At 70.6% G+C, this 83,389-nt stretch carries 77 protein-coding genes and 4 pseudogenes (1 of these 81 only partly in view); 34 read left to right on the forward strand and 47 right to left on the reverse strand.

What is annotated here, in order from left to right; genetic code table 11:
* A protein-coding gene (locus IEZ01_RS18300; protein ID WP_019889229.1) for a suppressor of fused domain protein crosses the window boundary here: on the reverse strand, positions 1-402 show its 5' portion. It extends 183 nt beyond the left edge of the window; the window shows 402 of its 585 coding nt (coding positions 1-402); its start codon is at positions 400-402; its stop codon lies off the left edge, out of view.
* A 456-nt stretch (positions 403-858) separates the two neighbouring features.
* On the opposite strand from IEZ01_RS18300, the gene IEZ01_RS18305 reads away from it, so the two are divergent.
* Together IEZ01_RS18305 and IEZ01_RS18310 are read left to right on the forward strand one after the other, a co-directional pair.
* Complete coding sequence (locus IEZ01_RS18305) at positions 859-1,995, forward strand: magnesium and cobalt transport protein CorA (RefSeq protein ID WP_019889228.1); 1,137 nt, start codon at positions 859-861, stop codon at positions 1,993-1,995.
* A 14-nt stretch (positions 1,996-2,009) separates the two neighbouring features.
* Positions 2,010-2,519: a hypothetical protein gene (locus IEZ01_RS18310; protein WP_019889226.1), complete on the forward strand. Its 510-nt coding sequence runs from the start codon at positions 2,010-2,012 to the stop codon at positions 2,517-2,519.
* A gap of 165 nt (positions 2,520-2,684) precedes the next feature.
* On the opposite strand, the gene IEZ01_RS18315 is transcribed toward IEZ01_RS18310, so the two are convergent.
* Complete coding sequence (locus IEZ01_RS18315) at positions 2,685-3,440, reverse strand: hypothetical protein (protein WP_189202628.1); 756 nt, start codon at positions 3,438-3,440, stop codon at positions 2,685-2,687.
* 176 nt (positions 3,441-3,616) lie between these two features.
* Between IEZ01_RS18315 and IEZ01_RS18320 the strand changes: the two genes are divergently transcribed.
* From IEZ01_RS18320 to IEZ01_RS18330, 3 genes are read left to right on the forward strand one after another with little or no spacing between them, the layout of a single operon-like run.
* Positions 3,617-4,903, forward strand: coding sequence for a magnesium transporter MgtE N-terminal domain-containing protein (locus IEZ01_RS18320; protein ID WP_019889223.1), 1,287 nt, complete (start codon positions 3,617-3,619; stop codon positions 4,901-4,903).
* Positions 4,890-5,462: a DUF1003 domain-containing protein gene (locus tag IEZ01_RS18325; RefSeq protein ID WP_019889222.1), complete on the forward strand. Its 573-nt coding sequence runs from the start codon at positions 4,890-4,892 to the stop codon at positions 5,460-5,462. Before IEZ01_RS18320 ends, IEZ01_RS18325 begins: the two co-directional genes overlap by 14 nt.
* 43 nt (positions 5,463-5,505) lie before the next feature.
* A complete protein-coding gene (locus IEZ01_RS18330) occupies positions 5,506-6,639 on the forward strand; it encodes an Mrp/NBP35 family ATP-binding protein (RefSeq protein ID WP_028797941.1) in 1,134 nt (377 codons plus the stop codon).
* A 61-nt stretch (positions 6,640-6,700) separates the two neighbouring features.
* On the opposite strand, the gene IEZ01_RS18335 is transcribed toward IEZ01_RS18330, so the two are convergent.
* The 5 genes from IEZ01_RS18335 to sigE form a co-directional block, all read right to left on the reverse strand.
* A complete protein-coding gene (locus tag IEZ01_RS18335; RefSeq protein WP_019889220.1) occupies positions 6,701-7,330 on the reverse strand; it encodes a hypothetical protein in 630 nt (209 codons plus the stop codon).
* 101 nt (positions 7,331-7,431) lie between these two features.
* Positions 7,432-7,878 carry a sec-independent translocase gene (locus tag IEZ01_RS18340; protein ID WP_019889219.1) on the reverse strand — a complete coding sequence of 149 codons (447 nt, stop codon included), beginning with the start codon at positions 7,876-7,878 and terminating at the stop codon, positions 7,432-7,434.
* A gap of 90 nt (positions 7,879-7,968) precedes the next feature.
* The gene (locus IEZ01_RS18345; protein WP_019889218.1) at positions 7,969-9,948 is read right to left on the reverse strand and encodes a S1C family serine protease; all 1,980 of its coding nucleotides are present in this window, start codon (positions 9,946-9,948) and stop codon (positions 7,969-7,971) included.
* A 185-nt stretch (positions 9,949-10,133) separates the two neighbouring features.
* Complete coding sequence (locus tag IEZ01_RS18350) at positions 10,134-11,060, reverse strand: anti-sigma factor family protein (RefSeq protein WP_019889216.1); 927 nt, start codon at positions 11,058-11,060, stop codon at positions 10,134-10,136.
* Positions 11,057-11,815, reverse strand: a complete 759-nt coding sequence (sigE, locus tag IEZ01_RS18355; protein WP_078513405.1) for an RNA polymerase sigma factor SigE — start codon at positions 11,813-11,815, stop codon at positions 11,057-11,059. The genes IEZ01_RS18350 and sigE overlap by 4 nt, the downstream gene beginning before the upstream one ends.
* A gap of 164 nt (positions 11,816-11,979) precedes the next feature.
* On the opposite strand from sigE, the gene IEZ01_RS18360 reads away from it, so the two are divergent.
* On the forward strand, positions 11,980-12,645 hold the full coding sequence (locus tag IEZ01_RS18360) for an O-methyltransferase (RefSeq protein WP_189202630.1): 666 nt from the start codon (positions 11,980-11,982) through the stop codon (positions 12,643-12,645).
* Between the two features lie 117 nt (positions 12,646-12,762).
* Here the strand turns inward: IEZ01_RS18360 and IEZ01_RS18365 are convergent, their stop codons facing one another.
* Positions 12,763-12,930, reverse strand: coding sequence for a DUF3117 domain-containing protein (locus IEZ01_RS18365; protein WP_006346801.1), 168 nt, complete (start codon positions 12,928-12,930; stop codon positions 12,763-12,765).
* A gap of 300 nt (positions 12,931-13,230) precedes the next feature.
* Between IEZ01_RS18365 and chcB the strand changes: the two genes are divergently transcribed.
* On the forward strand, positions 13,231-14,031 hold the full coding sequence (chcB, locus tag IEZ01_RS18370) for a 2-cyclohexenylcarbonyl CoA isomerase (RefSeq protein ID WP_189202632.1): 801 nt from the start codon (positions 13,231-13,233) through the stop codon (positions 14,029-14,031).
* A 30-nt stretch (positions 14,032-14,061) separates the two neighbouring features.
* Here chcB and IEZ01_RS18375 read toward each other — a convergent pair whose 3' ends face one another.
* Both IEZ01_RS18375 and IEZ01_RS18380 read right to left on the reverse strand, forming a co-directional pair.
* Positions 14,062-14,649, reverse strand: a complete 588-nt coding sequence (locus IEZ01_RS18375; protein ID WP_019889209.1) for a DNA-3-methyladenine glycosylase I — start codon at positions 14,647-14,649, stop codon at positions 14,062-14,064.
* Positions 14,646-15,014: a DivIVA domain-containing protein gene (locus IEZ01_RS18380; RefSeq protein ID WP_189202634.1), complete on the reverse strand. Its 369-nt coding sequence runs from the start codon at positions 15,012-15,014 to the stop codon at positions 14,646-14,648. The genes IEZ01_RS18375 and IEZ01_RS18380 overlap by 4 nt, the downstream gene beginning before the upstream one ends.
* A 106-nt stretch (positions 15,015-15,120) precedes the next feature.
* On the opposite strand from IEZ01_RS18380, the gene folP reads away from it, so the two are divergent.
* Positions 15,121-15,981 (forward strand): dihydropteroate synthase, encoded by an 861-nt coding sequence (gene folP / locus IEZ01_RS18385; RefSeq protein ID WP_189202636.1) that lies wholly within the window; start codon positions 15,121-15,123, stop codon positions 15,979-15,981.
* Positions 15,982-16,081: 100 nt separating this feature from the next.
* Here the strand turns inward: folP and IEZ01_RS18390 are convergent, their stop codons facing one another.
* Together IEZ01_RS18390 and dapE are read right to left on the reverse strand one after the other, a co-directional pair.
* Positions 16,082-16,831 carry an LOG family protein gene (locus tag IEZ01_RS18390; protein WP_019889205.1) on the reverse strand — a complete coding sequence of 250 codons (750 nt, stop codon included), beginning with the start codon at positions 16,829-16,831 and terminating at the stop codon, positions 16,082-16,084.
* A gap of 97 nt (positions 16,832-16,928) precedes the next feature.
* Positions 16,929-18,029, reverse strand: a complete 1,101-nt coding sequence (gene dapE / locus IEZ01_RS18395) for a succinyl-diaminopimelate desuccinylase (protein ID WP_189202639.1) — start codon at positions 18,027-18,029, stop codon at positions 16,929-16,931.
* A gap of 31 nt (positions 18,030-18,060) precedes the next feature.
* On the opposite strand from dapE, the gene IEZ01_RS18400 reads away from it, so the two are divergent.
* The gene (locus IEZ01_RS18400; RefSeq protein WP_019889203.1) at positions 18,061-19,005 is read left to right on the forward strand and encodes a hypothetical protein; all 945 of its coding nucleotides are present in this window, start codon (positions 18,061-18,063) and stop codon (positions 19,003-19,005) included.
* Between the two features lie 326 nt (positions 19,006-19,331).
* Positions 19,332-19,763: an ATP-binding protein gene (locus tag IEZ01_RS18405; RefSeq protein ID WP_189202641.1), complete on the forward strand. Its 432-nt coding sequence runs from the start codon at positions 19,332-19,334 to the stop codon at positions 19,761-19,763.
* Positions 19,764-19,846: 83 nt separating this feature from the next.
* On the opposite strand, the gene IEZ01_RS18410 is transcribed toward IEZ01_RS18405, so the two are convergent.
* Positions 19,847-20,944, reverse strand: a complete 1,098-nt coding sequence (locus tag IEZ01_RS18410) for a bifunctional succinyldiaminopimelate transaminase/glutamate-prephenate aminotransferase (RefSeq protein ID WP_229833048.1) — start codon at positions 20,942-20,944, stop codon at positions 19,847-19,849.
* 82 nt (positions 20,945-21,026) lie between these two features.
* Positions 21,027-21,347, reverse strand: coding sequence for a ferredoxin (gene fdxA, locus IEZ01_RS18415; RefSeq protein ID WP_019889199.1), 321 nt, complete (start codon positions 21,345-21,347; stop codon positions 21,027-21,029).
* 113 nt (positions 21,348-21,460) lie between these two features.
* On the opposite strand from fdxA, the gene IEZ01_RS18420 reads away from it, so the two are divergent.
* Both IEZ01_RS18420 and IEZ01_RS18425 read left to right on the forward strand, forming a co-directional pair.
* Positions 21,461-22,462, forward strand: coding sequence for a GNAT family N-acetyltransferase (locus tag IEZ01_RS18420; protein ID WP_028797936.1), 1,002 nt, complete (start codon positions 21,461-21,463; stop codon positions 22,460-22,462).
* Positions 22,463-22,466: 4 nt separating this feature from the next.
* A complete protein-coding gene (locus IEZ01_RS18425) occupies positions 22,467-23,309 on the forward strand; it encodes a transglutaminase family protein (protein WP_019889197.1) in 843 nt (280 codons plus the stop codon).
* Between the two features lie 74 nt (positions 23,310-23,383).
* Here the strand turns inward: IEZ01_RS18425 and IEZ01_RS18430 are convergent, their stop codons facing one another.
* The 4 genes from IEZ01_RS18430 to IEZ01_RS18445 all read right to left on the reverse strand — a co-directional run bounded on the left by IEZ01_RS18430 (position 23,384) and on the right by IEZ01_RS18445 (position 27,162).
* Complete coding sequence (locus IEZ01_RS18430) at positions 23,384-25,447, reverse strand: hypothetical protein (protein ID WP_028797934.1); 2,064 nt, start codon at positions 25,445-25,447, stop codon at positions 23,384-23,386.
* 154 nt (positions 25,448-25,601) lie between these two features.
* Entirely contained in the window at positions 25,602-26,006 is a 405-nt protein-coding gene (locus tag IEZ01_RS18435) for a DUF6113 family protein (protein WP_019889193.1), read from the reverse strand.
* Positions 26,003-26,890, reverse strand: a complete 888-nt coding sequence (mshB, locus tag IEZ01_RS18440; RefSeq protein ID WP_189202645.1) for an N-acetyl-1-D-myo-inositol-2-amino-2-deoxy-alpha-D-glucopyranoside deacetylase — start codon at positions 26,888-26,890, stop codon at positions 26,003-26,005. The genes IEZ01_RS18435 and mshB overlap by 4 nt, the downstream gene beginning before the upstream one ends.
* A gap of 77 nt (positions 26,891-26,967) precedes the next feature.
* A complete protein-coding gene (locus IEZ01_RS18445; protein ID WP_028797933.1) occupies positions 26,968-27,162 on the reverse strand; it encodes a hypothetical protein in 195 nt (64 codons plus the stop codon).
* Between the two features lie 179 nt (positions 27,163-27,341).
* On the opposite strand from IEZ01_RS18445, the gene IEZ01_RS18450 reads away from it, so the two are divergent.
* On the forward strand, positions 27,342-29,480 hold the full coding sequence (locus IEZ01_RS18450) for a S9 family peptidase (RefSeq protein ID WP_189202647.1): 2,139 nt from the start codon (positions 27,342-27,344) through the stop codon (positions 29,478-29,480).
* Between the two features lie 158 nt (positions 29,481-29,638).
* Here the strand turns inward: IEZ01_RS18450 and IEZ01_RS18455 are convergent, their stop codons facing one another.
* The 12 genes and pseudogenes from IEZ01_RS18455 to IEZ01_RS18510 form a co-directional block, all read right to left on the reverse strand.
* Positions 29,639-30,709 (reverse strand): ABC transporter ATP-binding protein, encoded by a 1,071-nt coding sequence (locus tag IEZ01_RS18455; RefSeq protein WP_189202649.1) that lies wholly within the window; start codon positions 30,707-30,709, stop codon positions 29,639-29,641.
* Entirely contained in the window at positions 30,702-31,676 is a 975-nt protein-coding gene (locus IEZ01_RS18460; RefSeq protein WP_019889187.1) for an ABC transporter ATP-binding protein, read from the reverse strand. The genes IEZ01_RS18455 and IEZ01_RS18460 overlap by 8 nt, the downstream gene beginning before the upstream one ends.
* 6 nt (positions 31,677-31,682) lie before the next feature.
* A complete protein-coding gene (locus IEZ01_RS18465) occupies positions 31,683-32,687 on the reverse strand; it encodes an ABC transporter permease (RefSeq protein WP_019889186.1) in 1,005 nt (334 codons plus the stop codon).
* Entirely contained in the window at positions 32,680-33,603 is a 924-nt protein-coding gene (locus IEZ01_RS18470) for an ABC transporter permease (protein WP_019889185.1), read from the reverse strand. The genes IEZ01_RS18465 and IEZ01_RS18470 overlap by 8 nt, the downstream gene beginning before the upstream one ends.
* Positions 33,604-33,678: 75 nt before the next feature.
* On the reverse strand, positions 33,679-35,307 hold the full coding sequence (locus IEZ01_RS18475; RefSeq protein ID WP_189202651.1) for a peptide ABC transporter substrate-binding protein: 1,629 nt from the start codon (positions 35,305-35,307) through the stop codon (positions 33,679-33,681).
* Positions 35,308-35,619: 312 nt separating this feature from the next.
* Positions 35,620-36,769, reverse strand: a pseudogene (locus tag IEZ01_RS18480) (ABC transporter ATP-binding protein).
* Positions 36,762-37,820, reverse strand: coding sequence for an ABC transporter ATP-binding protein (locus IEZ01_RS18485; RefSeq protein ID WP_019889182.1), 1,059 nt, complete (start codon positions 37,818-37,820; stop codon positions 36,762-36,764). The pseudogene IEZ01_RS18480 and the gene IEZ01_RS18485 overlap by 8 nt, the downstream one beginning before the upstream one ends.
* Positions 37,821-37,834: 14 nt before the next feature.
* Positions 37,835-38,788 carry an ABC transporter permease gene (locus tag IEZ01_RS18490; RefSeq protein WP_019889181.1) on the reverse strand — a complete coding sequence of 318 codons (954 nt, stop codon included), beginning with the start codon at positions 38,786-38,788 and terminating at the stop codon, positions 37,835-37,837.
* Positions 38,781-39,713: an ABC transporter permease gene (locus IEZ01_RS18495; protein ID WP_028797931.1), complete on the reverse strand. Its 933-nt coding sequence runs from the start codon at positions 39,711-39,713 to the stop codon at positions 38,781-38,783. Before IEZ01_RS18495 ends, IEZ01_RS18490 begins: the two co-directional genes overlap by 8 nt.
* Positions 39,714-39,886: 173 nt before the next feature.
* The gene (locus IEZ01_RS18500) at positions 39,887-41,527 is read right to left on the reverse strand and encodes a peptide ABC transporter substrate-binding protein (RefSeq protein WP_019889179.1); all 1,641 of its coding nucleotides are present in this window, start codon (positions 41,525-41,527) and stop codon (positions 39,887-39,889) included.
* Between the two features lie 453 nt (positions 41,528-41,980).
* Positions 41,981-43,882, reverse strand: coding sequence for a translational GTPase TypA (gene typA / locus IEZ01_RS18505; protein WP_019889178.1), 1,902 nt, complete (start codon positions 43,880-43,882; stop codon positions 41,981-41,983).
* A gap of 322 nt (positions 43,883-44,204) precedes the next feature.
* Positions 44,205-46,634 (reverse strand): ABC transporter family substrate-binding protein, encoded by a 2,430-nt coding sequence (locus IEZ01_RS18510; protein WP_028797930.1) that lies wholly within the window; start codon positions 46,632-46,634, stop codon positions 44,205-44,207.
* Positions 46,635-46,924: 290 nt separating this feature from the next.
* Here IEZ01_RS18510 and IEZ01_RS18515 point away from each other — a divergent pair, with 290 nt between their 5' ends.
* The 6 genes from IEZ01_RS18515 to IEZ01_RS18540 all read left to right on the forward strand — a co-directional run bounded on the left by IEZ01_RS18515 (position 46,925) and on the right by IEZ01_RS18540 (position 53,692).
* The gene (locus IEZ01_RS18515; protein ID WP_019889175.1) at positions 46,925-47,152 is read left to right on the forward strand and encodes an Rv0250c family protein; all 228 of its coding nucleotides are present in this window, start codon (positions 46,925-46,927) and stop codon (positions 47,150-47,152) included.
* Between the two features lie 97 nt (positions 47,153-47,249).
* Positions 47,250-48,083, forward strand: coding sequence for a succinate dehydrogenase subunit SdhC (gene sdhC / locus IEZ01_RS18520; RefSeq protein ID WP_019889173.1), 834 nt, complete (start codon positions 47,250-47,252; stop codon positions 48,081-48,083).
* A 1-nt stretch (position 48,084) separates the two neighbouring features.
* Complete coding sequence (locus IEZ01_RS18525) at positions 48,085-49,986, forward strand: fumarate reductase/succinate dehydrogenase flavoprotein subunit (RefSeq protein ID WP_189202653.1); 1,902 nt, start codon at positions 48,085-48,087, stop codon at positions 49,984-49,986.
* Positions 49,983-50,756: a succinate dehydrogenase/fumarate reductase iron-sulfur subunit gene (locus tag IEZ01_RS18530; protein WP_019889170.1), complete on the forward strand. Its 774-nt coding sequence runs from the start codon at positions 49,983-49,985 to the stop codon at positions 50,754-50,756. The genes IEZ01_RS18525 and IEZ01_RS18530 overlap by 4 nt, the downstream gene beginning before the upstream one ends.
* Positions 50,757-50,810: 54 nt before the next feature.
* Entirely contained in the window at positions 50,811-52,898 is a 2,088-nt protein-coding gene (locus tag IEZ01_RS18535; protein WP_028797929.1) for a TPM domain-containing protein, read from the forward strand.
* An 83-nt stretch (positions 52,899-52,981) separates the two neighbouring features.
* Positions 52,982-53,692, forward strand: coding sequence for a PspA/IM30 family protein (locus IEZ01_RS18540; protein WP_019889167.1), 711 nt, complete (start codon positions 52,982-52,984; stop codon positions 53,690-53,692).
* 44 nt (positions 53,693-53,736) lie between these two features.
* Here the strand turns inward: IEZ01_RS18540 and IEZ01_RS18545 are convergent, their stop codons facing one another.
* The 5 genes from IEZ01_RS18545 to IEZ01_RS18565 form a co-directional block, all read right to left on the reverse strand.
* On the reverse strand, positions 53,737-56,256 hold the full coding sequence (locus IEZ01_RS18545) for a SpoIIE family protein phosphatase (RefSeq protein ID WP_078513559.1): 2,520 nt from the start codon (positions 56,254-56,256) through the stop codon (positions 53,737-53,739).
* Between the two features lie 202 nt (positions 56,257-56,458).
* A complete protein-coding gene (locus tag IEZ01_RS18550; protein ID WP_019889163.1) occupies positions 56,459-56,887 on the reverse strand; it encodes an ATP-binding protein in 429 nt (142 codons plus the stop codon).
* 115 nt (positions 56,888-57,002) lie between these two features.
* The gene (locus IEZ01_RS18555) at positions 57,003-57,407 is read right to left on the reverse strand and encodes a (deoxy)nucleoside triphosphate pyrophosphohydrolase (protein WP_028797928.1); all 405 of its coding nucleotides are present in this window, start codon (positions 57,405-57,407) and stop codon (positions 57,003-57,005) included.
* 42 nt (positions 57,408-57,449) lie between these two features.
* Positions 57,450-57,629 carry an SPOR domain-containing protein gene (locus IEZ01_RS18560; protein WP_019889160.1) on the reverse strand — a complete coding sequence of 60 codons (180 nt, stop codon included), beginning with the start codon at positions 57,627-57,629 and terminating at the stop codon, positions 57,450-57,452.
* 419 nt (positions 57,630-58,048) lie between these two features.
* Positions 58,049-58,801, reverse strand: coding sequence for a GntR family transcriptional regulator (locus IEZ01_RS18565; protein ID WP_019889159.1), 753 nt, complete (start codon positions 58,799-58,801; stop codon positions 58,049-58,051).
* Between the two features lie 254 nt (positions 58,802-59,055).
* Here IEZ01_RS18565 and IEZ01_RS18570 point away from each other — a divergent pair, with 254 nt between their 5' ends.
* Complete coding sequence (locus tag IEZ01_RS18570) at positions 59,056-60,396, forward strand: glycoside hydrolase family 18 protein (RefSeq protein WP_189202655.1); 1,341 nt, start codon at positions 59,056-59,058, stop codon at positions 60,394-60,396.
* A 113-nt stretch (positions 60,397-60,509) separates the two neighbouring features.
* Here the strand turns inward: IEZ01_RS18570 and IEZ01_RS18575 are convergent, their stop codons facing one another.
* Complete coding sequence (locus IEZ01_RS18575) at positions 60,510-62,081, reverse strand: S8 family peptidase (protein ID WP_028797927.1); 1,572 nt, start codon at positions 62,079-62,081, stop codon at positions 60,510-60,512.
* Positions 62,082-62,269: 188 nt separating this feature from the next.
* Here IEZ01_RS18575 and IEZ01_RS18580 point away from each other — a divergent pair, with 188 nt between their 5' ends.
* Positions 62,270-63,373, forward strand: a complete 1,104-nt coding sequence (locus IEZ01_RS18580) for a threonine synthase (RefSeq protein ID WP_028797926.1) — start codon at positions 62,270-62,272, stop codon at positions 63,371-63,373.
* Between the two features lie 29 nt (positions 63,374-63,402).
* On the opposite strand, the gene IEZ01_RS18585 is transcribed toward IEZ01_RS18580, so the two are convergent.
* Positions 63,403-63,909, reverse strand: coding sequence for a MarR family winged helix-turn-helix transcriptional regulator (locus tag IEZ01_RS18585; protein ID WP_019889155.1), 507 nt, complete (start codon positions 63,907-63,909; stop codon positions 63,403-63,405).
* Between the two features lie 159 nt (positions 63,910-64,068).
* On the opposite strand from IEZ01_RS18585, the gene IEZ01_RS18590 reads away from it, so the two are divergent.
* Both IEZ01_RS18590 and IEZ01_RS18595 read left to right on the forward strand, forming a co-directional pair.
* A complete protein-coding gene (locus IEZ01_RS18590) occupies positions 64,069-65,355 on the forward strand; it encodes an MFS transporter (protein ID WP_189202657.1) in 1,287 nt (428 codons plus the stop codon).
* Positions 65,356-65,417: 62 nt separating this feature from the next.
* Positions 65,418-65,852: an ester cyclase gene (locus tag IEZ01_RS18595; protein ID WP_019889153.1), complete on the forward strand. Its 435-nt coding sequence runs from the start codon at positions 65,418-65,420 to the stop codon at positions 65,850-65,852.
* A 295-nt stretch (positions 65,853-66,147) separates the two neighbouring features.
* On the opposite strand, the gene IEZ01_RS18600 is transcribed toward IEZ01_RS18595, so the two are convergent.
* A complete protein-coding gene (locus IEZ01_RS18600) occupies positions 66,148-66,618 on the reverse strand; it encodes a DIP1984 family protein (protein ID WP_019889152.1) in 471 nt (156 codons plus the stop codon).
* Between the two features lie 232 nt (positions 66,619-66,850).
* On the opposite strand from IEZ01_RS18600, the pseudogene IEZ01_RS18605 reads away from it, so the two are divergent.
* Positions 66,851-67,018: pseudogene (locus tag IEZ01_RS18605) on the forward strand (CPCC family cysteine-rich protein); the annotation flags it as partial.
* Between the two features lie 134 nt (positions 67,019-67,152).
* The gene (locus IEZ01_RS18610) at positions 67,153-67,668 is read left to right on the forward strand and encodes a tetratricopeptide repeat protein (RefSeq protein ID WP_019889151.1); all 516 of its coding nucleotides are present in this window, start codon (positions 67,153-67,155) and stop codon (positions 67,666-67,668) included.
* Between the two features lie 328 nt (positions 67,669-67,996).
* Here the strand turns inward: IEZ01_RS18610 and IEZ01_RS18615 are convergent, their stop codons facing one another.
* The 3 genes from IEZ01_RS18615 to IEZ01_RS35035 form a co-directional block, all read right to left on the reverse strand.
* Complete coding sequence (locus IEZ01_RS18615; RefSeq protein WP_019889150.1) at positions 67,997-68,413, reverse strand: PIN domain nuclease; 417 nt, start codon at positions 68,411-68,413, stop codon at positions 67,997-67,999.
* A complete protein-coding gene (locus tag IEZ01_RS18620; protein ID WP_019889147.1) occupies positions 68,410-68,661 on the reverse strand; it encodes a type II toxin-antitoxin system VapB family antitoxin in 252 nt (83 codons plus the stop codon). The genes IEZ01_RS18615 and IEZ01_RS18620 overlap by 4 nt, the downstream gene beginning before the upstream one ends.
* A 679-nt stretch (positions 68,662-69,340) precedes the next feature.
* Positions 69,341-70,066, reverse strand: coding sequence for a type ISP restriction/modification enzyme (locus IEZ01_RS35035; RefSeq protein ID WP_229833050.1), 726 nt, complete (start codon positions 70,064-70,066; stop codon positions 69,341-69,343).
* Between the two features lie 690 nt (positions 70,067-70,756).
* Between IEZ01_RS35035 and IEZ01_RS18630 the strand changes: the two genes are divergently transcribed.
* From IEZ01_RS18630 to IEZ01_RS18645, 4 genes are all read left to right on the forward strand, one after another.
* Entirely contained in the window at positions 70,757-71,143 is a 387-nt protein-coding gene (locus IEZ01_RS18630; protein ID WP_019889146.1) for a CPCC family cysteine-rich protein, read from the forward strand.
* Positions 71,140-71,871, forward strand: a complete 732-nt coding sequence (locus IEZ01_RS18635; protein WP_019889145.1) for a HEAT repeat domain-containing protein — start codon at positions 71,140-71,142, stop codon at positions 71,869-71,871. Before IEZ01_RS18630 ends, IEZ01_RS18635 begins: the two co-directional genes overlap by 4 nt.
* 3 nt (positions 71,872-71,874) lie before the next feature.
* The gene (locus IEZ01_RS18640) at positions 71,875-72,507 is read left to right on the forward strand and encodes a DUF6000 family protein (protein WP_028797925.1); all 633 of its coding nucleotides are present in this window, start codon (positions 71,875-71,877) and stop codon (positions 72,505-72,507) included.
* A 225-nt stretch (positions 72,508-72,732) separates the two neighbouring features.
* Complete coding sequence (locus IEZ01_RS18645) at positions 72,733-73,671, forward strand: restriction endonuclease (protein WP_019889143.1); 939 nt, start codon at positions 72,733-72,735, stop codon at positions 73,669-73,671.
* A gap of 68 nt (positions 73,672-73,739) precedes the next feature.
* Here the strand turns inward: IEZ01_RS18645 and IEZ01_RS18650 are convergent, their stop codons facing one another.
* From IEZ01_RS18650 to IEZ01_RS35040, 3 genes are all read right to left on the reverse strand, one after another.
* A complete protein-coding gene (locus IEZ01_RS18650; protein ID WP_019889142.1) occupies positions 73,740-74,270 on the reverse strand; it encodes an NUDIX domain-containing protein in 531 nt (176 codons plus the stop codon).
* A 1-nt stretch (position 74,271) separates the two neighbouring features.
* Entirely contained in the window at positions 74,272-75,627 is a 1,356-nt protein-coding gene (locus IEZ01_RS18655) for an NsdA family TPR-like regulatory protein (protein ID WP_019889140.1), read from the reverse strand.
* A 186-nt stretch (positions 75,628-75,813) separates the two neighbouring features.
* Positions 75,814-76,026 carry a hypothetical protein gene (locus tag IEZ01_RS35040; RefSeq protein ID WP_229833054.1) on the reverse strand — a complete coding sequence of 71 codons (213 nt, stop codon included), beginning with the start codon at positions 76,024-76,026 and terminating at the stop codon, positions 75,814-75,816.
* On the opposite strand from IEZ01_RS35040, the pseudogene IEZ01_RS18660 reads away from it, so the two are divergent.
* From IEZ01_RS18660 to IEZ01_RS18665, 3 genes and pseudogenes are all read left to right on the forward strand, one after another.
* Positions 75,929-76,596 (forward strand): annotated as a pseudogene (locus IEZ01_RS18660) (hypothetical protein). The gene IEZ01_RS35040 and the pseudogene IEZ01_RS18660 sit on opposite strands and share 98 nt — an antisense overlap.
* Before the next feature lie 75 nt (positions 76,597-76,671).
* Positions 76,672-77,353 (forward strand): annotated as a pseudogene (locus IEZ01_RS35045) (aminoglycoside phosphotransferase family protein); the annotation flags it as partial.
* Entirely contained in the window at positions 77,352-77,516 is a 165-nt protein-coding gene (locus IEZ01_RS18665) for a hypothetical protein (RefSeq protein WP_019889136.1), read from the forward strand. The pseudogene IEZ01_RS35045 and the gene IEZ01_RS18665, both read left to right, overlap by 2 nt.
* Before the next feature lie 108 nt (positions 77,517-77,624).
* On the opposite strand, the gene ychF is transcribed toward IEZ01_RS18665, so the two are convergent.
* Positions 77,625-78,713, reverse strand: coding sequence for a redox-regulated ATPase YchF (gene ychF, locus IEZ01_RS18670; protein ID WP_019889135.1), 1,089 nt, complete (start codon positions 78,711-78,713; stop codon positions 77,625-77,627).
* Between the two features lie 169 nt (positions 78,714-78,882).
* Here ychF and IEZ01_RS18675 point away from each other — a divergent pair, with 169 nt between their 5' ends.
* Positions 78,883-79,485: a DUF6542 domain-containing protein gene (locus tag IEZ01_RS18675; protein ID WP_019889134.1), complete on the forward strand. Its 603-nt coding sequence runs from the start codon at positions 78,883-78,885 to the stop codon at positions 79,483-79,485.
* Here the strand turns inward: IEZ01_RS18675 and ppgK are convergent.
* The gene (ppgK, locus tag IEZ01_RS18680; RefSeq protein WP_028797924.1) at positions 79,482-80,240 is read right to left on the reverse strand and encodes a polyphosphate--glucose phosphotransferase; all 759 of its coding nucleotides are present in this window, start codon (positions 80,238-80,240) and stop codon (positions 79,482-79,484) included. The genes IEZ01_RS18675 and ppgK overlap by 4 nt on opposite strands.
* 54 nt (positions 80,241-80,294) lie before the next feature.
* The gene (locus IEZ01_RS18685; RefSeq protein WP_189202660.1) at positions 80,295-81,287 is read right to left on the reverse strand and encodes a 4-hydroxy-3-methylbut-2-enyl diphosphate reductase; all 993 of its coding nucleotides are present in this window, start codon (positions 81,285-81,287) and stop codon (positions 80,295-80,297) included.
* Between the two features lie 55 nt (positions 81,288-81,342).
* On the opposite strand from IEZ01_RS18685, the gene IEZ01_RS18690 reads away from it, so the two are divergent.
* Positions 81,343-82,710, forward strand: a complete 1,368-nt coding sequence (locus tag IEZ01_RS18690) for an APC family permease (protein ID WP_019889131.1) — start codon at positions 81,343-81,345, stop codon at positions 82,708-82,710.
* The last annotated feature ends 679 nt before the right edge of the window (positions 82,711-83,389 follow it).

Raw genomic sequence — 83,389 nt, forward strand, 5'->3', positions numbered from 1 at the left:
ACCGCCCGGCTCGGCGACCAGCACGGAGCTGAACGGCGCACCGGGCCACAGGGGTTCACCGACGTCCAGGGAGGCGCCGGGGGCCACGACGACACCCTCGACCTGCGGGGAGGCGGCGAGGACGGCGAGCGGCCGAAGCACCTTGTCGGTGTCGGCGAGACCGGCCCGTACGGACAGCACCAGCTCGGCGCGCGGGCCCTTGACCGGGTCGGCGAGGACCGCCGTGGGATCCGCCATCGGCCGGCCGGACATGCCGAGGGTGGCGTACCGCACAAGGTCGCCGTCGGTGAAGCGCAGGACCTCGATCCGGTCCGTGCCGAGGAACGTGACCGAGGCGCGCGCGTCCGGTTCGCCGAGCGCCGTCCGTAGCCGGGCCTCGACCAGAGCAAGAACTTCTCCCATGCAGGGAGCATAGAGCGCGTATGGAACGGGCAAAGTAAGGGATTGACCCTCTGTCGGCTGATAGTCTTGGCCGCTGGTCGGGACGGCATGCCGAGCATCGCCTTCGAGTCCCGACGACACGTCATCCCCCACGGGGGACCGGCCGGAGGAGGTGGGACTGCGGTGGATCGAAGTCGATCGGGCAGTACCAACCGCTCTTCCGCGCGACGCCTCCCCTCTTCGGTCTGACAACACCCCTTCAGGGCCGTGTCCGACCGCACCGGGTGAGCGGCACTTCACGCATGCGCACGACAGAAGCCTGACGGAAGAGCGAAGAGCACTTCATCTTTGCCTGTCTGTAGCGAAAGCCGTCACCGTGATTCCACGGTGCAACCCGCTTTGCGGACGTCGTTCCTCCACGTCCCCATTCCGGGCTGCGCCACGCCTCGCGGCGGCCTCTCCGTGAAGGAGCACGCCATGTCGATGATCCGTGATCTGCGCGCAGCCGTACGCCCCTCGCTGCGCCCCGTCCAGCACAAGAGCAGCGCCCCCTACAGCTCGTACGACCCCACCCGGGACCCCTCCGCCTCCAGCGCCGTCGTCGACTGCGCGGTCTACCGCGACGGCCGGCGGCTGAAGGACTCACCGGCCCGCAGCTGTCTGACGCCGCGCGAGGCGATGCGGCAGGTGCGCGAGGGCGGCGGGTTCGTCTGGATCGGGCTGCACGAGCCGACCGAGGCCGAATTCGCCGGTATCGCGGCCGAGTTCGGGCTGCACCCGCTGGCCGTGGAGGACGCCGTCCACGCCCACCAGCGGCCCAAGCTGGAGCGGTACGACGACACGCTCTTCACGGTCTTCAAGACGATCCACTACGTCGAGCACGCCGAGCTCACCGCGACCAGCGAGGTCGTCGAGACCGGTGAGGTGATGTGCTTCACCGGCCGGGACTTCGTCATCACCGTCCGGCACGGCGGCCAGGGCTCCCTGCGCAATCTGCGCCACCGTCTCCAGGACGAGCCCGAGCTGCTCGCCAAGGGCCCCTCCGCCGTGCTGCACGCCATCGCCGACCATGTCGTCGACGGCTACATCGCGGTCGCGGACGCCGTCGAGGTGGACATCGACCAGATCGAGATCGACGTCTTCTCGCCGCCCGCCAAGGGCAGCACGCGCGGCGCCGACACCGGGCGGATCTACCAGCTCAAGCGCGAGGTGCTGGAGTTCAAGCGGGCGGTCACGCCGCTGCTGCGGCCGATGCAGCTGCTGAGCGAGCGGCCGATGCGGCTGGTCGACCCGGACATCCAGAAGTACTTCCGTGACGTCGCCGACCACCTCGCGCGCGTGCAGGAGCAGGTCGTCGGCTTCGACGAGCTGCTGAACTCGATCCTCCAGGCCAACCTGGCGCAGGCGACCGTCGCCCAGAACGAGGACATGCGCAAGATCACCTCCTGGGCGGCGATCGTCGCCGTGCCCACGGCGGTCTGCGGCGTCTACGGCATGAACTTCGACCACATGCCGGAGCTGCACTGGAAGTACGGCTACCCCATGGTGCTCACCGGCATCGTCGCCGTCTGTTTCACCATCCACCGCATGCTCAAGCGCAACGGATGGCTGTAGCTAAGCTTCGCCCCATGACAAACACGCCGCTCGGGCCCGCCCTCGTCGAGGAGGCCACCAAGAAGTCCGGCCTCATCTGGGTGCGGGGGGCGGGTCCCGCACGCGCGCTGTGGCACGTGTGGCACGACGGCGCGGCCCACGTCGTGGGCGACGGCCCCGGCGAGCAGCCGCTGCCGGGGCTCGCGGACGGTTCCGTCGCCGAGGTGACCGTGCGCAGCAAGGACAAGGGCGGCCGGCTGGTCGCCTGGACCGCGTCCGTGACCGAGCTGGCGCCCGGCTCGGAGGCGTGGCAGGCCGCGGTCGACGAGCTCAAGGGCAAGCGGCTGAACGCCCCGGACGGCGAGGCGATGCCGGAGCGCTGGGCGCGGGAGTGCCGGGTGCTGCGGCTCGAGCCCAGGGACGCGCACACCGACCATCCGCACGGCTCGCTGGCCGAAGCGCCTCTGGCCACCCCGGCCACGACCCGCCGCCCGATCCCGGCGGCCCTGCCCCGCCTGCTGCTCAAGCGGCGCGGACGGCGCTAGCGGCTGCGCGCAGCGGACGGCTTCCATGGCTCCCGACGGCCGGACACCTCGCGTGACCTGACCGGCTCCTGCCGGTCGGACCGCGGCGCGAACAGCTTCCGCGTGCCCCCGCGGCCGGTGCGCCTCACGCGCGCGGACTGCGGCGGCCCGCGGGTCGCGCGCCGGTCAGGCGCGGGGCAGCTGCTTGCCGTAGTCGACCGTCTGGTCCTGCGAGGGCGGCGCCAGCGGGAAGTCTTTGTTCCACTCGGAGAGGACGACGACGCCCGCGCCGCCGCCCCGGGCGAACTGGAGCGGGTACGGCTCGCCGTCCAGGGAGACGTCCATCGCGCCGCCCTCGCCCCGCTGCCCGCCCAGGACCCGGATCGTACGCTTGTCGCCGATCTTGTCCCGGTCGCCCTTGACGACCTCGCCGTGCAGCGAGATCAGCCCCTTCAGCAGCGGACCCATGTCGGTGAAGCCCCGCAGCTGCTTGTACGACGGGTCGTCCTGGGGCACCTTCACGTACTTGTCGTCGAGCTTGTCCGCGGCCTCGGTGTCGGACTGGCTCGGCGCCTCGCCGCCCTCTCCGTGTGACCAGAAACCCTTGTCCGCCTTCAAGTAAAGAGCGTCGCCGACCCGCAGCAGCTCGAAGGTGCTGTTCTTGGTGACGACCGAGCCGGCCGCGCCGGACTGCTTCAGCCGCATGTTCAGCTTGTACGTGCCGCCCTTGCTGACCAGCGTCCCGGAGAGCCGTACCGCCTTGGCCGCGCCGGCCGTCGACCGGGCCTTGGACTCGATGGCGGCGGCCTCGAGCTTCCCGACCCCGTTCGTACCCTCGTCGGGATCGTCGCCACAGCCGCTGAGCACGGCCACCAGCCCGACGCAGAGCGCGACGAGGAGCGCGGCCCTGCGGGTCCGCGAAGCCGGGGGGAGAGCGGTCACCTGCGCACTGCCTCTCATCTGCGTGTGGGGGGATCGCAGACGGCAGCGTACCGGTGCCGCCCCGGCCGTCCGGCAAGCAGCCGGACGGACCCGCTTCCAGGGCACACCGGATGGGTACGAGCTAGCCTGAATCAGGCATAAGTCGGCAATGGACGGCATAGAGGGAGGCGCTGGACATGGCTGCAGGCGCCCCCCGGATCTTCGTCTCCCATCTCGCCGGCGTCCCGGTCTTCGACCCCAACGGCGACCAGGTGGGCCGTGTCAGCGATCTGGTCGCGATGCTCCGGGTGGGCGGGCGCCCGCCCCGGCTGCTCGGCATGGTCGTGGAGGTGCTCAGCCGCCGCCGCATCTTCGTCCCCATGACCCGGATCACCGGCGTGGAGTCCGGCCAGGTCATCACCACCGGTGTGGTCAACATGCGCCGCTTCGAGCAGCGCCCGACGGAGCGGCTGGTCCTCGGCGAGCTGCTCGACCGGCGGGTGCGGCTGGTCACCGAAGGCACGGCGGGCGAGGAGGTCACCGTCCTCGACGTGGCCATCCAGCAGCTGCCCGCGCGCCGCGACTGGGAGATCGACAAGGTCTTCGTACGGCGTGGCAAGGGCGGGGCGCTGCGGCGCAAGGGTGAGGCGCTCACCGTCGACTGGTCGGCGGTGACCGGTTTCTCGCTGGAGGAGGAAGGGCAGGGCGCCGAGAGCCTGGTCGCCACCTTCGAGCGGCTGCGCCCCGCCGACCTCGCCAATGTGCTGCACCACCTCTCGCCGAAACGGCGCGGCGAGGTCGCGGCCGCCCTCGACGACGACCGGCTCGCCGACGTCCTGGAGGAGCTGCCGGAGGACGACCAGATCGAGATCCTCGGCAAGCTCAAGGAGGAGCGGGCCGCCGACGTGCTGGAGGCGATGGACCCGGACGACGCCGCCGACCTGCTCTCCGAGCTGCCGGAGGAGGACAAGGAGCGGCTGCTCACGCTGATGCGGCCGGACGACGCCGCCGATGTGCGCCGGCTCATGGCGTACGAGGAGCGGACCGCGGGCGGTCTGATGACCACCGAACCGATCGTGCTGCGCCCGGACGCGACGGTCGCGGACGCGCTGGCGCGGGTACGGCAGCGGGACCTCTCCCCCGCGCTCGCCGCGCAGGTGTACGTGTGCCGGCCGCCGGACGAGACGCCCACCGGCAAGTACCTCGGCACGGTCCACTTCCAGCGGCTGCTGCGCGATCCGCCGTTCACGCTGGTCGGCGCGCTGCTGGACAGCGATCTGCCGCCGCTCGCGCCGGACACCGCGCTGCCGGCCGTCACCAGCTACCTCGCCGCCTACAACATGGTCGCGGCGCCCGTGGTGGACGAGAGCGGTTCGCTGCTCGGTGCGGTGACCGTCGACGACGTCCTGGACCACCTGCTGCCGGAGGACTGGCGCGAGACCGAGTTCCACGCCGAGGAGGAGCCCGTCCATGGCACCGGGTGAGCGCGCCCAGGAGCGGGAACGGGAACGCGAGCGGGAGCGGACGGTGCCGCGGATCCGGCTGGACCAGCCGCGGATGCGCCGCCAGCGGCTGCTGCCGGAGTACGACCCGGAGGCCTTCGGCCGGATCTCGGAGCGGATCGCGCGGTTCCTTGGGACGGGCCGGTTCCTGGTCTGGATGACCCTGACGGTCGTCGTCTGGGTCCTGTGGAACGTCTTCGCGCCGCCGTCGCTCCGCTTCGACGAGTATCCGTTCATCTTCCTGACGCTCGCCCTGTCCCTGCAGGCGTCGTACGCGGCGCCCCTGATCCTTCTCGCGCAGAACCGCCAGGACGACCGGGACCGGGTCAACCTCGAGCAGGACCGCAAGCAGAACGAACGCTCGATCGCGGACACCGAGTACCTGACCCGGGAGATCGCCTCGTTGCGGATGGGCCTCGGCGAGGTCGCCACCCGGGACTGGATCCGCTCGGAGTTCGACGACCTGCTCAAGGAGATCGACGACCGGCGCGTTCTATTCCCGGCCGAGCAACCCGCCCGGAGTGACGAAGCCGACCGCTGAGAGGCTTTCCGAGGGCCGTGGTCGGCGCCGTACCATCGTCCGTATGGCTACGGAAGACGCGGTGCGCGAAGCACTGGCGACGGTGAACGACCCAGAGATCAACAAACCGATCACCGAGCTCGGCATGGTCAAGTCGGTGGAGATCGGGTCCGACGGCGCTGTCGCCGTCACGGTCTACCTCACCGTCTCCGGCTGCCCGATGCGCGACACGATCACCCAGCGCGTCACCGACGCCGTCTCCCGCGTCGAGGGCGTCACGCGTGTCGACGTCTCGCTGGACGTGATGAGCGACGAGCAGCGCAAGGAGCTGGCGGCCGCCCTGCGCGGCACCACCGCCGAGCGCGAGGTGCCGTTCGCCAAGCCCGGCTCGCTGACCCGGGTCTACGCCGTGGCCTCCGGCAAGGGCGGCGTCGGCAAGTCCTCGGTGACGGTGAACCTCGCCGCGGCGATGGCGGCGGACGGGCTGAAGGTCGGTGTCGTCGACGCCGACATCTACGGCCACAGCGTGCCGCGCATGCTGGGTGCGGACGGCCGTCCCACCCAGGTCGAGAACATGATCATGCCGCCGTCCGCGAACGGTGTGAAGGTCATCTCGATCGGCATGTTCACCCCGGGCAACGCGCCGGTGGTGTGGCGCGGCCCGATGCTGCACCGCGCGCTCCAGCAGTTCCTCGCCGATGTGTACTGGGGCGACCTGGACGTCCTCCTGCTCGACCTGCCCCCGGGCACCGGCGACATCGCGATCTCGGTCGCCCAGCTGGTCCCGAACGCTGAGATCCTGGTCGTGACGACCCCTCAGCAGGCCGCTGCCGAGGTCGCCGAGCGGGCCGGCTCGATCGCCGTGCAGACCCACCAGAAGATCGTGGGCGTCGTCGAGAACATGTCGGGCCTGCCGTGCCCGCACTGCGACGAGATGGTCGACGTCTTCGGTACGGGCGGTGGGCAGAAGGTCGCCGACGGTCTGACGAAGACGACCGGCGCGACGGTCCCCGTCCTCGGCTCGATCCCGATCGACGTACGCCTGCGTGAGGGCGGCGACGAGGGCAAGCCGGTCGTCCTGACCGACCCCGAGTCCCCGGCGGGCGCGGCCCTTCGGGCGATCGCCGGCAAGCTGGGCGGGCGTCAGCGTGGCCTGTCGGGCATGAGCCTGGGCATCACGCCGCGCAACAAGTTCTGACCGTACGCCGAAGGGCGCCGCTCCCCGGGGAGCGGCGCCCTTCGGCGTACGTACGCGGCCTCTAGGTGTAGATGCTGAGGTCCACGACGGCCGAGAACCCGAGCCCGTAGGCGCTCAGGCCACGCCCGTACGCGCCCAGGTGCACGCCGCCCGTCGTGGAACCGGCGAGCACCCAGCCGAACTCGGACTCGCGGTAGTGGAACGGCATGGGGACCCCGTCGACCGGCAGGGACAGCGTCGACCACTCGGGCCCTTCGAGGTCGTCGGCGAGCTCGAAGGCGGCCTCGGTCTGCTGGTCGAGCCAGTCGTCGCGCAGGGAGTGGTCCAGCTGCGCGGGCCAGGTGTAGGCGAGGAGCCCGGAGCCGGCCAGCCAGGCGGCGGAGGAGACGGTGGTGGCGTCCAGCACGCCCGTACCGTCGCCGGTGCGCCGTACGGGGCTCGCGGCGACCGTGACGACGACCGCGAAGCTCTCCTTCTCGGTGGCGGAGGCATCGGACTTTATGGACGGCTCGTCCCCGTGGCCCATCGATCCGTGCTGCACGGTGCCGTCGGCCGCCGTGCCCACCTGCATCAGCCAGCGCGGGCCGGCGAATGCCTCGTCCAGTCCGTACCAGCTGAACGGTGCGCGCAGATAGCCCTCGGCCGTACGCCGGGCCGCGGGCACTCCCTCCACCCGACTCGTGGTCTCCATCTGGGGCCGCCTCCTCGATCGTTCGCGTCCGCGACGGCGGACAACAGATGGAGGATAGCCACCCAGCCGCGGCTCGTCGGGAAGGACGGAGATCGGGTGGGTCAGGTGGCGTCGGCGTCGAACGGAGGCCGTTCGGCCTGCTCGGGCGTGTCGCGCTTCTTGAGCATGTCCGGTGTGCCTGAGGCGCCGGAGCCGTTGACGGCGGCCGGGACCTCGGGCTCACGGCCGTTGACGGCGTCGGTGACCTCGGTGATCTCCTTCTTGAGATCGAAGCTGCTGCGCAGCTCGTTCAGTTCCTTGAGGTCGTCGTTCTCCGCGAGCTGCTTGCGCAGGAAGGCCTTCGGATTCAGGTCCTCGAACTCGAAGTCCTTGAACTCCGGGCCGAGCTCACTGCGGATGTCGTGCTTCGCGCTCTCGGAGAACTCCCGGATCTTCCGGATGAAGCGGCTGGCGTCCTGGATGACCTTCGGCAGCTTGTCCGGGCCGAAGATGAGCACGGCGAGGATCACGAGCATGACCAGCTCGAGTCCGCCTATGTCGCTGAACACCTTGTTGCTCCTTCGCGGGGTCCGGGGCCCGCTCCACGGTACCGGGCGAATCTACCGGCGCGGTACCTTCCGGTGACGGACGGCCGACACTCAGGCGCCTTGGGAGGAACCGAGCGTCAACGTCTTGGTCAGTTCTTTGCCACCGCGCAGCAACGTCAGCTCCAGCCGGTCCCCCGGACGGTGGGCGCGGATCTTCACGATCAGCTCCTCGCCGTTGTGGACGCGCTGCCCGTCGACCTTGGTGATGATGTCGCCGGGCCGGATGCCGGCCTTCGCGGCGGGCCCGCCGACGGTGACGGACGGCGTGTCGTCCTTGCCCTTCTCGCCGACCCGGGCGCCGTCGCCGGTGTACTTCATGTCGAGGCTGACGCCGATCACCGGGTGGGTGGCCTTGCCGGTGTTGATGAGCTCCTCGGCGACCCGCTTGCCCTGGTTGATGGGGATGGCGAAGCCGAGGCCGATGGAGCCGGACGGGGCGCCGCCGCCGTCCGGTCCCGATCCGCTGCCGGCCGCGCGGATGGCGCTGTTGATGCCGATGACCCGGGCCTTGGAGTCGACGAGCGGGCCGCCGGAGTTGCCGGGGTTTATCGGCGCGTCGGTCTGGAGCGCGTCGACGTAGGAGATGTCGCTGCCGTCGCCCTTCTCGCCGCCCGCGGTGATGGGCCGCTCCTTGGCGCTGATGATGCCGGAGGTGACGGTGTTCTGGAGGTCGAAGGGGGCGCCGATGGCGACGACGGGGTCGCCGACGCGGACGTTGTCGGAGTTGCCGAGGGGCAGCGGCTTGAGGTTGGAGACGCCGGTGACCTGGACGACGGCGAGGTCGTAGCCGCTGTCCTTGCCGACGAGCTTGGCCCGGGCGGTCTCGCCGCCGCTGAAGGTGACGGAGATGTCCCCGGAGGAGCCGGCCGGGTCGACGACATGGTTGTTGGTGAGGATGTGGCCCTGCTTGTCGAGGACGAATCCGGTACCGGTGCCGGCCGCGCCACCGCCGCTGACGTGGATGGTGACCACGCTCGGCAGGGCGCTCGCGGCGATCCCGGCGACGGAGTCGGGCGCCCGGCCGACGTTCTCGGGCCCGGCCTGCGGCAGCTCGACGGTGGTGATACCGCCGTTGCGCTCGATGTACGCCCCGATGCCGCCGCCGAGCACGCCGGTGACCAGCGCGAACGCCAACGCGGCGGCCAGCCCGAGCCCCCGCCGCACCTTCCGGCCCCCCGGCGCCTGGGCGGGCGGCCGCTGCCCGGGAGCGCTCCAGGGGTCGTACTGCACCCACGCCTGCGGGGCGGGCGGCACGGGCTGGGGGTTCGCGTACGCGGCCGGAGCGGGCCCCGGAGCGCCAGGCGCGGGCGCGGCCGGGGCGGGTCCCGGTGCCGGAGCGCCAGGCCGCTGCACCGGCGGCGCGGGCGCCCAGGGCCCGGGGCCGCCGTAGGGCGGGGTGCTGTACGGATCGGGCTGATGCAGCGGGGTGGCCCGGGGCGCGTCGGCGGGGGCGGCGGCCACCGGCGCCGTCAAGGCACCGGCATCGCCGGACGGCTCGGCGGCCGACGGCTGGGAGACAGCATCGCGCCCCGGCTCGGGCCCGGGTCGTACGGACCCGCTCGCGGCTTCCGTCGCGGGCGGTGGGGCAGAAGGTACGGAATCCGTCAGCGCGCCGGGGGTCCGGGCCGGCGCTGGGGCCTCAGCCGCTGCGGAGGGCACCTGCGGCGGTACGGAACCCGCCACGGCTCTGGCATGCACGTCCAGGGCGGCCGGGGCGTCGCCGGGCGGCGGGGTCGGCTGGACGGCTCCGGCGGGCGCCGGGGCGGTGGCTTCGGCCTCAGTCAGGACGGCGGGCGCGGCGCCGACGGACTTGGCCATGTCGATGGGGGCCGGAGGTGACGGCTGGACCGCTCCGGCGGGCGCGGGGGCGCCACTCGGGTGCGAAGCAGCGGCCTCGGCCGGTGACGGCGCCTGTGCCTCGTCGGTGGGCTTCGGCTGCGGTACGGAAGCCGGGGGCGCCTCGGCCGTCACGGTGCCGGCGGCCGGCGGCGTCGGGGGGGCCAGGTCGAAGGAGTCCGGGGTGGTGTCCATGGCGTCCGCGGCCGGTGGCGGTGTCGCCGGCCGGGGCGGACGGCTCCACCACTTCGCCTTCGGCGGCTTCGGCCCGGTCGGCTTCCCGTCGTTCATGCTCTCCCCGCAACTGGCCCGTCCGCGCCCCGGCGGGGCACCCTGCACGTGGATTCAACCAGGTCCGGCGGCCCCCGCGCAGGGGGCCGTCAGCGTCGGGTGGTGAGCGGGCCGTCGGCCTGCGTCGGCGTGGCGAGATGCGTCGGCGCGGGCGTGACCATCGGCGAGACCCCTGGCAGGAAGGCGAGTTGGAGCGCGGGGCCCGTGGGCCGTACCAGCGGGGACGCGGCCGTCGCCGCGAACTGCTGCACCGGCTGGACCAGCTGGCCGACCGGCGGCGTCGGCAGGCCGGGCCGTACCGGAGCGGCCGGCGTCACCGCGGCCGGGCGGTCCGCCGATCTCGCCGGGCCGTTGCCGGAGCCCCGTCGGCGCTCGATCTGGGTGCCGGCGGCAGTCGCCGTCCCCGTCGTGCTGCCGGGGGCCGCCCGCAGCGGACTGACCCTGTTGCCGCCCTTCTCACCGCGCGCTTTCGTGTCCACAGCCGCCTCCATGGGCAGCGCACCGCCCAGCGCGATCGCCGCGAAGGACACCGCACTGGCCGCCGCGAAGGCGAACCTCCGGCCGCGCCACAGGGATCGCTCCTGGCCGGGCCGCCCGACCTCGTGGATCCGGAAACCCGAGCCCGGCACGGCGCCGCTCGGCAGCACCGCCGCGGCAGGAGTCGGCGGCGTCGGGGCCGGCACATAGCCGAAGCCGTCCGTCCTCACCCCGAAGACTCCGTCGGTGAACCGTCCCGAGCCGAAGGGTCCCCCCCGGTCGTCCTCACCTCCCGTGCCCGGCCCGCCGGGCAGCATATGAAGGCGCGCCAGCAGGCCCTCCGAGGGCGGTGGCGGCGCGGCCTGCGCGAAGACGCTCTTCAGGCGCCGCTGTGCGTCGGCCTCGGCCTTGCACTTGGCGCAGGTCGCCAGATGTGCGAGCACCCGCTCGCGGGCGTCGTGCCCCAGCTCGCCGTCGACCAGTGCGGCGAGCCGGTCCCCGAGATGGTGCTCGGCGGGGGTCGGACTGATGCCACTCACGCGGGCCCGACCTCCCCTCCGACGGACGCGAACGCACGCTCCGCCCGGGCCTCCGGCGAACGGTGCTGCAGCGCCTTGCGCAGATGCGAGCGTCCGCGGTGGATCCGGCTGCGGACGGTGCCGAGCTTCACACCGAGCGTGGCCGCGATCTCCTCGTAGGAGAGGCCCTCGATGTCACAGAGGACGACGGCCGCGCGGAACTCCGGGGCGAGCGTGTCCAGCGCCTGCTGGACGTCGGCGTCGAAGTGGGTGTCGTTGAAGACCTGCTGCGGCGATGGCTCGCGGCTGGGCAGCCGCTCGGCGGCGTCGTCGCCGAGGGCGTCGAACCGGATCCGCTGCTTGCGGCGGACCATGTCGAGGAAGAGGTTGGTGGTGATGCGGTGGAGCCAGCCCTCGAACGTACCGGGGGTGTACGTGGACAAGGAGCGGAAGACGCGGACGAAGACTTCCTGGGTGAGGTCCTCGGCGTCGTGCTGATTGCCGGTCAGGCGGTACGCGAGACGGTAGACCCGGCCACTGTGCGTGCTGACGATCTCCTCCCAGGTGGGCGGAGTCCACGCCTGCGATTCCGCATCCGATGCGAAGGTCGCGGTAGTGGGTGCGGCGTCGGTGGGGCGGAAACGGTCAGCGGTGTCAGTCACGGATTTCGGCTCACCCGCCGACCTGAGCAGGCGCTTCAGCACGCCTCTCCGATCCACAGGCGCAGCCGCACCTCCCCTGTCGGCTCTGGTGGTGTCCAGTGGAGCCCCTACCATAGCCACCTCGCCCGTTAGCTCCGGATAAGAATCTTTACGCGAATTTGGGTCGGCTCGCCGGCCCTGGTCCGGTCTTCCGCCCGGTCGTTCCCCGCGTCTTCCTCTGCCTTTACCAACGCCCGGTCCCATCTGCGGGTTCCCGCGTCCAGCGGATACAGTCACCGTTGCGCCAACTACGGGGACAGGAGAGGGTCATTACCGCCAACCGGCAGACGAGCTGGGCGTTCGCCGACGCCTTTGTCGCCGAGGACGAAGCGCTGCGCTGGGCCCGTGAGCGGGCCCGGGAGGCAGGGCTGCCCTCGGTGTCGCCCGGCACCGGCGCCGCGCTGCGACTCCTCGCCGCCACGGCGGACGCGAAGGCGGTGGCCGAGATCGGTACGGGCACGGGGGTGTCCGGGATCTATCTGCTGCACGGGATGCGCCCCGACGGCGTGCTGACCACCGTCGACCCCGAGCCGGACCGCCAGCAGTTCGCGAAGCAGGCCTTCCGGGCGGCGGGTTTCGCCGGGAACCGGGCCCGGTTCATCCCCGGCCGCGCTCTGGACGTACTGCCCCGGCTCGCGGACGGCGGGTACGACCTCGTCTTCTGCGACGGCGACCGGCTGGAGTGCCTGGACTATCTCGCTGAATCGTTGCGCCTGCTGCGACCGGGCGGGGTGGTCTGCTTCGAGGGCGTCTTCACCGACGGCCGTACGGTCGATTCGGCGGCCCAGCCGGCGGAGGTGCTGCGGGTGCGGGAGCTGTTGCGGGCCGTGCGCGAGAGCCAGGAGCTGATGGAGTCGCTGCTGCCGGTGGGCGACGGCCTGCTGTGCGCGGTACGGCGCGGCTGACCGCGACCGCCCGGCCGGCGCGTCCGTCCGTCGACCCGCCCCGCCGCCCCCTGAATACGACTCTGCCCCGGCACGGGCTACCGTGCCGGGGCAGAGGAAAATCTGGGCGTTCTCGCGTCAGCCGACTACCTGCTTCAGGGCGTCGCCGAGTGCCTCGGCCTCGTCCGGCGTCAGCTCGACGACAAGCCGACCGCCGCCTTCGAGCGGAACGCGCATGACGATGCCCCGCCCCTCCTTGGTCACCTCGAGCGGGCCGTCGCCCGTCCGCGGCTTCATGGCCGCCATGCTCGTTCCCCTTCCTGAAACCAGCTCACGCAACCGACGACCCAGGTGTCACCGGCATCGAACACATTGCTTCCAGGCCATTATCCCGCATGGCAGGACCCGATGACCAACATCGGACTGCATCGCTTACGCAACGCGCTCTCGCAAAACCCCTCATTTCGGCGATCGGCCTGCGATACTTCGCCGCCGCAGGTCCGGACCGGTCCGGCGATTCTTTGACGCAGCTCACATGTCCGTCGCCGATGATCTCCGCCATGCTGGGCGGGTCATCATCGCCCACGCCGCAAAGGGGACCCCGCCATGGCCGACACCGTGCTGTACGACGTGACCGACGGACTCGCCACGATCACGATCAACCGGCCCGAGGCCATGAACGCGATGAACGTCGAGGCGAAGGTCGCGCTGCGCGAGGCCGTGCAGACGGCCGCGGCGGACCCCGCTGTACGGGCCGTGCTGCTGACCGCGACCGGGCGGGCCTTCTGTGTGGGCCAGGACCTCAAGGAGCACGTCGGTCTGCTGCAGAACGACAAGGAGACCGGCTCGCGGGACACGATGAGCACGGTCAGGGAGCACTACAACCCGATCGTCCGGGCGCTCACCGAGATGAAGAAGCCGGTGGTGGCCGGGGTGAACGGCGTCGCGGCGGGGGCGGGCTTCGGCTTCGCGCTGGCGGCGGACTACCGGATCGTGGCCGACACGGCCGCCTTCAACACCTCCTTCGCCGGCGTGGCCCTGACCGCGGACTCGGGCATGTCCTGGACCCTCCCCCGGCTGATCGGCCCGAGCCGCGCCGCCGACCTGCTGCTTTTCCCGCGCTCGATCAGCGCCCAGGAGGCCTACGACCTCGGCATCGTGAACAAGATCGTCCCCGCGGCGGACCTGGCGGCCGAGGCGGCGGCGGTCGCCCGCGCCCTGGCCGAGGGCCCGACCCTCGCCTACGCGGCCCTGAAGGAGTCCCTCGCCTACGGCGCGGACCACTCGCTGGTGGAGGCGCTGGAGAAGGAGGACGAGCTTCAGTCCAAGGCGGGCGCCTCGGAGGACCACACGATCGCGGTGCAGGCCTTCCTCGCGAAGGAGAAGCCGAAGTACGTCGGCCGCTAGGGCGGCCGGGAGGCGCGCGGCCGGGACGCGTCAGCCGCGTCCCGCGCCGCGGGCCACGCAGGTGACCAGATGGTCGTCGACCAGGCCGCAGGCCTGCATCAGGGCGTAGGCGGTCGTGGGGCCGATGAACCGCAGGCCGCGCTTCTTTAGCGCCTTGGACAGGGCCGTGGACTCGTCGGTGACCGCCGGGACGTCGGCGATCGTCCGGGGGGCGGGGCGGGCCGCGTCGGGGGCGTACGACCAGATCAGCTCGTCCAGCTCGCCGGGGCGCCAGTCGGCGAGCACGCGCGCGTTGGCGAGGGTCGCGTCGATCTTGGCGCGGTTGCGGATGATGCCCTCGTCGGCGAGGAGCCGCTCCCGGTCGGCGTCGGTGAACTCCGCCACGGCCGGGATCTTGAAGTCGGCGAAGGCCCGGCGGAACCCCTCACGGCGGCGCAGGATCGTGATCCAGGAGAGCCCGGACTGGAACGCCTCCAGGCACAGCCGCTCGAAGAGCGCGTCGTCGCCGTGGACCGGCCGCCCCCACTCCTCGTCGTGGTAGACGACGTAGTCCGCCGTGGACAGGCCCCAGGGGCAGCGCAGCCGCCCGTCCGGCCCGGCCAGCGCCTCGCCGCTCATCGGTCCGTCTCCTCGCCGGGCCGGTCGGCGCCGGGCTTGTCGAACAGGTCGGGGCCGCCCACCGCGGTCGCCTGCGCTCCGGCGAGCGCCGCCTCCAGCTCGGCGATACGGGCGTCGCGCTCCGCGAGCTCGGCGGCCAGCCTGCCGAGGACGTCGTCGACGTCCGCCATGCGGTAGCCGCGGGCTGCCACCGGCAGCCGTACGGCCTCGATGTCGGCGCGGCCGACGGGACGGTGGGCCGGGAGCGGGTCCACCAGCTGCTCGGGCGCCACCTCGGGCAGCACCTCGCTGTCGCCGCCGCCGACCACCGCGAGCGTGACCGCGGCGACCACCACGACCATCGCTACAGCCAAGAACCAGAACACGCGCGTGCCTCTCCCCGGGAGCGAAAAAACGTACCTGGTGCCGATCGTGCCATGTGCCACCGACAGTTAAGGTCGCAGGCGACGGAACGCAAGGAGGACATACGGGATGCTGCGCTTGGGACGGCGTGAATTCGGGCCGCACGAGCCGGTGATCATGGCGATCGTGAACCGGACCCCGGATTCCTTCTACGACCAGGGAGCGACCTTCCGCGACGAGCCCGCCCTCGCGCGCGTGGAGCAGGCGGTGGCCGAGGGCGCCGCCATCATCGACATCGGCGGGGTCAAGGCGGGCCCCGGCGAGGAGGTCACGGCCGAGGAGGAGGCGCGCCGTACGGTCGGCTTCGTCGCCGAGGTGCGCCGGCGCCACCCCGATGTGGTGATCAGTGTGGATACCTGGCGGGCGGAGGTCGGCGAGGCGGTCTGCGAGGCCGGCGCGGATGTCCTGAACGACGCCTGGGGCGGGGTCGACCCCCGGCTCGCGGAGGTCGCGGCCCGCTACGGGGCGGGGCTGGTGTGCACGCACGCGGGCGGCGCGGAGCCGCGGACCCGGCCGCACCGGGTCATGTACGACGACGTGATGGCGGACATCCTGCGGGTGACGGTCGGCCTGGCCGAGCGGGCGGTGGAGCTCGGGGTGCGCCGGGACGGCATCATGATCGATCCCGGGCATGACTTCGGCAAGAGCACCCGCCACAGCCTGGAGGCGACCCGAAGGCTCGACGAGATGACGCGGACGGGCTGGCCCGTGCTGGTGTCACTGTCGAACAAGGACTTCGTCGGGGAAACCCTGGACCGCCCGGTGAAGGAGCGCGTGATCGGGACGCTGGCGACGACGGCGGTGTCGGCGTGGCTGGGGGCGCGGGTGTACCGCGTGCACGAGGTGGCGGAGACCCGCCAGGTCCTGGACATGGTGGCGTCCATCGCGGGCCACCGCGAGCCCGCCGTCGCCCGGCGGGGGCTGGCCTAGCCAGGCCCCCGCGTGGCCGGCGACACCCCCCTCCCGCTCCACGGAGGGCCTCCGCGGAACGCACGGGCACTGCCGGCCGTCCGACCGACATGGGGGGTGCCTACCGGCCGACTTCCTTCGACACCAGCGCGACCGCCTCCTCCACGTCGTCCGTGACGTGGAAGAGCATCAGATCGTGCTCCGAGGCCTTGCCCTGGGCCACGACGGTGTCGCGCAGCCAGTCGACCAGGCCGCTCCAGTAGGCGGTGCCGAAGAGGACGATCGGGAAGCGGGTGACCTTGCGGGTCTGGACCAGGGTCAGCGCCTCGAAGAGCTCGTCGAGGGTGCCGAGGCCGCCCGGCAGGACCACGAAGCCCTGCGCGTACTTCACGAACATCGTCTTGCGGACGAAGAAGTAGCGGAAGTTCACCCCGATGTCGACGTGCGGATTGAGCCCCTGCTCGAAGGGGAGCTCGATGCCCAGGCCGACGGAGATGCCTCTGGCCTCCCGCGCTCCTCTGTTGGCGGCCTCCATCGCGCCCGGGCCGCCGCCGGTGATCACCGCGAAGCCCGCGTCCACGAGCGCCTTGCCGAGCCGGACCCCGGCCTCGTACTCCGGGCTGCCCGGACGGGTCCGGGCGGAGCCGAAGACGCTGATGGCGCTGGGCAGTTCGGCGAGCGCGCCGAAGCCTTCGACGAACTCCGACTGGATGCGCATGACCCGCCAGGGGTCCGTGTGCACCCACTCGGAGTCACCTTCGGTGTCCAGCAGCCGCTGGTCCGTGGTGCTCGGCTGGATCTGTTCCCTGCGCCTGAGCACGGGGCCCTGCCGCTGCTCCTCCGGCCTCGCTGCTCCCTCGGGGTCGACCATGGCCTGCTCCCTCCACCGATCCGTTGATCCACCGGACTGATCCGCTGATCTTCCCGGTTCGGTCAGGGTAGGTCCACAGACGTTACGAAAAGCGAAATTACGGCAGTCGGACAGTGAGCCAGTCGCGGAGCCGCTCCTCGCAGTGGCGGATCTTGTCGACGGCCACATGCTCATCGCGCTTGTGCGCATACAGCGGGTTACCGGGTCCGTAGTTGACCGCGGGCACCCCGACCGCGCTGAAGCGGGAGACGTCCGTCCAGCCGAACTTGGGGCGGGCGATGCCGCCGACCGCCGCCATGAAGGCCTCCGCGGCCGGGTGGGAAAGGCCGGGCAGGGCGCCGCCGCTGTGGTCGTCCACCACGAATTCGCGCACGCCGCAGTCGGCGAAGACCTCCCGTACGTGCGCCTCGGCCTCGGCCATGGAGAGGTCCGGTGCGTACCTGTAGTTGACGACCACGGTGCAGGCGTCCGGAATGACGTTGTTGGCGACACCGCCTTCGATACGGACGGCGTTGAGGCCCTCTCGGTACTCCAGGCCGTCGATCACCGGCCGCCTCGGCTCGTACGCGGCGAGCTTGGCGAGGACCGGCGCTGCCGCGTGGATGGCGTTGGAGCCCATCCAGCTGCGCGCGGAGTGTGCCCGCTCCCCGTCCAGGTGGAGCAGGACGCGCAGGGTGCCCTGGCAGCCGCCTTCGACCTCGCCCTCGGAGGGTTCGAGGAGTACGGCGAAATCACCCTCCAGCCACTCGGGGTGTGCGTCAGCCACATGCCCGAGGCCGTTCAGGTCCGCGGCGACCTCTTCGTTGTCGTAGAAGACGAACGTGAGGTCGCGGTTGGGCTCGGGGACGGTCGCGGCGATCCGCAGCTGGACGGCGACCCCGGACTTCATGTCCGACGTGCCGCAGCCCCAGAGGATGCCGTTCTCGTCGAGGCGGGAGGGGACGTTGTCGGCGATGGGCACGGTGTCGATGTGGCCGGCCAGCACGACCCGCTCGGACCGCCCAAGCCGCGTACGCGCCACGACGTTGTTGCCGTACCGGTCGACGGTGAGGTGCGGCAGGGCGCGCAGGGCCTGCTCGATCGCGTCGGCGAGGGGCTTCTCGGTGCCGCTGACGGACGGGAAGTCGACGAGGGCGGCGGTGAGCGCCGGGCCGTCCTGGGTCAGGTCGAGGGCGGCGGCGGGGGCGTTGTCAGGCATGGTGCCGACCCTAACGCGGCCCTCAAGTACGGTGGGCTCCGTGTCCGAGCCCGCCATCCTTCCCGGTCCCGCTCCCCAAGGCCGCCGCGGCCGCCGCGCCCGTGTCGCGGCGGCGTTCGCCGTGCTCCTCGCGCTGGTGGGGTACGTGGCCGTGCAGTATCTGACCGGGGGCCCGGGCGCCCCGCGGTGCCAGGTGGGCAGTGGGGACAACACCTACGAATTCACTCCGGAGCAGGCGTCGAACGCGGCGACGATCTCCGCGGTCGGCACGACCAAGGGCATGCCCGAGCGGGCGGTGACGATCGCCCTGGCCACGGCGCTGCAGGAGTCGGCGCTGCGCAACATCCGGCACGGCGACCGCGATTCGCTGGGACTGTTCCAGCAGCGTCCCTCGCAGGGCTGGGGCACCCCGCAGCAGATCCTGGACCCGGTGTACTCGGCGGGGAAGTTCTACGACGGGCTTGCCGAGGTCCCCGGCTATTCGCGGATGCCCCTGACGGTGGCGGCCCAGAAGGTGCAGAAGAGCGGCTTCCCGCAGGCCTACGCCAAGCACGAGCCGGACGCGACGCTGCTGGCCGCCGCGCTGACCGGCCGTTCGGCGGCGTCCTTGACCTGTACGACGAGCCGGGGCGACGGGCGGCCGGGCGATCCGGTGAAGCTCCGCGCCGAGCTGGTGCGGGACTTCGGCAAGGGCGTCCTGCCGGGCGGCGGGGGCACGGCGGGGGCGCCGGCCGCGGCGCCGGCCGAGCTCTCCGTGCCCGTACGGGCCACGGCGGCCGACGGCGTCGGCTCGGAAGCCCGGCGCGGCTGGGAGCTGGCGCAGTGGGCGGTCGCGCGGGCGGACGTCCTGCGGATCGAGGAGGTGGCGTACGCGGGCCGGGTGTGGCGCGCGAAGGAGGCCTCCGACGGCTGGCTGAAGGCGTCGGAGGAACGGGCCGGGGATTTCTCCCAGGTTCGAATGCGCCTCGCACAATAGCCGCGCAGGCGTACGGAAATTCACTCGCCCGAGGCATGTGTCCGCGCGCGTGGACGACCTTTTCACCGGCCCTTACGGGGCTTCGTACGAGGCACTGTCATGTCTCCGCAATTCCCTTGCGGCGGTTGGGAAGTGACGGTTCAGCAGAGCCTTTCGCAATGCCCCTGTTCGCCCGTTTCCCGCTCGGCCGATAATGCGATGCATTACGCATTCTTTACCTTCGGCCGCCGCAACCTCCCCCCGCCCCGACGCGGTTGTCAGTGCGTCCGATTCGCCGGACAGTCCGATTGCCGGACACTCCATGTCCTCTCCGTCGAAGGAGCACCATGTCCCTCCCCCTGACCCGTCGGATCGCCCGCGCCGCGCTGCTCATCGCGGCAGGTGCAGCGCCCGTGGTCGGTGCGGCCGGCTCCGCGAGCGCCCTGGACCTCCCGGCCACCAACACGCTCGGCGGCGTGTCCTCCGCCGACACCGCCGGTCTCGGCACCAGCGTCGACGCCGCCTCGCAGAGCGCCACCAACACCGCCGGTGACACGGGCGGCAAGGCCGTCGGCAAGGCTGTCCCGACCGCCGGCAAGACCCTCGGCGGTGCCGCCAAGACCGCCACCCCGGTCGCCCAGAAGGCCGCGGGCGACACCACCAGCACCACCGGTGAGCTCGTCGGCCAGACCACCGGCGCGGCGGACAGCGTCAAGCCCGCGGACGGCGGCCTGCCGACCGACCAGCTGCCGGTGAAGACGCTGCCTGCGCTCGGCTGACCGGCCGCATCGGCCGCGGACACGACGGAAGGGCCCGGGGAGTGCGCACTCCCCGGGCCCTTCCGTGCGTCGTTTGCCCGCGCCTACCGGCCCAGGCGCTTGACCGCCGCCTCGACCCTCTCGTCGGTGGCGGTGAAGGCGACCCGTACGAACCGCTCGCCGGCCACCCCGTAGAAGTCCCCCGGCGCCACGAGGATGCCGAGCTCCGCCAGATGCGCCACCGTGTCCCAGCACGGCTCGTCGCGCGTGGCCCACAGGTAGAGGCTCGCCTCGCTGTGCTCGATCCGGAAGCCGTGGGCCTCCAGCGCCGCCCGCAGCGCCGCGCGGCGCGCCGCGTACCGCTCGCGCTGCTCCTGGACGTGGCGGTCGTCGCCGAGCGCCGCGACGGTGGCCGCCTGCACGGGCGCGGGCGTCATCATGCCGCCGTGCTTGCGGATCTGCAGCAGCTCCCCGAGGACGGCCTCGTCGCCCGCGATGAACGCGGCGCGGTAGCCGGCCAGGTTGGAGCGCTTGGAGAGCGAGTGGACGGCGACGATGCCGTCGTACGAGCCGCCGCAGACGTCCGGGTGCAGGACGGAGACGGGCTCGGCCTCCCAGCCCAGCTCCAGGTAGCACTCGTCGGAGAAGACCAGCACGCCGTGCTCGCGCGCCCAGGCCACGATCCGGGTCAGCTCGTCCTTGGACAGGACCCGGCCGGTCGGGTTGGAGGGCGAGTTGAGCCAGAGCAGCTTCAGACCGCTCGGGTCGAGCGCGGCGGGGTCGTCGTAGACGACCGGCTCGGCGCCGCAGAGCCGGGCGCCGACCTCGTACGTCGGGTAGGCGAGCCGCGGATAGGCGACCTTGTCACCGGCGCCCAGGCCCAGCTGGGTCGGCAGCCAGGCCACCAGCTCCTTGGAGCCGACGACCGGCAGGACGTTGTGGTGGGTGAAGCCGACCGCGCCGAGGCGCCGTTCGCACCAGCCGGTGAGCGCGTCGCGCAGCTCCGTGGTCCCCCACACCGTGGGATACCCCGGCGAGTCGGCCGCGGCGACCAGCGCCTCCTGGATCAGCGCGGGGACCGGGTCGACGGGCGTGCCCACGGACAGGTCCACGATGCCGTCCGGGTGGGCCGTGGCGGTCGCCTTGTACGGCTCGAGCTTGTCCCAGGGGAAGACGGGCAGGCGCGAAGAGACTGCGCTCACGAGGTCGCTCACTTTCATGTACGTACGTCGAAACGCATCGGTCCCGTACAGCGGGCTGCCGTACGGGACCGAGGGTGATCAATCAGCCGTTCTGCGGCGGCAGGGCGGCGATGAAGGGGTGGTCGCGCTCGATGAGGCCGAGCTTGGAGGCACCACCGGGCGAGCCGAGGTCGTCGAAGAACTCGACGTTCGCCTTGTAGTAGTCCTTCCACTCCTCCGGGGTGTCGTCCTCGTAGAAGATGGCCTCGACCGGGCACACCGGCTCACAAGCACCACAGTCGACGCATTCGTCCGGGTGGATGTACAAGGACCGGGAGCCCTCGTAGATGCAGTCGACGGGGCACTCCTCGATGCATGCCTTGTCCTTGACGTCGACACAAGGCTGCGCGATGACGTAGGTCACGCTGTCGTTCCTCCTCGGTAGGGCTGGTCTGCGCGGGAGCGCGGCGTCGTCGATGCCCGCACCTAGTATCTCCGTTCCGGGGGACGATCCGAACAGGAGGGGCGGAGAGAGCTGTGGATTTCACCGCAGGAGGACGGCTCGAGGTCCGGCTGACAGGCGCTGACGTGGGCAAACGCGTCTCCGTACGGTGTCTGGCGGACTCTGCGGACACAGATGCGAAGTTCACCGACACGGTGGGTGTTCTCACATCCTGGGACCATGGTGTGCTGGTGATCACACGACGCACCGGTGAAATCGTCCGTATCCCGGAATCCTCCCTGGTCGCGGGGAAGGTCGTACCGGCCGCACCGGCCCGGCGCCGGGGCCCGGCGGCCTCCTTCGAGGAGCTGGCGCGGGTCGCGGCGCGGGCCTGGCAGCCGGTGGAGAGCGAGCGGCTCGGCGACTGGACGCTGCGGGCCGCCGGCGGGTTCACCCGGCGCGCCAACTCGGTACTGGCACTGGGCGATCCCGGGCTGCCGCTGGACGAGGCCCTGAAGCGGGTACGCGCCTGGTACGGGGAGCGGGAGCTGCCCCCGTACATCCAGGCCGCCACGGGCGCCGAGGGCACCCAGGAGGGGCTGTGCGCCGCGCTGGAGGAGCGGGGGTGGCGGCGGGAGGTCTCCGCGGAGCTGCGGATCGCCGCGCTGGCGCCGATCGGCGACCTGGACACCGACGACACGGCTGTGGCGCGGGTGCGGCTGGAGCGGCACGTCGACGAGACGTGGCTCCAGCGGTACCAGCGGTTCGGTGTGGCCGGACCCCATGTGCTCAAGGTGCTGGGCAGCGGCCCCAGTGTGTGGTTCGCCTCCGTGCCCGGCGAGGGTGGTGTGCCGTCGGCGATCGGGCGGTGCGTGGTGGACGGCCGGTGGGCGGGGTTCATGGCGGTGGAGGTGGACCCGGCCGCCCGGCGGCGGGGACTGGCGACGGCCGTGATGGCGGCGCTCGCCCGGCGGGCGCTCGACGAGGGCGCGTCCGCGGCCTGGCTCCAGGTGGAGGCGGACAACGGCGGGGCGCGGGCGCTGTACGACGGGATGGGCTTCGCGACCCATCACAGCTACCACCACTTCCGGGCGTGACACCGTGTGCTCCGAATCCACCGAGTGGCGGCGCGAGTTCGCCCAGGAGGCCCGCTCCGAGCGTCCCGACCTGGCGCGGCTCTGTCTGCTGATCGGCGCGGAGGGTGACCCGGCGCTCGGCCAGGCCGGTCTGGACGAGGCCGACATCGAGCTGGACCGGCTGGCCGGGCTGCTGCCGTACGGTCTGACCGGCCCGCGCGCCTGGGCCTCGGCCGTCGGCGAGCTGCTCGGCACGCGCCTGGGCTTCCACGGCACTCCGGCCGACTACCAGCGCCTAGAGTCCTCGCTGCTGCCGCAGGTGCTGCGGCGCCGGCGCGGGCTGCCGATCCTGCTCTCCGTCGTCTGGATCGAGGTGGCCCGCCGGGCCGGGGCGCATGTGTACGGAGTGGCGCTGCCGGGGCATTTCGTGGTCGGCTTCGGCGCCCCGGAGGCCCCGGTGCCCGAGCAGGTCCTGGCGGACCCGTTCGCGGGCGGCCGGCTGCTGACCGGGCCGGATGCCGAACTGCTGGTCGCCGGCGCCACAGGCGGCTCCCTGGAGCCCTCGATGCTGCTCCCCGCGGACCCGCTGGACATCGTGGTGCGGGTGCTCAACAACATCCGGGCCTGGGCGGCCGCGCGGCCGGAGCGCACGGACGTGGCCCTGTGGGCCGTGGACCTCTCGCTGGCCCTGCCCTCCCATCCCGCCCGGCTGCGCCTGGAGCGCGCCCAGCTGCTGGTGCAGCGCGGCGAGTTCCTGGCGGGCGCGGCGGAGATGGAGGCGTACGCGGACGTCGTCGAGGCGGTGGAGCCGGCGACGGCCGAGACGGTCCGCAACCGCGCCCGGGCCGCCCGCGCGATACTCAACTGACGGACACGGGCCGAAGCCCCCGCTCCTGCTGCTTCGGTGTGCGGCCTGAAAGGGGCCCTGGCGGGGCCGTGCGGTCAGCCCTTGGGGTCGAGCTCGATCACCTTGGTGCGCTCCGCGGGCGTCTTGCCGAGGAGGGCCTCCTGCATGGCCTGGGCCACGTCGTCGACGGAGAGCTGGTGCTTCTTGCCGTCGCCCTTGGTGATCATGATGCCGTCGAAGACGCCGTCGAGGAGTTCGTCGATGGCCTTCTTGTCGTACACCTCGACCAGCTTGCCGTTGATCGGCTTCATGGAGAGGATCTTCGGCAGCGACTTCGCCGGGCCGAACTTGATCTCCTTGCCGCCCGCCTTGATCGTGATCAGGCCGGACATGGCGGGCTCCGCGAACTCCTTCATCGCCCGGTCCAGTTCGGCCTTGGTGATGGTGGGCTCACGGGTCACGACGGGCAGTTCGACCGTGTTCGTCCGGCCGGTCTCGACCTGGGCGCGGTAGGCGTCCTTGACCGAGATCATCGAGCGCGGGACGTCCACGCCGCGGCCCGCCTGGCCGGGGACGGCGACGGCCTTGCCGGGAACGAACTTGATCGTGCCCTCGGTGGCCGAGCCGGAGGCGCCGGCCATGTCGGTCAGCGCGACCCGCAGCTTCTCGTTGTCGACCGGGATCACCGGATGGGCGACCCGCTCGCCGCCGAAGAGGGAGCCGATGACGGACATGGGGTTGTAGTCGCTGCCCGCGGCTCCGCGGACGGTCGCCTGGCTGTCCAGGGTGAGACCGGCCTTGTCCGGGGTGAGCTGCTGCTTCTTGCCCGCGACGGAGATCTCCAGCGGGGCGGTGGCCCGCTTGCCGAGGGCCGCGTCGAGCTTGTTGACGGCCTCCTCGCGGGTGCCGCCGCCGATGTCCACGCCGAGGACCGTCGTTCCCTTGGGCACGTCGGAGTGATTGAGCAGCAGCCCGGCACCGTAGGCGACACCGAGCAGGCCGAGCACGCCGAAGCCGGCCAGGGCGACCTTGGAACGCTTCTTCACCGGCGCCTGCGGCGTCGGCTTCTTCGCGGCCGGGGCAGGGGCCGGGGAGGCGGCCGAGGGGTTCGTACGGGCTCCCAGGGGGGCGCCCCCCGGGCCCGCGGGGCCGGGGAAGTCCGGCGTGGAGAAGCTGTCGCCGGGGCCCGAGGACGGGAACGGCGAGCCGGCCGGGCTCCGGTGGTCCGCCGGGACCACCGGGATGCCGCTCGTGAGCGTGTCACCCGAGACGTGGCCCGAGGGCGGCGTCTGCTGCGGCGTGAGGACGGCGGTGTCGTCGGCCATGCGCGGCGCGCCGCCCATGGGTCCGCCGCCCATGGGGCCGGACGACATGGGGCCCGGAGCCATGGGGCTGGGCGCCATGGAGTTCGGGGCCAGCGGGTTGGGGGTCATCGGGCCGGGGACCATGGGGCCGCCGGTCAGCGGGCTGCTGCCGGTGACCGGGCCGCCGGTGGGACCGGTGGGACCGCCCGGCGGGCGCATGCCCGGCGGGGGCGTCGGGCCGCCGGAGCGCGCGGCGCCCGGGGCTCCCTCGGAGAAGTACGGAAGGCCGCTCTGGCCCTGCGTACCGCCCGGACGCGGCCCCTGGCCCGGCCCGGGACCGCCCGCGGCCGGAGCCGGCGGTGCGGCGGGGCCGGAGGGCGCGGCGGGCGCCGACGACGCGGCCGGGGCCGCGGGCTTGCGCGGCGCGAACCAGTCGCTGGTCTTCTCCTCCGCCGGAGCGGGCTCCTCGGCCTGGACGACGGTGGGGACGGCCTTCTGGGACCCGTCGGGCCACGGCGAGATGCCCGCGGTGTCACTCGCGGACTCGTCCGCGCCCTCCGCCGCGCGCTCCGTCTCCGACGCGTCGCTCATCGGCGTACGCATCACGACCGGCGGGATCGGCCGCGAACCCGGGATGTTGATCCGGATGCGCGTGGTCAGCGTGGTCTCGGTCTTCTTCTCCTCCGGCACCGGCGGGGACGTACGCCCGGCGCCGTCGGCGGCGTCGCCCGGAGCGTCCTGCGCGGGATGGAGCGACGGATACTGGCGGGATCCGTAAGGCGGGGTACCCGAGGGGTACGCGGCTCCACCGCGCCCCTTGGCGCCGGAGGACGAACTGTCAGTTTCACGACTCAAAGCAGGTTCTCCCGGTTGGCTCCGCCGCCCGCTCTTGCTGGTACTGGTATGACCCGGGCGGCTCGGCGGCGCGCACCACCATACTGGCCGCCGCCGCCGCGTACCCGACGACTACGGGAAAGGGGACGGGCATTCCGGCCGAAGTCCGGGCACGTCACCTGCCAAGTCGGCCCGGGAGACCGCCAGGTTGTGGCGACCGCGACATGGTGGCACAGATCACAGCGAGCGCCATCCCGCCCAGCAGGTAGAGCAGATCGCCCAGTCCGCCGGCGAGGACACCGTCCCCTTCGGGGCGGCCCATGCTCAGCAGGATGATGGCGACGAGCCAGCCCGCGGCCGGGGTCAGCGCCCCGGCTTGGGTGCCGGTGGCCCGCAGGCCGCCGTAGAACGTCGCCGCGGCGGCGAGCAGGGCGAGCAGCAAACCCCCGGGGAACCAGGCGGCTTGGACCAGCGCGCCCGCCGTACCCACGAGCGCGCCCAGCACGGCGAGACCGGCGTACGCGGCGGCCCGGCCCGCCTTGGCGCCCGCGCCCCGCGCCGGGTCCTTCCCGGCGCTCATGCGGTCACCCCGGCGAAGAGGTCGTGCTCCCGCTCGCCCTCGGGCGCGCCGGAGACGCCCTTCACCAACTGGTAGTACTCCGTGGTGAAAATCGGCTGCCCGAGGTCGTTGGAGAGCGCGAAGAATGGCCCGTCCACGGCGATTTGGGTGACATGGGCGCGCATGGCCGCGGCCTTCCGGCCGGCGTAGGGCGTCCCGTCGATCTCGGTGGTGATCTCGCGGTCGTCCACCACGCCCGGTACGTCGGAAATCTCCCCGATCCCGGGGAAGTCGGCGCCGGCGGCCTTCAGGCGGGCGAAGCCCTCCTCGGCGACGGACCGGGGCACCCGGTTCCAGTAGATCTTGGCGATGTCGTGCTCCGGCCCGAGGTCCCGCCGGAACGCCCGCTCGGCGGCGAGCTCGGCGGCGCGCATGGCGACCCGGTGGGCCTGGATGTGGTCGGGGTGGCCGTAGCCGCCGTTCGGGTCGTAGGTCACGAGCACCTGGGGGCGTACGGCGCGGATCACCTCGACCAGATACGGCGCGGCGTCGTCCACCGGGGTGTGCCAGAAGGCGCCCTCCCGGTGGTTCTGCGGGAGGCCCATCATGCCGGAGTCGCGGAACCGTCCGGGCCCGCCGAGGAAGCGGTGGTCGCGGACGCCCAGCTCCCGCATCGCGTCGGCCAGTTCGCCGACGCGGTGCGGCCCGAGCCGGTCCTCCCGGTCGGGTGCGAGATGGGCGAGATCGGGCGGGATGACCTCGCCCTCTTCGCCGAGTGTGCAGGTCACCAGCGTGACCTGGGCGCCCTCGGCCGCGTACTTGGCCATCGTGGCGCCGTTGTTGATCGACTCGTCGTCGGGGTGCGCGTGCACCAGGAGCAGACGACGGGCGGGAAGGTCCGTCATGCGGGACAGCCTACGAGGCCGGGCGTCGGGGAGCCGTATCCCCTGGACGAACGGCCCTCAGCGGCGCCCGGTGCCGGTCAGAACTTCAGCCCGCCGATCATGCTCGCCACGCTCGTCGTGAACTGGGTGACCGTGGGGGCGATGGAGGAACTCGCGATGTAGAAGCCCAGGAGCATGCAGACCGCCGCATGTCCGGCTTTGAGTCCGGATTTCCTGACCAGCAGGAAGACGACGATCGCCAGCAGCACCACCGCCGAAATCGAGAGTGCCACGGCGGTTCACCTCCACATATTCGGCCGGATCGGGCAGCATGCATGTGCCAGTAGGTCCATACCCACCTAGCGCTACGGATCATAACTATCCGTGCCAATGCATCGATCGGTGCACGGCAGCACAGGGGGGCGCACGCGGAGGCTAGGTCCGACCGGGCGGCGACGCTAGGTTCGGTCGTATGACCTCGAGGCAGCAGACCCACTTCCCGCTCTCCTTCCCTCGTCAGTACGCCCGGACGCAGCGCTTCACCCTTGGCGCGCCGCGTGCGTTCACCGTCTCGCCCGACGGTTGCCGGGTGGTCTTCCTGCGGTCGCTGTCCGGCACGCAGCGGTCCCATCACCTCTGGGTGCTCGATCTGGAGGGGGAGGTCCGGGAGCGGGTCGCCGCCGATCCCGAGGCGCTGCTCGGCGGGGCGGAAGAGGAGCTGTCGGCGCAGGAGCGGGCGCGGCGGGAGCGGAGCCGGGAGAGCTCGGCGGGGATCGTGGGCTACGCGGTGGACGAGGCCGTGGAGTTGGCGGCCTTCACCCTGTCCGGGCGGCTGTTCGCGGCCGAGCTGCGCGCCGGGACCGCGCGTGAACTGCCCGTTCCCGGGCCCGTGATCGACCCGCGCCCCTCCCCCGACGGGCGCCACATCGCCTATGTGGCCAAGGGGGTCCTGCGGGTGACCGGGGCGGAGGGGGACGGCGACCGGGCGCTGGCGGAGCCGGAGGACGGGGAGACGACGTACGGACTCGCCGAGTTCGTGGCGGCCGAGGAGATGGACCGCTCGCGGGGCTTCTGGTGGGCGCCGGACTCGGACCGGCTGCTGGTGGCCCGGGTCGACGAACAGCCCGTGCGGTGCTGGTGGATCGCCGATCCGGCGCATCCCGACCGGGAGCCCGAGGCGGTGCGCTACCCGGCGGCGGGGACGCCCAACGCGGACGTACGGCTGTACGTGGTGGACCTGGACGGGGAGCGGACGGAGGTCGTCTGGGACCGCGAGCGGTATCCGTACCTGGCCCGGGTGCACTGGTCGGAGCAGAGTGCGCCGCTGCTGCTGGTGCAGAGCCGTGACCAGCGGGTCCAGCGGTGTCTGGTGGCCGACCCGGAGACCGGTGCCACGCGGACGGTCCATGTCGACGAGGACCCGGTGTGGCTGGAACTGATGCCCGGGGTGCCGGCCTGGGCCCCGGACGGGCGGCTGGTGCGGATCGCGGACGAAGGGGGTGCGCGGGTGCTGGCGATGGGCGACCGGGCGCTCACCGGCGGGACGCTCCAGCTGCGCGCGGTGCTGGACGTCGGCGCGGACGACGTGCTGGTGTCCGCGTCCGCGGGCGAGGAGGCGGCGGCGCCGGAGACCGGCGAGATCCATGTGTACCGGGTCGCCGAGCGGGGCGTGGAGCGGATCTCGGAGGGGGCCGGGGTGCACTCGGCCGTCCGCGGCGGGGCCGTGACGGTCCTGTCCTCGGCCCGGCCGGACGCGCCGGGGGCGGTGACGCAGGTGCTGCGGGACGGCAAGCAGATCGCGGTCGTCGCCTCGCACGCCGAGAAGCCGGTGCTCTCCGCGGGCGTACGGCTCCTGGAGACCGGCGCGCACCGCATTCCGTGCGCCGTCCTGCTGCCGAAGGGCTACGAGCCGGGGGCCGGGCCGCTGCCGGTGCTGATGGACCCGTACGGCGGGCCGCACGGCCAGCGTGTGCTCGCGGCACACAATCCGCATCTGACCTCGCAGTGGTTCGCGGACCAGGGCTTCGCGGTCGTGGTCGCGGACGGCCGGGGCACGCCCGGCCGTTCCCCGGCCTGGGAGAAGGCGATCAGGGACCGGCTGGATCTCGCTCTTGACGACCAGGTCGAGGCGTTGCAGGCGCTGGCGGAGCGGTTCCCGCTGGATCTCGGCCGGGTGGCGATCCGCGGCTGGTCCTTCGGCGGTTACCTCGCGGCGCTGGCGGCCCTGCGGCGGCCGGATGTGTTCCACGCGGCGGTGGTGGGGGCGCCGGTGACCGATTTCCGGCTGTACGACACGCACTACACCGAGCGGTATCTCGGGAGCCCGCAGGAGAGCCCGGAGGTGTACGCGGCCAACTCGCTGATCACGGAGGACGGTCTCTCGGCGCCGGAGAATCCGGCCAGGCCGATGATGATCATCCATGGTCTGGCGGACGACAATGTGGTGGTGGCCCATGCGCTGCGGCTGTCGTCGGCGCTGCTCGCGGCGGGGCGCCCCCATGAGGTGCTTCCGCTGAGCGGTGTGACGCACATGACGCCGCAGGAGCAGATCGCGGAGAACCTGCTGCTGCTTCAGGTCGACTTCCTGAAGCGTTCGTTGGGCGTGGTCTGACGCTGCGGCCGGCCGGGGGCGCGAGCGTCCCCGGCCGGCCTACGGCACCCGCACGGCCGTACGGTGTCCAGGGTGGCGGGTCCGGATATCGGTATGTGGTCGGCGGAGTTGCGGCCGTGTTAAACCCCTTCGGGCCCCGGCTCCGGCGGCTCGGACGGTCAAGCCTCCGGCTCGGACTCCAGCGGCCGCGGGCGCGGGGGCTCCTCGTGGGGGACGACGTGCTTCTCCTCGGCGAAGTGGCAGGCCGAGTCGTGCCTGGCGGGGCCCTCCGTCAGGCGGAAGACCGCCGGGACCGCCAGCAGCGGGACCTCCAGGGCGCAGCGTTCCTGGGCTTTCCAGCAGCGGGTGCGGAAGCGGCAGCCGGAGGGGATGTGCGCCGGGGAAGGGACGTCGCCGGTGAGGATGACGCGTTCGCGGTGGACGCGGGCCTCCGGGTCGGGGACCGGGACCGCGGACAGCAGCGCCTGGGTGTACGGGTGCGTGGGGTGGTCGTAGATCTCGGCGTCCTCGCCCAGCTCCACGATCCGGCCCAGGTACATCACGCCGACCCGGTCGGAGATGTGCCGCACGATGGACAGGTCGTGGGCGATGAAGACGTAGCTGAGCGAGAAGTCCGACTGGAGGCGTTCCAGCAGGTTGACGACCTGGGCCTGGACGGAGACGTCGAGGGCGGACACCGGCTCGTCGGCGACGATGATCTCCGGCTGGAGCGCCAGGCCGCGGGCGATGCCGATGCGCTGGCGCTGGCCGCCGGAGAACTGGTGCGGATAGCGGTTGACGTACTCCGGATCGAGGCCGACGACGTCCAGCAGCTCCTGGACCTTCTGGCGGCGCGAGCCCTTCGGGGCGACCTCGGGGTGGATCTCGTACGGCTCGCCGATGATGTCGCCCACGGTCATACGGGGGTTGAGGGAGGTGTACGGGTCCTGGAACACCATCTGGATGTTGCGGCGGACGGCCTTCAGGGCGCGCCCGGACAGCTTGGTGACGTCCTCGCCCTTGTAGCGGATCGCGCCGGCCGTCGGCCGCTCCAGGTGGACCAGCATCTTCGCCAGGGTGGACTTGCCGCAGCCGGACTCCCCCACGATGCCGAGCGTCTCCCCGGCCAGCAGGTCGAGGTCGACGCCGTCGACGGCCTTGACGGAGCCGATCTGCTTCTTGAAGAGGATGCCCCGCGTGAGGGGGTAGTGCTTGACGAGACCACGGACCTCCAGGATCGCCTCAGGCATGCAGGGCCTCCTGCCAGAAGTGGCATGCGCTGGTCCGGCTCTCGGACACCTCGTACAGCGGCGGTACGTCGGTGCGGCACATGTCCCGCGCGAGCGGGCAGCGTGGGTTGAAGGCGCAGCCGGGCGGGATGTTCATGAGGTTGGGCGGCAGGCCCTTGATCGCGTACAGCTCCTGGCCCTTCTGGTCCAGGCGGGGGATCGAGTCGAGCAGGCCGCGGGTGTAGGGGTGGGCCGGTGCCTTGTAGATCTCGTGGACGGGGGCGTTCTCGACGATCCGGCCGGCGTACATGACGGCGATCTTGTCGGCGACGTCGGCGACGACACCGAGGTCGTGGGTGATCAGGATCAGGCCCATGTCCAGCTCGCGCTGAAGCTCCGCCAGCAGATCCATGACCTGGGCCTGGACGGTGACGTCCAGGGCGGTGGTTGGCTCGTCCGCGATGATCAGGTCCGGCTCCAGGGCGAGCGCCATCGCGATCATGACGCGCTGGCGCATGCCGCCGGAGAACTGGTGCGGATAGTCCCCGACGCGGTCCTTGGCGGCGGGGATGCGGACCCGGTCCATGAGTTCGACGGCCTTGGTCCGGGCGTCCTTGCGCGACAGGCCCCGGTGGACCTCGAACATCTCGCCCAGCTGCGCGCCGACGCTGAGCACGGGGTTGAGGGAGGACAGCGCGTCCTGGAAGATCATCGCCATCTTCGCGCCGCGGATCCTGCGCCGCTCCTCCTCCTTGAGCGTGAGCAGGTCCTGACCCTGGAAGAGGATCTGACCGCCCGTGATCCGGCCGGGCGGCATGTCGAGGATGCCCATGACGGCCTGGGCGGTGACGGACTTCCCGGAGCCGGACTCGCCGAGGACGGCGAGCGTCTGGCCGGCCTCGACACTGTAGTTGACGCCGTTGACCGCCTTGGCGACGCCGTCGCGGGTGCGGAACTCGACCTCCAGGTCGCGTACGTCGAGCAGCATGGGCGCCTACCTGAGCTTGGGGTCGAGGGCGTCGCGTACGGCGTCGCCGAGCATGATGAACGCGAGCACGGTGATCGCCAGCGCGCCGGCCGGCCAGAGCAGCATGTGCGGGGCGTTGCGGATGTACTGGGAGGCGGCCGAGATGTCGATGCCCCAGGAGACGGTCGGCGGCTTCAGCCCGACGCCGAGGTACGACAGGGTCGCCTCCAGGGCGATGTACGTACCGAGCGCGATGGTCGCCACGACGATCACGGGCGCGATGGCGTTGGGGGTGATGTGGCGCAGCAGCATCCGTGAGTTGGAGGCGCCGAGGGCGCGCGCGGCCTGGACGTAGTCGTTCTGTTTGGCGGTGATGACCGAGCCGCGGGCGATCCGGGAGATCTGCGGCCAGCCGAGGAGCACCATGAAGCCGATGACGGGCCAGACGGTGCTGCTGGTGACGACGGAGAGCAGGACCAGGCCGCCGAGGACGACCGGGATCGCGAAGAACATGTCGGTGATCCGGGAGAGGACGGCGTCCCAGCCGCCGCCGAAGAATCCGGCGAGCCCGCCCAGGACGCTGCCGAGGACGGCGACGCCGAGGGTGGCGAGGACGCCGACGGTGACGGAGGTCCGGGCGCCGTAGACCGTACGGGTGTAGACGTCGCAGCCCTGGCCGTCGAAGCCGAAGGGGTGGCCGGGCTGGGAGCCCTGCTGGGCCTTGGCGAGGTCGCAGTCGAGGGGGTTGCCGGAGGTGAGCGCCGAGGGCCACAGCGAGACGAGGACCAGGAAGAGGATGACGACGCCGGAGATGAGGAAGACGGGGTTGCGGCGCAGGTCGCGCCAGGCGTCCGACCAGAGGCTGCGGGGTTTGCCGGTGGGGCTCCCTTCGGGGCCCGCGGGGGCCTGTCCGCCGGAGGCGGCTGATGGAGGCCGTTCCAGCCTTTCCCCCTCGCTCGTCGCGAGGTCCACCGCTCCTCCGGCTCCGGTGGGGGCCATGGTCTGACCGTCCTCGTACTGCGGCTCAGGCATAGCGGATCCTCGGGTCAAGGACGGCGTACAGCAGGTCGACGATCAGGTTGGCCGCGAGGAACACCAGCACGAGCACGGTCACGAAGCCGACGACGGTCTGGGTGTTCTGGCGCACGATGCCCTGGTAGAGCTGGTAGCCGACGCCATGGATGTTGAAGATCCGCTCGGTGACGATGGCACCGCCCATCAGGGCGCCGATGTCGGTGCCGATGAAGGTGACCACGGGGATGAGCGAGTTGCGCAGAAGGTGACGGGAGATCACGCGGCGGCGCGGGAGGCCCTTGGCGATGGCGGTGCGGACGTAGTCGGCGCGCCGGTTCTCGGCGATGGAGGTGCGGGTGAGCCGGGTGACGTACGCGAGGGAGACGGAGGCGAGGACGAGGCCGGGGACGACGAGTTCACCGAAGGTGGCCTCGGGTGAGACGGCCGGTTTGATCCAGCCCCATTCCACGCCGAGCAGCAGCTGGAGCAGCAGGCCGGTGACGAACGTCGGTACGGAGATGACGACGAGGGTCAGCACGAGCACGCCGGTGTCGACGGGGCGGCCGCGGCGCAGACCGGTGAGGACGCCGAGGGTGATGCCGATGACGATCTCGAAGAGGATCGCGACGATGGTGAGGCGGATGGTGACGGGGAAGGCGGTGGCCATCAGCTCGGTGACCTTCTGGCCGTTGAAGGCGGTGCCGAAGTCGCCGGTGAAGACGTTGCCCATGTAGGTCAGGTATTGCTGGCCCACGGGCTTGTCGAGGCCGAACTCGCGGCGCAGCTGCGCTGCGGTGGCCGGGTCGCACTCGCGGTCGCCGCAGAGGCCCGCGATGGGGTCGCCCATCACGTTCACCATCAGGAAGATCAGCAGCGTGGCGCCGAAGAAGACCGGGATCATCTGCAGCAGCCGCCGGATCACATAACGTCCCATCAGGGGCTCCGGGGGTCGTCGGGGAAAGGGGACGGCCCGGCGTCCGTGAAACGCCGGGCCGTGCGCCGTCCGGCGTCAGTTGACCTTGATCTCGTGGTAGACGGGGACGCTGAAGGGGTTCAGCGTGACGTTGGAGACCCGATCCGAGTGGCCGGCGCTGCCGTTCTGGTACCAGAGCGGGATGGCGCCCATGTCGTCCCGCAGGACCTCCTCGGCCCGCTGGAAGAGGCCGACGGCCTTCTGGGTGTCGGTCTCGGCGTTGGCCTGGTCGATGAGGTTGTCGAATTCGGCGTTGGTCCACTTGCCGTCGTTGGACGAGGCGTTGGTGTAGTACAGCGGCTGGAGGAAGTTCTGGATGAGCGGGTAGTCCATCTGCCAGCCGGCCCGGAAGGGGCCCGACATCTTCAGCTGGGTGATCTGGTTGCGGTAGTCGGCGAAGGTGCCGACCGGGTTGCCGACGCACGCCCGGTCGTTGCCGAGCGCCCGGTTGATGGAGTTGCAGACGGCGTCCACCCACTCCTTGTGGGAGCCGGTGTCGGCGTTGTACGAGATCCTCATCGTGCCGCCGGGGATGCCGCCGCCCTCGGCCACCAGCCGCTTGGCCTCGGCGGGGTTGTAGGAGCAGGCGTCGCCGCAGAGCGTGTCCTTGTGGCCGCCGTCGGCGCCGAGGACCGGCGAGGTCCAGTCCTTGGCCGGGGTGCGGGTCTTCTGGAAGATCGTGTCGGTGATCTGCCGGCGGTTGATCGCCATGGAGATGCCGGTGCGGAGCTTGGCGCCGTTCGGGGTGTTCCAGGCCTTGTCGTAGTACGGGATGGCGAGGGTCTGGATGATGCCGGCGGGGCTGTTGATGTACCGGTCGCCGAGGTCGGCCTGGACGTTGCGCAGCTGGGAGGCGGGCACGTCGTCGACGAGGTCGAGGTTGCCGGCGGTCAGGTCGGTGTAGGCGGTGTTGTTGTCGGTGTAGACCTTGAGGGTGACGCCGCCGTTCTGGGCCTTGTCCTCGCCCGGGTAGGCGTCCCAGCGCTTGAGGGCCATCTGGGAGCCCTTGGTGTACGAGTCGACGGTGTACGGGCCGTTTCCGACGGGCTTGGCGATCCAGGCGTCGTGGTTGTCGAAGAACGCCCGGGGCAGCGGGGAGAAGGCCGCGTAGCCGAGGGTCTCGGGCCAGGTGGAGAACTTCTGGGTGAGCTTGACCGTGAAGGTCCGGTCGTCGACGACCTTGAGGCCGGACATGGTGTCGGCCCTGGGCTGGCCTGATTCGGGGTGGACCTGGTCGTAGCCCTCGATCTGGCCGAAGAAGAAGGCGTTGCGCTGGTTGTTCCTGAGGTTGGCGCCGTAGTTCCAGGCGTCGACGAAGGACTTCGCGGTGACCTTCTCGCCGTTGGAGAAGGTCCAGCCGTCCTTGACGGTGATGGTGAAGTTGGTCGCGTCGGTCGTCTCGATCTTCTCGGCGAGCATGTCCTCGGCCTCGCCGGTCTTGGGGTCGTACCGCTTGAGCCCGCGGAAGATCATGTCCAGGACCTTGCCGCCCTGGACCTCGTTGGTGTTCGCGGGTTCGAGCGGGTTCTGCGGGTCTCCCCAGGAGGAGGAGACGATCCCGTCGGCACCACCACCGCCGGTGTCGCTTCCGCCGCCGCAGGCGGTCGCGGCCAGGGCGACGGCGGCGGCGCCTGCGGCCCACTTGGCGCGCGTGGCTCCGCGCATGGAGTGCCTCCCGAGGTTCTGGATCTTGCTTTGGCCCATATCACCTCGAAACCGGACGGTACGCATGTTGTGGTCGGCTGTTCGGGCGCCGGCGACACTTTGAGGGCCACCCCGATCGCCCGGCGAGTGAGCCGAAGGGCGCGCGGGCGCCGAAAGGGAGAACGCGCGCAGGCCCGCGAGGCACGAGGGGGCCGAGCACGATCGACCGTCGGCGCACGCTCAAAGCGCCCGGAGGCGAACCGAGCCCCAAAAAAATGGCGGAGCCGCCCGGACCGAAATGGTCCGGGCGGCTCCCCTGTCATGTACCGCGTGTCAGGACGCGTGGACCACGTCCTTCTCCTCGGCGAAGTGGCACGCCGATTCGTGCGCCGCCGGGATGTCCTGGCCCTGGAAGCGCTCCGGGATCGCCAGCAGCGGCATCTCGGTGGAGCACTTGTCCTGCGCCTTCCAGCAGCGGGTGCGGAAGCGGCAGCCGGACGGCGGGTTCGCCGGCGAGGGGACGTCTCCGGTGAGGATGATCCGCTCGCGGTTGGCGCGGGCTTCCGGGTCCGGGACCGGGACCGCCGACAGCAGCGCCTGGGTGTAGGGGGTGCGTCGGGTGGTCGTAGATCTGGACGTCCGTACCGATCTCGGCCATCTTGCCGAGGTACATCACGCCGACCCGGTCCGAGATGTGCCGGACGATCGACAGGTCGTGGGCGATGAAGACGTAGGACAGGTTGAACTCGTCCTGGAGCTTCTCCATCAGGTTGACGACCTGCGCCTGGACGGAGACGTCCAGGGCCGAGACCGGCTCGTCGCAGATGATGATCTCGGGGTTGAGCGCCAGGCCTCGGGCGATGCCGATGCGCTGGCGCTGGCCGCCGGAGAACTGGTGCGGGTACCGGTTGATGTACTCCGGGTTGAGGCCGACGACGTCGAGGAGTTCCTGCACCTTGCGGCGCCGGTCGCCCTTCGGGGCCACCTCGGGGTGGATGTCGAAGGGCTCGCCGATGATGTCGCCGACGGTCATCCGCGGGTTCAGCGAGGTGTACGGGTCCTGGAACACCATCTGGATGTTGCGGCGGACGGCCTTCAGGGCGCGGCCGGACAGCTTGGTGATGTCCTGGCCCTTGTAGAAGACCTCGCCTGCGGTGGCCCGCTCCAGGTTCATCAGCAGCTTGGCGACGGTGGACTTGCCACAGCCGGATTCGCCGACGATGCCGAGGGTTTCGCCCTGGTAGAGGTCGAAGGAGACCCCGTCCACGGCCTTGACCGCGCCGATCTGCTTCTTGAAGAGGATGCCCTGGGTCAGCGGGAAGTGCTTGACCAGGTTGCGCACCTGCAGGATCGGCTCGCCCCGCTCGACCGGCGCCTCGATGGCGGCCACGGCCTCCGCCTCGGTGGCGGCGTCGACCGTCTCCACGTCGGTGACGTTCGGGGTCGCGTCCACGGCCTCGTCCTTCTTTCCGAGGTCAGCCATGGATCGTCTCCTTCCAGAAGTGGCACGCGCTGCCGCGGCCGGGCAGCTCCGTGCCGTCCTGCTCCGTCACCGGAGCGAGCGCCGGGATCTCCGTGCGGCAGATGTCGTCCGCCTTGGGGCAGCGCGGGTTGAAGGCGCAACCGGACGGCACGCGCAGCAGGTTGGGCGGCAGACCCTTGATCGCGTACAGCTCCTGGCCCTTCTGGTCCAGGCGCGGGATCGAGTCGAGCAGACCCCGGGTGTACGGGTGGGCCGGGCGCTTGTACAGCTCGTGCACCGGCGCCTGCTCGACGATCCGGCCGGCGTACATGACCGCGATCTTGTCGGCGACATCGGCGACCACACCGAGGTCGTGGGTGATCAGGATCAGACCCATGTTGTACTCGCGCTGAAGCTCCGCGAGCAGGTCCATGACCTGGGCCTGGACGGTCACGTCGAGCGCGGTGGTCGGCTCGTCCGCGATGATCAGGTCCGGCTCCAGGGCCAGCGCCATCGCGATCATGATGCGCTGGCGCATACCGCCGGAGAACTGGTGGGGGTAGTCCGAGACCCGCGCCGCGGCGGCCGGGATCTTGACCTTGTCCATCAGCTCGATGGCCTTGGCCTTGGCGTCCTTCTTGGACAGGCCGTGGTGGACCCGGAACATCTCGCCGAGCTGGTAGCCGACGGTGAGGACCGGGTTGAGGGAGGACAGCGCGTCCTGGAAGATCATCGCGATCTTCCGGCCGCGGATCTTGCGCCGCTCCTCGTAGGACATCTTGAGCATGTCCTCGCCGCGGAAGAAGATCTCGCCCTGCGGGATCTTGCCGGGCGGCATGTCGAGGATGCCCATGATGGCCTGGGCGGTGACGGACTTTCCGGAGCCGGACTCACCGAGCACGGCGAGCGTCTCGCCCGCGTTCACGGAGTAGTTGACGCCGTTGACCGCCTTGGCCACACCGTCGCGGGTGTGGAACTCCACGTGCAGGTCACGGACTTCGAGCAGCGGACCGTCGTGTGTGTCGCCCTCGCGCGGCGAGGGGACGGTCGCGGTTTTGTCGACAGTGGTCACGAGTTACGCCCTCCTCAGCGCAGCTTGGGGTCGAGGGCGTTGCGGACGGCTTCGCCGAGCATGATGAACGCCAGAACGGTGAGGCTCAGCATGATCGAGGGGTACAGCAGGATGTGCTGCGCCACTCGGATCTGGTTGACGCCGGCCGAGATGTCGACACCCCACGAGATGGTGGGGGACGACAGGCCCAGACCGAGGTACGACAGGGTCGCCTCGGCCGAGATGTAGCCGCCCAGCGCGATGGTCGCCACGACGATCACCGGCGCCATGGCGTTCGGCATGATGTGGCGCAGCAGGATGCGGCCGGTGCCGGCGCCCAGCGCCTTGGCGGCGTGGACGTAGTCGGCCTGCTTGATGGTGATGACCGCACCGCGCATGACGCGGGTGATCTGGGTCCAGCCGAGGAAGGCGAGGGCGAAGACGACCACCCAGACCGTGCGCTCGGTGAAGGACTGCAGGACGACCATGGCGCCGAGCAGGAAGGGGATACCGAAGAAGATGTCGGTGATCCGGGACAGCACGGCGTCGACGACCCCGCCGAAGTAGCCGGCGATCATGCCCATGATCGAGCCGATCACGGTGACGATCAGCGTGACGCAGATGCCGACGATGACCGAGGCACGGGTGCCGTAGATCAGTCGGGCGTAGACACTGCGGCCCTGGCCGTCGTAGCCGAGCCAGCCCTCCGACCCGACCTTGCCGAGCTCGGGCTTGCCGTTGAAGTGGTGCACCAGGTCGCCGACGGTGGGCGAGGCGCTGGTGAACAGCGACGGGAAGGCGGTGATGACCAGCAGGATGAAGATCAGCACCGAGGAGACCAGGAAGTACGGGTTGCGGCGCAGGTCCTGCCAGGCGTCGCCCCAGAGGCTGCGGGCCTTGTCCTTGTTCTTCGCCGGAGCCGGCTGCGCGGCGGACGGAGGTGCGACGGCATCCTCGACTGCGGCGACGGTCTTGGTCACGTCAGGCATAACGGATCCTCGGGTCCAGGACCGCGTACAGCAGGTCGATGAGCAGGCTGGTGACGAGGTAGACGAGCACCAGGACGGTGACGAGACCGACCAGCGTGGTCCCCTCACGACGGATGATCGACTCGTAGATGATGCCGCCGACACCCTTGACGTTGAAGATGCCTTCGGTGACGACCGCGCCGCCCATCAGAGCGCCGATGTCGGTGCCGAGGAAGGTGACGACCGGGATCATCGAGTTGCGCATCAGGTGCACACCGATGACCCGGCGCCGGGGCAGGCCCTTGGCGACGGCGGTGCGCATGTAGTCGGCGCGCAGGTTCTCGGCCATGGAGGTACGGGTGAGGCGCGCGACGTACGCGAGCGAGAGACCACCGAGCACCACGGCCGGGGCGATCATCTCGGACAGCAGCTGGTCGTTGCTGACGTTCGGGGCGATCCAGCCGAGCTCGAAGGCGAAGACCATCTTGATGATGAAGCCGAGCACGAAGACCGGCACCGAGATGATCAGCAGGGTGAAGATCAGGATGGCGTTGTCGGCCAGGCGGCCCGCGCGCAGACCGGCGATCACACCGAGGCCGATGCCGAAGATCAGCTCGAACGCGAAGGCCAGGGCGGCGAGCTGAAGGGTCACCGGGAAGGCGTCACCCAGGACGTCGGTCACCGGGCGCCCGCTGGCGATCTGGTTGCCGAAGTCGAAGTGCAGGACGATGCCTGACATGTAATTCCAGTACTGCTGAAGGATCGGCAGATCCAGACCCAGGTCATGTCTGATCTTCGCCACCGTCGCCGGGTTGGCGGCCTTGTCGCCGAACAGCCCCGCCACGGGGTCGCCGGGCAGGCTGTAGACCATCAGAAAGATCAGCAGGGTCGTCCCGATGAAGACCGGGATCATCTGGAGCAGTCGTCGTACGACATAGCGCCCCATCATGCCTCCGTGAGATGTGACAGCCGCAGCCGGACAGGCCCTCCCGCGGCACCCGCGACCCGGTGGGTGCGCGAGTGTCGTGGAAGGGCCCCCCGACCGCTGCGTAAGGTGCCTGCCACGGGGGCTGACAGATCGTCAACCCCCGTGGCAGCCTGCGGACTACGCTTGGATGATTACTTCTTCAGGACCTGAACTTCTTCGATGTTCGGGTCGCCGTCCTGCGCGTAGGTCACGCCGGTGACCTTCTCGGAGTAGCCCGCGTTGACCTTGTAGTACCAGAGCGGGATGGAGGGCATGTAGTTGACCAGCTCCTTCTCCAGCGCCTGGTAGGCCTTGACCGACTCGTCGAGGGTCTTCGCGCTGTCCGCCGCCTTGATCTTGGCGTCGACGGCCGGGTCACTGAAGTCACCCTGGTTGCCGGAAGCACCCGTCTGGAACAGGTCACGGAGGAAGTTGGAGTTGACCGGGTAGTCGAGCGCCCAGCCGGACCGGTAGATCGACTTGACCTGCTTGGACTTACGGGCCTGGAGGTCGGCCTGGAAGTCCGGCTTGCCGTCGCCGACGCACTTGACGCCGGTGGCCTGGGTGATGCTGTTGCAGACCGCGTCGACCCACTCCTTGTGGCCGCCGTCGGCGTTGAACTGGATGGAGATGGCGTTGTTCGGGACGCCACCGCCGGCCTTGATGAGCTCCTTGGCCTTGGCGGGGTCGAACTTGGTGACGTCGCCGGCACCGTTCTCCTGGTGACCCAGGACGCCCTTGGCGACCCAGCCGGTCGCGGGCTCACGGGTGCCCTGGAGGACCGTCTTGGTGATGGTCGCGCGGTCGATCGCCATCGAGAGGCCCTGGATGACCTTCGGGTCGATCTTCTTGGGCTTCTTCCACTGGTCCGCGTAGAACGCGATGGCCAGGGTCTGGATCGAGGAGTACGACTGGTCCACGGCGCGGTCGCCGAGGTCCGCGCGGTAGACCGGGAGGTCCTTCGGCGCGATCTGGCGCAGCACGTCGACGTTGCCGGACTTCAGGTCCTCGTAGGCGGCCTCGAGGGTGGTGTAGTTTTTGAAGATCACACCACCGTTCTTCGCCTTGTTCGGGCCCTTGTAGTCGTCGAAGCGGACGATCTCGATCTGCTTCTTGTTGTCCCAGGACTTGAACTTGTACGGGCCGTTGCCGACCGGCTTCTTACCCGCGGCGGTCGGGTCCTTGTAGAAGGACTCCGGCAGCGGCGAGAAGACCTCGTAGCCGAGCTTGTAGGCGAAGTACGGGACCGGGCTCTTCAGCGTGATGGTGAAGGTCGAGTCGTCGACGACCTTCAGGCCGTCCAGCTTGTCGGCGGTGGGCTTGGCGCCCTCCTTCTCCGGCAGGAGCTTCTCCGCGCCGAGGATGTCGCCGAACCAGGACGCGTTGCCCTGCTTGTTGTCGACGTTGGCGGCCCAGTTCCACGCGTCCACGTAGGACTTGGAGGTCACCGGGGTGCCGTCGTGGAACGTCCAGCCCTTCTTGAGCTTGACGGTCCACACCTTCGAGTCCTTCGACTCGACCGACTCGGCGTTCACCATGGTGAGCTTGCCGTCCGGCGTGTAGTCCACGAGCTGAGCGAACAGACCGCTCATGACGATGGAGCCGTTGGACTCCATGGTGTCGGCGGGGTGCAGGAGCTTCTCCGGCTCGCCCACCTCGATCGAGTAGATGCCGTTCGGGTCAACTTCACCCTTGGCGTCGCTGCCACTGCCGTTGCCCCCGCCACAGGCGGTCGCTGCCAGGGCGACGACTATCGCGCCCGCTACCCACTTGGCGCTCTTGGCACCGCGCATGGGTTCCTCCTCATGAGTCCACTTGTCACTACAAGAAGGACACTTCGAGGTTCGCCGACACCCCTGACGGCGATGACTCAAGTGTCCTGAGTGTGCTCGTGAGTCGGCGCTCCCCACAGCGCGTGACCCATTGACCCGAGCTCAATGGAGCCAACTATTAAGTACGTCCGGGCGGTAAACCACACTTAAAGGGTCTCGTTTTGACAACATCGACAAGGGACGCAGGATCGAAATCCGGACAAACTGAGCACAGACAGACACCCGCGAAACGGACCGTTAACACACGTTCCGGAGAGCGACGCCCGATAACCGGACACATGGGCAAGGGCTGGCCTGGAATATCGATTTGACGAAAGGCCCGGGCCCCCACAGTGTCTGCGGGGGCCCGGGCCTTACTGACGCGATGTCAGTGGTGGTGCCGCTGCCCGGCCGAGGGCCGGGACGGGGTCACGGTCAGCCGTGCTTGGCGCGCGAGGCGGCGCGGCCGCGCTCCTTCTGGTCGAGGACGACCTTGCGGATACGGACCGCCTCCGGGGTCACCTCGACGCACTCGTCGTCGCGGCAGAACTCCAGGGACTGCTCCAGGGAGAGCTTGCGCGGCGGGACGATCGCCTCGAAGGAGTCGGCCGACGAGGACCGCATGTTGGTGAGCTTCTTCTCCTTGGTGATGTTCACGTCCATGTCGTCGGCCCGGGAGTTCTCGCCGACGATCATGCCCTCGTACACCTCGGTGCCGGGGTCGGTGAACAGCACACCGCGCTCCTGGAGGTTGGTCATCGCGAACGCGGTGACCGAGCCCGCGCGGTCGGCGACCAGCGAACCGTTGTTACGGGTCTGCAGGGTGCCGAACCACGGCTCGTGGCCCTCGTGGATGGAGTGGGCGATACCGGTGCCGCGGGTCTGGGTCAGGAACTCCGTACGGAAGCCGATGAGGCCGCGGGACGGAACGACGAACTCCATGCGGACCCAGCCGGAGCCGTGGTTGGACATGTTGTCCATCCGGCCCTTGCGGACACCCATGAGCTGGGTGACGGCGCCCATGTGCTCCTCGGGCACGTCGATCGTCATGCGCTCGACGGGCTCGTGGACCTTGCCGTCGACGTCCTTGGTGACGACCTGCGGCTTGCCGATGGTCAGCTCGAAGCCCTCACGGCGCATCTGCTCGACCAGGATGGCCAGCGCCAGCTCACCGCGGCCCTGCACCTCCCAGGCGTCGGGGCGCTCGGTGTCCAGCACGCGCAGCGAGACGTTACCGATCAGCTCGCGGTCGAGGCGGTCCTTGACCTGGCGGGCGGTCACCTTGCGGTCCTTGACCGCGGCCTTGGCGTCGGCGCCCTTGCCCGTGCCGCCGCGGCCGACCAGCGGGGAGGTGTTCGTACCGATGACCATCGAGATGGCCGGCTCGTCCACCGTGATCAGCGGCAGCGCGATCGGGTTCTCCGGGTCGGCCAGGGTCTCGCCGATCATGATGTCCGGGATACCGGCGACGGCGCAGATGTCACCGGGGCCCGCCACCTCGGCCGGCTTGCGGGTGAGCGCCTCGGTCATCATCAGCTCGGTGATGCGGACGCTGGAGACCGAGCCGTCACGCTTGATCCAGGCGACCGTCTGACCCTTGCGGAGCTCGCCCTGCTCGACGCGGAGCAGCGCGATACGGCCGAGGAAGTTGTCGGCGTCGAGGTTGGTGACGTGGGCCTGGAGCGGCGCATCCTCCTCGTACGTCGGGGCCGGGACGTGCTCGAGGATCGTGGAGAAGAACGGCTCCAGGTTCTCGCTGTCGGCCGGGACGGTGCCGTCCTCCGGCTTGGTCAGCGAGGCGATGCCGTCACGGCCGCAGGCGTAGACGATCGGGAACTCGATCTGGTCCTCGTCGGCGTCCAGGTCGAGGAAGAGGTCGTAGGTCTCGTTGACGACCTCGTCGATCCGGGAGTCCGGGCGGTCGGTCTTGTTGATGCAGAGGATGACCGGCATCCGGGCCTGGAGGGCCTTGCGGAGCACGAAGCGGGTCTGGGGCAGCGGACCCTCGGAGGCGTCCACCAGCAGAACGACGGCGTCGACCATCGACAGACCGCGCTCGACCTCACCACCGAAGTCGGCGTGGCCGGGGGTGTCGATGATGTTGATCGTGATCGGGGCCCCGCCGTCCTTGGGGTGGTACTTCACCGCCGTGTTCTTGGCGAGGATCGTGATGCCCTTCTCACGCTCCAGGTCGTTCGAGTCCATCATGCGGTCGTCGAGCTGCTGGTGGGCGGCGAAGGCACCCGCCTGCTTCAGCATGGCGTCGACGATGGTCGTCTTGCCGTGGTCGACGTGGGCGACGATGGCGACGTTACGGATGTCGTGGCGCGTGGGCATGAGTGGCTTGCGCTTCTCTCGGATCGTGGGATCAGGCGTCGCAGAGAGTCTCGGTCCTCGTACGCCCGCCGGGCGGACGCGCCACGGCTGCCTCCTATGGTACGGGGCCTTCACGCGAGAGGCTTCCCGGCCCGATCAGGAGTGCGATCCAGGGGCTGTTTGAGCAGGCCGGGAGATGGCTGGAAGGTGGTGTGCGGGTGCGCTGGGGGCGCGGGGAGAACGGCCCGGGTCGAGGGCAGAGCGATCTTGCCCGCCGGCGAGGCCGGCGGGCAAGTGAATTGAGCTGGTCTTGAGGTTCTGACCTGCGAGATTGTCGTTCCGGTTACTTCTTGGTGTTCTTCGGGCCACCGGCGGACGGCGCCTTCTTCCAGCCGATGTCCTGGTAGCGGGGAGTGGCGAAGCCGAAGGCTCCTGCGTTCCGGATTCCCTGGTGGGCGCCGACCAGCTGGGGGCGCTGATAGAGGGGGATGGATCCGGCTGCGGCCCAGATCCGGGCGTCGGCCTGGCGGACCAGGTCCCGTGCCGTCTTCTCGTTGAGCTCCCCCACCGCCTGGTCGAACAGCTGGTCGATACGGTCGGTGCCGACCCGGGAGTAGTTCTGCTCCACCAGCAGCGAGCCGTCCGAGGCGGGCTCCGGCTTGGCGTAGATCGGCCGGGCGTCGGTCGCGGGGAAGGCGGAGGCCGGCCAGGAGAAGAGGGCGAGGTCGTACTCGCCGGCGGCGACGTGGTCCTTGAAGAAGTTCTCGTCGGGAACCTTGACGATGTCCGTACGGATCCCGACCCGGTCCAGCATCCGCACGATCTTGTCGCCGACCGCCCGCAGGGATTCCGACCCCGGGCCGGAGGGCAGGACGAACTTGAGCGTCAGGGGCTGCCCGTTCTTCCCGAGCGGGCCGGCCGCCTCGGGGGCGGGGGCGGGGGCGGCGGTGCCGCGTGGCGCGTACGCCCCGGCGACCGGGCGGTCGGCCGCGCCCTGGGCCTCGGAGCGGCCGTCGGCCCGGGTGTCGACCGTGCCGTCCGCGGCCGCTTCGAGGAGCTGGGCCTGGCGCAGCAGGCCGACGCTCTGGAGCGCGGCGCCGAAGCCCGGCGCGAGGATGTTGATGCCCGGCTCCTGGCCGCCGCCGATGCGCGGCTCGGAGCCGCCGGGCTTGTCGTCGCCGACGATGTAGAGCCCCTCGTTGGAGGCCTTGTCCGCTTCCTTGGATTTCTCGGCTTTCTGGTCGCCGCTGCTGTTCTTGTCAGCCTGGGCCTTGTCGGCCTGGTTCTGGTCGGCCTCGTCGGCGGCGTCGGTCTTGCCGGCCGGGTCGGCGCTCTGCCCTGGACTGGCCTCGCTGCCGGCCTTCGCGCCGGCCGGCTTGCGCGCGCCGCCCCTCGTCCAGCCCGCGTCGGCGAGGAGCGCCTCCGCCTCCTTGGTGTCCTGGCCGCCGAGCGCGTTGCTGTTGTCGGCGTACGCCGCCTGTCCGGCGAGCGCCAGGTGGCTGCCGGGCGGCTGCGCGGGCAGGCCCAGCGGGGTCAGTACGGTCTCGGCGAGCGCCTGGCGGTCCAGCGCGCGGGCCACCGCCCGGCGCACCCGCTCGTCGGCGAGCGGCCCGGACTCGCCGTTCAGGGAGAGCTGGGTGTAGGCGGGCTCCAGCGACTTGCGTACGACGTAGTCGCGCAGCGAGCGCTGTTCGGTGACGTAGCGGGCGAGGGCCGCCTGGTTGCGCTTGCGGGCGGCCTGTACGAGTCCGGCGGTCTCCTTGTCGGAGCCGTTCGCCAGCGACCAGGACTTCAGCGCGCCCGACGGGGTGGTCCCGGTGCCCGGTCCGTGCGCAGCCGCCTTGTCCTTGCCGCCCTGGGCCGGCTTGGCCGCGAGCGTGATCCGCTCGGCCGCCGCCCGGTCGATCTCGGCCAGGTCGACCGTGCCGGCGGCAAGCGCGGAGGCCCGGTCCGCCCGGGGGACCGACTTCAGGACGATGGTGTCGAGCTTGGCGGGCTGCCCCCACCAGCGGGGGTTGCGGACGAGGGTGGCGGTGCCGGCCTTGGCGTCGAGACCCTTCAGCTGAAACGGTCCTGCGGTGGATTTCAGCTGGGTGCGCGCCCCGTCGTTGAAGGTCGCCGGCGAGCCCATGACCTCCTTGGGGTACAGCGGCGAGAAGAGGGACTGCCAGTCCGCGTACGGCTTGGCGAAGGTGACCCGGACCTCCAGGTTGTTCGCCCCCCGCTCGATCTTCTCGATCCGCTCGTACCCGGCGTTGCGCGCGGTCCAGTACGCGGTGTCCTTGCCGCTCAGCGCCCGCCACTGGGCGACGAAGTCCGGCGCGCCGATCTCCCGGCCGTCGCTCCACACGGCCTGCTGGTGGAGCTTGTAGAGGACGACCTGCTTCGGCTCGCGCTCGATGATCTGCGCGGACTCCAGGTAGTCGGGGTTGAGCTGCGGGCGGCCCCGCGCGTCCAGCGTGTAGAGCGCGGGCAGGACGGCCCCGGCGATCCGGGCGGTGGTGCCGTCGGCGTCGGCCTGGAAGGTGTTGAGCGTGGCGGGCACGGTGTCGACGGCCCACTTCAGCGTGCCGCCGTCGGTGATCTGGTCGCGGGCGGCCGGGGCGAGGTCCTGGGGGGCGGCCTTGCCGCCGCCGTCCTCGTCCGAGCTGCAGCCGGCGAGGACGGTGACGGCGAGCACCCCGCTGGTGACGAGGGCAACGGAGCGGAGTGTGCGGGAGCGGGGGCTCCGGGAGCATGTCCTCCCGCGAGGGGCGGCGCCGACCTGGGACATGGCTGTACCTCTTCGTCCTGTTTTGTGAATTTAGAGATGATCACACCTATTGCCCATACACTGAAGAGGAAAAAATGGGCCCGGTGACGACGACACGGCGACACGGTCCGCAAACCCACCCGTGCGGCCCAACGGCCGCCGGACGTCCGTCACGGGCCTCGTCCGGAAACACGCGGAGGCGCGCCCCCAGACGAGTGGAATCCGTGCACACCACTTCACAACGGCGATGTGACGCGCAACACTCTCAGGCGCGTGTTTGCCACCCGCGATCGCGGAAGTGAGGGCAACTCATGTCCCTGCAGGACGATTTGGCGGCCGTCAAGCGCAGCCTCGAAGATCTGGTCCGCACGGTCGGACAGCTGGAACGCAGCATCGCCGCGGAGCAGGGCGCCCAGCCCCTGCCTCCGAGGGGCCGGCCCGAAGGCATGGTGACCATCCCCGACGCCCCGTACAACAGCGCCCTGTGGACGGACACGGACGACGAGGGCCTCGGCGCACGCGACCGACACGCGCCCTGACACCGGCGTACGCCCCGCCGTCGCATCCGCCCCGGTGCCCGGTACGCGTCCCGGGCAGACGCGAGCCCCCGACCGGCACCCGCCCTAGGAGACCTCGTTGGCCACAGGCACCGACCCAGCCGATCTCGCCACGGGCCGCGGGGGCGGTGTGCACGAAGCCTCGCGCGCCGCCATCGCCGCCCGGCACCTGCGTACCGACCGCTGGTGGCTCGCCCCCGCGCTCACCGCGGCCGGACTGCTCGCCTTCGTCGTGTACTCGACCTGGCGGGCGTTCTCGAACAGCGACTACTACGCCGCCCCGTACGTCTCGCCGTTCTACTCGCCCTGCCTGGCGGAGAACTGCGTCCCCATGAAGGCCGGCCCCAACTGGGAGATCTTCGGCAGCTGGTGGGGCCTGTCCCCCGCCCTGCTGATCCTGATCTTCCCGCTCGGCTTCCGACTGACCTGCTACTACTACCGCAAGGCCTACTACCGCGGCTTCTGGGCCTCTCCGCCGGCCTGCGCGGTCGCCGAGCCGCACCGGAAGTACACCGGCGAGACCCGCTTCCCGCTGGTCCTCCAGAACATCCACCGGTACTTCTTCTACGCCGCACTCCCCGTCGCCGGGATCCTCACCTACGACACCGTCCTGGCCTTCCGCGACGCCTCCTACGCCTGGGGGCACGCCGGGCTCGGCACCGTCGTCTTCCTGGTCAACATCGTGCTGATCTGGGCGTACACCTTCTCCTGCCACTCCTGCCGGCACATCGTCGGCGGCCGGCTGCGGCACTTCTCCCGGCATCCGGTGCGCTACCGCCTCTGGGGCCTGGTGGGCCGGCTGAACGACCATCACATGCTGCTGGCCTGGACCTCGTTGTTCAGCGTCGCGTTCGCCGACTTCTACGTGTACCTGCTCGCGACCGGCACCTTCGACGACCCGAGGATCTTCTGACATGGCTCATGTGGACCGGCAGCAGTGGGACGTCGTCGTGGTCGGCGCGGGCGGGGCCGGGCTGCGGGCCGCCATCGAGGCGCGGGAGCGCGGCGCCCGTACCGCCGTGATCTGCAAGTCCCTCTTCGGCAAGGCCCATACGGTGATGGCCGAGGGCGGCATCGCCGCCTCCATGGCCAATGTGAACGAGAACGACAACTGGCAGGTGCACTTCCGCGACACCATGCGCGGCGGGAAGTTCCTCAACCAGTGGCGGATGGCCGAGCTGCACGCGCGCGAGGCGCCCGACCGGGTCTGGGAGCTGGAGACCTGGGGCGCGCTGTTCGACCGCACCGCCGACGGCCGGATCTCCCAGCGCAACTTCGGCGGGCACGAGTACCCCCGGCTCGCCCATGTCGGCGACCGGACCGGACTCGAGCTGATCCGTACGCTCCAGCAGAAGATCGTCGCCCTGCAGCAGGAGGACTTCGAGCGGACCGGGGACTACGAGTCCCGGCTCAAGGTCTTCCAGGAGTGCACGGTCACGCAGGTCCTCAAGGCGCACGACCGGGTCGCCGGGGCCTTCTGCTACGCGCGCGAGTCGGGGCGTTTCTTCGTCCTGGAGGCCCCGGCCGTGGTCCTGGCGACCGGCGGCATCGGCAAGTCCTTCAAGGTGACCTCCAACTCGTGGGAGTACACCGGGGACGGGCACGCGCTGGCGCTGCTCGTCGGCGCGTCGCTGGTGAACATGGAATTCGTGCAGTTCCATCCGACCGGGATGGTCTGGCCGCCGTCGGTGAAGGGGATCCTGGTCACCGAATCGGTGCGCGGCGACGGCGGGGTGCTGCGCAACTCCGAGGGCAAGCGGTTCATGTTCGACTACATCCCCGAGGTCTTCAAGGAGAAGTACGCGCAGACCGAGGAGGAGGGCGACCGATGGTACGACGACCCCGACAACAACCGGCGCCCGCCCGAGCTGCTGCCCCGCGACGAGGTCGCCCGCGCGATCAACGCCGAGGTGAAGGCGGGGCGGGGCTCCCCGCACGGCGGGGTCTTCCTGGACGTCTCCACCCGGATGCCGGCCGAGACCATCCGGCGGCGACTGCCGTCCATGTACCACCAGTTCAAGGAACTGGCGGACGTGGACATCACGGCGGAGGCCATGGAGGTCGGGCCGACCTGCCACTACGTGATGGGCGGGGTCGCCGTCGAGTCGGAGACCGCGGCCGCCGTCGGGGTGCCCGGGCTCTTCGCGGCCGGTGAGGTCGCGGGCGGCATGCACGGCTCCAACCGGCTGGGCGGCAACTCCCTCTCCGACCTGCTGGTCTTCGGCCGCCGCGCCGGGGCGCACGCCGCCGAGCACGCCGCCGTCATGGACCGGCGTGACGAGGTGCCGGCGGAGGTGATCGACGCCGCGGCGGCCGAGGCGCTGGCCCCCTTCCGCGCGGAGGACGGCGCCGAGAACCCGTACGCGCTGCACCAGGAGCTCCAGCAGACGATGAACGACCTGGTGGGCATCATCCGGCGCGAGGCGGAGATGGCCAAGGCCCTGAAGAGGCTGGCCGAGCTGCGCGTACGGGCCCGGCGGGCGGGCGTGGAGGGGCACCGGCAGTTCAACCCCGGCTGGCACCTCGCCCTGGACCTGAGGAACATGCTGCTGGTCAGCGAGTGCATCGCGCTGTCGGCCCTGGAGCGCACGGAGAGCCGCGGCGGACACACCCGCGAGGACTACCCCTCCATGGACCGGGCCTGGCGCCCGGTGAATCTGGTGTGCCGCCCGGTCGAGCCGGCCCCGGCGGACCCGGCCGCCGCCCGGATCGCCCTCGTACGGCAGCGCACCGAGCCCATCCGTCCCGACCTGCTCGCCCTCTTCGCGAAGGAGGAGCTGGTCAAGTACCTCGCCGAAGAGGAGCTCTACGAGTGAGCACGTACGAGGCACGGTTCAAGGTGTGGCGGGGCGACGGCGACGGCGGCGGTCTGAAGGACTTCGCGGTCGAGGTCCACGACGGCGAGGTCGTCCTCGACATCATCCACCGGCTGCAGGCGACCCAGGCGCCGGATCTGGCGGTGCGCTGGAACTGCAAGGCCGGCAAGTGCGGCTCCTGCAGCGCCGAGATCAACGGCCGGCCACGGCTGCTGTGCATGACCCGGATGTCGGTCTTCTCGCGTGAGGAGACGGTCACGGTGACGCCGCTGCGGGCGTTCCCGGTCGTCCGCGACCTGGTGACGGACGTGTCCTTCAACTACGCCAAGGCACGCGAGGTGCCCTCCTTCGTGCCGCCGAAGGACCTGGCGGCGGGTGAGTACCGGATGCAGCAGATCGATGTGGAGCGGTCCCAGGAGTTCCGTAAGTGCATCGAGTGCTTCCTGTGCCAGGACACCTGTCATGTGGTGCGCGACCACGAGGAGAACAAGGCCGCCTTCGCCGGGCCGCGCTTCCTGATGCGGGTCGCGGAGCTGGACATGCACCCCCTGGACGCGGCCGGGGAGGCGGGGCTCGACCGCAAGCGGGCCGCGCAGGAGGAGCATGGGCTCGGCTACTGCAACATCACCAAGTGCTGTACGGAGGTCTGCCCGGAGGGGATCAGGATCACGGACAACGCGCTCATCCCGCTGAAGGAGCGGGCGGTCGACCGTAAGTACGACCCGCTGGTGTGGCTGGGGAGCAAGATCCGGCGGAGGAGCGAGGGGTGAGCGTGCCCCGGCGCCCGGTCGCGGAGGCCCAGCCCCCGGCATAACCTCCGAAATGTGACGCGAAGAGCCACCCGGGCCCTGCTCTGTGTGCTGGTGGCGGCGTGGTGGCTGGTCGTGCCCGCCGTGCCGGGCACCGGTGCCGACGAGCCCGGCCCGCTGTCCACCCAAGGGCAGGTCACGGACCGGGTCGGGGCGCTCGGCGACCGCGCGCAGGCGGTGGACCAGGCCCTCGACCGGCTCTACGACGAGCGGCGCGTGCAGCTCTTCGTCGCGTACGTACGGGACTTCTCCGGGCGCGCTCCGCAGAGCTGGGCGGACGAGACGGCGACGCTGAGCGGCCTGGGCGCCGACGACGTGCTGCTGGCCGTCGCCACCCACGACCGGCAGTACGCCTACTCGGCGGATCCCGCCTCCCGGCTGACCCAGGCGCAGCTCGACGACGTGGCGCGCGAGGCGATCGAGCCCGCGCTGCGGCAGAACGACTGGGCGGGCGCGGCGATCGGCGCCGCGGACGGCTTCGCCGCCGTCCTGGCCGGCCGGCCCGTCCCGGCGCCCGCCATCACCCCGGGGCCCGCCGATCCCGGTGGCGCGGGCGACGGCGCCTGGGCCTCGGACCTGATCCTTCCCGTCGTCGTGGTCGGCGCAGCCGTGGCTGCCGCCGCGTACGCCTACACCAGGCGGCGCAGGCGGAGCACCACCCGCACCACCCCGCAGGGCGGGCAGGGCTGGGGGCCGCCGCGACAGCCGGCGCCTCCGTCCCTGGCGGAGCTGGACGCCCAGGCGCGCCAAGCGCTGGTCGAGACGGACGACGCGGTGCGCACCAGCCAGGAGGAGCTGGGGTTCGCGACGGCGCAGTTCGGCGACCAGGCGGTGGCGCCGTTCCAGGAGGCGGTGCGGTTCGCCAAGGGCGAGCTGACGGCGTCGTTCCGGTTGCGTCAGCAGCTGGACGACGCGTTCCCCGAGGACGACGCGACCCGGCGCGGAATGCTGGAGGAGATCATCACGCGGTGCGCGGCGGTGAACGAGCGGCTGGACGCCGAGGCGGCGGACTTCGACCGGCTGCGGGATCTGGAGCGCAACGCCCCGCAGGCGCTGGCCGCGGCCGAGACGGCGTTCCATGAGCTGACGGGCAAGGTCGCGACGGCGGAGGCGGTGCTGACGGCGCTGCGTGAGCGGTACGTCGAGTCGGCGGCTTCGCCGGTGGCGGGCGACGTGGAGCAGTCCAAGGACCGCATGCTGTTCGCGCGCACCAATCTCGAACAGGCCCGGGCGGCTGTGGACTCGGGTGACAACGGCGTGGCGGCGGTGCACGTACGGGCCGCCGAGGGCGCCCTCGACCAGGCGGGTCGGCTCGCGGAGGCGGTCGACCGGCGGGGCCAGGAGCTGGCGGAGGCGGTCGGGAAGCTGCCGGGCGCGCTGTCCGAGACGGAGGCCGATCTCGCCGACGCCCAGGGGCTGCTGGAGGGGACGCCGCAGGGGGTGCCGACGGCGGATCTGCGGGGGCGGATCGCGCGTGCCCGGTCGGTGCTCGCCGATGTGCGCCGGCTGGCCGACGCGGGGCCGTACGACCCGTTGGAGGCGCTGCGCCGGGTGGAGGAGGCGGACACGGCGCTGGACGAGGCGCTGGCCGGCGCGCGGGAGCGCGAGTCGGGTGCCCGTCGGGCTCGGGCGCTGCTCGACCAGGCGATGCTGACGGCCCGCTCGGCGATCGGCGCGGCGTCGGACTACATCACGACGCACCGGGGCGCGGTGGGCAGCGTGGCCCGTACGCGCCTGGCGGAGGCCCAGCGGCGGCTGACGGAGGCCCGGGAGCTGGCCGGCGCGGAGGATCCGCAGGCCGCGCTCGCACTGGCCCAGCAGGCGGGGGCGCTGGCCGGGCAGGCGCAGCAGCTCGCCGAGCAGGACGTGCGCATGTACGGGAACCCGAACGCGGTGGGCGGTGTATCAGGAGTGGGAGGTGGCGGCGGGCTCGGCGGTGCGGTGCTCGGCGGCATCATCCTCGGCGGACTGTTCGGCGGCGGCAGGGGAGGCGGTGGTTTCGGTGGGGGCTTCGGTGGGGGTTCCGGCGGCGGGTTCGGCGGGCCGGGGAGCTTCGGCGGCGGGGGGACGAGGGGGCGGCTGGGCGGCGGGGGTCGCTTCTGACCTCGTCACCCGTGTCGTCGGCGTACTGGAGGTTCTCAGGTTCCTCAGGGTTCTGGGGGCTTTCGGATCCAAGGAGAGATGCGATGACCAAGCAGACCATCCTCGGCCGCGTGGCCCAGCTGGCGAAGGCGAACATCAACGCGCTGCTGGATCAGGCGGAGGATCCGCAGAAGATGCTGGACCAGCTGATCCGCGACTACAGCAGCAACATCACGGAGGCCGAGCAGGCGGTCGCGTCGACGATCGGCAATCTGCGGCTGCTGGAGCAGGACCACCAGGAGGACGTGGACGCGGCGCGGGAGTGGGGAGAGAAGGCGCTGGCGGCCAGCCGGAAGGGGGACGAGCTGCGGGCGACCGGGCAGACGGCGGACGCGGACCGGTTCGACAACCTGGCGAAGGTGGCGCTGGGCCGCCAGCTCCAGTCGGAGAAGGAGGCGCGGACGGCCGAGCCGACCATCGCCGCGCAGACGGAGATCGTGGAGAAGCTCAAGAGCGGCCTGGACCGGATGAAGGCCAAGCTGACCGAGCTCCAGGCCAAGCGGGACGAGCTGGTGGCGCGGGCGAAGACCGCCGAGGCACAGAACCGGATGATGGACGCCGTGAAGAGCGTCGACGTGCTCGACCCGACGAGCGAGCTGAGCCGCTTCGAGGACAAGGTGCGGCGCGAGGAGGCCAGGGCGATGGGCCGGCAGGAGCTGGCCGCTTCGTCGCTGGACACCCAGTTCGAGGAGCTGGACAGTGCGGGCGACCGCGCGGAGATCGAGGCCCGGCTGGCGGCGCTGAAGGCGGCGTAGCGGATCCCGCGCGCGGGATGGGCCGCCGGCCGGGGCCCGGTCGGTCAGAACATGCTCAGCAGCTGCTCCACGGTCGGTTCGCCGGCCGGTCCGTCCCCGTCCGGCAGGCCGAGTTCGAACCAAACAGTCTTGCCGCGGGGGGTGCGGCGCGAGCCCCAGCCGGCGCTGAGCAGCCCGACGAGCTGGAGCCCACGGCCGCCCTCGTCGGTGTCGCGGGCCCGGCGGCGGCGGGGCTGGACGAGGCCGGCGTCCCAGACCTCGCAGACCAGGGTGCGGTCGCGCAGCAGTCTCAGCCGGATCTCGCCCTCGCCGTACCGCAGGGCGTTGGTGACGAGCTCGCTGACCAGCAGCTCGACGGTGTCGATCAGCGGGTCGAGGCCCCAGGCGGTGAGCTGGGTCCTGGCCAGTTCGCGGGCCCGGCCCACGGAGCGCGGCTCGCGGGGCAGCCGCCAGTCGCCGACGGCCTCGGTGGGCAGACCCTGGATCCGGGCCATCAGGAGGGCGATGTCGTCCTCGCCGTGCCCGGTGTCGAGGGTGGTGAGGACACGGTCGCAGACGTCCTCCAGGGGCCGGGCGTGATCGGTGAGGGCGCGGCGGAAGGCGTTCAGCCCCTCGTCGAGGGGGTGGTCGCGGGATTCGACGAGCCCGTCGGTGTAGAGCGCGAGCAGGGCGCCTTCGGGGAGCTCGACCTCGACCTCCTCGAAGGGTTCGCCGCCGACCCCGAGCGGCATCCCCGGGGGCACGTCCAGCATCAGGGCTTCCTCGCCGGGTTCGACGAGGACGGGCGGGAGGTGGCCGGCGTTGGCGAAGGTGCAGCGGCGGGTGACCGGGTCGTAGACGGCGTAGACGCAGGTCGCGAGGTAGACCTCGGAGAGTTCGGGGCCGCGCGCCTTGGCCGGGACGCGGGCGTTGTGCTGGGCTCCGGGGCTGCCGAGGCCGCGGGCGATCTCGTCGAGGTGGGAGAGGACCTCGGCGGGTTCCAGATCCAGCTGGGCGAGGGTGCGGACGGCGGTGCGCAGTTCGCCCATGGCGACGGCGGCGCGCAGTCCGCGGCCCATGACGTCGCCGACGACGAGGGCGGTGCGGTGGCCGGGCAGCTCGATGACGTCGAACCAGTCGCCGCCGACCTCGGTGGCGGTGTTGCCGGGCAGATAGCGGCAGGCGATGTCGAGGCCGGCGGCCTCCGGGTCGCCGGGCGGCAGCAGGCTGCGCTGGAGGATGAGGGCCCGCTCGTGCTCGCGGCGGTAGAGGCGGGCGTTGTCGATGCAGACGGCGGCGCGGGCGGCCAGCTCGACGGCGAGGGCCCGGTCGCGTTCCCCGAAGGGTTCGCTGCCCTTGGTCCGGGAGAAGAGGGCGAGTCCGACGACGGTGTCGTGGGCGACCAGCGGCACGGCGAGGGTGGACTGGATCATGCTGCCCTCGGCGGCGGGCAGGGCCTGTACGCGCCCCGTGCGCAGGGCGCTCGCACAGGGCGAGTTGAACGGATAGCGGTGTACGGCTCCGAGGGCGACGGGCCCGTCCTCGCAGCAGCCGGGGGCGGCCCCGGGGTTCATCAGCGGGGCGTCGGCGACGGCGCTGGCGAAGCCGACCCGGCGCAGCTCGGCGCTGCCGCCGAGCCCGGCGGAGCTCCCTCGGCCGGGCGGGGCCTCGTCGCCGGTGAGCAGGCCTTGGTAGAGGTCGACGGAGGCGAGGTCGCAGAAGCCGGGCACGGCGACGTCGAGGAGTTCGCGGGCGGTGGTCTCCAGGTCGAGGGAGTTGCCGATGCGGGCGCTGGCCTCGTTGAGGAGGGCGAGGTTGCGGCGGGCGCTGGCGGCCTCGCGGGCGGCGTTGTCGCGGCGGGTGACGTCGGTGCCGAGTCCGGCGACGCCGATGGGCCGGCCGGTGCCGCTGTGGACGCGGTAGAGGTTGATGGACCAGTGGCGGCGGTCGGTGGAACCGGGGGGCGCCCCGACGAGCTGGAGGTCGGTGACGGACTCGCCGGTCTCCAGGACCTTGCGCAGGGCCACGGTCATCCGCTCGGCCTCGGGCCGGGAGAGATAGTCGTGGACGGTACGGCCGCGGTGGTCGTCGGCGGTGCCGCCGAAGACGGTGGCGAAGCGCTGGTTGGCCCGCTTGACCGTGAGGTCGGTACCGAAGAGGAGAAAGCCGAAGGGCGATTGGCCGAACATGGCCTGCGAGGCGGCCAGATCCGTCTCGATCCGGCGCAGGGTGCGGACGTCGACGACGATGCAGAGCGCGGCGCGGGCGCCGGCCTCCGTCTCGCTGGGCATCACGTACACCTCGGCGAGGCCGTGTGCCCGGTTCTCCCCCGGTATCCGGAAGGGGACGAGGCCGGTCCACTCCTTGCCGTCGAGGATCTCCGCGACCTTGCGGTGGCCACGCGGCCGCAGGTCACCCGGGAGGAAGGCCTCGACCGGGTCCTTGCCGCGGACCTCGGCGGCGGGGATGCCGAACAGTTCGGCGGCACGCCTGCTCCACTGGTCGACCAGGCCGTCGGGCCCGATCGAGAAGGAGGCGACTTTGATGTAGTCATAAATCGAGCCAGGCGGGCTGCTCTGCCACATGACGCCGCTCGCCGTCTCAGGTATCTCGCTCACGCGACCGTCCCCTCCAGCTCACCGCACCGGACCGGCCATGCCCGCAGTATTCAGTACTACGGCCCCCGACGGCACGACGTTCACGATCACAGGCTGGTCTCGTTCATTTTGAGCCGAGTCTCAGTGAGCCCCCAAGGAGTTCCCCCGTGATCGTTGTCCCTTCTCACTTCTAACCAGGCAGAGCCAGCTCGAACCACACCGTCTTCCCCGTCCTGCCCTTGCGGGTCCCCCAGCGCCGGGCGGTGCAGGCCACGAGCTGGAGTCCGCGCCCCCCTTCGTCGTCCGGTCCGGCGGTGCGTTCGGAGGGCGGATCCGGAAGCGGATCGGAGACCTCGACCAGGAGGGCGGGGTGGAGGGCAGGGGTGGTTCCGTCCGCGGTGACGCGGACCACTCGGACGCCGATCGGTCCGGAGGCGTAGCGCAGGGAGTTGGTCACCAGTTCGCTGACCAGCAGGACCGTCACATCGCCGATCGCGGGGTCCAGATCCCAGCTGCGCAAGGTGTCCCGGACGACGTGGCGTGCGGTGCGGACTGCGTCGGGTTCAGCCGGGAAGGTCCACTCGGCGTACTCGCCGTCGGTGTAGACCACGCCGATCACATCCCAGACCAGCAGGAGACCACGCCCTATTTCGGGGGGTTAATCAGCACATACCCGATATTCATGGCCTGCTATCCCGCCCATGGGCGCACTGTGGCACGAACGGCGTACAGCGTCAGCCGCGCACTCCGTCCGGCAGACGCCGGCCTGCCTCGGCCACGGCGGGCCGGTCCTGGTCCAGCCAGTCGACGGTGTCGAGCTCATGCCGGGTCAGCCAGCGCAGCTCGTCGTGGTCCTGGAGGGGCCGGGGCTCGCCGGAGACCACCCGGGCAGTCCAGACCTGAAGGACGAGGCCCGGCTTCAGGGGCCACTCGCCGGGGATCCGCTCCCCGGGCTCGGTCTCCACGCCGAGCTCTTCGCGCAGTTCGCGTACGAGCGCCTGCTGAGGGCTCTCGCCGGGCTCCAGCTTTCCGCCGGGCAGCTCCCAGCGGCCGGCCAGCTCGGGAGGGGCGCTGCGGCGCGCGGCCAGCAGCCGCCCCTGGTCGTACACGGCTCCGGCCACCACCACACGTACGGTCATGGGCCGGAGCGTAACCCGCGGCCCGGCGCGCGGGCCGCGGGGTCAGTGCGCGGGCTGCCCGATGCGCTCGACCCAGTAGAGCTGCCGGTGCCCGCGCGCGTCGAGACTGTCCGCGATCTTCTGCGCCTCGTCCTTGGTCGCGTATCTGCCGACGCGATAGCGATTGCCGTTGTCGTCCTGCCGTATGACCAGCCAGGGAAGTACAGCGCCACTGTCGTTCATCACGCCCCGCCCTTCGCCGGCCCGCTCGTCCTCGCCCAGGATCCCCAGGAAACCGCACTGCGCATATGCCTGAGCTTACGCCTGACCTTTACACAGCGGATACGTGTTTTCACAAAGAGGTACGGAGATGGCCAAGAAGCGGCGCAGAGCGGGGGCGCGCGCCGGGGCGCGAGGCCGCCGGCGACCGCCCTCATACCCGGCCTCACAGGCAGCGGAAAGGGCGCCCCGCGCTACGTCACCCCACGGGGTGTCCAGGGACCAGCAGAGCGAACAGATCGGGCCGGGAGTGAAGGGCCGGTGCGCGGGCTGGATCCGGGGGCCGCGAGGCAGCGCGCACACGCCGCCGCCCACGCGGCACACCGGCCGGCCCAGTTTCACGTCCCGACCCGGCGGGCGGAGAGGCAGGTCCGCCCCCTCGGCTACCGCACCGGCAGGTGGTACGCGATCCGGAAGCGGTCGGCCAGCACGACCACGTCCGCGGTCTCCACGGCCCGCCCGGACGCGAAGTACGTACGCTCCACGACCATCACCACATGGCCGGGCACGCCGCCGAGCGCCAGCAGCTCCTCGGCGAGCCCCGGGCGGGCGCCGACCTCCTCGACGACGTTGTCCACGACCACGTCGATGGCCGCCATCCGCTCGACGACCCCGCAGCCCCCCAGGGGCCCCTCCTCGGGCAGCATCACGGGTGTCCGCCCCGTCACCGACAGCGGCTCCCAGGAAGTGGAGAGCATCATCGGCTCCCCCGCGTCCCGGAAGACGTAGCGCGTGCGCATCACGCGCTCCCCCGGCGGGATGCCGAGCCGGGCGGCCACGGCCGCGCCGGCGTTCTCCTGCTCGCTACCCGACTCCCAGGTGCCGCGAGCCCCCTCCTCCGCCTGCTCCTGCCGGAAGGGGTTGGCACCGCCCGGCGGGCGGTACCCGGAGCGGGAGATGCGGCGCGGCACCGGCCGCTCCCGTACGTACGTCCCCGACCCCGAGCGGCCCTCGACCAACCCCTCCGCCATGAGCACCTTGCGCGCTTCCAGGGCGACGGTGTCCGAGACGCCGTACTCCTCGCGGATACGGGCCTGCGAGGGGAGCCGGGTGTGCGGCGGCAGCGAGCCGTTGACGATCTTCTGCCGGAGATCGCTTGCAACGCGCAGATAGGCGGGCTGCTCACCGAATGTCACAGGACACTCCCCTCAGGTTGACAGACAGCTACAGCCTGGCAACCCACGGTTGCGCGAAGCAAGCGTGGGCCAAAGTTTCACCCGAAGTGATGAGTTGGCGCCCAACCAGGGACTTACCGCGAGTACCGCCACGGACCGCGACAGCAGAGCGGCCGACCCCTTGACCTCAATGGTCCAGACCAATACCTTCCTGTGCCGTACGTGTCCCGTACATGCCCATGGAACCTTCCGACACTCGTTCAGGAATGAGCCCCATGCGTCGCAGAACCCTCTCCGCGCTGGCCGTCGGCGTCAGCTCCCTCGCCCTCCTCGCCGGGCTCGCCCCGTCCGCCACGGCGACGAACGGCCACCGCGAGGACACCGGCTCGCACAGCCGCACCTTCAAGCGCGTCGGCTACTTCACCCAGTGGGGTGTCTACGGACGGAACTTCCAGGTCAAGGACTTGGACACCAGCGGCACGGCGGCCAAGCTGAGCCATGTCAACTACGCCTTCGGCAATGTGAACGCCGACGGCAGGTGCTTCACGGGCAACGTTCCTGGCGAGGCCGACGCCTGGGCCGACTACGCGCGCCCGCTCGACGCGGCCGGCTCCGTCGACGGCGTCCCCGACACCGCCGACCAGCGCCTCGCGGGCAACTTCAACCAGCTGAAGGAGCTCAAGGCCAAACATCCCCGGCTCAAGGTCCTGATCTCGCTCGGCGGTTGGAGCTGGTCGACCCACTTCTCGGACGCGGCCCGCACCCCCGCCTCCCGCAAGGCCTTCGTCTCCTCCTGCATCGACCTCTACATCAAGGGCGACCTCCCCGTGGACGGCGCCCGCGGCGGGACCGGCGCCGCCGCCGGACTCTTCGACGGCATCGACCTCGACTGGGAGTGGCCCGGCTCGGAGGGCGACACGGACACCACGTACCGGCCGGAGGACAAGCGGAACTTCACCGCGCTCGTACGGGAGTTCCGGACCCAGCTCGACGCGTACGGGCGCTCCCTGCCGCAGCGCAAGCACTACGAACTGACCGCGTTCGTGCCGGCCTCCCCCGCGAAGATCGACGCGGGCTTCGAAGTCCCCACGATCATGCGGGACTTCGACTTCGTGAACCTCCAGGGCTACGACTTCCACGTCTCCGGCGAGAAGACCACGGCCCAGCAGTCGGCGCTCTTCGCCAAGAACGACTTCAGCGTCCACCAGACCGTCCGCGACTGGCTGCGCCGCGGGGCGCCCGCCCGCAAGCTGGTCGTGGGCATGCCGTTCTACGGCCCAGGCTGGACCGGCGTCACGGGCGGAGGCACCGGCCTCGGCCACCCGGCGACGGGCCCGGCCCCGGCCACCTGGGCGGCGGGCTACGAGGACTACAAGGCCCTGAAGAAGCTCGCGGACTCGGGGACGTACACGCTCCACCGGGACCGCGCGAACGGCCACGCGTGGCTCTTCGACGGCACGACCCTGTGGACGTACGACGACCCGCAGGTGCTGCGCACGAAGTCGGCGTACGTACGCGCGCTGGGACTGGGCGGCGCGATGTTCTGGTCGCTGGACGGGGACACCCCGGACGGCGAACTGATCACGGCGGTGGACCGGGGCCTCGGCGGGCGCTGAGCGATGAGCCCGTACGAGGTAAGGGGCGGCCGTCGGTGGCGGCCGCCCCTTCCGTTCACACTCCCTCAGGAGTGCCTACTCACTCAGGTTCACGCGCGCGGGTGCTGTCGCTGTCAGAACGTCAGCGACCACGCGTCGATCTTGCCGGTGTCGAGGCGCGCGTTGTCGTTCACGCGCAGCTTCCAGGTGCCGTTGGCGACCTCGGAGGAGGCGTTCACGGAGACCGTCTTGATGATGTTGTCCGCGCTGCCGCCCGAGCGGTTGTGCAGGTTGTAGAGCGTGCCGTCGGGGGCGACGAGGTCGACCCTGAGGTCGCCGATGTACGTGTGCTTGATGTCGACGGAGACGCTCAGCGTGGCCGGGGCGTTACCGGCGACACCGCTGACGGCGATCGGGGAGTCGACGGTCGCGTAGTCGTTGATCGCGTAGTCGGCGGTGTTCTCGAACTTCTTGCCGGGGGGCGGGGTGGTGCCGCCGTCACCGACGTACAGAAGACGGTTCGGGGAGCCGGAGCCGGGGTTGCCGACGACGTTGGGCGTGGCGGCGGTGGTCAGGGCGGTGGCCACCTGGGCCGGCGTCGCCGTGCGGTTGTCCGAGAGGTACAGCGCGGCCGCGCCCGCGACGTGCGGGGTCGCCATGGACGTACCGGAGATGGTGCTGGTGGCGGTGTCGCTGTTGTTCCAGGCCGAGGTGATGGAGGAGCCCGGCGCGAAGATGTCGAGGATGCTGCCGTAGTTGGAGAAGCTGGAGCGGGCGTCGCTGCTGGTGGTGGAGCCGACCGTGATGGCCTCGGCGACGCGGGCGGGGGAGGTGTTGGACGCGTTGGCGCCGTCGTTGCCGGCGGCGATGGCGTATGTGACACCGGAGGCGATCGAGTTGCGTACGGCCTGGTCGAGGACGGAGTCCACACCGCCGCCGAGGCTCATGTTGGCGACGGCCGGCTTCACGGCGTTCCGGGTGACCCAGTCGATGCCGGCGACGACCTGCTCGGTGGTGCCCGAGCCGGAGTTGTTGAGGACCCGGACGCCGACGATCTTGGCCTTCTTGGCGACACCGTAGGAGGACCCGGCGACGGTGCCGGCGACGTGGGTGCCGTGGCCGTGGCCGTCCTGCGCGGTGTTGTCGTTGTCGATGGCGTCGTAGCCGTAGGAGGCGCGGCCACCGAAGTCGTTGTGGGTGATGCGGACACCGGTGTCGATGATGTACGCCGTCACGCCCTCACCGGCGGTGTCGGGGTAGGTGTAGCTCTGGTTCAGCGGGAGGGCCCGCTGGTCGACCCGGTCCAAGCCCCAGGACGGCGGGGACGGCTGGGTGCCGCTGATCTTGAAGACACGGTTCTGTACGACGGACTCGACGGCTGGGTCGGCCGCGAGCTTCTTCGCCTGCGCCTCGGAGACCTGGACGGAGTAGCCGTTGATGGCCGACGTGAAGGTCTTCTTGATCGTGGCGCCGTGCTTGGCGGCGATCGCCCGGCCCGCCTTCGACTCCGCGTCGGCGGAGTCGTCGAGGGTGACGATGTAGCTGCCCGCGATGGTGCCCGGGGCACCCGCGTTCTGAATCACGCCTTGCGGGGCCGCGTCCGCCGCGGCGGCCGGGAACGCGGATGCGGTGCCGAGCGCCAGGGCGGCGACGGCTATGGCGCTGGCGGCTGCGAGTCTGCGCCGCGATTCACGCATCACTGACATGTGAGGGGTCCTCCTCATTGGTGGTGCGCTGCTGTGGGGGTGAGCAGGGACATGACAATCATCGCGGGGGTGTACACGACGTTTCCCTTGTCCGGCTGTCAGCGAAAGATTGACGGATCCATAGGAATCACACAAGGGCCCGGGAAAGCACGTAACGCGTGTGCCACACAACTGCCATGCTGGCGCCCATGGCGATGTTCGCGTGTCCACAATGTGAGGCCGAGGCTCCGGTAGAGGCCATGCTGTGGCGCTGCCCGCGCTGTCAAGGCCCCTGGGACCTGGACTTTCATGCCGCTCCGGTGCCGCTCGACTCCCTTGCGGGGCGGGTCAATTCACTGTGGCGTTACGCGGAGGCACTGCCGCTCTCGGACCCGTACGCCACCCTCGGCGAGGGCCGGACCCCCCTCGTACCGCTCACCGACACGATTTCGGCCAAACTCGACTTCCTCATGCCGACGCTCTCCTTCAAGGACAGAGGGGCCGTCCAACTCGCGGAGCTGGCCCGCCGGCTCGCCCCGCGCCTGGTCGTCACCGACAGCAGCGGCAACGCCGGTACGGCCGTCGCGGCGTACTGCGCACGTGCCGGCCTGACCTGCGTCGTATACGTCCCCCAGGGCACGTCCCCGAAGAAGCTGGAGCAGATCCGGGCGCACGGGGCCGAGTTGGTCGTCGTCGCCGGGGACCGCGAGGCCACCGCGCTCGCCGCCCGCGCGGCCGCCGACGAGCCGGGCGCCTTCTACGCGTCGCACGTCCACAACCCGTACTTCCTGCACGGCACGAAGACGTACGTGTACGAGCTCTGGGAGGACCTGGGCGGACGGCTTCCGGACGACATCGTCGTCCCGGTCGGCAACGGGACGCTGCTGCTGGGCGCCTGGCTCGCCGTCAGCGAGCTGTACGGGCACGGGCTGATCGACGCCAAGCCGCGCCTTGTCACCGTCCAGGCGGAGGCGGTGTCCCCGCTGGCGCGGGCCTTCCGGGCGGGCGCGGACGACCTGACGGGCAGCCCAGCGGCCGTGGCCCCGACCCTCGCCGAAGGGATCGCGATCCCGAACCCGGCACGGGCCCGCCAGATCCTGCGGGCCGTACGGGACACGGGCGGCACCTTCCTGACGGTGACGGAGGAGGCGATCAGGGCCGCGCAGCTGGATCTGGCGCGGCGGGGCCTGTTCGTGGAGTCGACGGGGGTGGCGTGCTGGGCGGCGGTACGCGAGACGCGGGGGCCCGGCACGGCGGTGGTGCCGCTGTGCGGGGCAGGCGCGAAGACGGGACTGGCTGGGGCCAGGCTCTAGGGGCAGGGGCTGACGGGCCGTCGCACCCCTCAGCGGAGTGAGGCGTCGCCGAGCGCTTCGAGGACCGCACGGAGGCCGTCGGCGGTGCGGGTGCACGTCTCGCGGTCCACGTCGGCGAGGAGCCGGGCGTAGTTCGCCAGGTGGTCGCTGATGATATGGCTCATCACCTCATGGCCCTGCGAGGTGAGGCGGATCTGCACCGTACGACGGTCCTCACCGTCCCGGACCCGCTCGACCAGGCCCTTCGCCTCCATACGGTCGATGCGGTTGGTGATCGCGCCCGAGGTGACCATGGCCGCCTTCAGGAGCGCGCCGGCCGTGAGGGTGTACGGCGGACCGGAGCGCTGGAGCGTGGAGAGCACGTCGAACTCGCCGTGCTCCACGCCGTGTTTGGCCGCGATCTCCTTGGCCGACTTGTCGGCGAAACGAGCCAGGCGCTGGGCGCGCCCCAGCAGCTGGACCGGCCAGAGGGCGTCCGCGAGATCGGGACGTTCTTTGCTCCACTGACCGACGATCGTGTCGATTGCGTCCGGCATCGCCCACTCCTTTCAACGCAAGCTTTCTCAATCCGCACCTTCTCAACGTTAAGACACTTGACGTTGAGAGGAGGCGGCTGCTTTTATCTCAACGTTGAGATTATCAAGCCTGAGGAGCTTGGTACACAGACGTCCCACATCCCTCCCCTGGAGCCCCTCATGACCCACACGGCCCACCCGGCCCACCCGGCCCACCCGGCCCACCCGGCCCGAACGGCACACGGCCCGGCCACGTCACGTACGGCGACCACCGCCCCCGCGCCGCACTCCCGCCAGGTCCCTGCCCTCTGGCTCGCCCTGCTGGCCACCCCGGTCGCGGCGAGCGCCAACAGCCCCGTCCTGATCCTCCCCGACATGGCGTCGTCGCTCGGGATCACCACAGCGTCGGCGACCTGGCTCGTCACGGCCTTCGCTTGGGCGATGGCGACCGGCACCCCGCTGATGGCGGCTCTGCTGCGCCACCGCGGCCTGCGCACGACGCTCCACCTCAACGCCGGGCTCGTCCTCCTCGGCACCCTGATCGTGGCGTTCGCGCCTTCCCTCCCCCTCGCCATGGCGGGCCGGGTGGCCCAGGCCGCGGGCGGGGCGGGTCTGGTCACGGCGGCGATGAGCCTGGCCGGTTCGGTGCGCCGGATGGGAGTGATCACGGCCGGGTTCGGCGTCCTCGGCGCGGTCGGCCCTCTGCTCGGCTCCCTGATCGCGGACTCCGTGTCCTGGCGGGCGTCGATGGCGGTCTCCGCGCTGTCGGTCCTGGCCGTACCGGCGGTCCTCCGGCTCGCCCAGTCCGCCCGCACAGCCCCGGCCTCCGGCCCCGCCTTCGACGGCCGCGGCGCCGCACTGCTGATCCTGACGGCGACCTCCGTGGTGCTGATCCCCCGCTTCCCGCTGCCCGCGGTCCTGGCCACGCTGGTCACGGCCGCCCTGCTCACCCTGCACGTACGCCGCCGGCCGACCGGGTTCGTACCGGCCAAGCTGCTGCGCGACCGCAGGTTCGTCCTCTCCACGCTGCTGGCGTGCGCCGTAGCGACCTCGTACTTCACCCTGCTCTTCACCATCCCGCAGCTGCTGCGCGACCGCACCGACTGGTCGACGTCCACGATCGGTACGGGCCAGCTGGTGGCCCTGCTGGCCGGCTCGGTGCTGTCGATGGCGTTCGCCGCGGTCTCGGCGCGGCTGGGCTACGGCAAGGTTCTGACGATCCTGCTGGTCACCGCCGCCCTCGCCCCGCTGACCGCGCTGTTCACGCCCTGGGCGGTGCTCCTGCTGCCGGTCGCCACCCTCGCGGTCTTCGCCACGACGGCGGGCCAGGCGACCCTCGGCGTCCACGCGATCCGCGCCGCCGACGACACCGAACGCCCCACGGCGATCGGCCTGTTCAACCTCTTCTACCAGCTCGGCGGCGCCTTCGGCCCGGCGATCGCGGCGCTGCTCACGCTGGGCGCGTAAGCGCCGAGGTGGGAAAATGGGGGTAAACACACCCACACCGCTCCACCCCCAGGAGGTGGATCATGGGCCAGGCACGCGAAGCCATGGACCGGCTCACCGAGGCGGTGACGACAGGCGGCAAGCCGGAGGCCTTCAGGGAGGTCTTCGCCGAGAACGTGGTCGCGGTCACCCCGGACGCCGGTGAGATCGAGGGACGCGAGAAGGTCGTCGAGTACTACCAGCAGATGGTCGAGGCGTTCCCGGGCGCGACGTACGAGTCGGTGTACAGCTACGAAACCGGCGACACGGCGATCGACGAGGGCTTCTTCAACGGCCGGAACACCGCCTCGCTCCAGCTCCCCACCGGGGAGACGCTCCCGCCGACCCACAAGGACGTCCGGGTGCGGAGCTGCGACGCGGCCACCATCGACTCCGATGGCAAGATCGTCAGCTACCGCCTCTACTTTGACCAACTGGACTTCCTCGGCCAACTGGGCCTTGTCCCGGAGGAGGCCTGACCAGTCACCACAGGCTGACGCCGCCCCGCAAAGGCTGAGCCACCCCGCCGTCTCGGCGGAGTGGCTGAGCGTGCGATGTGGAAATCCCCGATCCCGCCCTCACCGTCCCGGATCTGCACATGGTGATGAATTGTGCGCTGTGCACCGTCACCTGTGCGCTGTGCTGAGCTGCTCCGTGATTCGGGGAATCGAACCCCCGCGCTGCTCTCCACGCACCAGGAGGGGCCGGATTGACCGCCGGCCCACGGCTTGTGCACGCCTCCGCGACGACTACCTGCTCCACATCGAGCACCGCTCAGTCCAGCAGATCGACCTCCCAGTTGGACCGCTGGATCAGTACGTCGACCTCGCGGAGCTCCCGGGCCAGGACATCCGCCTGCGCACGCAGCTCCGCGACCGGAAGCGCCGAGAGCATCTTCAGCTCGGACCGCAGCTGGCGGGCCGACCCGTGCTTGTCACGGCCGGCCGCGGCGTCGGCGGCCGACGTGATCACGGCGTGCCGCAACCGCAGCACGTCCCTCCGCGCCAGCGCGTCCGTGAGGGTGCCGCCCCCGGCGATCACCGCCTGCGCGTTGGTCCGATTGATGCGCCGGATCAACGCCTCGAGCTCGTCCAGCGCAGCACCGGCATCCCCCAGCAGACTCGCCGCATCCTCCGCCGGCGCCTCACCCTCCTGGTACCGCGCGTTCCCGACCACCCGGGCGCGCAACTGCTCAACCCGCCGCGCCGCGTCCGCCCGCAGCGCCAGCGCCTCCGCAAGCTTCAATGGTCTGCCCCCTCCATCAAGATCAGTCCGTCTGGAGTATGCCAGCGCACCGATGCGGCACGCGCCGGCGGGCCACCCGCCCCTGACCTGCCCGGCGCACCGAACTACTGGCAGACCGAGTTGAGGGTCAACATGTGCCGGACAGGGACAGCTTCCTCAGGTCCGGAAATGCATGGCGCCCGGCCCAGCCCGTCGATGAGACTGCGCAGGTGAGCCGCCGTACCCCTGCCCTTGCTGCCGGCACGAGAGCTGCCCCGTCCGTTTCCGGGACGACGACGGGGGCCCGTTCCGCCGGCCGGCCACGGCCCGCGGGGCGAACAAGGGCTCCCTGGTCGAGGCCCGACGTAACCGCGGGGTCCTCGGCCTCTCGCGCCGCGACCACCCCACGTCACGTTCCTGAACGACAGGGTCTGGGAAGGCGCGAGCCTCTACGCCCTCGGCAAGATCTACCGGCTGCTCGCCCGCCGCCAGGACGCCCTGGAGGCCTACGACAAGGCCGAGGACATCTTCGGCCCCATCGGCCAGCAGCTGTGGGTGGGCCGCATCGACAACGCACGGATCCGCGTGTACGCCGGAATGGAACGCTTCGACGACGCCTGGGGCTCAGCACACGCGGCCCTGGATCGGTTCCGGCAGCTCGGAAACGAAATGTGGCATGCCCACACGCAGCGCGACGTCGGCTGGCTGCACCTGCGCCAGGGCAGCCCGGACCAGGCGCTCGCACCCCTCACCGAGGCGGTCGACGTGACACGGCGCGCCGGCGACGCCTACGCGGAAGCGATGGCCAGACACCTGCGTGGTGTCGCCCACCGCGAACTGGGCGAGCTGAGCGACGCACGCGGCGACCTTGAGGCGGCCCTGGCCATCTACCAGGCCGGCGCGTACGAGTGGAACGAGGCGGCGGTCCTGCACGACCTGATCCGGACACTGCGCGCCGACGGCGCCTCCGACGAGGCCGACCGCATGGAGTCTTCGGCGATCTCCACCAATCCGGCCTTCGCCCGTATGCCTGGCCGTGACGGCGCCCGGGCGATCCCGGACGAGGAGTGACAGCCGGCCAAGCACGGGATCTGGGGCCTCCGGTGCGGGACAGCTGAAAGCAGAAGAGGCCGACTCCCACAGGAGCCGACCCCTTCTCTGCACGGACGCTTCTACACGTTGAAGCGGAACTCCACGACAAGGCTTTGACCTGCGGGTATGCGGGCGCGTCCCAGCACCGTCCCAGCACGGGACTTTCAAGAAAGGACAAAAAATTGGATGCGGACAACGCTACCCAACAGCTGCGGACGCCGGTGCATGGATACTCGAAGCCCTGACCGAGCAGGCCCCTGCCCTCACCCGCCATGGCACACCCTGGCACGGCAGGCACCTTCCCGGCTCAGTCGGCGGTGCCGGGCCCCACGACCCATTCGGCTTGCAGGCCGCTCACCGAAGCGATCATGTCGAAGTCGCCGTCGTAGTGCAGGACCGTAGCCCGATGCCGCTCGGCGACTGCCGCGATGAGGACGTCGGCCAGCGACAGCGCCCGGTGAAAGCCAGCGCTCAGGGCCAGGGCCTGGATCTCGAGCGCCCGATCGAACTCTTCGTCATTGCAGGGCAGGTAGTCGAACCCACGGAGCAGGGTCCGCAGCCGCAGCGCCTCGGGCTTTCCGCGCGCCGAGTACAGAACCTCGTACTCGGTCGGGGCGCACACCGCTAGGAGCCCTTCGCGGTCCAGTGCATCCAGCCGCGCCCGCACCGCCGGTTTGCCCCGGCGGGCCAAAGCGGACTTGTCGATGAGGTAGCGCCCCTTCACGCCGCCGAGGCCCCGCCTTCCCGCTTCAGCGAGCCGTCCGGATTCCGCGGCCCCGTCTGCGAGCGGATCTCCGCGAACACGTCCTCGAACTCACCATCGTCTATGGCATCGAACAGCTCGCGGCGCAGCCGCAGCCTCACCCCTTCCTCCATGGCCGCCCGCACTGCGGCGGCCTTCGTCTTCACGCCGTACACACGCATTGCCTGCTCGACGATCTCCTCGTCCAGATCGATCACGGTCCTGGCCATCAGTTATCCCTCCGCAGCCCGACGACCCATGAATGATATCAATCTACGCTCGGAAACGACATCAGCATGCCGGGATGCGTCGACCAGGGGGAGGGATCGATCACCAGTTGGATCGTTCAGCTCCAGTTCAAACGTCTCGCTCATGTCCGAGGGCGTACGGGTCGAGTCATTCCGCGTCGAACCTCCCCTACCCACCCTCACGATGCAGCGGACGTCCAAGAAGATCAGATCGGGGACGTCGTTGCCGGCCTCAGTTCGCTCCACCTGGGCAGGCGGGGGCAACAACGGGCACGACCTCTGCTGCGGTGAGCCGTACTCGCGCATGGGAAAGCCCAGATCGCCGTGGCCCAAGAGGCCGTGAGCGATGAAGGCGCGGAGGATCGCAGCCTGACAGCCCCGGCACCAAGCGTTCGGGGCGTCAAGCCGGACCCTCGCGCTTTGCGGAACTTTCCTTCACACAGAGAGCATCCCACCATCTGCTACAACTGCTTCGTGAATCTGTCCCTTTCTGCCTCAGAATGCCGGCTCCTGCGCCATCTCGCCTTGGCCGACATGCCGTACTCCGACCAAGACGCAACTCCCGCAGCCGTGCGAGGGCTCGACGGCGAGCAGATTCAGGACGATGTCCGGTCGCTCAAGTGGAGAGGGATGGTGGCAGCCGAGGGTGGCAGCCTTTCCCTCACGCCACTCGGCGCGGCGGCGCACTACGCAGCTCAGGTGGAGCTGCTGTCGGCGCGTCTGGTCGATATGAGTGTCCTGGCGGACCGGACACGGCGTGGATCCTCCTGGGGATAGCACACGTCTGCTTCAGGCCGGCCGTCCTCGGGTGCGACGTAGCGCTCGCCGTACGTCGACGCCCAGAGCACCTCGGAGCCGAGCCGGACGGCCTAGTTCCACAACTGCGGGTGCGAGTGAGCGGCAACCGCACACCAGGCGTGAGTAGTTCCTCTGTGAACTGCTTGGTGAACTTGGAATGCCCTGTCACCGCCACCACGTAAGCCGCCAGGTCGTGCACGGTCACACGAGGAATCCCCAACTCGGTTGTGAGGTGGGCGAGTAGTCCCGGGGGGACATTGGGCGTTCCGTCGGGGTGCAGGATTGGCATGACCTTGCCGCCCCGCCCATTGAAGTGATGGGTGTCCGGCAGCAGCGCTGTGGCGACGACCGCCGGTCCCGAGTCGATCTCGTGCGAGGACTGCTGGTTAAGGAACAGTTGACTCGGTTGGAGCGACTCCCAGAGTTCTGGGCGCGGAAAGTCGATGACCCGGTTGTCCGCGACGAGCCCATGACGGTCAAAGCTACGCATGCCGATCCGGATCAATCCAGGCCGCAACGCCGTCTCCTGGCCAATCGCCGTCTCATGCTCAGGGCTACCAGGCAGCGGCGCCAACTTCTTCTCGAGCATGCGGTCGCGGGTCTCCTTGAGTAACTCGGCCTTCTTAGCCCGGTCCCGCTGAGAGAACAAGATGGGCTCACCGTCGCTGGAGAATGTCCTCGGCCGGACCGTTCACCCACGAGCGGTTGGCCGTAATGCCGAGGCTTCCCCATGGGAAGAGGTCGCTCAGTTGCGGGCACTCTCCCCAGCCGGTCCCCGTGGTCGGACGGAATGGCTCTATGGCTCCGGAGTGAGCTTCGTGCCATCCGTCATCGTCCAAGCGAATGTCTTTGAGCTGACGGTACTTGGAGCCGCGCTTCCCCTCGACCGTGCGGTAGTGGATGCGAGCGGGCGGCGCGATCCCAGCACGGTAGGGATGAGCAGGGGTGATGACGGGTGACGAGAGGTCAGCCATCCCAGCACCATCCCAGCGCGGGGAAAACCAAGGGGCCCGACTCCAGAGAGTCGAACCCCTCCTGAACTGCATGTTTTACCAGATCAGCGATGTGGTGGTAGGCCGCCCGCTACACGTTGAAGCGGAATGCCTGCGGACTGATCCTGACCTGCGGCGGAGCCCCCTCCAGGCCCCTGACCTGGGATTTCCCGGTTGGCAGGCGTTGGCTCCCGACGGCCGTTTACGGGTGTCCTGCGGACTGGCCGGGCGGGCGGAGGCCGAGAAATCCATGGCGCACCGGCGGAACCGGCAAGGAGACTGCCCAGGTGAGCGACCGCTACCCCTGTCCCTGCTGCGGGCACCGCGTGCTGTACGCGATGCCCGGCTCGTACGAGATCTGCCCCGTCTGCTTCTGGGAGGACGACGGGGTCCAGTCCCGCTGGCCGACCATGGCCGGCGGCGCGAACAAGGTCTCTCTAATCGAGGCCCAGCGCAACTACCAGGACTTCGGCGCCTGCGACGAGCACGGCCGCCGGTTTGTCCGCCCGCCGACCGAGGACGAGCCGCTCGCCCCCACCTGGCGCCCCATCGAGCTGACGCGCGACTCCTTCGAGGACTGGGCGGCCGAGGACCGCGCCCCGTGGCCCGACGACCGCTCGGTGCTCTGCTGGTGGCTGCCCACTTTCTGGCGCCGGGACCTCTCCGCGTCATGACCTCCCACATCGAGACTCTCGTCCAGCAGCTCGACGGCAAGGCCGACGAGTCCTACGACGCCCGCGCGGAGCTGATCTGGATCGGCGCCGACGCCATCCCCGCCGTCATCAACGGCCTGCCCTCCCTCGGCGGCTTCGGCCAGCTGACCGCCATCGAGGTCTTCGAGGAGGTGGGCGATCCCCGTTGCGGCCCCGCTCTCATCGGCCTGCTGGACAGCGACAACCCGACCATCCGCGAATGGGCGGCCATGGCCCTGGCGAGCCTGGAAATCGACGGCGCCATCGGGCCCCTGCGCCGCGCCTATCGCGCCTGCCTGGAACGGGCGACCCCACCGAACTGGACCGAGCCGGGCGGCATCCGCTGGGCCCTGACCGAACTCGGCGCACGCACCCCTGTCGTCCCGCCGCTCACCGCGCGCCTACGACCCACCACTGCGGACAACGCCCCCGGCTGGCCTTCAGCCCACTTCACCGAGGTCATCAACGACCTGGCCGACCACGCCCAGGTGATCCTCTACTCCCAGTTCCGGCGAGTGGACGCCGGCGGCACATACGGCGTCTCCGGCCCCGCCATGGACTGGGAACTCGACTGGACCGCGCCCTGGGAGCACCTGGTCGAGGAGTCCCGCACCTGGTCCCTGCTGGAAGCCTCCGAAGCCCCCGCCGGCGACAACATCTTCGTTGCCCCCACCTGGATCGACCGTACCGACCTCTACCCGGAAAGGTGACCCATTCCATCCCAGCACCCCGAGGAAGTTGGCTACGGCCATGTGGTCGAGAGCTACGTGACGAGGATGTACGGCGGCCTCCCGCGCTACCTCGTACTGAACGGCGGGCGGTTCCTGGGCCCCCGGTGGTGGCACACCGCCCGCTTCACCCGACACATACTCAATGACGCCGCCGCGATCACCGACGAGGAACTGGAAGCGCTCCTCGGGTACGAATGGCGCTCGCGCCTCACCGCCGCCTGGCTGATCGGCATCGACCGCCGCGAACGGTTCCGAGCACGCATCGGCGACCTGCTCCTGGCCAGCGAGGTCTGCTACTCCGGCGGCGCCTACTGCTTCGCCCTGGCCCGCTTCGGCACACACGCCGACGCCGAGATCCTCTCCGCCTACCTCGACCGCTACCTCCCCCACACCGACCTCCGGTACGACCAGCCCGCCGCCCTCGGCGCGCTCCTCCGCCTCGACGCCCAACTCGGCACCCACCACACTTCCCGCTTCACCCAGCCCGACGGCCTCTGGGACCAGTGGGTCAACGCCCTGACCCACCTCCACGACCACCCCGCTTACGCCCCCGCCGAGCTTCGCCGCTGGACGGACCTCCAATGCGACTTCGCCAACGGCTGGACCCGGGCGTAGCCGCAGCTGCCGGACTGCCGCTACTTGAAGTCCGCGCACGCCATGTACCGGCCGCAAGTGCGGCACATGAAGAGGTAGCCGGTGAGCTGCAGTACGACATCCGACTCACTACCGCGCAGGACGCAGCAATCCGACGCGAAGGCAGGTGACCACCCGACTCCCCTCTGTAGCATCATCTGACCAGGCGTTAGCAGCCCACACAGAGACTGGGGGGTCGGACGAGGGATGACGAGCACGCCGAAACCAGCGCAGCCGATCAGCCCAGCCGCCTACGGGGCCCTGGCCGGCGCGCTTAAGTCGATCTTCTGGTACAAGCGTGACCTCGAACGATTCATCCGCTTGTGGGCCACGGACCACCCTTCACTGCTGGTCCACATGGACTTCAGCGGCTACAAATGGGCCACCGCAGATGAGTTCGTGGACCGGTTGATGGCAAATGAGCGCAAATACCGCGACCTTTCACTTCGGATGATGGCGGAGGTTTCTCAACTGACGAGCTTCCCTGCACTGAAACGGCACGAGAGCGCCGAATCACTGATCGCCGAAGCAAGGGAAGCAGTCGACCAGCTCAGGGGGCTGATGGACCGCCAGCGCGTTGCCCACGAGCAACAGTCGCAGTTCGATGATGAGCTTCTCACGTACCGGGCTGTAGTGGAGGCGCAGCATGGCTTTGAAGCTAAGCTTGCCGCCCTTAAAGAACGCTTCCTCGAACTGGAGCGCATGGATAATCGCCAAAAGGCAGGCAGACTATTCGAGCCATTCCTGAATGACGTCTTCAGGCTGTTCGACATGGAACCGCGCCTCTCATACAGCCTGGAGTACGAGCAAATCGACGGCTCGCTCACCTTCGACACGGACGACTACATCGTTGAAGCCAAGTGGTGGCAGGAGGCGATCCAGCCCCACCACCTCTACAGCTTCAATGAAAAGGTGAGGCGGAAGGGGAAAAATTCGCTTGGAATCTTTATCAGCGTAAATGGATTCACTAGCGGAGCCCGAGAAGCGTACAGGGAGAGTACGCCGTTCCTGACGATGGAGGGGCTCGATTTCTTCTACGTTCTCGACGGGCGTCTCACGCTCGACGAACTTTTGCGACGCAAGAAGCGTCACGCAAATGAGACCGGAAGCTGCTACTTTCCAGCCACGATGTTCCCGGGCGAATAGCCGAAACAGTCCGTCGCCGTCAAGCCAGAGTCGACGGAAGGCCCTGCGCCCAAACTCAGGGTGCGCAACTAACGCCACCCGTCAAGTGACACCTGAGAACTGCCGTGCAGGTACTGATGGAGAGCGCTGGCAGTGGTGTCGACGAAGGCATCGGGAATGGCGCCGCCGTCGACCCAGCAGACGCGGGAATGTTTGCGGGGTTCGCGGTTCTCGGGTTCGCCGGTCCATTCATGGGCTGCAAAGACGACGGTGAGGAAGCCGTTGGGGGCTTCGACGCCCCAAGCGCCATGGATGATGTGGGCGACCTTGAGGGACTCGGGCTTCACCGTGAGGCCGGTCTCCTCGTAGAGCTCGCGGACGGCCGTCTCGGTGATCGGCTCGCCCGGCTCGCTCTTGCCGACCGGGAGGTCCCACATGCCCTGGGCGAACTTCGCGTTCTCGCTACGCTGGAGGAGGACGACACGGTTGGTGGCCTTGTCGTGGACAATGACGGCCGCGACCAGCAGGGTCATTGATTCGAGCGCCGGCTTGAGGGCTTGGGAGCGGTCGTCGGTCTGCTGGGCCACGGTGTTCCCTTCGTCGGGCGGGTTGTTGGGCATGTTAGGCGAGGGCTTCGCGGGCGCGGCGAGCGAGATCGGCGGCGCCGGGCACTTTGCGCCGCTGGTAGACCGCGAGGGTGGAGCGGATCGAGGTGATCGCCTTGCGGGTGCGGTCGGAGGTCATGCCTTCCATGAGGACCAGGGCTTGGGTCCAGGCGGCGACGGCTTCGTCGGCGCGGGCCTGGGCGGCGAGGCTGTCGCCGAGGTCGGCGTGGGTGAGGGCGTGGACGCGCTTGTACTTCTCGGGGTCCCATCGGGTGAGGGCGTCGCGGTGCTGCTGTTCGGTGCCGATGTGGTCGGCCAGGTCGGTCAGGGTGCGGGCGGTGTGGCTGGCCACGGTGCCGGCGGCGGGGCCACTGACGCGGGAGTAGCTGGGTTGGAGGTCGTCGTCCCGTAGGAGGGCGTCCTCGGCGGCGAGCAGGGCGCGTGCGGCCGACGGATTCTCGTCGGTGGCGGCGTAGGCGCGGGCGTGGGTGATGTGGAGGAGGGCCTCGGTCTGGCCGTCGACGTGGCCGAGGCCGCGCCGGAGGGCGCCTTCGACGAGGTCGACGCAGTGGTGGGGCTGCTTGAGGCTCAGGGCCTGGTGGGCGAGGGCGCGCATCATCCAGGCGGCGTGGCCGTGGGGGTCGGCTTCGCAGGCGAGCTTGTAGCCGACCTGGTAGTAGCGCTGGGCGGCGCCTTCCTGGCCGAGGTCGTGGTATTTCCAGCCTGCGAGGTAGGCGAGTTCGGCGACGGCGCCGAAGGTGGCCCGGCGCAAGGCTTCGCTGGGGAAGCGTCCGCGCAGCATGGGGGCGGCGGTGTCGGCGAGGTACGCGGTGACGGTGGTCAGGCCGTGGCCGCCGCCGAGGCGCTCGTCGGCTGCGCTGAAGGCCGCGGTGATCTGGCGTACGACGTCCACGTCCTCCGCGCCGATCAGGGACGTGCCGGTGCGGGCGCGGAGCATGCGGGCGGTGGCTTCGTGGTCGTAGCCGAGCGGCATGGCGACGCCGGCGGTGGTGAAGGCCGCGATGGCGAGGAAGCGGCGGCGCTCGACATCGGCGCGGCCCAGGTCGGTGACCGCGAGGACAGGGTCGGATTCCGCGGGCGCTTCGTCATCGCTGGCCTGGAGGCCGATCTCGGTCTGGGTGACCGTGCGCTCCGCTCGGCGGGACAGTGCCTCGGCCAGGTACTGACCTACCCGGCCCGACGGGGCGCGGGTGCCGTTCACCCAGTGCGAGATGGCCGACTTGTTGGTCTGGAGGATCTCGCCGTTCTCGGCGGCGATGCGCCGCACGTCTCTGGCGAGGGCCTCGTAGGTGCAGTCGACCGCCGCGATGGCGTCGCGCAGACGGGAGTTGGGATCTCTCTGCGCCGCCACGATCGCTTCCGCCCTGGAGCTGTAAACCGCGTATACCGCTTCAACTTCCTTCCACGGTACCCACTGAGCGTGACCACCGGTTCACTTATCAGCAGCCGCCCGGAACGGCGCGACCGTGATCCAGGATCCCCCTTGGTCCGGGCGGCACCCCGAAGTTCCGTACACCCACACCGGGCTCGGGCATTCCTATGCCCGAACCCGGCCGACCAGAGACGGAGACACGGTGACCACCATCGACACCACGCCCATCACGGTCGAGCTGCCCGAGGCATTCGACCCGCGCTGGAACCGCCTGCCCGGCATCCAGGTCGACGGCCGGCGCATCACGATCGACCCGGCCGAGTACTTCTTCCGCTTCGAGTCGAACACCTGGCTCGTCGCCGACTGGGAGCTGGTCAAGTCCCAGCTCCTGAACGTGGACGAGACGACCGAGAGCGCGGTCGAGCAGCTCGCGCTCGACTTCATCAAGCAGCACAGCGAGTCGACCTCCGACGCGGCCCGCGTTCTGGTCACCGCGTACGAGGTGTACGCGTACCTCTTCCGCGACGAGCACCTGGCCTCGGCCTGCCGCAGATCACCGCCGACCACCTGCGGATGCTCCGCGAGGCCGCCACGCTCATGGCGCTCAACAAGGTCGAGCTGGACGGGCACATCTCCAACGTCGGCCCGTGCTGGTTCTTCCCCGCCGCCACCTCCGTCGTCTTCGACCTGGACGACGAGATGGGCGGGATGCTCGACGAGGTCTACCACAGCGGCTGGTTCAACGAGCACCGCCGGATCGAGTCCATCAAGGCCCACACCGCGCTCGGTGGCCGGCTCGTACACGGCTGCCAGTCCGTGCCGGACCAGACCGGCGGCGTCGTCGCGCCCTACGGTGCCTCGATGGCCAACTTCCGCGACGACCTCGCCGCGTTCAAGGCGGGCTGGATCGAGCAGGTCTATGCCCACCGCGTGAACCCCGCCGCGTAACCCACCCGATCAGGCTCCGGGGCGGGCCGACGTCTCTCGCCCGCCCCGGACGCCACCATTCCCAGGAGCCCTCCCGTGACCACGAACCCCAGCGCCGAACTCCTCGACAACCTGCTCACCTCGACCGGCAAGACCACCGCCGTACGGGAGGAGGTGCGCGTGTGGTCCATGTCCGGCGTCGAGCGGGTCACCTTCCCCGACGGCTCCACGGCCATCTTCAAGTACGCCAAGAAGCCCTTCGACAGCGAGGACCAGGCTCTCCGCCTGGCCCACACCCTCGGCGTACCCCGTCCCCCAGGTCCACGCCTCCGCCGGCCTGGACGGCTGGCTCGGCATGCTCATGGAGGACCTCGGACTCTCCGTCCGCGAGGCCGACGACCTCGACGGCGTCGCCGCTGCCGTGATCCTGCACGGCACCCGTACGGCTCCGCCCTTGCCCGTCCTCGGCCAGGAGCGCTTGCGCGCACTTCCGGCTCGGGCGCTGGAACACCTCGAACGGCTGCGCAAGGCCGACCGGTGGCAGGACGCCGACGACGTCGAGGACGCGCTCGGCCGTATCGCCCAGGCCGCCGAGGCCCGCTCGGCCGGAGCGACGCTGGAACCGTTCGGCTGGGTGCACTCCGAGTTCCACCCCACCAGCCTCCACATCGGCGAACGCGGCTGGCGGCTGCTCGACTTCGCCCGCGCCTTCACCGGCCCCGGCCTGCTCGACCTCGCACCACTACGCCAGCCTGCTGATCAAGCACGGCGAGTCCGTGACGACGGTCTCCGAGCGCCTCGGCCACACCAACGCGGCCATGACGCTGAACATCTACACCCACCTGTGGCCCGACTCCGAGGAACGGACCCGGGCCGCCGTCGACAAGGCGTACGCGGACCAGTCCGCAGATGCCCAGCCGCAGGTCGACGAAGCGGCGTAACCGCTCCCCCGCGTGCCGGACTCATCCAGCACGCTGCGGACTCCGTGCGGACCGCAAAGGCCGCCCGACCCACTCCGCCGCAGGTCAGACGGCCTTTTGCCGAACGTATTACACGTTGAAGCGGAACTCCACCACGTCGCCGTCCTGCATCACGTACTCCTTGCCCTCCATGCGGGCCTTGCCCTTCGCGCGGGCCTCGGCGACCGAGCCCGTTTCGACCAGGTCTGCGAAGGAGATGACCTCGGCCTTGATGAAGCCCTTCTGGAAGTCGGTGTGGATCACACCGGCCGCCTCGGGGGCCGTCGCGCCCTTCTTGATCGTCCAGGCGCGGGACTCCTTCGGGCCCGCCGTCAGGTAGGTCTGCAGGCCGAGGGTGTCGAAGCCCACGCGGGCCAGGGTCGCGAGGCCCGGCTCTTCCGCGCCGACCGACTGGAGGAGCTCCATGGCGTCCTCCTCGTCCAGCTCCGCGAGGTCCTGCTCCAGCTTGGCGTTGAGGAAGATCGCCTCGGCCGGGGCCACCAGGGCGCGCTGCTCGTCCTTGAAGGACTCGTCCGTCAGCTCGTCCTCGTCGACGTTGAAGACGTAGAGGAACGGCTTCGTCGTCAGCAGGTGCAGGTCGTGCAGGAGCTCGGCCTTCTCGGAGCCCTGGACGATGCCCTGGGAGAAGAGGGTGTCGCCGCGCTCCAGGATTTCCTTCGCCGCTTCGACCGCCGCGACCTTCGGCGCCGTGTCCTTCTTGATCCGCATCTCCTTCTGGAGGCGCGGCAGGACCTTCTCGATCGTCTGGAGGTCCGCGAGGATCAGCTCGGTGTTGATCGTCTCGATGTCGTCCTTGGGCGAGACCTTGCCGTCCACGTGCACGACGTTCTCGTCCCTGAAGGCACGGATGACCTGGCAGATCGCGTCCGACTCGCGGATGTTCGCCAGGAACTTGTTGCCCAGGCCCTCGCCCTCCGAGGCGCCGCGCACGATGCCCGCGATGTCGACGAAGTCGACCGTCGCCGGCAGGACCCGCTGCGAGCTGAAGATCTCGGCCAGCTTGGTCAGGCGGGCGTCCGGGACACCGACGACGCCGACGTTCGGCTCGATGGTGGCGAACGGGTAGTTGGCCGCCAGCACGTCGTTCTTGGTCAGGGCGTTGAACAGGGTCGACTTGCCGACATTCGGCAGACCGACGATTCCGATCGTGAGCGACACGTTGGCGACTTCCTGCAGTGGGAATGGGGGGCCGATCCACCAGTTTACGGGCGTGTCGAGGGTGCACCGGCTGCGCCCGCGTGCTGTACCGGTCGAAGTCACCGGCAAGGTCGGCCAAAGCGCGTGTCCTGTGCCGGTTTTCGGGGCCTTGCGGACCTACGTTGTCCAAGTGGAGCAGCACAGGACACATCACCCCGGGCGCCGGCCGCGGCCGCAGCCCCCTCTTCCGCCGGCCGGCGCCCTCGCGGAAGGCGCCGCCGTCTATCCGGCCGCGCCCCCTTCCCCGCGCCCCGGCAGGCCCGGGCCGCCCGGCCGGCCCGTCCCGCCGGTCGTCCACGCGCTGCGCCGGTTCCCGAGCCCCCGGCTCACCGGCCTCGGCGCCGGGCTCTTCGCCTGCGCCTCGATGCTGCTGCTCGGCTGCCTGGACTGGCTCCTCCTGGACGGCTCCGCCGTCGTGTACGGACTGCTGTTCCTGCCGGTCAGCGCCCTGACCGCGCTCTGGGTGCGCTCCGCCGACCTGGTCACCGCGCCGATCAGCGTGCCCATCGCCTTCGCCGTCGGCGTCGTGCCCATCTCGGGTGGCTCGGGCGGTTTTGGTACCCAGACGATGGCGGTCGTGACCGCGCTCGCCGTGCACGCCGGGTGGCTCTACGGCGGCACGCTCGTGGCCGGGCTCATCTCCTCCGTACGGAAGGTGCGGCTGATGGGGCGCCGTCAGCGGACCCCGGCCCCACCCCGTACCGGCCCGGCCGCCCGCCGGATCGCCCCCTAGCCTTCCTCGTACCCGCCCCGCCCTGCCGCCGCCATCGCCGCTCCCACGATCCCCGCGTTGTTCTCAAGCTGCGCCGGGACGATCTCCGCCCTGATCCCCTCGATCAACGGCAGGAACTTGTCCGCCTTGCGGCTCACCCCGCCGCCGACGATGAACAGCTCCGGCGAGAACAGCATCTCCAGATGAGCCAGATACTTCTGGACCCGCCGCGCCCAGTGCTCCCAGCTCAGGCCCTCGTCGTCCTTGATCTTCGTGGAGGCCCGCTTCTCCGCCTCGTGGCCCTTCAGCTCCAGATGGCCCAGCTCCGTGTTGGGCACCAGCCGCCCGTCGGTGAAGAGCGCGCTGCCGATGCCCGTACCGAACGTCAGTAGCATGACCGTGCCCTTGCGCCCCCGGCCCGCGCCGAAGGTCATCTCCGCGACGCCCGCCGCGTCCGCGTCGTTGAGGACCGTCACCGGCAGCCCGCCCAGCCGCTCGCCCAGCAGCGCGCCGGCGTCCACGTCGATCCAGTCCCTGGACACATTGGCCGCCGTACGGACCGTGGAGCCGGTGACCACTCCGGGGAACGTCACCCCGACCGGGCCCGACCAGCCGAAGTGCTCCAGGACCTGCGCGACGCAGCCCGCGACACCGTCGGGTGTCGCGGGCTGCGGGGTCAGTACCTTGTGACGCGGCTCGGCCAGATCTCCGCGCTCCAGATCCACCGGGGCGCCTTTGATCCCCGATCCGCCGATGTCCACTCCGAAGACGTTCATGGACACAACGTTACGGGCAGGCGCTGACAGTGACGCCTCTTCCTCGGCTCGCCGCTATTCCTTGACGAGCTCGGCCGCCTCGGCGCGCAGGTCGCGGCGGAGCTCCTTCGGCAGCGAGAAGGTCAGCGACTCGTCGGCCGTCTTGACGATCTCCACGTCGCCGTAGCCGCGCGCGGAGAGCCACTCGAGGACCTCCTCGACCAGGACGTCCGGCACCGAGGCGCCCGAGGACAGTCCGACGGTCGTGACGCCCTCCAGCCAGGCCTCGTCGATCTCGCTGGCGAAGTCGACCAGGTGCGCGTCGGGGGCGCCGGCCTGCTTGGCGACCTCGACCATGCGGATCGAGTTCGAGGAGTTCTTCGAGCCCACCACGATCACGAGCTCGGCCTGCCCGGCCAGCTCCTTGATCGCGATCTGGCGGTTCTGGGTGGCGTAGCAGATGTCGTCCGAGGGCGGGGAGATGAGCTGCGGGAACTTCTCCTTCAGCGCGTCCACGGTCTCCATCGTCTCGTCGACGGAGAGCGTGGTCTGCGAGAGCCAGACGACCTTCGACTCGTCCCGCACCGTCACGTTCGCGACGTCCTCGGGGCCGTCGACCAGCGTGATGTGGTCCGGGGCCTCGCCGGAGGTGCCGATGACCTCCTCGTGGCCCTCGTGGCCGATCAGGAGGATGTCGAAGTCCTCCTTCGCGAACCGCACGGCCTCCTTGTGGACCTTGGTGACCAGCGGGCAGGTGGCGTCGATGGTGGCCAGCTTGCCGTCGGCGGCCTCCTTGTGGACCGAGGGGGCCACGCCGTGCGCCGAGAACATCACGATGTTGCCCGGGGGCACCTCGGTCGCCTGGTCGACGAAGATCGCGCCCTTCTTCTCCAGGGTCTGCACGACGTACTTGTTGTGGACGATCTCGTGGCGTACGTAGATCGGCGCCCCGTACTGCTCCAGGGCCTTCTCCACGGCGATCACGGCACGGTCGACGCCCGCGCAGTAGCCACGGGGAGCGGCGAGCAGGACACGCTTCGGGCGGGACGTAGCAGTCATGCGTCCCATCGTAAGGCCGCGCCGCACACGGGAATGATCGGCTCGGTGGTCGAGACTGGGCGCCATGACCGGCACCGGCGCACAGGACACCTCGCCGCACGAAAGCCTGCGGCGGACTCTCGGCTTCCGTGATCTTGTCGTCTACGGCCTGCTTTTCATCGCGCCCATGGCGCCGGTCGGTGTCTTCGGGACGCTCGACGCGAAGTCGCACGGGGCGGTCGCGCTGGTCTATCTCGTCGCGACGGTGGCGATGGCGTTCACCGCATTCAGTTACGCCCAGATGGTCCGGGTGGCGCCGCTGGCCGGGTCGGTCTTCACGTACGCGCGCAAGGGGCTCGGCGAAGGGCCGGGGTTCATCGCCGGGTGGATGGCGATGCTCGACTACATGCTGATCCCGGCGGTCGCCTACCTCTTCTCCGGGATCGCGATGGAGGCGCTGGTTCCGGGGATCGACCGGTGGGTGTGGACCGGGATCGCGGTCGTGGTCACGACGCTGCTCAACCTGTGGGGCGTACGGGCGGCGGCGCGGGTCGGCTTCGCCGTTCTGGCGATGGAGATCGTGGTGCTGCTGGTCTTCGTGGTCGCGGCGGTGGTGGTGCTCGTACGGGACGGGACGCGGCGGGACTGGTGGTCGCCGCTCGGCGGGGACATGGCGTTCTCGCTGAGTGCGGTGCTGGGGGCGGTGTCCATCGCCGTGCTGTCCTACCTCGGTTTCGACGCCATCGCCTCTTTCGCGGAGGAGGTCACCGGCGGGTCGCGGAAGGTAGCGCGGGCGGTGCTGTTCTGCCTGGGGCTCGCGGGGGTGCTGTTCATGGCGCAGACGTATCTGGTGGCGCTACTGGCGCCGGTGTCGTCGGCGGAGCTCGCCGCGGAGCCTGCGAAGCAGGGTTCCGCCTTCTACGACGCCGTCGACGTGTCGGTCGGGGGATGGCTGCACGATCTGGTGGCCGTCAGCAAGGCGATCGGGGCGGCGTTCGCGGCGCTGGCGGGGCAGGCGGCGGCGGGGCGGCTGCTGTTCGCGATGGCCCGCGACCGTCGCCTGCCGCACGCACTGGCCCGTACGGACGCCGGCGTGCCACGGGTGGCGTTGCTGTGCGCGGCGGCGGTGACCATGGTCGCGGCGGTGTGGGCGGCGCGGCAGGACGACGGGATGGACCACCTGGTGTCGGTGGTGGACATCGGGGCGCTGACGGCGTTCATCATGCTCCACGCGAGCGTGGTGGGCTGGTTCGCGATCCGCCGCATGGAGGGGCCGCCGCACTGGCTCCGCCACGTGACGCTCCCGCTGGTCGGCGCGGCGATCCTCATCGCCGTGATCGTCGAGGCGTCGGTGTCGGCGCAGGTGGTGGGCGTGGTGTGGCTGGGGGTGGGGCTGGTGGTCCTGGCGATGCAGGGATCGAGGCCGTACGGGGGGCGGCGGGAGGGTGGATGACGGGACCTTTGGTCCCCGCACCCCGCGCGAGGCCCTACGGCGGGCAGCGCGGGGGTGGGTGACGGGACCTTTGCGTCCCCCACCCCGCCCCTTCCCGAAACCCTGACGGGGCGAGGCGGCGGCGGGGGTGTGGCGTCTGGGTGCGGGCCGGGGGGCCGGATCCGTGACGGGTACGCGGGTACGGGTACGCCCCCGGCCGGGCCCCGAGCGGCCCGGCCCCCAGGCGTGCCGAGCACTGACGGTGTCCCGGCTGCGCCTCGCACGGACCGGCACCGGCCCGGCCCCGGCACGCGCGCGTGGTCGACCGGCACCGGTGCGGCGTGCCGCTGGGCCACGGACGCGGCTGGCAGCCGGCCCGGGCCGGGTCCGCCGCGGCGATACCGCCTCCAGCGAGCCGAGCCGGCGACGCCACACGCGCGTGGCGTTACGGCCCTAGGCCGGGAGCCAGATCCGGGTCGGGTACGCGTGCGGGCCGCGACCCGCGCCGGGCGTGCCGTCAACGACGGGCGCCCCGGCCATGCCCCCGCGCGGACAAGCGTCGGCCCGGCCCCGGCACGCGCGCGTGTGGCGTTACGGTCGGGCCGGAGCCGTGGCGGGACGCGCGCGTGACAGCACGAACCCGTCCCGGCAGACGGCCTCCCCGCCGGCCCCTCGCGGCCGGGCCGGAGCCGTGGCAGGA

It is taken from the genome of Streptomyces purpureus (genome assembly GCF_014648195.1).
Classification (GTDB): Bacteria; Actinomycetota; Actinomycetes; order Streptomycetales; family Streptomycetaceae; genus Streptomyces; species Streptomyces purpureus.

Bases quoted from the DNA above. Each gene is read 5' to 3' on its own strand.
- IEZ01_RS18305 (WP_019889228.1), top strand. From the start codon at position 859: ATGTCGATGATCCGTGATCTGCGCGCAGCCGTACGCCCCTCGCTGCGC.
- IEZ01_RS18310 (WP_019889226.1), top strand. From the start codon at position 2,010: ATGACAAACACGCCGCTCGGGCCCGCCCTCGTCGAGGAGGCCACCAAG.
- IEZ01_RS18320 (WP_019889223.1), top strand. From the start codon at position 3,617: ATGGCTGCAGGCGCCCCCCGGATCTTCGTCTCCCATCTCGCCGGCGTC.
- IEZ01_RS18325 (WP_019889222.1), top strand. From the start codon at position 4,890: ATGGCACCGGGTGAGCGCGCCCAGGAGCGGGAACGGGAACGCGAGCGG.
- IEZ01_RS18330 (WP_028797941.1), top strand. From the start codon at position 5,506: ATGGCTACGGAAGACGCGGTGCGCGAAGCACTGGCGACGGTGAACGAC.
- IEZ01_RS18335 (WP_019889220.1), bottom strand. From the start codon at position 7,330: ATGGAGACCACGAGTCGGGTGGAGGGAGTGCCCGCGGCCCGGCGTACG.
- IEZ01_RS18345 (WP_019889218.1), bottom strand. From the start codon at position 9,948: ATGGACACCACCCCGGACTCCTTCGACCTGGCCCCCCCGACGCCGCCG.
- sigE (WP_078513405.1), bottom strand. From the start codon at position 11,815: ATGGTAGGGGCTCCACTGGACACCACCAGAGCCGACAGGGGAGGTGCG.
- IEZ01_RS18365 (WP_006346801.1), bottom strand. From the start codon at position 12,930: ATGGCGGCCATGAAGCCGCGGACGGGCGACGGCCCGCTCGAGGTGACC.
- chcB (WP_189202632.1), top strand. From the start codon at position 13,231: ATGGCCGACACCGTGCTGTACGACGTGACCGACGGACTCGCCACGATC.
- IEZ01_RS18375 (WP_019889209.1), bottom strand. From the start codon at position 14,649: ATGAGCGGCGAGGCGCTGGCCGGGCCGGACGGGCGGCTGCGCTGCCCC.
- folP (WP_189202636.1), top strand. From the start codon at position 15,121: ATGCTGCGCTTGGGACGGCGTGAATTCGGGCCGCACGAGCCGGTGATC.
- IEZ01_RS18390 (WP_019889205.1), bottom strand. From the start codon at position 16,831: ATGGTCGACCCCGAGGGAGCAGCGAGGCCGGAGGAGCAGCGGCAGGGC.
- dapE (WP_189202639.1), bottom strand. From the start codon at position 18,029: ATGCCTGACAACGCCCCCGCCGCCGCCCTCGACCTGACCCAGGACGGC.
- IEZ01_RS18405 (WP_189202641.1), top strand. From the start codon at position 19,332: ATGTCCCTCCCCCTGACCCGTCGGATCGCCCGCGCCGCGCTGCTCATC.
- IEZ01_RS18435 (WP_019889193.1), bottom strand. From the start codon at position 26,006: ATGAGCGCCGGGAAGGACCCGGCGCGGGGCGCGGGCGCCAAGGCGGGC.
- mshB (WP_189202645.1), bottom strand. From the start codon at position 26,890: ATGACGGACCTTCCCGCCCGTCGTCTGCTCCTGGTGCACGCGCACCCC.
- IEZ01_RS18450 (WP_189202647.1), top strand. From the start codon at position 27,342: ATGACCTCGAGGCAGCAGACCCACTTCCCGCTCTCCTTCCCTCGTCAG.
- IEZ01_RS18455 (WP_189202649.1), bottom strand. From the start codon at position 30,709: ATGCCTGAGGCGATCCTGGAGGTCCGTGGTCTCGTCAAGCACTACCCC.
- IEZ01_RS18460 (WP_019889187.1), bottom strand. From the start codon at position 31,676: ATGCTGCTCGACGTACGCGACCTGGAGGTCGAGTTCCGCACCCGCGAC.
- IEZ01_RS18465 (WP_019889186.1), bottom strand. From the start codon at position 32,687: ATGCCTGAGCCGCAGTACGAGGACGGTCAGACCATGGCCCCCACCGGA.
- IEZ01_RS18470 (WP_019889185.1), bottom strand. From the start codon at position 33,603: ATGGGACGTTATGTGATCCGGCGGCTGCTGCAGATGATCCCGGTCTTC.
- IEZ01_RS18475 (WP_189202651.1), bottom strand. From the start codon at position 35,307: ATGCGCGGAGCCACGCGCGCCAAGTGGGCCGCAGGCGCCGCCGCCGTC.
- IEZ01_RS18490 (WP_019889181.1), bottom strand. From the start codon at position 38,788: ATGCCTGACGTGACCAAGACCGTCGCCGCAGTCGAGGATGCCGTCGCA.
- IEZ01_RS18495 (WP_028797931.1), bottom strand. From the start codon at position 39,713: ATGGGGCGCTATGTCGTACGACGACTGCTCCAGATGATCCCGGTCTTC.
- IEZ01_RS18500 (WP_019889179.1), bottom strand. From the start codon at position 41,527: ATGCGCGGTGCCAAGAGCGCCAAGTGGGTAGCGGGCGCGATAGTCGTC.
- typA (WP_019889178.1), bottom strand. From the start codon at position 43,882: ATGCCCACGCGCCACGACATCCGTAACGTCGCCATCGTCGCCCACGTC.
- IEZ01_RS18510 (WP_028797930.1), bottom strand. From the start codon at position 46,634: ATGTCCCAGGTCGGCGCCGCCCCTCGCGGGAGGACATGCTCCCGGAGC.
- IEZ01_RS18515 (WP_019889175.1), top strand. From the start codon at position 46,925: ATGTCCCTGCAGGACGATTTGGCGGCCGTCAAGCGCAGCCTCGAAGAT.
- IEZ01_RS18525 (WP_189202653.1), top strand. From the start codon at position 48,085: ATGGCTCATGTGGACCGGCAGCAGTGGGACGTCGTCGTGGTCGGCGCG.
- IEZ01_RS18540 (WP_019889167.1), top strand. From the start codon at position 52,982: ATGACCAAGCAGACCATCCTCGGCCGCGTGGCCCAGCTGGCGAAGGCG.
- IEZ01_RS18545 (WP_078513559.1), bottom strand. From the start codon at position 56,256: ATGTGGCAGAGCAGCCCGCCTGGCTCGATTTATGACTACATCAAAGTC.
- IEZ01_RS18555 (WP_028797928.1), bottom strand. From the start codon at position 57,407: ATGACCGTACGTGTGGTGGTGGCCGGAGCCGTGTACGACCAGGGGCGG.
- IEZ01_RS18560 (WP_019889160.1), bottom strand. From the start codon at position 57,629: ATGAACGACAGTGGCGCTGTACTTCCCTGGCTGGTCATACGGCAGGAC.
- IEZ01_RS18570 (WP_189202655.1), top strand. From the start codon at position 59,056: ATGCGTCGCAGAACCCTCTCCGCGCTGGCCGTCGGCGTCAGCTCCCTC.
- IEZ01_RS18575 (WP_028797927.1), bottom strand. From the start codon at position 62,081: ATGTCAGTGATGCGTGAATCGCGGCGCAGACTCGCAGCCGCCAGCGCC.
- IEZ01_RS18580 (WP_028797926.1), top strand. From the start codon at position 62,270: ATGGCGATGTTCGCGTGTCCACAATGTGAGGCCGAGGCTCCGGTAGAG.
- IEZ01_RS18585 (WP_019889155.1), bottom strand. From the start codon at position 63,909: ATGCCGGACGCAATCGACACGATCGTCGGTCAGTGGAGCAAAGAACGT.
- IEZ01_RS18590 (WP_189202657.1), top strand. From the start codon at position 64,069: ATGACCCACACGGCCCACCCGGCCCACCCGGCCCACCCGGCCCACCCG.
- IEZ01_RS18595 (WP_019889153.1), top strand. From the start codon at position 65,418: ATGGGCCAGGCACGCGAAGCCATGGACCGGCTCACCGAGGCGGTGACG.
- IEZ01_RS18620 (WP_019889147.1), bottom strand. From the start codon at position 68,661: ATGGCCAGGACCGTGATCGATCTGGACGAGGAGATCGTCGAGCAGGCA.
- IEZ01_RS35035 (WP_229833050.1), bottom strand. From the start codon at position 70,066: ATGCTCGAGAAGAAGTTGGCGCCGCTGCCTGGTAGCCCTGAGCATGAG.
- IEZ01_RS18635 (WP_019889145.1), top strand. From the start codon at position 71,140: ATGACCTCCCACATCGAGACTCTCGTCCAGCAGCTCGACGGCAAGGCC.
- IEZ01_RS18645 (WP_019889143.1), top strand. From the start codon at position 72,733: ATGACGAGCACGCCGAAACCAGCGCAGCCGATCAGCCCAGCCGCCTAC.
- IEZ01_RS18650 (WP_019889142.1), bottom strand. From the start codon at position 74,270: ATGCCCAACAACCCGCCCGACGAAGGGAACACCGTGGCCCAGCAGACC.
- ppgK (WP_028797924.1), bottom strand. From the start codon at position 80,240: ATGAACGTCTTCGGAGTGGACATCGGCGGATCGGGGATCAAAGGCGCC.
- IEZ01_RS18685 (WP_189202660.1), bottom strand. From the start codon at position 81,287: ATGGGACGCATGACTGCTACGTCCCGCCCGAAGCGTGTCCTGCTCGCC.
- IEZ01_RS18690 (WP_019889131.1), top strand. From the start codon at position 81,343: ATGACCGGCACCGGCGCACAGGACACCTCGCCGCACGAAAGCCTGCGG.